Below are 114,249 nucleotides of genomic sequence, written 5' to 3'. Positions count from 1 at the left end.
CGGCCTTGCGCAACGCCTCGATCAACGCTTGCTTGCGCATGCTCGAGCGCCCCGGAATCTTCTTCTCCCTGGCTTCTTTCATCAGGCTGTCCACCGTCTGCGTATCGCGCGAAGCCTTGCTGTTGCGCGGTTTGCCTTCACGGGTGGCCACCGCACGTCGGGCTGATTCCTTGCGATCTGCATACTTGGCGCTGGCCGGCTTCTTGCGCCCCGAGCCGCCGGCGCGTTCACCTCCGCCCGACTGTTTGTTCACCGTGGCCCAGGCACGAGCTTCGGCTTCATCTTTCGACACGCCTTTGTGCTCGTAGCTTTCTTCGATGTGTTCGGCCTTGCGTTTTTGCTCGGCGGTGTATTTGTCTTTGCTTCCACGAGGCATGGGATTTCTCCTGGTTGTAGGAGCTGGCGCAGCCTGCGATCTTTTGCCTGTGAATGTTTAAGATCAAGAGATCGTCCGAACGCGGCCCGAGCCTTCGCCAGCTCCTGCATGGTTAGACATCCAGCTTGCGCGCTGCTTCAACCCCAGCGGCGCTGAGTTTGATCGGCAGGTTCAGTGAGTGCTCGCCGGCTTCGTTGCAGATCACATGACCGTGCTGGATCAGCCCGCGTTCCTGCAGAGTCGCGAGCGTGCTGGCCACGACTCTCTCCCCCCGGTAATTGTCCAGAACCTCCTTGCCCAAACCATTTGGGTGGGCGTGCAGCAGGCGGGTCAAGACTTCTTTTTCCAGGTTTTTATCGACGTTCATGGTTACCTCTTCGTCAGGATGGGTAGGTAGTGCATGTTCACTCGCGTCGCGAACTTATTGATTGACGCTACGGCCTTCGGAGCCCGAGCCACCGGTGGTGGTTTTCGAGCCGACGCCGGTTCCGGCGTTATCGGGAGTCTGGGTGCCGGGTGTATTCATCCCGCCCTGAGCGCCTGCGTCATCGTGATAAACCCGTGGGTCTGTGGCCGTTGGAGAAGGCGACCGGCCGCTGTCGATGCCTTGGGTGGCCGCAGATTCGGGCCTATCGATTGGATCGGTCGGGTCGGTCCCGGAAGAGGTGGTCGCGGCGAACGCGACAGAGGTGAGCAATGTGGTGAGAGCGAAGATGGTCAGTCGGGACGTGATCATGGTGTCGTCTCCGTTGATTAGAGTCCTTACCCGATATTGGTCCTCCCTGACCTGGATTGGTGCCTGATGAACGACGAGTGGTCCAGGCTTGCTGCAACGTTTTTGATCCCGCTCACGTGACGCCAGATCCATGACGATGATCAGGCGCCGATTTCTTCCTTGAACAGCTCCATGAAACCCTTCAGGCGGTCGTGGCGAATCAGTGCCAGACGTTGACCGGTAGTCGTTTGGAAACCGTCTGCCAAGTGCAGCAACTTGGTCTGGAAATGATCGAGGCAAAAGCGTTTGTCGTCGTAGTCCCGTTCTTTTGCCTCAGGGTCCAAAGGGTCGTACAACGCACTGCCCATGCGCCCGGCAATGTAGAAGGTACGCGCCACGCCGAGCATGCCAAGGGAATCGAGGCGGTCGGCGTCCTGGATGATTTTCGCTTCGAGGGTGATAGGCGTGATGTTGGCGCTGAAGCTGTGGGCTTCGATGGCGTGGGAGACCGCTGTGATTTTTGCGTCTGGCCAATCCATGGCTATCAGTACAGTCGAAGCTTTCTGCGCCGCCAGTTGTGATGCCTGTGAGCGCAACGGCGAGTTCTTCTCCACCGCCACGCAATCGTGCAACAGCACGGCTGCCAGCAGCACCTCAAGATCACCGCCTTCTTCGGCATGAAGCGTGCGCACGTTGTGCCACACCCGCTGCAAGTGCGACAGATCATGGGCACCGTCCTCGCCAGGCTCCAGTGCATGAGGCAGCAGTTCAGAAGCCAGAGTGTGCAGCGGCGCGAAAGCGATGGTGGTCATGGAAATCCTTGGATTCGACTCGGTTTTTGTGATCAATGAGCACCCTGTGGGAGCGGGCTTGCTCGCGAAGACGTCAGCACAGTCACGCTGATTTCGCAGGCCGGCCTGTTCATGCAAAACGCCACAAAACAGCGATGCTATATGACATTTTGCATTCAAATGTGACGAGCATCGCACGCGGACTTAGTATGGCGTTTTCAACTTTTCACAAGGCACGTTCATGACGATCGAAATCCGTCCGGCAACCCCCAGCGATGCTCCGAAAATCCTCGCGTTCATCACTGAACTGGCGGACTTCGAACGTGCCCGCCACGAAGTCATCGCCAGCGTCGCCGACATCGAGCGTAGCCTGTTCAGCGAAGGCGCCACCGCCCATGGCCTGATCTGCCTGCGCGATGGCTTGCCGATTGGCTTTGCGGTGTTCTTTTTCAGCTATTCCACCTGGTTGGGCAGCAACTGCCTGTACCTCGAAGACCTCTACATCACTCCCGAACAACGGGGCGGCGGCGCTGGTAAAACCTTGCTACGCCACTTGGCGAAAATCGCCTGCGCCAATGACTGCGGCCGTTTCGAATGGAGCGTGCTGGACTGGAACAGACCGGCGATCGAATTCTACAAATCCCTCGGCGCACAGCCGCAGGAGGAGTGGGTGCGGTATCGGATGGATGGGGCGGTGTTAAGGGATTTTGCCGAGGGCAATTGATCCCCTAAAAGATCGCAGCCTTCGGCAGCTCCTACACGGGATTGTGTTCGACCGCGCTATTGCGTCGCACATCGAATCTGTAGGGACTGCCGAAGGTTGCGATCTTTTTTTGTGCCGCTCCCAATATATGGGATTGATATTTATATATTGAGATTTACCTTCGTCCAGGTTTATAGTCCAGCTCACTCACTGCCAAAAAACAAAACAGGTGAAGCGATGCTGGCGCAACTGATCGCGCTCGATTGGGGGACGACCTCATTACGTGCTTACAAACTCGGCTTCGGTGGCCAGGTGCTGGAACAGCGTGCGCTGTCGTCCGGGATCATGCAGCTGCCCAAGACGCCGCGAATCATCGCCGGCCAGGAATGCGCCGACGGTTTTGAATTGGCCTTCGATGAGGCGTGCGGTGACTGGCTCGACGCACAGCCAGGTTTGCCGGTGATTGCGTGTGGCATGGTCGGCAGTGCTCAGGGCTGGCGCGAAGCGGCCTACTGCGACACGCCGGCGAACGTCGCCAATCTCGGAACTTCCCTACAAACCGTTCGCAGTCTTCGCGGTGTCGATGTGCACATCGTGCCGGGCGTGATTCAGCGTTCGCGCTTGCCGAACGTGATGCGCGGCGAAGAAACCCAAGTCCTCGGCGTGTTGCAGAATCTGCCGAGCGGGGCGGGCAACGATATGTTGATCGGCCTGCCAGGCAGCCATTCGAAATGGGTGGAAGTGGCCGACGGCTGCATCGTGCATTTCGATACTTTCATGACTGGCGAAGTCTTCGCCGTCCTCAGTGAACACAGCATTCTGGGGCGCACTCAGCAGCGCGGCGCGTCCTTTGATGGCGAAGCGTTCGATCGTGGCGTGCGGGTGGCCCTGTCGGTGGACGGCGAGATCGGGCTGCTGTCGACACTGTTCAGTGCCCGCAGTCTGGGGCTGACCGGTGAACTCAGCGCCGTCGCTCAGCCGGACTATCTGTCCGGCCTGTTGATCGGCCATGAGCTGTCGGCCCTGGCCAACGTTCAGCGGCGCCGGCGCAACAGTGTGCATCTGCCTTCGATCATCCTCATCGGAAACGCCCAACTCTGCGCCCGCTACAGCCGGGCGCTCGACGCCTGCGGTTTTGCCCGGGTGACCCTGGCCGAGCAGGCCACTGAGCGCGGGTTGTGGCAGTTGGCGGTTGCCGCTGGACTGATCACGACACCCCCATCCCGTTAAACCTGACTGGAGGTCTGACATGCTCAAGCAAGCACTGGCAAAAAACGGTCTGATCGCGATCCTGCGTGGCCTGCGTCCGCAAGAAGCGGCAGCCGTCGGCGAAGTCCTGTACTCGGCCGGATTTCGCGTCATCGAAGTGCCGCTTAATTCCCCCGAACCGTACGAAAGTATCCGCATCCTGCGCAGTACCTTGCCCGCCGATTGCCTGATCGGTGCGGGCACGGTGTTGACGCCGGAACAGGTCGAGCAAGTGAAAGCGGCGGGCGGCCAAGTGATCGTCATGCCTCACAGCGATGCCAAGGTGTTGCGTGCGGCGAAGGCAGCGGGGCTGTTCCTGTCGCCGGGCGTGGCGACGCCGACCGAAGCCTTTGCTGCATTGGCCGAAGGGGCGGATGTGCTGAAGATGTTCCCGGCCGAACAAATGGGCCCGGCCGTTGTGAAGGCCTGGCTGGCGGTGTTGCCGGCAGGGACGGTGCTGGTGCCGGTGGGCGGGATTACGCCGGACAACATGCAGGTGTTTGTCGAGGCCGGCGTCAAAGGTTTCGGCCTCGGTTCCGGGTTGTTCAAACCGGGCATGACGGCTGACGAAGTAGCGATGCGCGCCAAGGCGTATGTCGCTGCCTGGAATGCTTTGCGTTAAGACTTTTTGGCGCTGTGAGCGCTGCATCTATAAGAGCTGCATTAATAAAAAGAGAGTACGAGAGATGAAAATCACCAAACTCACTACCTTCATCGTTCCGCCGCGCTGGTGCTTCCTCAAGGTCGAAACCGACGAGGGTGTGACCGGTTGGGGTGAGCCTGTGGTCGAAGGCCGCGCGCACACCGTCGCTGCTGCGGTTGAGGAATTGTCCGACTACCTGATCGGCAAAGACCCACGCAACATCGAAGACATCTGGACCGTGCTCTACCGTGGCGGCTTCTACCGTGGCGGCGCGATCCACATGAGCGCGCTGGCCGGCATCGACCAGGCGTTGTGGGACATCAAGGGCAAGGCTCTGGGTGTGTCGGTCAGCGATCTGCTGGGTGGTCAGGTGCGGGACAAGATTCGCGTTTATTCATGGATCGGCGGTGATCGCCCGGCGGACACCGCTCGCGCCGCGAAAGAAGCGGTCAGCCGTGGTTTCACCGCGGTGAAAATGAACGGCACCGAAGAACTGCAATTCCTCGATTCCTTCGAGAAGGTCGACCTGGCCTTGGCCAACGTCGCCGCCGTGCGCGATGCGGTCGGCCCGAATGTCGGCATCGGCGTGGACTTCCATGGTCGGGTGCACAAGCCTATGGCCAAGGTGCTGATGAAGGAACTCGACCCGTACAAACTGATGTTCATCGAAGAGCCGGTGCTCAGCGAAAACTACGAAGCGCTGAAGGAGCTGGCGCCGCTGACCAGCACGCCGATTGCCCTCGGCGAACGGTTGTTCTCGCGTTGGGACTTCAAGCGGGTGCTCAGCGAAGGCTACGTCGACATCATCCAGCCGGATGCCTCCCACGCGGGCGGCATCACCGAAACCCGCAAGATCGCCAACATGGCCGAAGCCTACGACGTGGCGCTGGCGCTGCATTGCCCGTTGGGCCCGATTGCCCTGGCGGCGTGCCTGCAACTGGACGCTGTTTGCTACAACGCGTTTATCCAGGAGCAGAGCCTGGGCATTCACTACAACGAGAGCAATGACCTGCTCGATTATGTGAAAGATCCGCGGGTGTTCGACTACGACAAAGGCTTCGTGAAAATCCCCAACGGCCCGGGCCTGGGCATCGAGATCAACGAGGAATACGTGATCGAACGCGCCGCCGTCGGCCACCGCTGGCGCAACCCGATCTGGCGCCATGCCGATGGCAGCTTTGCCGAGTGGTGAGTCCCTCCTGACTCAACACAAATCCCTGTGGGAGCGGGCTTGCCCGCGATGGCGGCAGCATATTCGGCATTGATGTGACTGACAGGACGCTATCGCGGGCAAGCCCGCTCCCACAGGGGACAGCGCAAGTCTTCAAATTGACCTCAATAAACATAAGAAGAGGCACCTCTCATGCAACCGCAAACCCTCATCGGGCAGGCGTCGTTGGTGACGCCGAGCCGCAAGCGGTTTTTCATCATGGTCCTGTTGTTCATCACCGTGGTGATCAACTACCTGGACCGCAGTAACCTGTCCATTGCCGCCCCGGCGCTGACCAGCGATCTGGGCATCGATCCGATCCATGTCGGGCTGATCTTTTCCGCGTTCGGATGGACTTACGCCGCCATGCAAATCCCCGGCGGCTGGCTGGTGGACCGAGTGCCGCCGCGCATTTTGTATAGCGTCGCATTGCTGCTGTGGTCGCTGGCCACGGTGATGCTCGGCTTCGCTGCCAGTTTCATCGCGCTGTTCGTGCTACGCATGGCCGTCGGTGCGCTGGAAGCACCGGCGTATCCGATCAACAGCCGCGTGGTGACGACCTGGTTCCCAGAGCGCGAACGCGCCACGGCCATCGGTTTCTACACCTCCGGGCAGTTCGTCGGCCTGGCGTTTCTCACGCCGGTACTCGCGTGGTTGCAACACCAATATGGCTGGCACATGGTGTTTGTCAGCACCGGCGTGGTGGGCATCATTTGGGCGGTGATCTGGTACGCGGTGTATCGCGAACCGCGTGATTTCAAGGGCGCCAATGACGCGGAAATCGAGCTGATCCGCGAGGGCGGAGGGCTGGTGGATATCCAGGCTGAAACCGCGAAGGCCAAGGCGAAATTCAGCTGGGTCGACCTCGGGATTGTCCTGAGTAAACGCAAGTTGTGGGGCATTTACCTCGGCCAGTTCTGCCTCAATTCGACCTTGTGGTTTTTTCTGACGTGGTTCCCGACCTACCTGGTGAAATATCGCGGCATGGACTTCATCAAGTCTGGCTTGCTGGCGTCGCTACCGTTTCTGGCGGCCTTCGTCGGCGTGCTGTGTTCGGGGTTCTTCTCGGACTTTTTGATCCGTCGCGGCTACACGGTGGGTTTCGCCCGCAAGTTGCCGATCATTGGCGGCCTGCTGATTTCCACTTCGATCATCGGCGCCAACTTCGTCGAGTCGACGCCGCTGGTGATTGCCTTCCTCGCGCTGGCCTTCTTCGGCAACGGCCTGGCTTCGATCACCTGGTCGCTGGTGTCGACCCTGGCCCCGGCGCGCTTGCTTGGACTGACCGGTGGCGTGTTCAATTTCATCGGCAACCTGGCGGCGATTACCACGCCCATCGTCATCGGTTTTCTCGCCTCGGGTGATTCGTTTGCCCCGGCGATTACCTATATCTCGGTTCTGGCGTTGTTGGGTGCGCTTTCCTACGTGTTGCTGGTGGGCAAGGTAGAGCGTATCAAGTTGTAGTCGCGGCCATCGGGCGACCATAATGCCGCCCGTTCACTCGCTCAACGGTAAAGGCTGGATATGCAGGAAGACGCCCCAAAAATCGCCAAGGACGCCGCGCCGACTGGCACCCAGACACTGCTTCGTGGTTTGGGTGTGGTTCAGGCCGTGGCCAGTGGCGCCCGCGATCTCAAGGAAATCGCCCGGCTGATCGGCACGACGCGCAGCACCACTCATCGTCTGGCCAGTTGCCTGGTGGACGAGCGTTATCTGCGGGTGGTGCCGCAAGTCGGTTATCTGCTGGGGCCGAAACTGATCGAGCTGGGTTTCCAGGCACGTGAAGAGCTGCCGCTGGTGACGCTGGCCGGGCCCTATCTGGATGAGTTGTCGGCGTTGACCGGTGACACCATTCACTTGGCGATTCGTGAAGGCGACGAGGTGCTGTACCTGCACAAGAATCCGGGGCGCAACGGTCCGGAAATGCGCTCGCGGGTCGGTCATCGCATGCCATTGGCGCGTACCGGGATCGGTAAAGCGCTGATGCTCGATGACACGCAGGAAGAATGGCAACGGCTGTACGAAATCAGCTTGCCGGTGGGTGGGAAAAATCAGTTCTGGCCGCTGCACCCGGAGCAATCCTGGGAGCAGTTTCAGCAGCGCATGATTGAGTACGTGGCCGGCGGTTACGCCTTCGACCTGGAAGACAACGAACCGTCGATCCGCTGCGTGGCGGCGCCGATCCGCGATGCCAGCAAGCGCATTGTCGCCGGTATCAGCATCGCCAGCACCGTGCCGTACATGCCATTGGAAAAAATGGCCGAGCTGATTCCCCTGATCAAAGGGGTCACGGCTCGGCTTTCTGCTGAACTCGGCGCGAAAGTCTGATTAGACTTTCAACGTCGCCATATCGATCACGAAGCGGTACTTCACGTCACCGGCAATCATGCGGGTGTAAGCCTCGTTGATCTGGCGGATGTCGAGCATTTCGATGTCACAGGTGATGCCGTGCTCGGCGCAGAAATCCAGCACTTCCTGGGTTTCGGCGATACCGCCGATCAGCGAGCCGGCCAACACGCGACGACCCAATATCAGTTTGGCAGCGTGAACCGGTGGATCGATCGGCTCGACCAAGCCCACCAGAATATGTACGCCGTCGAAACGCAGCGTATCGAGGTAGGGATTGAGGTCGTGCTGCACCGGAATGGTGTCCAGCAGGAAGTCGAAATGTCCTGCGGCGGCTTTCATCTGCTGCGCATCGGTGGACACGATCACATGGTCCGCGCCTTGACGACGAGCTTCTTCAGCCTTGCTAGCCGAGCGGGTGAACAGCGTCACTTCAGCGCCCATCGCTTTGGCGAACTTGATGCCCATGTGGCCGAGGCCACCCATACCGAGAACCCCGACCTTGTCACCGGCCTTGACCCCGTAGTGCTTGAGCGGCGAGTAGGTGGTGATGCCGGCGCACAGAATCGGCGCGGCGCTGGCCGGGTCGAGATTCTCCGGGATACGCACGACAAAGTGCTCGCTGACCACGATGCTGTCGGAGTAACCGCCCATGGTGTTGCTGCCATCGACCCGGTCCGGGGTGGCGTACGTCATGGTCGTACCTTCCAGGCAGTATTGCTCCAGATCCGCCTTGCAGGCTTCGCAGTGACGGCACGAGTCGACCATGCAGCCGACGCCGACCAGATCGCCGACCTTGTGTTGGGTAACATTCGCACCGACCGCGGTGACTTTTCCGACGATCTCGTGGCCGGGCATCAGTGGGTAAACAGCAATGCCCCACTCGTTGCGTGCCTGATGGATGTCGGAATGGCAGACGCCGCAGTAAAGAATGTCGATCGCAACGTCGTCGGCCCGTGGGCTGCGGCGTTCGAATTTCATCGGGGCGAGGGGAGTGGTTGCTGACTGAGCGGCGTATCCGATGGCGGTGTACATGGTGAACCTCGCAAAAGCAGTGACAGGTGAGGCGAGCAATTCTGGGCGCCGAACGGGTTACCGGCCATGGCGATTCCTCCGGGTGTCATGCCTAATCCTCCGGCTTACACCGTTGATTGGTCGCATTGGCGATCAGACCTGCGATGATGCTTTCATCCCTTTTTTCGCGACTTTTTTGTGACTTCTTTTGTGACTTCTTTTGTGAAGAGCTCCCCCATGTTGTTGACCCGTCACCTCGACGCCAATGCCACCCTGGTTTCGTTGATCCAGCCGCTGATCACCCGCGACGGCTTTGCGCCTACCGCGTTGCCGGGCGTGCAGCTTATGCGAGCCAGTTGCGATGTCGCCCGTGGCCCGCAAATCTACGAGCCAAGCCTGGTCATCATCGCCCAGGGCGGCAAGTTGGCGCATTTGGGCCCGCGTACTCTGGAATATGGCACTGGGCATTACCTGATTCAGGCGTTGCCGGTACCCTTCGAATGCGAGACGTTTTCGGCGCCAGATGGCCCGATGCTGGGCGTGTCTATCGCCATTGACCGGGTGCTGCTCAGTGAATTGGTGCTGGGCATGGGGCTGGCGCCGGGGCGCACGGTTCCCGCACAGACGCCTGAGTCCATGACCTCGGCGGTGCTCGACGATGCCATGCGCGGTTGTGTGGAACGGTTGTTGCGCTGCCTGCACGATCCGCTGGAATGCCAGATCATGGGCCCGGCGCGCTTGCGTGAATTGTTGTTCGTGGCGTTGCGCGGACCACAAGCCGATGTGTTGCGAGCGTTGGTGGAACAACAGGGGCAGTTCGCGCGGATCGCAGCGTCCCTGAGTCATTTGCATGCGCATTACACCGAGCCGCTGAACGTCGAGACCCTGGCCAGTTGCGCGAACATGAGCGCGTCGACGTTTCATGAGCATTTCAAACGCTGCACCTTGTTGTCGCCGGTGCAGTATTTGAAGCGTTTGCGCTTGCTCAGGGCCCAGCAGTTGTTGCTGGGCGAAGGCTTGGGCGTGGCCCAGGTGGCGCATCGGGTGGGGTATCAGAGCACGTCGCAGTTCAGTCGTGAGTACAAGCGCTACTTTGAACGTAATCCTGGGGATGAGCGCGCTGCTTAAGACAACACAATCCCTGTGGGAGCGGGCTTGCCCGCGATTGCGGTGGGTCAGTCGACTTTAATGGTGGATGATAGACCGTCATCGCGGGCAAGCCCGCTCCCACAGGGTCTTGTGTTGATGCCTGGATTTCGGGCAACAAAAAGGCCCCCGTTTCGGGAGCCTTGATGTTCAGCGATTCAACTTACATGTTCGGGTAAGTCGGGCCGCCAGAGCCTTCCGGCGCCACCCAGGTGATGTTCTGTGCAGGGTCCTTGATGTCGCAGGTCTTGCAGTGAACGCAGTTCTGGGCGTTGATCTGGAAGCGCTTCTCGCCGTCTTCCTTGGTCACCACTTCGTACACGCCGGCCGGGCAGTAACGCTGGGCAGGTTCATCGTACATCGGCAGGTTCTTGCCGATCGGAATGCTCGCGTCGGCCAGCTTCAAGTGGCAAGGCTGCTCTTCTTCGTGGTTGGTACCCGAGATGAACACCGAGCTGAGTTTGTCGAAGCTGATCTTGCCGTCCGGTTTCGGGTAGTCGATCTTCTTGCAGTCGGCGGCCAGTTTCAGGCAAGCGTAATCCGGCTTGGTGTCGTGCAGGGTGAACGGCAGTTTGCCGCCGAAGATGTTCTGGTCGAGCCAGTTGAAACCGGCACCGATGATCGGGCCGAACTTGTGCATCGCCGGGCCGAAGTTGCGGCTGGCGAACAGTTCGTCGTAGAGCCAGCTCTTCTTGAAGGCGTCGACGTAAGTGGTCAGCTCTTCGGTGCCGTCTTTTTCAGCGAACAGTGCCTCGGCCACGGACTCAGCGGCGAGCATGCCGGACTTCATCGCGGTGTGGCTGCCTTTGATCTTGGCGAAGTTCAGGGTGCCGAGGTCGCAACCGATCAGCGCGCCGCCCTTGAAGACCATTTTCGGCAGCGAGTTCAGGCCGCCTTTGGAGATAGCACGCGCGCCATAGCTGATGCGCTTGCCGCCTTCCAGGTATTGCTTGAGCACCGGGTGATGCTTGAGGCGCTGGAACTCGTCGAACGGCGACAGGAAGGTGTTGCTGTAGGAAAGATCGACGATCAGGCCGACGACCACCTGGTTGTTTTCCAGGTGATAGAGGAACGAGCCGCCGGTGTTCTCGGTGCTCATGATGTCCAGCGGCCAACCGGCAGTGTGGACCACCAGGCCTGGCTGGTGCTTGGTCGGGTCGATTTCCCAGATTTCTTTCAGGCCGATGCCGTAATGCTGGGCGTCGGCCTCGCTGTCGAGGTTGAAACGCTTGATCAGCTGCTTGCCGATATGGCCACGGCAACCTTCGGCGAACAGCGTGTACTTGGCACGCAGTTCCATGCCCGGGGTGTACAGGCCTTCTTTCGGATTGCCTTCGCGGTCAACACCCAGATCACCGGTGATGATCCCGCGAACCATGCCGTTCTCGTCGAACAGCGCTTCCTGGGCGGCGAAGCCCGGGTAGATTTCCACGCCCAGGTTCTCGGCCTGCTGAGCCAGCCAGCGGCACAGGTTGCCCAGGGAGATGATGTAGTTGCCTTCGTTGTGCATGGTCTTGGGCACAAAGAAATCAGGAATCTTCTGCGCGCTGTCGGCATTTTTCAGAACGAAGATGTCATCGCGGGTGACTGGCGTATTCAGCGGCGCGCCGAGTTCTTTCCAGTCCGGGAACAATTCGTTCAGGGCGCGTGGTTCGAACACGGCACCGGACAGGATGTGAGCGCCGACTTCGGAGCCTTTTTCGACCACGCAGACGCTGATTTCCTTACCGGCTTCGGCGGCCTTCTGCTTCAAACGGCAGGCGGCGGACAGGCCAGCGGGGCCGGCACCGACGATGACCACGTCGAATTCCATGTATTCGCGTTCCACAGGCTATCTCCTACTCAAGGCTCAACAGTTTTTTTCTAATTGGAGGTTTGGCGTTGCATCCATTATTTCCTCCGGCAACTGCCGGAAAGGGACAATGGATGACCCACCTTTCTCTCTAGGTGGCGCATTATATCTACACCACTCCTAGCGTCCAATACAAACGTTTGTTTGAATTGGCTCAAAGCCAGAGAAATCAAAGTCACGCGGCTTATGAACGGCTATTTTGCCGTATTGACCGGAATAGGTGTTCCGGTCAAGATACGGGCGGTTTTGCGCTCGCCGTAGGCTGACTGTTGGTTTCAAGAGCACCTCTAAAGACAGGGCGATGGCAGTATAAGGTGATGCGCAGCGCAGTTCAGGCGCGCAGTTTACACGCCGCGATAATGAATGACTCGTCGGTCACCACTGACGAACGGTTAATCAGCCTCGTGAGCAAGGTTCACCCGATACACCTGCCAGCGTTTTTAGAGGTGCCCTTGCGCCGATGAGCATCAACCGCCAGGTTCGCCTAGGCGACTTTCTTTTCACCGGAGAGTAACGAGGAATCCATGAAGGTTCTTGTAGCTGTCAAACGCGTTGTGGATTACAACGTCAAGGTTCGTGTCAAGGCGGACAATTCCGGCGTCGACCTCGCTAACGTCAAGATGTCGATGAACCCGTTCTGCGAAATCGCAGTGGAAGAAGCCGTACGTCTGAAAGAGAAAGGCGTTGCGACTGAAATCGTCGTCGTCTCCATCGGCCCGTCTACCGCTCAAGAGCAACTGCGCACCGCGCTGGCTCTGGGTGCCGACCGCGCCATCCTCGTCGAATCCGCTGAAGATCTGACTTCCCTGGCCGTTGCCAAGTTGTTGAAAGCTGTTGTCGACAAGGAACAGCCTCAGCTGGTGATCCTCGGCAAACAAGCCATCGACAGCGACAACAACCAGACTGGTCAGATGCTCGCTGCATTGAGCGGCTACGGTCAGGGCACCTTTGCTTCGAAAGTCGAAGTGTCCGGCGACAGCGTTGCCGTGACCCGCGAAATCGATGGCGGCGCGCAGACAGTTTCCCTGAAACTGCCGGCCATCGTCACCACCGACCTGCGTTTGAACGAGCCGCGCTATGCGTCTCTGCCAAACATCATGAAAGCCAAGAAGAAGCCTCTCGAAGTGCTGACTCCGGATGCTTTGGGCGTTTCCACCGCCTCCACCAACAAGACCCTGAAAGTCGAAGCGCCGGCTGCACGCAGCGCGGGTATCAAGGTCAAGTCGGTGGCTGAACTGGTCGAGAAACTGAAAAACGAAGCGAAGGTAATCTAATCATGACTATCTTGGTAATCGCTGAGCACGACAACAAGGTTGTGGCTCCTGCCACCCTGAACACCGTTGCTGCTGCCGCCAAAATCGGTGGAGACATTCACGTTCTGGTCGCTGGTCAGAATGTGGGTGCTGTTGCTGAAGCCGCTGCGAAAATCGCTGGCGTGGCCAAAGTGCTGGTGGCCGATAACGCCGCTTACGCGCACCAACTGCCGGAAAACGTTGCTCCGCTGGTTGCAGAGTTGGGCAAGGCTTACAGCCACATCCTGGCTGCCGCCACTTCCAACGGCAAAAACATCCTGCCGCGCGTTGCCGCGACCCTGGACGTTGACCAGATCTCCGAGATCATCTCGGTCGAAAGCGCTGATACCTTCAAGCGCCCGATCTACGCCGGTAACGCCATTGCTACCGTACAGTCCAACGCTGCAGTCAAAGTGATCACCGTGCGTGCCACCGGTTTCGACCCGGTTGCTGCAGAAGGTGGTTCGGCTGCCGTTGAAGCAGTTGCTGCTGCTCACGACGCTGGCACTTCGAGCTTCGTTGGCGAAGAACTGGCCAAGTCCGATCGTCCGGAACTGACCGCTGCCAAAATCGTCGTTTCCGGCGGTCGCGGCATGCAGAACGGCGACAACTTCAAACACCTGTACGCCCTGGCCGACAAGCTGGGCGCTGCCGTCGGTGCTTCCCGCGCCGCGGTCGACGCAGGTTTTGTACCCAACGACATGCAGGTCGGTCAGACCGGCAAGATCGTTGCGCCACAGCTGTACATCGCCGTCGGTATTTCCGGCGCGATCCAGCACCTGGCCGGCATGAAAGACTCCAAAGTGATCGTTGCGATCAACAAGGACGAAGAAGCGCCGATCTTCCAGGTGGCCGATTATGGCCTGGTGGCGGACTTGTTCGAAGCCATCCCCGAGTTCGAGAAGCTGGTCTAATCCAGCGGCTTGACTTATAAAGAGCCCGACCTTTTGGTCGGGCTTTTTTTTGTTCCGGATTTGGGTGGGGAGAGTGTTGCCATGAGTCTGCGCCGCTGGTTTGGCTGCTCTTTTTTGTCGGGTTTGTGGTTAAGCCTGACGCTGTTGCCGGGGCTATCCATAGCCGCGGGCAAATGCGAGCGCCTGGTGGTGACCGGCAGCCCTGATGCGCCGCCGTACCTGTGGCAAGACCCGCAAAACCCCAAGTATCTGATTGGCGCCAGCGCAGACCTGTTGCAGCAAGTGGCGGGGGAGTTGGGCATCAAGGTTGAGCTGCTTTACGCCGGCAAACGCTCCCAGGCCCTGGACGAAGTGCGCAGCGGGCGCATGGACATGCTGGCCGATGCACCATTGATGGTCAGTGAGCTGGAAAATCTGGATTACATCCATCCACCGTTGCTGGAAAACGATTATCTGGTCTGGACCCGCAACGACTCGTTACTGGTCTACAACGAAGCGCAGGACCTTCACGGTCATCCCGGTGCCTTGTCGGAAAAGGCTCGAGTGACCTCGTCATTTGGCACTTTCGCCGAGCAGCAATTGACCCTGGTGCGCACGCCCAATCTGACCCAGGCCTTTCAGAAATTGCTGCTGAACGAGGTGGAATTTGTCCTCGCCGGACGCTACTCGGGCATGGCCATGGTGCAAACGCTGGGGATGGCCGATGACTTGATGGCCCACCCACAACCCATCGACAAACCCGGCCTGTTTCTCGCGGTTTCCCATAACTCTGCCTGCAACGATCCTTGGTTGCGCGGACAGCTGGCCAAAAAGATGACAGAATTGCCCGCGTCCGGACTGACAGAAGCTGCGCTGCTGCGCAATATCGAGCGTTGGAAAGCGCAACGCTCACAACCGCAGCCACAACCTGTCAGTACCCCAAAACAGTAGGGATTCTTAGTGAGTATTCGACCTCTTTTCGCTGCCCTGGCCGTTCTGGCTCTGGCGGGTTGTGCAGCCGATCCGGCGCCGAATGAACAAATACGCCTGACCGAACAGGCCCTCGAACAAGCCAAGGCCGTGGGTGCTACCGCCGACGAAGTGCCAGAGATGAAACTGGCTGAAGACAAGTTCAAGCGTGCCAAGGGCAACATGGCCGATCAGTCCTTCAAGAATGCGCGCATGCGGGCCGAGCAGGCCGAGCTGGACGCGCGCCTGGCCGAAGCCCGGGTTCTGACCCTCAAGAGCGAGGCGCAGTTAAACGTGCTCAATACCCGCATCACTCGCCTGCGCAAGCAACTGGGAGATGCCCAATGAGCCTCAAGACCAAAGCATTCGGCGGCTTGATCCTGGCCGGCTGCGCAAGCCTTTATGGCTGCGCCGGGCAACACAGCGAAGCCGTATTACAGCAGGCCGGCGCCGACTTCCAGAAGGTCAAGGAAGACTCCAACGTGCTGCGCATTGCGCCCAAAGACGTGATCCGTGCCGGTGAGTCCCTGGCCCGCGCCGATCGTCTGTCCAGCTACTGGGGCAGCGGTTCGGACGTTGTGCATTATGCCTACCTGAGCCAGCGCTACAGCGAAATCGCCCGGGAGCACACCAATCAGGTGCTCAACGAGGAGAGCGCTGCGAAGCTCGAACTCGAGCGTCAGCGCCTGCAATTGGCCCTGCGTGAGTCCAAGTTGCTCAGCGTGCAGCAACAGGGCAAGTGGCTCGAAGAACAAATTGTAGCGCTGGCGACCACCCAAACCGACCGTGGTCTGGTGATGACGCTGGGCGATGTGCTGTTCGATACCGGTGAAGCAGAATTGAAAAGCTCTGCAAACCGCGTGGTGCTGAAGATCGTCCAGTTCTTGCAGCTCAATCCAAAACGCGTGGTGCGGATCGAGGGCTATACCGACAGCACTGGCGGTAAACAGGAGAATCTCAAGCTGTCCCGCGACCGCGCACAATCGGTGGCGGATGTGCTGATGGACCTGGGCATCGACGACAAACGTATCAAAGTCGAAGGCTACGGCGATGAATACCCGGTGGACGTGAACGCTTCCGAGCGCGGGCGTGCGCAGAACCGTCGGGTAGAAATTGTGTTCTCCGACGAAAAAGGCCAGCTCGGCGCCGCCCGCTAAGGGCTGCGTTACTGGAAAACCCGGCCTGTCAGCAGTGCCGGGTTTTTTTGTGCCCGCCAATCAACGCAATACTCTCCATAAAAACAGTACAGTTTTTGCTGACAATGCACTGTACGGTCGACTATTGTGACAACTGTCCCAGTACACTTCCAAACTGTTCCGGTATTGTTTCACACAAGAATAAAATGCCCGTGAAATCGAGTGCTGCGTCATGACCAATCTCTTGCTCTATCAACGAATTGCTCAGCAACTGGCCGAAGACATCCGCCGCGGTGTCTATCAACCCGGGGAGCGCGTGCCTTCGGTGCGCAAGATGAGCTCGCAGCTCAACGTCAGCCATGCAACGGTGTTGCAGGCCTACGCCAACCTTGAGGATCAGGGGCTGATCCGTGCCCGGCCGCAATCTGGTTACTACGTTCACCAGACGCCAGCGCTCACGGCGCCAACCCCGGATATTGCCCGGGTCGAGCGACCTGGCCTCGTCACCCGCAGCAGCATCATTCAGCAAGTTCTGGTTGAATCCCGCCGCGAAGGCGTCTTCCCATTGGGCGCCGCCGTACCGAGCGTCGACTATCTGCCGGTGCGGGCGCTGCATCAGCAACTGGCCAAAGTCACCCGTTTCCATAGCCCGCGGGCGTTCAGCTACATGTTCAGCCCCGGTTTCGAGCCGTTGCGTCGGCAAGTGGCGATCCGCATGCGCGATGCCGGCGTGGTGGTCGATCCGTCGGAAGTGGTGATCACCCACGGCTGCGTCGATGCGTTGCAGATGTCTCTGCGCGTATTGACCCGGCCGGGCGATCTGATCGCGGCCGAGTCGCCGACCTATTACGGTTTGCTGCAACTGGCCGACTTGCTGGGGCTGAAAGTCATCGAGATTCCCAGCGATCCCGCCACCGGCATGAGCCTCGAAGCCCTGCAACTGGCGGCCAACCAATGGTCGATCAAGGCGCTGGTGCTGACCACGCGCCTGAGCAATCCCTTGGGCGGTACCATGCCCGAAGAGCGACAGAAACAACTGCTGCGCCTGGCTTCGGATTTCGATATCCAGGTTGTTGAAGACGATATTTACGGCGAGCTGATGTTCGAGCAGGGTCGCACCAAATCGCTCAAGGCCTATGACCGTCTGGATCGGGTGATCTATTGCTCCAGCTTCTCCAAGACCCTGTCGCCCGGTGTGCGCATCGGCTGGATGATTGCCGGCAAGTACCAGCAGGAAATCCAGCGCTTGCAGACCTTCAGTACCCATTCGGCCTGCAGCGTCACGCAAATGGGCATCGCGGCCTATCTGGAGAACGGCGGTTACGACCGGCATTTGCGCTACATCCGTCAGGAGTACCGCAAGAACCTCAGCGCGTTCCAGCTGGCGGTGCAGCAGTACTTTCCGGAAGGTACGCAGATGACCCGGCCCACCGGCGGCTTCATTTTGTGGGTCAGCCTGCCAGGGCGGGTTAATACGCAGGAACTGCATGTGCGTGCGTTGCAGCAGGGCATCAGCATTGCGCCGGGGCTGATTTTCAGTAATACCGAGCAGTTCAATCACTGCATTCGCCTGAACTGTGGCATCCCCTGGAACCGCGAGGCCGAGCGTGCATTGATGACGTTGGGGTTACTGGCGACGCAACTTTGTCAGGAGACGGCGAGCGGTTTTTGAGCGGCTGGGCAGTTCTGAACTGGCCGCTTGTCTTGTCGTCTCTAACAGGCGAGCATATAGCCTTCTGCCGTTCACGCCGTTGGGTCCATGAAGCCGATTTTTCCTGCCGCCTGGTTGTTGATCTGCCTGTTAATGACCTGTCACCCGGAAGGCGTCATGGCGGCCTCCGTTCAGGAAAAACCGACAGCCAGCACCACCGCGAAAAAAACGGCACCGGTCAAAAAAAACGCGCCGGCCAAAAAGAAGGCTGCTGCGGTCAAAAAACGTTCCCCCATTGCTTCCAAGTCGAAACCGGCCAGTGAAGTCGTGAAAACCAAACTCCCTTCGGCAAATCTCGACTTGAGCCTGCCCAAGGACATGGTCGAAGAACTGAAGCCGGTTGGCACGGTACAGTTGCCCCGACACGAGGCCCTGTTGCCGCAAATGTTCGGTGACAAAAGCAGCCCGTTCCAGCTCAACGGTCGCCTGCTCAGCAATGAAATGCAGCTGCAGTTGCGCAATGAAGAGCGTCGGGAAGTTGAGGGTGCGGCACTGGATTTCGAGTTCAAGCAGTAAATCCCCCATTCGTGACCCGCGGACCAGACGCTTTGTCGGAGACTGGTCAGTCACGTTCGTTTGAGCGAAAAAACCCGGGCTCAGGTAATTTTAAACAGTCGTTTTAGACGTTACTCTGTGCCACGTCCCTTTAATACATTGCCCATCGCGAGGAGCTTGTCGTCATGAGATGCCGTGAAGGCTGTGGCGCCTGTTGCATTGCCCCTTCCATCAGTTCGCCGATTCCCGGAATGCCCAATGGCAAAGCCGCTGGAGAACGTTGCATACAGCTGTCTGCCGATAACCTGTGCAATATTTTCGGCAAGCCGGAACGTCCTGCGGTGTGTTCGGCATTTGAAGCCGATGTCGAGGTCTGCGGAAGCAGCAGCGATGAAGCGATCAAGTTGCTGGGCTGGTGGGAGCAAATGACGGCCGCGTGATGTGTTCAACGAACGAACTTCAACAATAAGGAATAAGACTATGGGTTCGCTGCATCGTATGGCTGTGTTGTGTGGTTTGACGGTTTTGCTGGCCTCCACGGCCCAAGCCGAAGAATGGAAAACCGCCAAGGAAGAAGACGGCATCAAGGTGTCCTTGAGTGAAGTGGCCGGTTCCCAATACAAGGCTTACCGTGGCGTGACCGTCATGAAGACCACCATGGCCAAACTGCGTGCATTGCAGGAAGACGTGCCGGGCGCCTGTGCCTGGATTCACGAGTGCAAGACTCAGAAGTTGCTCAAACATGAAGGCAACCAGAGCTGGACCTACACCCAGTTCAATACCCCTTGGCCGGTCACTCCTCGCGACTCCGTGTTGCATGTCACCACCGTTGAAAGCGCCGATGGCAGCCTGACCCGCGAGTTGGAAGGGCAGCCGAAGTACCTTCCGGAAGAAAAAGGTTTTGTACGGGTCGCCCAGGTCAAAGGTTTCTGGAAGCTCGTGCCTAAAGGCGATCAAGTCGAAGTGACTTATCAGGCCCATACCGAACCCGGCGGCAGCGTGCCGTCGTGGTTGGCCAACAAGTTCGTGGTCGACGCGCCGTTCAATACCCTCAAAGCCCTGAAAGAACGCGCCGAGAAATAACCACCCAACTCTTTTGATATGGCCTGTTCGACAAACACTCCGATGAATAACCTGTGGCGAGGGAGCTTGCTCCCGCTGGGCCGCGAAGTGGCCCCGCTTATCCCCAAAAAGAATGGGACTGCTTGGCAGTCCAACGGGAGCAAGCTCCCGCGCCACAGGTTCAGTATCACGGCTTTATTTTGTTTCTGGATATGCGTTGAACGAAATTTTCACAAAGTCTCAAAGACAATTCACCCGCGCCCAACCAGTTCGCCTCCGCAACTTTGCGCCCCGTCTCTTGCCCCGAGCGCTACAAGCGACAGTCTGGCCTACGGGTCAGTAATCAATGGTAATGCTGCGGTTGATCGTGCAACATTTGCGCACCGCGCACGCCCCGGGGTCGAGGATGGCCAACAGAGGGCGAGACAGCTGATGCCGTTCAGTTAAACGCAATTCATGTGAGAGCGGGTTTGTGGCGAGGGGGCTTGTCGGAACGCCGCATCGCCCCGTTGGGCCGCGCAGCGGACCCAAAAATTTGCGAGCGCTACGCACTCGAACGGGGGCAAGCCCCCTCGCCACATAAGCCCGCTCCCACAGGGTCTGCTCGCTTAACCGACCGGCATCAGGCAAGGCGCCGCTGTATTTTTTGAAACTTCAACTTCCAATGGGTCCTAAAACGACATGGCAAACCCGGACGCCCTGAGTCAGCAGCGAGCTTCTAGTCGCCTGCTGCAACCGACCGTCAAATCGCATTTGGCCTACACACTGTTGTGTGCCCTGGTCATGATGGTCATGTTCAGCCTGCTGCGCGTGGCGCTGCTGGTCTACAACAGCTCGATGATCCTCGACACACCGGCTTCGACCTTTCTGGAAGCGTTCGCCAACGGCCTGCGTTTCGACTTGCGTCTGGTGGTTTACCTCAGCATTCCGCTGTTGCTGGCATTGTTCAGCGCCCGGGCCATGGCCGCCCGCGGGTTCTTCCGGCTGTGGTTGACCGTTGCCTCGAGCATCGCGCTGTTCCTCGGCCTGATGGAGATGGACTTTTACCGCGAATTCCACCAGCGCCTCAACGGTCTGGTCTTCCAGTACGTGAAAGAAGACCCGAAAACCGTGATGAGCATGCTCTGGTACGGTTTTCCGGTGGTTCGTTATCTATTGGCCTGGGCCGTAGGCACGTTGATTCTGACCTTCGCATTCAAGGGCGCCGACCGCGCCACGCGTCCTCGCGGGCCGTTCAGCGGTGGCAGCATTAGTACGCGGCAGGTCGCTCCGTGGTATACGCGTGGCGTAGTGTTCGTGGTCTGCCTGCTGGTCTGCGTGGTCGCTGCTCGTGGCACCTTGCGTCAGGGCCCGCCAATGCGTTGGGGTGACGTTTACACCACCGACTCCAACTTCGCCAACCAGTTGGGCCTCAACGGCACGCTGTCGCTGATCGCGGCGGCGAAGAGCCGGATGTCCGAAGATCGCGACAATATCTGGAAGGCAACGCTGCCACAGCCGCAAGCTCAGCAAATCGTGCGTGACATGCTGGTGATGCCGGACGAAAAACTGGTGGATGCCGATATCGCAGCCGTGCGTCGCGATTACATGCCGCCGGCCGACAAGACTCTGCCGATCAAGAACGTCGTCGTGATCCTGATGGAAAGCATGGCCGGTCACTCGGTGGGTGCCTTGGGCGCACCGGGCAACATCACGCCGTACCTCGACAAACTGTCGAAAGAAGGCCTGCTGTTCGATCGCTTCTTCTCCAACGGGACGCACACCCACCAGGGTATGTTCGCCACCATGGCCTGCTTCCCGAACCTGCCGGGTTTCGAATACCTGATGCAGACTCCGGAAGGCAGCCACAAACTGTCCGGCCTGCCACAGTTGCTCAGCGCCCGTGATTACGGCGATGTATACGTCTATAACGGCGACTTTGCCTGGGACAACCAGTCGGGTTTCTTCAGCAACCAGGGCATGACCAACTTCATCGGTCGTAACGACTTTGTGAACCCGGTGTTCTCCGATCCGACCTGGGGCGTGTCCGACCAGGACATGTTCGACCGTGGTCTGATAGAGCTCAAGGCGCGGGAAAACGGCAAGCCGTTCTATGCATTGCTGCAAACCCTGTCCAACCACACGCCATATGCCTTGCCGACGCCATTGCCGGTTGAGCGTGTAACCGATCGCGGCAGCCTGAACGAGCATTTGACCGCCATGCGTTATGCGGACTGGGCACTGGGCCAATTCTTTGAAAAGGCCCGCAAGGAGCCGTACTTCAAGGAAACCCTGTTTGTCGTCGTAGGCGACCACGGTTTTGGCAACGAGCGTCAGATAACCGAAATGGACCTGGGCCGCTTCAATGTGCCGATGTTGATGATCGCACCGGGCATCCAGGAGAAGTTCGGCCAGCGTGACCATACAGTGGGCACTCAGATCGACGTCGTGCCGACCATCATGGGGCGTATTGGTGGCGAAGTGCGTCATCAGTGTTGGGGACGCGACCTGCTCAACCTGCCTCAAGGCGACACCGGTTTTGGCGTGATCAAGCCGTCGGGTAGCGAGCAAACCACCGCCATCATCACGGATAACCAGATTCTGGTTCTGCCAAAGGAAAAGGAAATGGCGCCGAAGGTGTACCAGTACGAACTGGGCGCGACGCCTCACGCCGAGATCATTGCGGATGCACCGCGTACAGCGGAGCTGAAGCTCAAGCTCGAAGCGTTCCTGCAAACGGCCACTAAAAGCCTGATCGATAACACCGCCGGTGTGGTTCACGGCAAACCGGACTAAGTTTTACCGCAATAGAAAAGAGGTCCTTCGCAGGGCCTCTTTTTTTTTGCCGGAAAATCTTTATATCTTGCCCAGTAGCAGCAGGATCAACAGCACCACCAACACTACGCCGATGATACCGGACGGGCCGTAACCCCAACTTCTGGAGTGCGGGAAGACCGGCAAGCCACCTATCAACAACAGGATAAGAATAACGATAAGAATTGTGCCCATGTCTGTTTCCTTGTTGGAAGCGTTGTGGAGTGACCTAGGGTTTTAGCCATCAGCTGGACTTGTATTAATCCTAGCTGCTTACAAAATCCGACTCATGGATATGAAGAAAAATTCCAGGTTTTTTTAATGTATTTGGAAAGCACGTTTATTTCTTTTACGGCGTCTCAAAGTTGAAACAACCGGACCGCGCCGTGGTTCATTGCTGGCCATTCAGCAATCTGATGGAGCGTGGGTCGCGCATTATCCTTCGCTACACTCGGTGCATCTTCCCCGGAACAACAAGGCTGTTTGCTATGCAAAATCGCATGATGATCACTGGCGCGGGCTCAGGCCTGGGTCGCGAAATAGCGCTGCGTTGGGCGCGTGAAGGCTGGCAGCTGGCCTTGTCGGATGTCAGTGAACCTGGCCTGCAGGAAACCCTGAAACTGGTTCGCGAAGCCGGTGGCGACGGTTTCATCCAGCGTTGCGATGTGCGTGACTACAGCCAGCTGACGGCTTTCGCCCAGGCCTGTGAAGAGAAGTTCGGCGGCATCGATGTCATCGTCAACAACGCCGGCGTGGCCTCGGGCGGGTTCTTCAGTGAACTGTCGCTGGAAGACTGGGACTGGCAGATAGCGATCAATCTGATGGGCGTGGTCAAGGGCTGCAAGGCCTTCCTTCCGTTGCTTGCGAAAAGCAAAGGCAAGATCATCAACATCGCCTCGATGGCAGCGCTGATGCAAGGCCCGGCCATGAGCAACTACAACGTGGCCAAGGCGGGTGTGGTGGCTTTGTCCGAGAGTCTGTTGATCGAACTGGCCCACGAGGAAGTCAGCGTGCATGTGGTCTGCCCGTCGTTCTTCCAGACCAACTTGCTGGACTCGTTCCGCGGCCCGACCCCGGCCATGAAAGCCCAGGTCGGTAAATTGCTGGAAAGTTCGCCGATCAGCGCTGCCGACATTGCCGATTACATTTATCAGCAGGTCGCCGCCGGCGAATTCTTGATCCTGCCTCACGAACAGGGCCGTATGGCCTGGGCGATCAAGCAAAAAGATCCGCAGTTGCTCTACAACGAAATGACCGTGATGGCCGACAAAATGCGCGCCAAGGCTAAACAATCTGCAGGCTGAACTTGCCCGAGCGCAATACCGTCGTTAGGGTGGCCGCAACTGGCCATTCTCGCGAGACATCTGCATGATCAATTACCTGTGGTTTTTCCTCGCCGCGCTGTTCGAAATCGCTGGCTGCTTCGCCTTCTGGATGTGGTTGCGCCAGGGTAGAAGCGCTTGGTGGATCATCCCGGCGTTGCTCAGCCTGATCTTGTTCGCGGTGCTGCTGACCCGGGTCGAAGCGAGCTACGCCGGCCGCGCCTATGCCGCCTACGGGGGCATCTACATCATTGCGTCGATCGGCTGGCTGGCGGTGGTCGAGCGGATTCGTCCGCTGGGCTCGGACTGGATTGGCGTGGCGCTGTGTGTGATCGGGGCGAGCGTCATCCTGTTTGGCCCGCGTTTTTCCGCTTCCTGAAGGATTGGTCCTTCATTCAACCGGTTTGTCGGATGCTTCCGTCAGGGCGATGCATTCTGCGCTGTAGGGCGAGACTGTTTTGTTGCTGTTGCATTGAAGACCCGCTACGCGCCGGGCATCTTCAAGGGCCGGTAACCCTGAAGGATGAATGCCATGCTTGTACTTAGTCGCGTTGTGGGCGAGTTGATATCCATTGGTGACAACATCACCGTGCGGGTTCTCGCCGTCAACGGAAGCAGCGTGCGCTTCGGTGTTGAAGCGCCGCAGCAGGTCAACGTACATCGCGCCGAGGTCTATGAGCGCATCCAGATCAAACAGGCCAAAGCGAAAGCTCGTTAAGAACCTCAGTCGAACAGATGCTTGGGCACGTCATGCTTGAGCATCAACTGGCATTGCTCGCTGTCCGGATCGAAGACGATCAGCGCCTGGCCCTTGGTCAATGCCTGACGAACACGCAAGACGCGGGTTTCCAGCGGTGTGTCATCGCCGTTGTCCGTGCCGTCGCGGGTCACGAAATCCTCGATCAGGCGGGTCAGCGTATCGACTTCAAGTTGGTCGTGGGGGATCAGCATAAGGCACCTCGGCTAAACAATGGCGCGATGCTACGGCGAATGAAGAGGGGCGGCTAGCCTTGACCTGATGTGGTGCCTGATCTGTCCTCATCGCGGGCAATCTTTCATGCGAAGAAAATGCCTAGGTGCGCTGCCCAATCAAACTATCGACCGACGGCACCCGCGTATCGCTTTCCATCTGCGTCTCGTGTTCGATCTGGTGACTGAACCGGTCCAGCGATCCCTTGGCCGGTTGTGCATCGCTGGCGAACACCGGCGGGCTGAGGATGTAGGCGCCGAGCAAGCGGCTGAGGGCGGCGAGGCTGTCGATGTGGGTGCGTTCATAGCCGTGGGTGGCGTCGCAACCGAAGGCCAGGAGGGCGGTGCGAATGTCGTGGCCAGCAGTGACAGCCGAATGTGCATCGCTGAAGTAATAGCGGAACAGGTCACGGCGCGCCGGCAGTTCATTGTCACTGGCCAGCCGCAGCAAGTGGCGCGACAGGTGATAGTCATAAGGCCCGCCGGAATCCTGCATTGCCACACTCACCGCGTGTTCGCTGGAGTGCTGGCCGGGCGCGACCGGCGCGATGTCGATGCCGACGAATTCGCTGACATCCCAAGGCAAGGCCGCCGCCGCACCGCTGCCGGTTTCTTCGGTGATGGTGAACAGCGGATGGCAGTCGATCATCAACTCTTCGCCGCTGTCGACAATCGCTTTCAGCGCCGCCAGCAGTGCGGCAACGCCGGCCTTGTCATCGAGGTGGCGGGCGCTGATGTGGCCGCTTTCGGTGAACTCCGGCAAAGGGTCGAAGGCGACGAAATCGCCGACGCTGATCCCCAGCGAATCGCAATCGGCGCGGGTGGCGCAATAGGCGTCCAGGCGCAACTCGATGTGATCCCAGCTGATTGGCATTTCATCCACGGCAGTATTGAACGCGTGCCCGGAAGCCATCAACGGCAACACGCTGCCGCGGATAACACCGTTGTCGGTGAACAGACTGACGCGGCTGCCTTCGGCAAAACGGCTGGACCAGCAACCGACTGGCGCCAGGGTCAGGCGACCGTTGTCCTTGATCGCGCGAACCGCCGCGCCAATGGTGTCCAGGTGAGCGGAGACGGCGCGGTCCGGGCTGTTCTTCTTGCCCTTGAGGGTGGCGCGGATGGTGCCGCGACGAGTCATCTCAAAAGGAATGCCCAGCTCTTCGAGACGTTCGGCGACGTAACGCACGATGGTGTCGGTGAACCCGGTGGGGCTGGGGATGGCGAGCATTTCCAGCAGGACTTTTTGCAGGTAATTGAGGTCCGGTTCGGGAATTTTGCTGGTCATGGAAACTCCTGATGAAGTGAGAGCTGATCGTTCCCACGCTGGAGCGTGGGAATGATCCTGAATGGGAAGAATCATTGGTGTCTGTTCGGCCGCCTTCGCGAGCAAGCCCGCTCCCACATTTGACCGCGTACCCTGTGGGAGCGTGGCTTGCCCGCGATGGCGTCAGTTCAGGCGACACACCTTTATGAAGCCACTGGCTGACTATGCGGAAATAACAAATCCACAAACCGCTCGGCCGTCGGCTGCGGTTCATGGTTGGCCAGCCCGGCGCGCTCATTGGCTTCGATAAACACATATTCCGGCTGGTCTGCGGCCGGCACCATCAGGTCGAGCCCGACCATCGGAATATCCAGCGCCCGCGCCGCGCGCACCGCCGCATCCACCAAGGCCGGATGCAGGATTGCAGTCACATCCTCAAGAATGCCGCCGGTATGAAGATTCGCCGTGCGCCGTACGAACAGATGCTCGCCGGTCGGCAGAATGCTGCTGTAGTCGTAACCCGCAGCCTGCAAGGTGCGCTGGGTCTCATGGTCCTGCGGAATTTTGCTTTCACCGCTGGTCGCCGCCTGACGGCGACGGCTCTGTGCCTCGATCAGCGCACCGATGGAATGCTGACCATCGCCCACCACTTCCGCCGGCCGGCGAATGGCGGCCGCGACCACTTCGAAACCGATCACCAGAATCCGCAAGTCGAGGCCTTCGTGAAAACTTTCCAGCAGTACTCGACTATCGAATTTACGAGCGCTTTCGATGGCTTGTTGGACCTCTTCGATGGTGCGTAAATCCACCGCCACCCCTTGGCCTTGTTCACCGTCCAGTGGTTTGACCACCACCCGTTCGTGCTCGTCGAGAAACGCCAGATTGTCGTCCGCGCTCCCCGCCAGTTGTTGGGCGGGCAGTTTAAGACCGGCGTTTTTCAGCACCTTGTGGGTCAGGCTTTTGTCCTGGCACAACGTCATGCTGATGGCGCTGGTCAGATCGCTCAGGGATTCGCGGCAACGCACCCGACGACTGCCGTGGATCAAGGTGAACAGACCGGCTTGCGCGTCATCCACTTGCACATCAATGCCGCGGCGATGAGCCTCCTCGACAATGATTCGCGCATACGGATTGAACTCTGCTTCCGGGCCGGGGCCGAGAAACAATGGCTGGTTGATGCCGTTCTTGCGCTTGATGGCGAAGGTCGACAAGTTGCGAAAGCCGAGCTTGGCGTAAAGACTTTTCGCCTGACGGTTGTTGTGCAGCACAGACAGGTCCAGGTAACTCAGGCCACGGCTCATGAAGTGTTCGATCAAGTGCCGCACCAGCACTTCACCGACGCCTGGGCGGGAACATTGCGGATCGACCGCCAGACACCACAGGCTGCTGCCGTTTTCCGGGTCGTTGAAGGCCTTGTGATGATTCAGGCCCATGACGCTGCCGATGATTGCGCCGCTGTCCTCGTCTTCGGCCAGCCAATAAACCGGGCCGCCCTGGTGATGAGGCGTCAGCAAACTCGCATCAATCGGCAGCATGCCGCGCGCCTGATACAGCTGATTGACGGCCTGCCAGTCCGCGTCACTTTGCGCCCGACGGATGCGGAAGCCGCGAAACACCCGGGTGGCCTGACGGTAATCGCTGAACCACAGGCGCAAGGTGTCGGACGGGTCGAGAAACAGCTGCGCCGGCTCCAGCCCCAGCACTTGCTGGGGCGCGGCAACGTACAAGGCGATGTCCCGCTCGCCGGGCTGCTCATTGAGCAGCTCTAGGGCAAGGCTCGCGGCATCGGGAAAGGTATGGCCGATCAGCAACCGGCCCCAGCCGCAATGCACCGCGATTGGCGCGGCGCCCAATTCACTGCCGTCTTCGGCCAGGCGCGCCTGCAAGCGTTCGTAGGAAGGCGCCTGACCGCGCAACAAGCGTTGGCTATAAGCCGTGGCGTGAGGTTTCATCGATCAGATTCCTTGTTCACTGAGCCACAGGTTCAGGGCTGCCAATTGCCACAGCTTGGAGCCGCGCAACGGGGTCAGTTGACCTTGCGGATCGGTCAGCAGGCGGTCGAGCATGGCGGGGTTGAACAGGCCACGATCCTGACTCGGATCGAGCAGCAGTTCACGCACCCAGTTCAGCGTGTCGCCCTGCAAATGCTTGAGACCAGGGACCGGGAAGTAACCCTTTTTGCGGTCGATCACTTCACTCGGAATGACCAGCCGCGCCGCTTCTTTCAAGACTTGCTTGCCGCCATCCGGCAGCTTGAATTTGCCCGGCACCCGCGCCGACAATTCCACCAGGCGATAGTCGAGAAACGGTGTACGCGCTTCCAGGCCCCAGGCCCCAGGCCATGGTCATGTTGTCGACCCGTTTGACCGGGTCATCCACCAGCATCACGGTACTGTCCAGACGCAGGGCTTTGTCCACGGCTGCATCGGCACCGGGCTGAGCGAAATGTTCTTTCACGAAGTCGCCGGCCGCGTCGTTGGCCGTCAGCCATTGCGGCTGCACCGTGGCGGCGTAGTCGGCATAGCTGCGGTCAAAAAACGCATCGCGATACGCGGCATACGGATCGCTCGCACCGTCGACCTGCGGATACCAGTGATAACCGGCGAACAACTCGTCCGCGCCTTGGCCGCTTTGCACCACCTTGCAGTGCTTGGCCACTTCGCGCGACAGCAGATAGAACGCGATGCAGTCATGGCTGACCATCGGCTCGCTCATGGCACGGAACGCCGCGGGCAGTTGCTCGATGATTTCTTTTTCGTCGATACGCAGTTGGTGATGTTGGGTGCCGTAGTGCTTGGCGATCAGATCCGAATACTGGAACTCGTCACCACGCTCGCCGCCGGCATCCTGGAAACCGATGGAAAAGGTCGACAAGTTTTCGACCCCGACGTCGCGCAACAGGCCCACCAATAGACTCGAGTCGACACCACCGGAAAGCAGCACGCCGACATCTACTGCCGCCCGTTGACGGATCGCCACCGCATCACGGGTGCTGTCGAGCACGCGATCGCGCCAGTCTTCGAGGGTCAGGTTCAGTTCGTCGGCGTGGGGGCCGTAGGGCAGGGTCCACCAGGTTTTCTGCTCGGTGGTGCCGTCCGCTTCAATGCGCATCCAGCTCGCCGGGGGCAGCTTTTCAATGCCCGCCAGCAAGGTGCGCGGGGCCGGGACCACCGCATGGAAATTCAGATAATGATTGAGCGCCACCGGATCGAGGATCGGGTTGATGTCGCCGCCCTTGAGCAATGCCGGCAGGGCCGAGGCAAAGCGCAGGCGCTGACCGGTGCGCGATAGATACAACGGCTTCACGCCGAGACGGTCGCGGGCAATGAACAGACGCTTGGCGTCGCGCTCCCAAATAGCGAAGGCGAACATGCCGTTGAGTTTGGGCAACAAGGCTTCGCCCCAGGCGTGATAACCCTTGAGCAGCACTTCGGTGTCACCGCCGGAATAGAAGGCGTAACCGAGGTTTTCCAGTTCGGTGCGCAGTTCCGGGAAGTTGTAGATCGCGCCGTTGAAGGCCAGGGACAGGCCCAGTTGGTTGTCGATCATCGGCTGTGCCGAGCCGTCCGACAGGTCCATGATTTTCAGGCGCCGATGGCCCAGGGCAATCGGCCCCTGGCTGTGGAAGCCCCACGCATCAGGGCCGCGAGGGGCCAGGTGATGGGTGATTCGTTCTATGGCTGCGAGGTCCGCAGGTTGATGGTCGAAACGTAATTCTCCAGCTAATCCGCACATAAGTCCTTACCGGTTTTTCCGTTGGGGAGGGTCAATCGATACGCGCCAAAAACGGCGGGTACCCGGAAACTGACCCATGTGAATCCCTGGAGTTTTAGACCGATAAGTTATAAGGCTGCGTGTCAGGCTTTTCCGCGGATCAATTGGCGCAAGGCAAAACGGTTGGGATGGCAGGCTTCGGCGACTGTTTTTGACAGCGGCAACGGTTCGTTTTCAAGCCATGCCGCCAACAGCTCGCCAGACAACGGCGCGGTGATCAAACCGCGAGAGCCGTGACCGCTGTTGACGTAAAAACCATCGAGCCATGGGCAGGGAGCATCGGGCACTTGCCGGGCATCTTTGCTCAGCGCGGCATAGGCCTCGGCGAAGGCGACTTGTTCAGCCAACGGTCCGACGATCGGCAGGTAATCCGGGCTGGTACAGCGGAATGCCGCGCGTCCTTCAAGCTGTTGCGGGTCCAGGTCTGGAACATGCAGACGGGCGACCAGATCAGTGGAGATTTCCTCGAGCAACGCCAGGTTGCCAAGGTGTTCGGCGACGGTCGGGGTCAGCTCATCGCTTTTGAAATCGAAGCTGGCGCCGAGTGTGTGTTCGCCCAAGCGTGCGGGCGCCACGTAACCTTCTGCGCAGACGACGGTTGCCAGGCTCTGGCTTTCAGGCGTTTGCGCCAGTCGGGTGATCTGCCCGCGAATGCGTTTGAGGGGCAGGTCGGCGCTGTATGGAAAACGCTTGATCTCGGCGGCGCCGGCCAGAATCACCACGGGCGCACTGGCCAGCAATGCATCACCGTCCCAAGCCTGCCACTGATCATCGACCTTGCGCAGTTCCAGCACGTCGCGATGGGGCAGCCAGTGAATGTTCGTTGAGGACGCTTGCCACTGGCACAATGCGGGCGGATGAACCCAGCCGCCTTCAGGGTAGAACAAGCCGCCGTGCGCCAGTTCGATACCGGCTCGGGCCTGGGCCTGGGATTGATCGAGCAGGTGCACCAGGCTCGGTGAAAAGGCCGCGGCCAATTGCGCCTGACGCTCGGCTTCCTTGGCATTGAAGGCCAGTTGCAAGACTCCGCAATCGTCCCAGTCGACACCACGTTGCAGCTGTTCCAGCAGACGTCGGGTGTAGCCAAAACCGCTGACGATCAATTGCGACAATGCCGTGCCATGGGCCGAAAGCTTGAGGTACAGCACACCTTGAGGATTGCCCGAGGCTTCCTGCGCCAGTGCTTCGTGGCGGTCCAGCAGGCTCACTTGCCAACCTCGTGCGGCCAGGCTGGCGGCGCTGGCGCAACCGGCCAGACCTGCGCCGATCACCAAAGCGCGGCGCTCGCCGGTCAGCGGTTGTGGGCGAGCGAACCATGGTTTTGTCGCGGCTGGTTTAGTGGCCTCTTCAGGCCAACCGAGGAACGTGCCCCGCAGGATTTCCCATTTATGACCGATGCCGGGCGTGCGTTTCATCTTGAAACCCGCCGCGTTCAACAGGCGGCGCACCCAGCCGGTGCTGGTGAAGGTGCTGATGGTCGAGCCGGGTGCCGCCAGGCGAGCCAGTTCGGCAAACAATTCGGCGGTCCACATATCGGGGTTTCTCGCTGGAGCGAAACCATCGAGAAACCAGGCGTCGATCTGCGCATCCAGTTGCGGCAATTGCTCAAGTGCATCGCCGATCAGCAAGGTCAGGGTGACGCGGCCATTGTCCAGCACCAAGCGCTGAAAGCCCTGATGGATCGCCACGTATTGCGCCAGCAGTTGATCGGCAAATGGTTTGAGCTCCGGCCATAACGCCAGAGCCCGTTGCAGATCGGGCGCGCTCAACGGGTACTTTTCGACACTGACAAAATGCAGCCGCGCACCGGCCACCGCGTGCTGTTCGAACAACTGCCAGGCACAGAGAAAATTCAGCCCGGTACCGAAACCGGTCTCGCCAATCACCAGTCGACCACTTGCCGGCAATGCGGCGAAGCGGTCGCGCAAATCGTTTTGCTCCAGAAACACGTAACGGGTTTCTTCAAGGCCCGACAGGTCGGAAAAATACACATCATCGAACACCCGCGAACGCGGGCGACCTTGGTCGTCCCAGTCGAGCTGGGCGTGGGGCAATACAGGTTTCATGGCAGGCTCGGTAACGGCAAGGTGGCCATTCTAGCCGATCGCTGCTGCGGCGCTTGATCCATGGCAAGTGCCACATTGGTTGTGTCGGGGAAAATCGTCGCTTTTGTGGCGAGGGAGCTTGCTCCCGCTCGGGTGCGAAGCAGCCGCAAGCTGGTTGTCTATGTACCGCTGGAGTGCGGGGGCTGATGTTGGGACGGCTTCGCCGTCCAGCGGGAGCAAGCTCCCTCGCCACAGGATTTGTATCAGCCTCAAAGACTGATTTGTCCTACATATGAGCAGTCAATCCGCTAGTCTTGCTCCATCCTGGAAGGAGCTGCTCTCTATGTTCGAATCCGCCGAAATCGGTCATGCCATCGACAAAGAAACCTATGAAGCCGAAGTGCCAGCGTTGCGTGAAGCCTTGCTCGAAGCGCAGTTCGAACTTCGCCAGCAACAGCGCTTTCCGGTCATCATCCTGATCAACGGCATCGAAGGCGCCGGCAAGGGCGAGACGGTCAAGTTGCTCAACGAATGGATGGACCCGCGCTCGATCGAGGTCCGCACCTTCGACCAACAGACCGACGAAGAACTGGCGCGACCGCCGGCCTGGCGCTACTGGCGAATGTTCCCGGCCAAGGGCCGCATGGGGATTTTCTTCGGCAACTGGTACAGCCAGATGCTGCAAGGACGGGTTCATGGTTTGTTCAAGGATCCGCGACTCGATCAAAGCATCAACGGAGCCGAGCGACTGGAGAAGATGTTGTGCGACGAAGGCGCGCTGATCTTCAAATTCTGGTTTCACCTCTCCAAAAAACAGATGAAAGCACGGCTCAAGTCGCTGGCCGACGACCCGCTGCACAGCTGGCGCATCAGCCCGCTGGACTGGCAACAATCCGCGACCTACGACAAGTTCGTGAAGTACGGCGAACGAGTGCTGCGCCGCACCAGCCGCGACTATGCGCCGTGGCATGTGATCGCCGGCGTGGACGCGCGCTATCGCAGCCTTACGGTCGGCAAGATCTTGCTCGAAGGCCTGCAGAGCGCGCTGAAAAGACCGAGGATTCACCCGCACAAAGTCAGCGCAGCGCCCTTGTTCCCCAGCGTCGATCAACTGAATCTGCTCGACAGCCTGGACTTGACCCTACAACTGGACAAGGACGATTACGAAGAGCAACTGATTACCGAGCAGGCACGGTTTTCCGGGCTGATGCGCGACAAGCGCATGCGTCGCCACGCGTTGATCGCGGTGTTCGAAGGCAACGACGCGGCAGGCAAGGGCGGAGCAATCCGTCGAGTGGCCGCGGCGCTTGACCCACGCCAGTACGACATCGTGCCGATCGCCGCGCCTACCGAGGAAGAACGGGCGCAGCCGTATCTCTGGCGGTTCTGGCGGCATATTCCGGCGCGGGGCAAATTCACTGTGTTCGACCGTTCCTGGTATGGCCGGGTGTTGGTGGAACGCATCGAAGGCTTTTGCAGCAAGGCGGACTGGATGCGCGCCTATGGCGAGATCAACGACTTCGAAGAGCAGATCGCCGATGCCGGAGTGATCGTGGTCAAGTTCTGGCTGGCCATCGACAAACAGACTCAGATGGAGCGTTTCCAGGAGCGCGAAGAGATCCCCTTCAAGCGCTTCAAGATCACTGAAGACGACTGGCGCAATCGCGACAGATGGGAGGACTATCGCGCCGCCGTCGGCGATATGGTCGATCGCACCAGCACCGAGATATCGCCCTGGACCCTGGTGGAAGCCAATGACAAGCGCTGGGCGCGGGTCAAAGTCCTGCGCACCCTTAACCAGGCGCTGGAAGAGGCTTTCGAAAAGTCCGACAAGCGCGAGAAGAAACTGCAAAAGCGCAAGCGCTGAACCGATGGCTACGCATACGCGAGGTGAATGATTGTCGCGGTCAGTCATAGGGTGGACTTATGCTCGGTCCAACTCCTGACTGACAACAACAATGAGGTGTATGCCATGCGTGAAGTGGTGATCGTCGACAGCGTACGGACCGGCCTGGCCAAATCCTTTCGCGGCAAGTTCAACATGACCCGTCCGGACGACATGGCGGCCCACTGTGTCAACGCGCTGCTCACGCGCAATGATGTCGACCCGGCCAGCGTCGAGGATTGCATCGTCGGCGCCGGCTCCAACGAAGGCGCCCAGGGTTTCAACATCGGCCGCAACGTCGCGGTGCTGTCGCACTTGGGCATCGGCACGGGTGGCATGACCCTTAACCGCTTCTGTTCATCAGGCTTGCAGGCCATCGCCATTGCCGCCAATCAGATCGCTTCGGGCTGCAGCGACATCATTGTCGCTGGTGGCGTCGAGTCGATCAGCCTGACCATGAAAAGCGTCAACACCGACAACCTGATCAACCCGCTGCTGAAAGAGCAGGTGCCGGGTATTTATTTCCCCATGGGCCAGACCGCAGAGATCGTCGCGCGTCGTTACGATGTCAGTCGCCAAGAGCAGGATGTATACGCTCTGCAAAGTCAGCAGCGTACCGCCCTGGCGCAGGCCGCCGGGTTGTTCAATGATGAAATCGTACCGATGGCGGTGAAGTACCGCGTTGAAGACAAGGCCACCGGCCAAGTGCAGATCCTCGACGGCATCGTCGACCACGACGACTGCAACCGCCCAGACACCACGTTGCAAAGTCTGGCCGGGTTGAAACCGGTGTTTGCCGAAGACGGCTCGGTGACCGCCGGCAACTCGTCGCAACTGTCCGACGGCGCTTCGATGACCCTGGTGATGAGCCTGGAAAAAGCTTTGGCGCTGGGGCTCAAGCCCAAAGCGTTCTTCCGCGGTTTTGCCGTGGCCGGGTGCCAACCGGACGAAATGGGCATCGGCCCAGTGTTCTCGGTGCCGAAGTTGCTCAAGGCCAAGGGGTTGCAGGTTGCCGACATTGATCTGTGGGAACTCAACGAAGCGTTCGCCTCGCAATGCCTGTACAGCCGCAATCGGCTGGAAATCGATAACGACAAATACAACGTCAATGGCGGTTCGATTGCCATCGGCCATCCGTTCGGCATGACCGGTTCGCGTCAGGTCGGGCACATCGTGCGTGAGTTGCAGCGGCGTAACCTGCGTTACGGCATCGTCACCATGTGCGTGGGGGGCGGGATGGGGGCTACGGGGTTGTTTGAGGGGGTGCGGTAAGTACCCTTGATTATGTAGAGACTGTTGCATTGCTATCGCGGGCAAGTCGAATCGTCGCACCGCCGCTCCCACAGTAATGGGCGGCGATCACAAATACAGCGAACGCCACAACCCCTGTGGGAGCGGGCTTGCCCGCGATGAAGGCGCTGCGGTCTATCGGCTCATGCACAAGAACTGCATCCGCTCGACATACGCCTGAATCTCACGCATCGCTGTCTCCCGGTTTTCAAACGGCCCCTCCAGCGTGTGTTCCCGCGTGGTGAAATACAGCTCTCCATTCACACGACACAAGCGGTCACAACGAAAGTGGGTGGCGGGGGCGTTGTCTTGGGCGCGCATGCCGTACATGAGCGATCTCCTGCGGGGGACGGTTTCAATGAGCTTATGCATGAACCTCTTGCCCCGCCTGGCCACCTGATCGACGGCATATCGTCAACTTTATGCTGCGACCTGCACAGTTTCATTCGCGGCCCGCTGGCAACTGTCCCTGTGTCGCGCCCCGGTCTGAGCCTAGAATGAGCGTTTTCGCCAATCGGCTTCGGGGTCAGCATGCATATTTCATCGGGTCGCTGGGTTTATGGTCTGTGCCTGGCCTTGCTGACTGCGTTGCTGTGGGGAATCCTGCCGATCAAGCTCAAGCAAGTGCTGCTGGTGATGGACCCGGTGACGGTGACCTGGTTTCGCCTGCTGGTGTCCGGCGGTTGCCTGTTCATTTATCTGGCAGCGACCAAACGCCTGCCGAGTCGCAAAGTACTCGGCCCGCGCGGTGGCTGGCTGGTGTTGATGGCGGTACTTGGACTGGTCGGCAACTACGTGCTGTACCTGATGGGCCTGAACCTGCTCAGCCCCGGCACCGCGCAACTGGTGGTGCAAATGGGCCCGATCATGTTGCTGATCGCCAGTCTGTTTGTGTTCAAGGAACGGTTTAGCGTGGGGCAGGGGATTGGCCTGTTGGTGCTGCTGATCGGCTTTGCGCTGTTCTTCAATCAGCGTTTGAGTGAGTTGCTCACCTCTCTGACCGATTACACCGCCGGTGTGCTGATGGTGCTGTTGGCGTCCACGGTCTGGACCTTCTATGCCTTGGGCCAGAAGCAGTTGCTCACGGTGTGGAATTCGTTGCAGGTGATGATGGTGATTTACCTGTTCTGTGCGCTGTTGCTGACACCGTGGGTGCATCCGCTGGAGGCGCTGCAATTGAGCCCGCTGCAAGGCTGGCTGCTGCTGGCGTGCTGCTTGAACACGTTGATCGCTTATGGCGCCTTCGCTGAAGCCCTGGCCCATTGGGAAGCCTCACGGGTCAGTGCGACGCTGGCGATCACACCGCTGGTGACCTTTGCCGCCGTGGCCGTTGCTGCGTGGTTATGGCCAGAGTATGTGCATGCCGAACAGATCAATGGCTTGGGTTATGGCGGGGCGGTGCTGGTGGTGCTCGGGTCGGCGCTGGTGGCGTTGGGGCCATCGTTGATGGCGGGGCTCAAGGCCCGGCGGGTGCGGATGGCAGTGGGGCGATAGACCGCGTCATCGTTCATCGCGGGCAAGCCACGCTCCCACAGGTTTTGTGTCGATCACAATATTCGGGGTCGACACATGACGTGTAAATCAGCGGTCAGTTAGTCCGCGTTATCGTTCATCGCGGGCAAGCCACGCTCCCACAGGTTTTGTGTCGATCACAATATTCGGGGTCGACACATGACGTGTAAATCAGCGGTCAGTTAGTCCGCGTTATCGTTCATCGCGGGCAAGCCACGCTCCCACAGGTTTTGCGTCGATCACAATATTCGGGGTCGACACATGACGTGTAAATCAGCGGTCAGTTAGACCGCGTTATCGTTCATCGCGGGCAAGCCACGCTCCCACAGGTTTTGTGTCGATCACAATATTCAGGATCGACACAAAACCTGTGGGAGCGTGGCTTGCCCGCGATGACTGACTGTCAGACGCCAGAGATCTCAGCCTTTGGCACCCGCCTCCAACATATCCTCCGGCCTCACCCAGGCATCAAACTGTTCATCAGTCAGATACCCCAGCTGCAACGCCGCCTCGCGCAAGGTCAGCCCCTCGCTGTAAGCCTTCTTGGCAATCTCCGCCGATTTGTCGTAACCGATATGCGGATTCAGCGCCGTCACCAGCATCAAGCCTCGTTCCAGATGCTCTGCCATTTTCTCGGCATCCGGTTCCAGCCCGGCAATGCAATGCTGCTGGAAGTTACTGCAACCATCGCCCAGCAAGCGGATCGATTGCAGCAGGTTGTGGATGATCACCGGTTTGAACACGTTCAATTGCAGGTGGCCCTGACTCGCGGCAAAACCGATGGCAACGTCGTTGCCCAATACCTGACAGGCCAGCATCGACAGTGCTTCGCACTGGGTCGGGTTGACCTTGCCGGGCATGATCGAACTGCCCGGTTCATTGGCTGGCAGTTTCACTTCGGCGAACCCCGCTCGCGGCCCGGAGCCCAACAGACGCAGGTCGTTGGCGATTTTCATCAGGGTCACGGCAAGGGTTTTGAGTGCGCCGGAGAGGGTGACCAACGGCTCATGACCGGCCAGGGCAGCGAATTTATTATGGGCGGTCACGAATGGCAGACCGGAGAGGGCGGCCAGCTCAGCAGCGATCGCTTCGCCAAAACCGTGGGGGGAGTTCAATCCGGTGCCAACCGCAGTGCCGCCCTGAGCCAGCTCACAGACGGCCGGCAGCGCACTGCGAATCGCCCGCTCGGCGTAATCCAGCTGTGCGATGAACGCCGAGAGTTCCTGGCCGAAGGTAATCGGCGTGGCGTCCATCATATGGGTACGACCGGTCTTGACCAGTTTCATGTGCCGTGCGGACAACTCCGCCAACCCGCCAGACAACTCACTGATCGCCGGCAGCAAATGCTGCTGCACCGCCTGAACCGTCGCGATGTGCATAGCCGTGGGGAAGCAATCGTTGGAGCTCTGGGAACGGTTGACGTGATCGTTGGGGTGTACCGGAGTCTTGCCGCCGCGCGGATTGCCGGCCAGTTCGTTGGCGCGACCGGCGATCACTTCGTTGACGTTCATGTTGCTTTGGGTACCGCTGCCGGTCTGCCAGACCACCAGCGGGAACTGCTCGTCATGGTCACCGTCGAGTACTTCGTCGGCGGCTTGTTCGATCAGTCGGGCGATGTCGGCGGGCAGGTCGCCATTGCGATCGTTGACCCGCGCCGCGGCTTTCTTGATCAGGGCCAGGGCGTGCAGCACCGCCAGCGGCATGCGCTCGTTGCCGATGGCGAAGTTGATCAGCGAGCGTTGCGTCTGAGCGCCCCAGTAAGCGTCATCCGGGACTTCTACCTGGCCCAGGCTGTCGGTTTCAATACGGCTCATCATGCACACTCCTGTAGGTCTGATAGCGCAGTTTAGGCCGTGATCGCCGTCCGTGGTTCCATCAGTCTGGAATTTGACCGTTCAACCCCTCTAAATAAGGCGCGACAAGGCTTGGGGTTGAGCGACACACTTTTTTAGGTGCAGAATGGTCGCCCTTGAGGTTTACCTCGCCTGCTAGAAAAGGAAACTCGATGACTCGTCTTCGTGCCATCTGTACCGCGGTTGCACTGGTTTGCGCCAGCGGCCAGGTTTTTGCCGATACCGCCAGCCACAACGCCAGTGCCGAAGCTTTCCTGACCCTGGCGCACGCTGACAAATTGGGCACTCCGGTGTACATGCAAGTGCAGCAAATGTTCGCTCAGCGCTTTGAACAGACCAAAGCCCCTGAATCGAAAAAAGCCCTGCTGGAAACTTACCAGGCCAAGGCCAACGCCGCTCTGGACGCAGCCATTGGCTGGAACAAGCTGAAGCCGGACATGGTCAAGCTCTACACCACCAATTTCAGCGAATCCGAGCTCAAGGATCTGGTTGCGTTCTACCAGTCGCCACTGGGCAAGAAAGTCCTGGAAAAAATGCCGCAGCTGACTCAGCAATCGGCCCAGATGACCCAAGCCAAGCTGGAAAGCGCGGTGCCTGTGGTCAACAAACTGCTGGCTGACATGACGGCCGAGCTGGAGCCTAAAGGCGCCGCTCCTGCCAAGAAAAAGCCATAAGCGGAGTTCGGGATGACCATGCAACAACGCATCGAATCGACGCTCGGGCTGTTACAGCCCGAGCATCTGCAAGTGCTGGATGAAAGCCACATGCACAGCCGTGGGTTACAGACCCACTTCAAGGCCGTGGTGGTCAGCCAGCAGTTCGAAGGCCTCAATCGCGTCAAGCGTCACCAGAAGGTGTACGGCACTTTGGGCGAGCTGATGGGCGAGTTCCATGCGTTGGCGCTGCATACCTACACGCCGCAAGAATGGGCACAGATCGACGCGGCTCCGGCTTCGCCGACCTGTGCTGGCGGTAGCAAGCATTAATGTGACGGGCTGAAGAGCTGAAGTAGCTGAAGGGCTGTTGTGGCGAGGGAGCTTGCTCCCGCTGGACTGCGAAGCAGTCCCAAAACCTGCAACAGCATTCTGTCTGAAAGAGTGCAGTCGCCAGCATTACGACTGCTTCGCAGCCGAGCGGGAGCAAGCTCCCTCGCCACAAAGGTTTGTGCCCAGCCTTACATCACAGTCCTAAAATCACACCGTTTTTGCTAGAATCCGCAACGCGCCGCTCACCCGGCGCGTTTTTTTTCGCATCCGGTTCACCCCTTACGAGGGTAGCCACCTGGAGAATTACCCATGACCCAACAGATTGTCGTGGCGGCACTGTATAAGTTCGTCACCCTGGAAGATTACGTCGCCCTGCGCGAGCCGCTGCTGCAAGCAATGGTCGACAACGGCATCAAAGGCACCCTGCTGATCGCCGAAGAAGGCATCAATGGCACCGTGTCCGGCAGCCGCGAAGGCATTGACGGACTGATGGCCTGGCTCAAGAACGATCCACGCATGGACGACATCGACCACAAAGAGTCGTACTGCGACGATCAGCCGTTCTATCGCACCAAAGTCAAACTCAAGAAAGAAATCGTCACCCTCGGCGTCGAAGGCGTGGACCCGAACAAAAAAGTCGGCACCTATGTGGATCCGCAAAACTGGAACGCGCTGATCAGCGATCCTGAAGTGCTGCTGATCGACACCCGTAACGACTATGAAGTCTCGATCGGCACCTTCGAAGGCGCCATCGATCCGAAGACCACCAGTTTTCGCGAATTCCCCGACTACATCAAAGCCAATTTCGACCCTGCCGTGCACAAGAAAGTCGCAATGTTCTGCACCGGTGGTATTCGCTGCGAAAAGGCTTCGAGCTATATGCTCAGTCAGGGTTTCGACGAGGTCTATCACCTCAAGGGCGGCATCCTGAAGTACCTCGAAGAGGTGCCGCAGGAAGAAACCAAATGGCAGGGCGACTGCTTCGTGTTCGATAACCGTGTGACCGTGCGCCACGACCTCAGCGAAGGCGACTACGATCAATGTCATGCCTGCCGTACACCCATCAGCGTGGAAGACCGTGCATCCGAGCATTATGTGGCCGGCATCAGTTGCCCGCATTGCTGGGATAAGCTGAGCGAGAAAACCCGTCGCAGTGCCATCGACCGGCAGAAGCAGATCGAACTGGCCAAGGCGCGCAATATGCCGCACCCGATCGGTTACAACTACAAGCAAACTCCTTCCGAGGCTTGAACCATGTCTGTACGTCGCCTGCTCTATGTGATGGACCCGATGTGTTCCTGGTGCTGGGGTTTTGCGCCAGTGGCCAACGCGCTGGTCGAGCAGGCGCAGGCAGCGGGGGTGGACGTGCATCTGGTAGTCGGCGGTTTGCGCACCGGCAGCGGCTCGGCGCTGGAGCCGACCACTCGGCGCTACATCCTTGAACACTGGCAGGCGGTCCATGAGGCCACCGGCCAGCCATTCAAGTTTGAAGGTGCGCTGCCTGACGGGTTTGTCTACGACACGGAGCCTGCGTGTCGGGCGCTGGTGACGGCGCGCAGCCTGGCACCGGATTGCGCGTGGAAATTGCTCGGGTTGATCCAGCACGCGTTCTACGCCGAAGGGCGCGACGTCACCCACGCCAGCGTGTTGGTTGCGCTGGCAGAGCAGGCCGGTTTACCGCGCATCGAGTTTGCCGCCGCCTTCGACCGTGCCGATCAACACGCAGCCACCGCTGCCGATTTCACTTGGGTTCAGGACCTGGGCATTGCCGGTTTCCCGACCTTGCTGGCGGAGCGTGATGGTCAATTGGCGCTGCTGACCAATGGATATCAGCCTTTGAGTGTGTTGTCACCGTTGCTCGGCCGCTGGCTGGAGCGCGCTGCCTGTGCATGACCTGCCCGATGACGTTCCAGCCCTTGCACGTGTCGACCGTCTGAGCTGGGCGGAAATCCGTCGCCTGGCCCTTCACCATAAAAAATCCCTGTGGATCGCCAACGGCGTCGCGGTATTGGCAACGCTGTGCAGCGTGCCGATCCCCTTGCTGTTGCCGTTGCTGGTCGACGAAGTACTGCTGGGCCATGGTGATGCCGCGCTGAAAATCATGAACCACGCGCTGCCCGACGTCTGGCAGAAAGCCGCGGGTTACATTGGCTTGATGCTGCTGGTGACCCTGGCACTACGTTGCGCCGCGCTGTTGTTCAACGTGGTGCAGGCGAAATTGTTTGCGGCGCTGGCCAAAGACATCGTGTATCGGATTCGGGTGCGGCTGATCGAGCGACTCAAATGTATCTCGCTGGGGGAATACGAAAGCCTGGGTAGCGGCACGGTGACTACGCACCTGGTCACCGACCTGGACACGCTGGACAAATTCGTCGGCGAAACCCTCAGTCGTTTCCTCGTGGCCATGCTGACGCTGGTGGGCACCGCCTCCATCCTGATGTGGATGCACTGGAAACTCGCGCTGCTGATCCTGCTGTTCAACCCGCTGGTGATCTATGCCACGGTGCAGTTGGGCAAACGGGTCAAACACCTGAAGAAACTCGAGAACGACAGCACCTCGCGCTTCACCCAGGCCTTGACCGAAACCCTGGATGCCATCCAGGAAGTGCGCGCCGGTAATCGTCAGGGCTTTTTTCTCGGACGGCTTGGCCTGCGAGCGCGTGAAGTGCGCGATTACGCAGTGAACTCGCAATGGAAAACCGATGCATCGAACCGTGCCAGCGGCTTGCTGTTCCAGTTTGGCATCGATATTTTCCGTGCCGCTGCCATGCTCACCGTGCTGTTTTCCGACCTGTCTATCGGCCAGATGCTGGCCGTGTTCAGCTACCTGTGGTTCATGATCGGTCCGGTGGAACAACTGCTCAACCTGCAGTACGCCTTTTACGCCGCCGGCGGTGCACTTTCGCGAATCAACGAGTTGCTGGCCCGCGCCGATGAGCCGCAATACACCGGCAGTGTCGACCCGTTCCAGGGGCGCGACACGGTGGGCATCGAAATCCAGGGGCTGAGTTTCGGCTACGGCGATGAGTTGGTGTTGAACCAAATGAACCTGTCGATTGCCCCCGGTGAAAAAGTCGCGATTGTCGGCGCCAGCGGCGGTGGTAAAAGCACTCTGGTGCAGTTGTTGCTGGGTTTGTACACGCCGCTGGCCGGCACCATCCGTTTCGGTGGTTCGACTCAACAAGAGGTCGGCTTGGAAACCGTGCGCGAAAATGTCGCCGTGGTCTTGCAGCATCCGGCACTGTTCAACGACACGGTGCGGGCTAACCTGACCATGGGTCGCGAACGCAGCGACGAGGCCTGCTGGCAGGCATTGGAGATCGCTCAGCTGCACCACACGGTGCGTGAAATGCCCAACGGTCTGGACAGTATTGTCGGGCGCTCCGGTGTGCGTTTATCCGGCGGGCAACGTCAGCGCCTGGCGATTGCGCGGATGGTGTTGGCCGAACCCAAAGTGGTCATCCTCGACGAAGCCACGTCCGCCCTGGACGCGGCCACCGAATACAACCTGCACCAGGCACTGGCGCGGTTTTTGAGCAACCGCACCACGCTGATCATTGCGCACCGGTTATCGGCGGTGAAGCAGGCCGACCGGGTGCTGGTGTTCGATGGTGGGCAAGTTGCCGAGGATGGCGACCATCAACAGTTGATTGCTGATGGTGGTTTGTATGCCAGGCTTTATGGGCATTTGCAGCAGCACTAGTTTAGTGCCTCAGGACGTTCAGGGCGTTTTCCCCGGCAGGATGAACACATGAGGACGAAGTCCAGCCCTGAGGCGCTAGGACTTGCTGCTGTTGGGCATGAGCTTCCCCGGCTTGCCTAGAGTGAGAACCCATCCTAGTCTAGCGGTAGCGTTTTCGTCCGGACGACGAACGGGCAGTGCAAGCAAGGGACCTCATGAAGCAGAAACGGACTCTCGGAACCCCTCGCTTGTTGGGCATCGTCTGGCCTTTTATCGCCGTCGTGTTATTTCAGGCACTGTTGGGGGGTGTCAGCCTTTACGTTCTTTCGGCGGTTCGCAGCTACGTCGGTGGTGAAAGCCTGTGGTCCAAGGGCCAGAAAGACGCCATCTATTACCTCAATCTCTACGCCGACAGTCGCGACGAAACGATTTTTCTCAAATACCAGAACGCGATTGCGGTACCTCAGGGTGGCCATGAATTGCGTTTGGCGCTGGATCATCAGCCACCGAATATCGAGGCGGCGCGCATTGCGATCCTCAAGGGCGGCAACCATCCGGACGACGTCGCCAGCGTGATTTGGCTGTACCTCAATTTCCGGCACTTCAGCTACCTTGAAAAAGCCATCGACCTCTGGACGGTCGGTGACGCATATCTGGTGCGACTCGATGACGTCGCCCGAGAGATGCACCAGCGCATTGCCGATAGCCAGGCCACCGATGCCGACGTCAAACGCTGGAAGGACCAGATTTTTGCCATCAACGATGGCGTGACGCCTGCCGCCAAAGCGTTCAGCGATGCCTTGGGCGAAGGCTCGCGGGTGATTCTTCGGCTGCTGTTGGTGACGAACCTGGCCACTGCGCTGGGTTTGATTGTGTTGGCCCTGATGCGCACTCATAAACTGCTCAAGCAGCGCCATGCCTTCGCCGATGCGTTGCAGCTGGAGAAAGACCGGGCGCAGATCACTCTGCAATCGATTGGCGACGGGGTGATCACCACGAACGTCGAGGGCGCGATTGCCTATATGAATCCGGCCGCCGAGGCCTTGACTCACTGGAAGGCCGAACAGGCGGCGGGGTTGCCATTGGCTGCGTTGTTCAATCTGCTGGACGAGAACGCTCAGGCTGATGGTTTTACCTTGATCGAGCACATTTTGAGCGGTCAGCTCAGCGGTGGCAGCGAGCATTCCAAACTGATCCAGCGTCTGGACGGCAGCACGGTTTCGGTCACTCTGGTCGGCGCGCCGATCCGCAATATGGGCAAGGTCAGTGGCACCGTGCTGGTGCTGCACGACATGACTCAGGAGCGGCAATACATCGCCAATCTGTCCTGGCAGGCGACCCATGACGCCCTGACCGGGCTGGCCAACCGCCGCGAATTCGAATATCGCCTCGAACAGGCCCTGCATAACCTGACGCGCCAGGTGGGGCGTCATGCCTTGATGTTTCTCGATCTGGATCAATTCAAACTGGTCAACGACACCAGCGGTCATGCGGCGGGCGACGAGCTGTTGCGGCATATCTGTGCGTTGTTGCAATCAGGCTTGCGCGAAGGCGATACCCTGGCCCGATTGGGTGGCGATGAGTTCGGCATTCTGTTGGAAAACTGCGCACCGGAAGCGGCCGAGAAAATCGCCGAAGGCCTGCGCCAGACCGTACAGAACCTGCACTTTGTCTGGAAAGGCCGGCCATTCGTGACCACCGTGAGCATTGGTCTGGTGCATGTGGCCCAGAGTCCGGTCACCCTCGAAGCTTCGCTGCGTGCTGCTGACATGGCCTGTTATATGGCCAAGGAAAAGGGCCGCAACCGGGTTCAGGTCTATCACGCCGACGACTCTGAGCTGTCCCTGCGCTTTGGCGAGATGGCCTGGGTGCAGCGCCTGCATGTGGCGTTGGAAGAAGACCGCTTCTGCCTGTATGCCCAGGAAATCGCGCCCCTTGGTGCTGACGAGCAGGGCCGCGGGCATATCGAAATCCTGCTGCGCCTGCATGACGAAGCGGGGCGCATGATTCTGCCGGACAGTTTCATTCCGGCCGCCGAGCGTTACGGTTTGATGACGTCGATTGATCGTTGGGTGGTGGAGAACGTTTTCAAAGTCATTGCCCAGTGCATCGCCCAAGAGCGCGAAGGGCCGTTGGCCATGTGTGCGATAAATCTGTCAGGTATTACTATCGGAGATGAGGCGTTTCTGGACTTCCTTCGTGAACAGTTTGTTGCATATTCAGTTCCACCTGAAATGATTTGTTTTGAAATTACAGAAACCAGCGCGATTGCAAATTTGCGTAGTGCAATTAGATTTATCAATGAACTCAAAGGCTTAGGTTGTCATTTTTCGCTGGATGACTTTTGCGCCGGTATGTCCTCATTCGCGTATTTGAAACATTTACCTGTAGACTTCCTGAAGATCGACGGGAGTTTCGTAAAGGATATGCTGGACGACCCGATTAACCGCGCCATGGTCGAAGTGATCAATCACATCGGTCATGTCATGGGTAAGCGCACGATTGCCGAGTTCGTTGAAACACCTCAGATCGAGCAGGCATTGCTGGAGATCGGGGTGGATTACGCTCAAGGGTATGTGATTGAACGCCCGCATCTGTTTACCTGGGATAGTTTGCAAAGTCGTCCTGCCCGGCCCCGACCTTTGTTGTTCAAGGCGCCCGGCACGTTCCGTTGAAACTCTTGCTGATCTAAAAATCACAATCAAAAGGAGCGCGACAGTGATCGACACATTCAACAGAACCGGACCACTCATGGAAGCTGCAAGTTATCCCGCCTGGGCTCAGCAACTGATCCAGGATTGCAGCGAGAGCAAGCGCCGGGTTGTCGGACACGAACTGTATCAACGCATGCGAGATAACAAACTCAGTGCAAAAACCATGCGTCAGTACCTTATTGGTGGCTGGCCGGTGGTCGAACAGTTCGCTTTATACATGGCACAGAACCTGACAAAGACCCGTTTTGCGCGCCACCCTGGCGAAGACATGGCGCGTCGCTGGCTGATGCGCAACATTCGCGTCGAATTGAACCATGCCGATTACTGGGTGCACTGGAGCCGTGCTCACGGTGTCAGCCTGGAAGATCTGCAAGCCCAACAGGTGGCCCCTGAGCTTCACGCCTTGAGCCACTGGTGCTGGCACACCAGTTCGTCGGATTCGCTGATCGTGGCCATCGCCGCCACCAACTACGCCATCGAAGGGGCGACGGGGGAGTGGTCGGCACTGGTCTGTTCCACTGGCGTCTACGCGGCGGCGTTCCCCGAGGAAGATCGCAAGCGGGCCATGAAGTGGTTGAAGATGCACGCCCAGTATGACGATGCCCATCCATGGGAAGCGCTGGAAATCATCTGCACTCTGGCGGGGATGAACCCGAGCAAGGCACTGCAAGTGGAATTGCGCCAGGCTGTCTGCAAAAGTTACGACTACATGTATCTGTTCCTGGAACGATGCATGCAGTTGGAATTGGCAGTGAAAACCCCGGTAGTCCGTGAGCGGATGGAGTTGGCCGAAAGCTGATCTGAAGACTACGTAAAATAACTGTGGGAGCGAGCCTGCTCGCGAAAAGCGTTCGGACATTCAATACCTCTGTTGAATGTCAGGCAGCTTTCGCGAGCAGGCTCGCTCCCACATTGGTTGTTCGGTGTTGCCGGGACTCAGCCCGCCATCGCAAGGCGGTTACGCCCCTCACGCTTGGCCACATACAACGCACTGTCGGCCCGTCGCAACAAACTCTCGGCAGACTCGCCGGGTAGCAGCGTCGAGCAACCGATGCTGACCGTCAGCTCGATCATCTTGCCCTCGGCCACATAGTCTTGAGCCTGCACTGCAAACCGCAGTCTTTCACCGACCATGGCTGCCGCTTCCCGACTGGTATTGGACAGCAGGATCATGAATTCTTCGCCACCAAACCGGAATACCATGTCGACGTTGCGTAACTGGTTTTTGATCGAAGCTGCGACGGCCTTCAGCACTTCATCGCCGGCACTGTGCCCGTAGGTGTCGTTGATCTGTTTGAAGTGATCGATGTCCAGCATCAGCAGCGACAGGGGTTGCGAGTGTCGACGCGACATCTCGATTTCCCGTTCCAGCGTCTGATCCATGGCGATGCGGTTGCCGGTATCAGTCAGCGGATCACGCAATGCACTTTGGGTCGCCGCTCGGTAGAGCAGGGCGTTTCGCATGGGGAAGAGCAGGGTCGACAACAGTGACTCCAGGCTACCCTGTTCCTCTTCGCTGAAACGCTGATTGCGGCGGAACACCAGCTCACCCAATTGCTCGCCTTCATGACTGAGGCTGTAGCTGATTGAATGATGACCCCGTGCACCGAATTGCAGGCGCAAGTCGCTGGGTTGATGTTCGTAACTCAAGGCATCCAGCGGCACAATGCGCTGAATTTCACGGAAGAAAAGTCCGAGAATGCGTTGCGGCTCAAGACTGGTTTGCAGTTGCAGGCCCAGCGCTTGGCGCAACTGCGCAAGACTGACGGGCCGCTCCAGAAGGGGAGGCTGCTGACCAAAGCCCAGGCGTTGCAATTTGGCACTGTCGAAGTCAATTGCGTTGGTCTGGGAAGGTGATTTCATATGGCGTGAGCCCCTAAGCAGTAAGGCTGTCTTACAGGCTGGGTGAGAGCGGCTTTGAGCTGCGCGTCATACTGGTCCATCAGTCCCGTAGGACATTTGGCACGAGTTTAGTCCGCTTTGCCGAAGATTAGTAACCTCTCGGCTGAAGCTCCGCCCCGTCTGCTTTCACACGGCGTGTCTGAACAAACTTAGAGCGAAAGTCGTGCCATTCGGTTCAGTCGAAGAAAAATCTTTAAAAATCAAAATACTGGAAGGTCATACAAGCGAAGTTGCGAAGGACGATGACATTTATTTGACTTGAGAAGGGGGTGGTTGCCACCGAGTTTGAGTGCCGCGACGGGAAGCCGTCGCGGCAGAAAAGCGACGCACGGGCGTTACTGAGCGTTGAACGCCTGGCCATTGATGCCGGTACTGTCCGGACCCATGAGGTAAAGGTAGACCGGCATGATCTCCTCGGGTGTCGGGTTGTTCAGCGGGTTTTCACCAGGGTAGGCCTGAGCGCGCATGCTGGTGCGGGTAGCGCCGGGGTTGATGCTGTTGGAGCGCACCGGTGCGACTGTGTCTACTTCGTCGGCCAGGGTTTGCATCAGGCCTTCGGTCGCGAATTTGGAAACGCCGTACGCGCCCCAGTACGCACGACCCTTGCGACCGACGCTGCTGGAGGTGAATACCACCGAGGCGTCCTGAGACAGCTTGAGCAGTGGCAACAGGGTGCTGGTGAGCATGAACATGGCGTTGACGTTCACGTGCATGACACGCATGAAGTTCTCGCCGGACAACTGCTCGATCGGTGTGCGCGGCCCGATGATCGAGGCGTTGTGCAACAAGCCGTCGAGGTGGCCGAACTCGGTCTCGATCATGGCCGCCAGCTCATCGTATTGATGAGGCAGCGCGGTTTCCAGATTGAACGGAATCACGGCCGGTTGTGGATGCCCGGCCGCTTCGATTTCGTCGTAGACCTGAGTCAGATTGGCTTCGGTCTTGCCCAGCAACAACACGGTGGCGCCATGGGCGGCGTAGGTTTTTGCAGCAGCAGCGCCGATGCCACGGCCAGCGCCGGTGACCAGGATGACCCGGTCCTTGAGCAATTCAGGGCGGGCGGAATAATCAAACATAAAAAACCTCACAACAACAGAAGACAGATCGCGGCGCGGCCAATCGCGGGCAAGCCCGCTCCCACAAGAGTCGAGGGTGTTTACACAATTTGTATTCGCCACCAGACCCTGTGGGAGCGGGCTTGCCCGCGAAGGCGTCAGCATTCACGCCACATACCCGAAGCTTGAAACCGGTTCTCAGCAGCCACAAAGGGCGCTATCGAGCACCTGACGCAATTCCAGCGGATGATCGACCACCACATCCGCGCCCCAGTGCCGCGGGTTATCGTCCGGATGAATATAGCCATAGGTCACGGCAGCCGTCTTGGTGCCGGCATCACGCCCGGACTCGATATCCCGCAGGTCGTCGCCGACAAACAGCACGCTGGCCGGGTCCAGGTCGAGCATCTTGCACGCCAGGATCAACGGCTCAGGATCCGGTTTGCTGTTCTTCACATGGTCCGGGCAGATCAACAGCGCCGAGCGCTCGGCCAGCCCCAGTTGCTGCATGATCGGTTCGGCGAAACGCAGCGGCTTGTTGGTGACCACGCCCCAGATCAGGTTGGCCTTCTCGATGTCCGCCAGCAATTCGCCCATGCCGTCGAAGAGCTTGCTGTGAATTGCGCAACCTTTGACATAGCGCTCCAGAAACTCCAGGCGCAAAGGCTCGAAACCTGGCGATTCCGGGTCCATGGAAAAGGTCACCGCGACCATCGCCTTGGCGCCACCGGAAATCTCGTCGCGAATGTGTTTGTCGTTCATCGGCGGCAAACCACGGTCAGCGCGCATCGCCTGGCAGATGGCGATGAAATCCGGCGCGGTGTCGAGCAGGGTGCCATCCATGTCGAAAAGGACTGCTCTGATACGCATCGGCTTACTCCTCGCGCAGGGTCTGGATCATGTAGTTGACGTCGACATCGGCCGCCAGTTTGTAGTGCTTGGTCAACGGATTGTAGGTCAGGCCGATGATGTCCTTGACGGTCAGGCCGGCCATGCGGCTCCAGGCGCCAAGCTCCGAAGGTCGGATGAATTTCTTGAAGTCGTGGGTGCCGCGCGGCAGCAACTTCATGATGTATTCGGCGCCGACGATGGCGAACAGATAGGCCTTCGGGTTGCGGTTGATGGTGGAGAAGAACACCTGGCCGCCCGGTTTGACCATTTTGAAACAGGCGCGGATCACTGACGACGGATCTGGTACGTGTTCAAGCATCTCCAGGCATGTCACCACGTCGAACTGCTCGGGCATTTCTTCGGCGAGGGCTTCGGCGGTGATCTGCCGGTACTCGACACTTACGCCGGATTCCAGCTGATGCAGTTGGGCGACCGCCAGCGGCGCTTCGCCCATGTCGATGCCCATCACGGTCGCGCCGCGTTGAGCCATGGCTTCGCTGAGGATGCCGCCGCCGCAACCGACGTCGAGGACTTTCTTGCCGGCCAGATTGACGCGCTCGTCGATCCAGTTGACCCGCAGCGGATTGATGTCGTGCAGCGGTTTGAACTCGCTCTCGCGATCCCACCAGCGATGGGCCAGGGCTTCGAATTTGGCGATTTCGGCGTAGTCGACGTTGCTCATGGTGTCAGTCCTCTAAAACTTGAAAAATCCTGTTGCCCCGGTTTCGGTCCAGGGTGCTTACAATTCGGTGCTTACGATTCGGTGTGGCCGCTGATGCGCCTGCCCCAGGCCTTGGCAGTGGCGCACAGTTGCGCTTCATCCAGGCGGGTCAGGCGGCGGTCGTCGAGCAGTTGCTTGCCGGCGACCCAAAGGTGTTTCACGCAATCGCGACCGGAGGCATAGATCAGTTGCGAAACCGGGTCGTAGACCGGTTGCTGCGCCAGGCCCGATAGATCGAACGCAACGATGTCCGCGGCTTTGCCGACTTGCAGCGAACCCGTCTCGGCTTCGATTCCCAGCGCACGGGCGCCATTGAGCGTGGCCATGCGCAAGGCGCGATGGGCGTCCAGCGCGGTGGCCGAGCCGGCGACGGCCTTGGCCAGCAACGCAGCGGTGCGGGTTTCGCCGAGCAGATCGAGGTCATTATTGCTGGCCGCGCCATCGGTGCCGACGGCCACATTGACCCCCGCCTGCCACAAGCGCTCGACCGGGCAAAAACCGCTGGCCAGCTTCAGGTTCGACTCCGGGCAATGAATCACACTGGTGTTACTTTCTACCAGCAGCACCAGGTCTTCATCGCTGATCTGGGTCATGTGAACGGCCTGGAGGCGCGGCCCGAGCAGGCCCAGGCGGCCAAGTCGGGCCAATGGGCGTTCGCCGCACTGCTCGACCGACTGCGCTACTTCGAAAGCGGTTTCGTGGACGTGCATATGAATCGAGGCGTCAAGCTCTTCGGCGATCACCCGGATTTTTTCCAGGGTTTCGTCGCCCACGGTGTAGGGTGCATGAGGACCAAAAGTGATTTTGATCCGCTCGTGATGCTTGAGATCGCCAAATAATTCGACGCCCTGACGAATGGCTTCATCTGCTGTGGCGGCGCCTGGAATCGGGAAGTCGAGGATCGGAATGGCGATCTGGGCGCGAATGCCGCTGTTATGGACGCGTTCGCTGGCGACCTTCGGGAAGAAATACATGTCGGAGAAACAGGTGATGCCACCTTTGATCTGCTCGGCAATGGCCAGGTCAGTGCCGTCGCGTACAAACGCTTCGTCTACCCATTTAGCTTCGGCCGGCCAGATGTGCTTTTCCAGCCAGGTCATCAGCGGCAGATCATCGGCCAGCCCGCGGAACAGCGTCATTGCCGCATGCCCGTGGGCATTGATCAGGCCGGGGGCGAGCAACATGTCCGGCAATTCGCGGATTTCGGTTGCATTAAGCTTCAAGCCTGCCGCGCGCGGGCCGATGAATACGATACGACCGTCGCGGATGCCCAGGGCATGCTCTTTAAGGACCACGCCAGCCGGTTCGACGGGTACCAGCCAGGTCGGCAGCAATAACAGGTCGAGCGCAGCGGTAGGGGTCGGCATCGAAAGTCGGTTCCAGTGCTTTTGTAAAGGATGGCGAAGTATACCCGAGCGTCTTCGCGGGGGGATCGCTATAATCGGCGGCTTTGTTCATGAGTGCGGGGTAAGTGGATGCGCGATCGACTGTTGGCTGCGGAGAAGGTGAAGGCCATCGATTGGCGTGATGGCGCCCTGTATCTGCTGGATCAGCGTATTTTGCCGTTCGAGGAAACCTGGATCGCCTACACCAGCGCTGCGGGTGTGGCCGAAGCCATTCGCTCGATGGTGGTGCGTGGCGCGCCGGCCATCGGCATCAGTGCGGCGTATGCCATGGTGCTGTCGGCCCGCGCTCGAATTGCCGAGGGCGGTGACTGGCAGGCAGCGTGGGAAGAGGATTACGCGTTACTGGCCGATTCCCGTCCAACAGCGGTTAATCTGTTCTGGGCCTTGAGTCGCATGCGTGACCGCCTGGATCGCCTCAAGGAAGACGCGGACCCTCTGGCGGCGCTGGAGGCCGAAGCCATCGCCATCCATGAAAGTGATCGCGAAGCCAACCTGACCATGGCCCAGCTGGGTGTCGACCTGATCCGCAAGCATCAGGGCAACGCCCAGGCGATTCTCACGCACTGCAACACCGGCGCACTGGCCACCGGCGGCTTCGGCACGGCGCTGGGGGTGATTCGCGGGGCTTTCATCGAGGGCATGGTCGAGCGTGTTTATGCCGACGAAACCCGGCCGTGGCTGCAAGGTTCGCGATTGACCGCATGGGAATTGGCCAATGAAGGCATTCCCGTGACCCTCAATGCCGATTCCGCCGCCGCGCACATCATGAAAACCAAAGGCGTGACCTGGGTGATCGTCGGCGCCGACCGCATCACCGCCAACGGTGATGTGGCGAACAAGATCGGCACCTACCAACTGGCGGTCAACGCCATGCACCACGGCGTGCGCTTCATGGTGGTAGCGCCGAGTTCGACCATCGACATGAACCTGGCCAGCGGTGACGAGATCCCCATCGAAGAGCGCGATGGCCGCGAGTTGCTGGAAGTCGGCGGCAAGCGGGTGGGGGCGGATGTCGATGCGTTCAACCCGGTGTTCGACGTGACCCCGGCCGACCTGATCGATGCGATCGTTACCGAAAAAGGCATCGTCGAACGGCCGGATACCGCGAAAATGGCGCAGTTGATGTGCCGTAAGCGTCTGCATTAAAGATATCTGGCGTCTGATAAATCGCCATCGCGGGCAAGCCCGCTCCCACAGGAATCTATGTCGAACCGAAAATCTCGGGGCATGCAGCGATCCCTGTGGGAGCGGGCTTGCCCGCGATTAGGCCCTGAATGTCAATGAAACAAGCCGAATCTGCCCTGAATTCTCCATTCAACACAGCTCTAAGCCCCTCTCGTCCCTTTCAAGCCTGTCACCGGTCAACTAACTATGCTCCATGCGCATCTGGGGGATAGGTGCGTGGCGGCTCTTGTGATAACATCCGGCGGTTTCCAGGGTAGCCTGATGTGGCTGCCTTTACTGCGCAGATCCATGGCATAACTCGTTGATTTGTCGTAAGTCGGTGCATGGCACTCAGTCTGCATCGGCGAGCTTCGTTCGTCCCATATGGATGTGACGAAGTTTCACCAGAAAAAGGAATCAGGCTTCTCATGGGCGAACTGGCCAAAGAAATCCTCCCGGTCAATATCGAAGACGAGCTGAAGCAGTCCTACCTCGACTACGCGATGAGCGTGATTGTCGGGCGGGCACTGCCGGATGCGCGCGATGGCTTGAAGCCCGTGCACCGGCGTGTGCTGTTCGCGATGAGCGAGCTGGGCAACGACTTCAACAAGCCGTACAAGAAATCTGCCCGTGTTGTCGGTGACGTGATCGGTAAGTATCACCCTCACGGTGATACCGCGGTGTACGACACCATCGTTCGGATGGCGCAGCCATTCTCGCTGCGTTACCTGCTGGTAGACGGTCAGGGCAACTTCGGTTCGGTGGACGGCGATAACGCCGCGGCCATGCGATACACCGAAGTGCGCATGACCAAGCTGGCGCACGAGCTGCTGGCTGACCTGCACAAAGAAACCGTGGACTGGGTGCCGAACTACGACGGCACCGAAATGATCCCGGCGGTCATGCCGACCCGTATTCCCAACCTGCTGGTCAACGGCTCCAGCGGTATCGCCGTGGGCATGGCGACCAACATTCCGCCGCACAACCTCGGTGAAGTCATCGACGGTTGCCTGGCACTCATCGACAACCCGGAACTGACCGTCGATGAGCTGATGCAATACATCCCTGGTCCAGACTTCCCGACCGCTGCGATCATCAACGGTCGCGCCGGTATCATCGAAGCCTACCGCACCGGTCGCGGGCGCATTTACATGCGTGCCCGCTCGATGATCGAAGACATCGACAAGGTCGGTGGTCGCCAGCAGATCGTCATCACCGAACTCCCTTACCAGCTGAACAAGGCGCGTCTGATCGAGAAGATCGCCGAGCTGGTAAAAGAGAAGAAGCTTGAAGGCATCACCGAGCTGCGCGACGAGTCCGACAAGGACGGTATGCGCGTCGTGATCGAATTGCGTCGCGGCGAAGTGCCTGAGGTGATCCTCAACAACCTCTACGCCCAGACCCAGCTGCAAGCGGTGTTCGGTATCAACATCGTCGCGCTGATCGACGGCCGTCCGCGGATCCTGAACCTCAAGGACCTGCTGGAAGCCTTCGTTCGTCACCGTCGCGAAGTGGTTACCCGCCGTACCGTGTTCGAGCTGCGTAAAGCGCGCGAACGTGGCCACATTCTGGAAGGTCAAGCGGTTGCCCTGTCGAACATCGACCCGGTTATCGCCCTGATCAAGGCCTCGCCAACGCCGTCGGAAGCCAAGGAAGCGCTGATCAAGACTGCGTGGGAATCTTCCGCCGTAGTTGCGATGGTTGAGCGTGCCGGTGCCGATTCGTGCCGTCCAGAGACTCTGGACCCGCAATACGGTCTGCGCGAGGGCAAGTACTTCCTGTCGCCAGAGCAGGCGCAAGCCATTCTGGAACTGCGTCTGCACCGTCTGACCGGTCTGGAACACGAAAAGCTGCTGGCCGAGTATCAAGAGATCCTCAACCAGATCGGCGAGCTGATCCGCATCCTCAGCAGCGCCACGCGCCTGATGGAAGTGATTCGCGAAGAGCTGGAAGTGATCCGCGCCGAATACGGCGACGTGCGTCGCACCGAGATTCTCGATGCCCGTCTCGACCTGACCCTGGGCGACATGATCCCGGAAGAAGAACGCGTCGTGACCATTTCCCACGGTGGCTACGCCAAGACCCAGCCATTGGCTGCGTACCAGGCTCAGCGTCGTGGCGGTAAAGGCAAGTCGGCCACTGGCGTCAAGGATGAGGACTACATTGCTCACCTGCTGGTTGCCAACAGCCACACCACGCTGCTGCTGTTCTCCAGCAAAGGCAAAGTGTACTGGCTGAAAACCTACGAAATTCCGGAAGCATCCCGCGCTGCCCGTGGTCGTCCGCTGGTCAACCTGCTGCCGCTGGACAGTGATGAATACATCACCACCATGCTGCCGGTCGAGGAATACACCGAAGGTCACTTCATCTTCATGGCCACTGCTAAAGGCACCGTGAAGAAGACCCCGCTGGAATCCTTCAGCCGTCAACGCAGCGTCGGTCTGATCGCGCTGGAGCTGGACGAAGGTGACGTACTGATCTCTGCCGCCATTACCGATGGCGAACGTGAAGTCATGCTGTTCTCCGACGGTGGCAAGGTGACTCGCTTCAAGGAAACCGACGTTCGCGCCATGGGCCGTACCGCTCGCGGTGTCCGCGGTATGCGTCTGCCGGAAGGCCAGAAGCTGATTTCCATGCTGATCCCGGAAGAAGGCAGCCAGATCCTCACCGCTTCGGCGCGTGGTTTCGGCAAGCGCACCGCGATCACTGAGTTCCCTGAGTACAAGCGTGGCGGTCAGGGCGTTATCGCCATGGTCAGCAACGACCGTAACGGCCGTCTGGTCGGCGCAGTCCAGGTGCTCGACGGCGAAGAAATCATGCTGATTTCCGACCAGGGTACTTTGGTTCGTACCCGTGTCGACGAAGTCTCCAGCCTGGGTCGTAACACCCAGGGCGTGACCCTGATCAAGCTGGCCAGCGATGAAACGCTGGTGGGCCTGGAGCGGGTTCAAGAGCCATCGGAAGTCGAAGGCGAAGAGCTGGAAGGCGAAGGGCTCGAAGGTGAAGAGGGTGCAGTGTTCGACGGTGAAGTCGTGATCGACGACGTTGCCGAAGACCAGCAACTCGACGCCGCCGCTGACGAAGAGCCACAAGAGTAAGCGGGCAAGCAGGGGGCGGATGAAAATTCGCCCCCTTGTTGTTTGTCCCTTTTGAAAATTCGACACCTAAGAAGATTTTTGTGTGGAAGGGCTTTTGTGGGAGCCGGGCTTGCCCGCGATGCAGGCACCGCGGTGTATCTTGTAGACCGTGGTGATGCCATCGCAGGCAAGCCAGCTCCCACAAAGGCTGTCGCCCCCATGAGGTCTGTGTCGGCTGATGATTTATTGCGTGATACCACCAAATCAGAGCGAGATTGGATGTGAGCAAGAGAGCCTATAACTTCTGTGCCGGTCCTGCGGCGCTTCCCGAAGCTGTCCTGAAGCGCGCCCAGGGTGAACTCCTTGATTGGCACGGCAAGGGCCTGTCGGTCATGGAAATGAGCCATCGCAGCGATGAGTTCGTGTCCATTGCCACCAAGGCCGAGCAGGATCTGCGTGATCTGCTGAATATCCCCTCGAACTATAAAGTGCTGTTTCTGCAAGGTGGCGCGAGCCAGCAATTTGCTCAGATTCCTCTGAACCTGTTGCCGGAAAGCGGCACCGCCGACTATATCGACACCGGTATCTGGTCGCAGAAAGCTATCGAAGAAGCCTCGCGCTACGGCCACGTCAATGTTGCCGCCACCGCCAAGCCTTACGACTATTTCGCTATCCCCGGTCAGAACGAGTGGAGCCTGTCCAAAGACGCGGCCTACGTTCACTACGCACCGAACGAAACCATTGGTGGCCTGGAATTCCAATGGATTCCTGAAACCGGTGATGTGCCGCTGGTTGCCGACATGTCCTCGGACATTCTCTCGCGTCCGGTGGATGTTTCGCGCTTTGGCATGATCTACGCCGGCGCCCAGAAAAACATCGGCCCGAGCGGCGTCGTCGTCAACATCGTTCGCGAAGACCTGCTCGGTCGCGCCCGTTCCATTTGCCCGACCATGCTCAACTACAAGGTCGCGGCCGATAATGGCTCGATGTACAACACCCCGCCAACCCTGGCCTGGTACTTGTCCGGTCTGGTGTTCGAGTGGCTGAAAGAGCAGGGTGGTGTCGAAGCCATCGGCAAGCTCAATGAAGTGAAGCAGCGCACGCTGTACGACTTCATCGATGCCAGCGGCTTGTACAGCAACCCGATCAACAAATCGGACCGCTCGTGGATGAACGTGCCGTTCCGTCTGGCCGACGATCGTCTCGACAAGCCGTTCCTGGCCGGTGCCGACGAACGTGGCCTGCTGAACCTCAAGGGCCACCGTTCCGTGGGTGGCATGCGTGCCTCCATCTATAACGCCGTCGATATCGTTGCGGTCAACGCACTGATTTCGTACATGGCAGAGTTCGAGAAGGAACACGGTTAATGTCTGAGCAAGAACTCAAGGCACTGCGCCTGCGCATTGACGCTCTGGACGAAAAAGTCCTGGAGTTGATCAGTGAGCGCGCACGCTGCGCCCAGGAAGTTGCGCGAGTAAAGATGGCCTCGCTGGCCGAAGGCGAAGTGCCGGTGTTCTATCGTCCTGAGCGGGAAGCTCAGGTGCTCAAGCGTGTGATGGAGCGTAACCAGGGGCCGTTGGGTAACGAAGAGATGGCGCGGCTGTTCCGCGAAATCATGTCCTCGTGCCTGGCCCTTGAGCAGCCGCTGAAAGTGGCTTACCTCGGCCCTGAAGGGACCTTCACCCAGGCTGCAGCCATGAAGCATTTCGGCCATGCGGTGATCAGCAAGCCGATGGCAGCGATCGATGAAGTGTTCCGTGAAGTCGCGGCCGGTGCGGTGAACTTTGGCGTGGTCCCGGTGGAAAACTCCACAGAGGGCGCGGTCAACCACACCCTCGACAGCTTCCTCGAACACGACATGGTGATCTGTGGCGAAGTCGAGCTGCGCATCCACCATCACCTGTTGGTGGGTGAAAACACCAAGACCGACAGCATCAGCCGCATCTATTCCCACGCCCAGTCCCTGGCCCAGTGCCGCAAGTGGCTGGACGCCCATTACCCGAATGTCGAGCGCGTGGCGGTTTCGAGCAACGCCGAAGCGGCCAAGCGGGTCAAGGGTGAGTGGAACTCGGCGGCGATCGCCGGCGACATGGCCGCCGGTCTGTACGGGTTGACTCGTCTGGCCGAAAAAATCGAGGATCGTCCGGATAACTCCACGCGATTCCTGATGATTGGCAGCCAGGAAGTGCCGCCGACCGGCGACGACAAGACCTCGATCATCGTTTCCATGAGCAACAAACCCGGCGCGCTCCACGAGCTGCTGGTGCCGTTCCATGACAACGGTATCGACCTGACGCGCATCGAGACCCGTCCGTCGCGCAGCGGTAAATGGACCTACGTATTCTTCATCGACTTCGTCGGCCACCATCGCGATCCGCTGATCAAAGGTGTGCTGGAAAAGATCAGTCAGGAAGCAGTGGCACTCAAAGTGCTGGGTTCCTACCCGAAAGCAGTTCTCTAAGGGCGGTAGCAAATGAGTGGCAACTTCCTCGCTCTGGCACAGCCGGGCGTGCAACAACTTTCGCCTTACGTTCCGGGCAAACCCGTGGACGAACTGGCCCGTGAGCTGAACCTCGATCCGGCCAATATCGTCAAACTGGCGAGCAACGAAAACCCGTTGGGCGCCAGTCCCAAGGCGCTGGCAGCGATTCGCGAAGCGCTGACCGAGCTCACCCGCTATCCGGACGGCAACGGTTTTGCGCTCAAGACCTTGCTGGCCGATCAGTGCCGCGTCGAGCTGAACCAGGTAACGCTGGGCAACGGCTCCAACGACATTCTGGAGTTGGTGGCGCGCGCCTATCTGGCGCCTGGCCTGAACGCGGTGTTCAGTGCGCATGCGTTTGCGGTCTATCCGATCGTCACCCAGGCCGTTGGCGCCCAGGCAAAAGTGATCCCGGCCAAAAACTGGGGTCATGATCTGTCGGCCATGCTGGCCGCGATCGATGCCGATACTCGCGTGGTGTTCATCGCCAACCCGAACAACCCGACCGGGACCTGGTTCGACGCCCAAGCACTGGATGATTTCCTGCAGGACGTACCGGCTCATGTGCTGGTGGTGCTGGACGAGGCCTACATCGAATACGCCGAAGGCAGCGACTTGCCGGATGGACTGGATTATCTGGCGGCCTATCCGAACCTGCTGGTCTCGCGCACTTTCTCCAAGGCCTATGGTCTGGCGTCGCTGCGGGTCGGTTACGGTTTGTCCTCGGCCATCATCGCCGATGTGCTGAATCGCGTACGCCAGCCATTCAACGTCAACAGCCTCGCACTGGCCGCCGCGTGTGCAGCGCTGCAAGACGTCGACTACCTGGCCGAAAGCCGTCGCTTGAACGAGTCCGGCATGCAGCAGCTGCAAGCGGGTTTCCGCGAGCTGGGGCTGAGTTGGATTCCCTCCAAGGGCAACTTCATCTGTGTCGATCTGGGGTGCGTTGCGGCGCCAGTGTTCGAGGGGTTGCTGCGCGAAGGCGTGATCGTGCGTCCGGTGGCCAACTACGGCATGCCGAACCACCTGCGTATCACCATCGGTTTGCCGGCTGAAAACAGCCGCTTCCTCGAGGCGCTGACCAAGGTTATGGCCCGTGGTTGATGTCACTGCACTGCAATCTGCGCAACCTATGATCGGTCGCCTGGTGGTGGTCGGCCTGGGCTTGATCGGCGGTTCGTTTGCCAAAGGCTTGCGTGAAAGCGGTCTGTGCCGCGAAGTGGTCGGGGTCGATCTCGACCCGCAGTCGCGCAAGCTGGCGGTCGAGTTGGGCGTGGTGGATCGCTGCGAAGAAGACTTGGCGGCGGCTTGCCAGGGCGCTGACGTGATTCAGTTGGCGGTGCCGATCCTGGCCATGGAGAAATTGCTCGCGCTGTTGGCGGGCATGGACCTGGGGCAAGCGATTCTGACCGACGTCGGCAGCGCCAAGGGCAATGTGGTGCGCGCGGCGACCGAGGCGTTTGGCGGCATGCCGGCGCGTTTCGTGCCGGGGCATCCGATTGCCGGTTCCGAGCAGAGCGGGGTGGAAGCCTCCAATGCCGAACTGTTCCGCCGCCATAAAGTGATTCTGACGCCGCTGGATCAGACCGACCCGGCCGCGTTGGCTGTGGTCGACCGGTTGTGGCGCGAACTGGGCGCCGACGTCGAGCACATGCAGGTCGAGCGTCACGACGAAGTGTTGGCGGCGACCAGCCATTTGCCACACTTGCTGGCGTTCGGTTTGGTCGATTCGTTGGCCAAACGCAATGAAAATCTTGAGATCTTCCGTTACGCTGCGGGCGGTTTCCGCGATTTCACAAGAATCGCCGGTAGCGACCCGGTCATGTGGCACGACATCTTCCTCGCCAACCGCGAAGCTGTCCTGCGCACACTCGATACATTTCGCAGCGACCTCGACGCCTTGCGCGACGCGGTCGATGCAGGGGATGGGCACCAATTGTTGGGCGTGTTCACTCGCGCCCGGGTTGCCCGCGAGCATTTCAGTAAAATCCTGGCCCGCCGGGCCTATGTGGACGCTATGAATTCCAACGATCTGATTTTCCTGGCACAACCTGGTGGCCGCCTGACTGGGCGGATTCGTGTACCGGGCGACAAATCGATTTCCCACCGTTCGATCATGCTCGGCTCCCTGGCTGAAGGCGTCACCGAAGTGGAAGGTTTCCTCGAGGGCGAAGACGCTCTGGCGACCCTGCAAGCTTTCCGCGACATGGGCGTCGTCATCGAAGGTCCGCACCACGGTCGCGTGACCATCCACGGCGTCGGCCTGCATGGCCTGAAGCCTGCGCCGGGTCCGATCTATCTGGGCAACTCCGGCACCTCGATGCGTCTGCTGTCTGGCCTGTTGGCTGCGCAGAACTTCGACAGCACCCTGACCGGCGACGCTTCGCTGTCCAAGCGTCCGATGAATCGCGTGGCCAATCCGCTGCGTGAAATGGGCGCCGTGATCGAGACCGCCGCTGAAGGTCGTCCACCGATGACCATTCGTGGCGGCAACAAGCTCAAGGGCCTGACTTACACCATGCCAATGGCCAGCGCCCAGGTTAAATCCTGCCTGTTGCTGGCAGGTCTGTATGCCGAAGGCAAGACCACTGTCACCGAGCCGGCACCGACTCGCGACCACACCGAGCGCATGCTGCGCGGCTTCGGCTACCCGGTGACCGTCAACGGCGCGACTGCCTCGGTCGAGTCCGGCCACAAATTGACCGCGACCCACATTGAAGTGCCGGGCGATATCTCGTCGTCGGCGTTCTTCCTGGTGGCGGCGTCGATTGCCGAAGGCTCGGAGCTGGTGCTTGAGCACGTCGGCATCAACCCTACCCGTACCGGTGTGATCGACATCCTGCGCCTGATGGGCGCTGACATCACCCTGGAAAACCAGCGTGAAGTCGGCGGCGAACCGGTAGCGGATCTGCGCGTGCGGGCAGCTAAACTCAAAGGTATCGAGATCCCTGAGGCGCTGGTTCCGCTGGCTATCGACGAGTTCCCGGTGCTGTTCGTGGCCGCTGCATGTGCCGAAGGGCGCACCGTGCTGCGCGGTGCCGAAGAGCTGCGCGTGAAGGAGTCGGACCGGATTCAGGTAATGGCGGATGGTCTGCTGGCGTTGGGCGTCAAGTGCGAGCCAACCCCGGACGGTCTCATTATCGACGGCGGCCAGATCGGCGGCGGCGAAGTGCACGGTCACGGCGATCACCGGATTGCCATGGCCTTCAGCGTGGCTTCGCTGCGCGCTAGCGCACCGATCCGCATCCACGATTGCGCCAACGTTGCGACCTCGTTCCCGAACTTCCTCGCGCTGTGCGCGCAGGTCGGTATCCGTGTTGCACAAGAGGCTCAGTCGTGATCAGCATCGCACCGGTCATCACCATTGATGGGCCAAGCGGCTCTGGCAAGGGCACAGTCGCCGGGATGCTGGCCAAGCGCCTTGGGTGGAACCTGCTGGATTCCGGTGCGCTTTATCGATTGCTGGCTTTCGCGGCGCATAACCATGGCGTCGATCTGACGAACGAAGAACTGCTTAAAAAACTCGCCGCTCATCTGGATGTGCAGTTCATCGCGGCGACCGACGGTCAGCTGCAGCGCATTATTCTGGAAGGCGACGAAGTCAGCGATATCATTCGCACCGAAAGTATCGGCTCGGGGGCCTCGCAGGTTGCTGCGTTGCCCGCCGTTCGTGAGGCGCTGCTACAGCGCCAGCGGGCCTTTCAGGAGCCACCGGGTCTGGTGGCCGATGGCCGCGACATGGGCACGGTGGTATTTCCCGACGCGCCGTTGAAGATTTTCCTGACCGCCAGTGCCGAGGAGCGTGCACGCCGTCGATACTTACAGTTGAAGGGCAAAGTCGATGGTGTTAGTCTGTCGAGTCTGCTAGATGAGATACGTGCGCGCGATGAGCGTGACACCCAGCGAGCGGTAGCCCCGCTCAAACCGGCGGCTGACGCCATACAGCTGGATTCCACGGAATTATCCATCGATCAGGTGCTGGAACGCATCATGAGCGAAATCGCCATTCGCGATATCGCCGGGTGACCAAGAAGGCCGCAGGGGACCAGTCATAGTCCTGCGGTGGCTTCTTTTAAATGAAACTGACCCACACCGTCTGGGGTGTGGAGATGGGCGTATTCTTCGCCCTTATCAACAGGAATTAAAATGAGCGAAAGCTTTGCGGAACTCTTTGAAGAAAGCCTAAAAACCCTGAACCTTCAGGCAGGCTCCATCATCACCGGTGTTATCGTTGATATCGATTACCAAGCTCGCTGGGTAACCGTTCACGCTGGCCTGAAGTCTGAAGCACTCATCCCGCTTGAGCAGTTCTACAACGATGCTGGCGAACTGACTATCAACGTCGGTGACGAAGTTCACGTTGCTCTGGACTCGGTTGAAGACGGCTTTGGTGAAACCAAGCTGTCCCGTGAAAAAGCCAAGCGCGCTGAATGCTGGATTGTTCTGGAAGCAGCCTTCGCAGCCGAAGAAGTGGTCAAGGGCGTTATCAACGGTAAGGTTAAAGGCGGCTTCACTGTCGACGTTAACGGCATCCGTGCGTTCCTGCCAGGTTCTCTGGTTGACGTTCGTCCAGTGCGCGACACCACGCACCTGGAAGGCAAAGAGCTGGAATTCAAGGTCATCAAGCTCGACCAGAAACGCAACAACGTTGTCGTTTCCCGTCGCAGCGTCCTCGAAGCCGAGAACTCCGCCGAGCGTGAAGCTCTGCTGGAATCCCTGCAGGAAGGCCAACAAGTCAAAGGTATCGTCAAGAACCTCACCGATTACGGCGCATTCGTCGATCTGGGTGGCGTCGATGGCCTGCTGCACATTACCGACATGGCTTGGAAACGTATCAAGCATCCTTCCGAAATCGTCAACGTTGGCGACGAGATCGATGTCAAGGTTCTGAAGTACGATCGCGAACGCAATCGTGTTTCCCTGGGCCTGAAGCAACTGGGCGAAGATCCATGGGTTGCTATCAAAGCCCGTTACCCAGAAAGCACTCGCGTTACCGCTCGTGTAACCAACCTGACCGACTACGGCTGCTTCGCTGAGCTGGAAGAAGGCGTTGAAGGCCTGGTACACGTTTCCGAAATGGACTGGACCAACAAGAACATCCACCCTTCGAAAGTCGTACAAGTCGGCGACGAAGTGGAAGTTATGGTTCTGGACATCGACGAAGAGCGTCGTCGTATCTCCCTCGGCATCAAGCAGTGCAAATCTAACCCATGGGAAGATTTCTCTGGCCAGTTCAACAAGGGCGATAAAATCTCCGGCACCATCAAGTCGATCACCGATTTCGGTATCTTCATTGGTCTGGACGGCGGCATCGACGGTCTGGTTCACCTGTCCGACATCTCCTGGAACGAAGTGGGCGAAGAAGCCGTTCGCCGCTTCAAGAAGGGCGACGAGCTGGACACCGTTATCCTGTCGGTTGACCCAGAGCGCGAGCGCATCTCCCTGGGTATCAAGCAACTGGAAAGCGATCCGTTCTCCGAGTACGTTCAAGAGAACGACAAAGGCGCCATCGTTAAAGGCATCGTGAAAGAAGTTGACGCTAAAGGCGCCATCATCACTCTGGCCGACGATATCGAAGCGACTCTGAAAGCCTCCGAAATCAGCCGTGACCGCGTTGAAGACGCGCGCAACGTTCTGAAAGAAGGCGAAGAAGTAGAAGCCAAGATCATCAGCGTTGACCGCAAGAGCCGCGTAATCCAGCTCTCGATCAAGTCGAAAGACGTTGAAGACGAGAAAGAAGCCATCCAAAGCTTGAAAGACAAGCCTTCGGATAGCATCGCTGCTGGTCCTACCACTCTGGGCGACCTGTTGCGTGCACAAATGGAAAAACAGAACTAAGTTCTGTCAGACCATAGAAAAAGGGCGACTTCGGTCGCCCTTTTTTGTGTCTGCGATTTGGTGAATCACAAAACAAGCGATGAGTAACCTGTGGCGAGGGAGCTTGCTTCCGCTGGGCCGCGAAGCGGCCCCAAAATGGGACTGCTTCGCAGTCCAGCGGGAGCAAGCTCCCTCGCCACAGGTTCAATATCACGCTTAACTGACTGGCATGCGGCAAGTCGGATCACCGCACCGCTGGCTCCTACGAAAAGCGGTCTGCTCAGCCGCCATATTTCTTTCGTGAAACCAATGATCTACATAAGCTGTCTGTAACTTCATACAGGTCAATCGTCTATTCAAGGCTAGGCTTAGTCTGAAGTGAACGACCGCTGGGCAATGCGCCCTGCATAAGGAAATAAATGAACAAGCTCATTGTCGTGATAGCAGTACTGACATTGGCGGGCTGTACCACTAATGCCAAGACTCATGCGGTACGCGGAGTCAGTGGTATAGAGATCGATTGTTCAGGTTTGGGCTCCGGATGGGAGAGGTGTCACAAGAGAGCTGCCAAGGAATGCAAGGGCGCAGGCTATAAAGTCGTCGTAAGGTCCGATGATGCGAAAGAGGAAGATGAATTCCCTTTTGGCTTCAATCCCGCGGGTTATCTGACGCGCACCATGCTGGTTATCTGTAGATGAATGCCGGGTTTGAGCAATGTTCCGATGTTCTGAAATCGGGCGCCTTATTGCAGGGGGAGATATGTCAAAACTCGGGCTGTTCAAATTTCTCCGGGCATGCTAAAACCTTTGAAGCGCTTTTCCTAGCTGCTTGAAAAAGAAGGGAAAAATATGACGAAGTCGGAGTTGATCGAACGAATTGTCACCCATCAAGGGCTGCTCTCATCCAAGGATGTGGAGCTGGCCATCAAGACCATGCTTGAGCAAATGTCCCAATGTCTGGCCACCGGTGATCGAATCGAGATCCGTGGGTTTGGCAGCTTCTCCCTGCACTATCGCGCACCGCGCGTAGGCCGTAATCCGAAAACCGGTCAGTCCGTCAGCCTCGACGGCAAGTTCGTTCCGCATTTCAAGCCAGGCAAAGAACTGCGCGATCGCGTGAACGAGGATGAGGAGGAAGGGCTTTGACAGCTGCTGCACTTCAAGGAACCGCTGATGCATAACCTCAAGCGCGTACTTCTCGCTGTATTTGTCCTATTGCTCGTTCTGGCGATCCTGGCGTTCGTTCTTGAGAACCAGCAAGGTGTTGCACTGCTATTCCTGGGCTGGTCGGGTCCACAGTTGCCAGTATCGCTGATCATGGTGATTGCGCTGTTGGTTGGCATGGTGATCGGGCCGATTCTTGGCTGGTTTCTGGGACGTACGTCCAGATCTTCACGCAAGCGCCTTGTCTGACTGCGACAAGCCCGTTGTATGTATCGAGTTTGTGTCGCAGCTTGTCCATATCCATTAGTAAAACCTTCATTAAGCTGTAAAATGCTGCGCTTGATCGATAGGGCATTCCCGAATCGGTTCAGACTGACGCTGTCAGAAGCCTCGGCGAACTTGATGGCTTTGGCATTCATGGATTAGGCAGTGCGCGGTTGGCGGCCCTGTCAGCAACTAAAGGGTATGGTTTCGCGTGAAAATTCTAGTTACCGGCGGCGCCGGTTTTATCGGCTCGGCAGTCATTCGTCATATCATCTCCAACACTAACGACTCTGTCGTTAACGTCGATAAACTGACTTATGCCGGTAATCTTGAATCGTTGGCCGAAGTCAGCCAGAACTCACGTTATGTGTTCGAACGCGTCGACATCTGTGATCGTGACCAAGTGGACCGTATCCTGCGTGAACACCAACCGGATGCCATCATGCACCTGGCCGCAGAGTCCCACGTTGATCGCTCGATCTCCGGTCCGTCTGAATTCATCCAGACCAACATCATCGGCACGTACACCTTGCTGGAAGCTGCACGCCATTATTGGGCGGCACTGGATGATGCGCGTAAAGCCAACTTCCGCTTCCACCATATTTCCACCGACGAAGTCTACGGAGACCTCGAAGGTCCGGAAGACCTCTTTACCGAAACCACGCCGTATCAGCCAAGCTCGCCGTACTCGGCCAGCAAGGCCAGTTCCGATCACCTGGTTCGCGCCTGGGCTCGTACTTACGGCCTGCCGACCCTGGTCACCAACTGCTCGAACAACTACGGTCCGTGCCATTTCCCTGAGAAGTTGATCCCGCTGATCATCCTCAACGCACTGGAAGGCAAGCCGCTGCCTGTTTACGGCAAAGGCAATCAGGTCCGTGACTGGCTCTACGTCGAAGACCACGCCCGCGCACTGTACAAAGTCGTGACCGAAGGCGTGATCGGCGAGACCTACAACATCGGCGGCCATAACGAGAAGCAAAACATCGAAGTGGTGCATACCCTGTGCGCATTGCTCGATGAACTGCGACCAGATTCCGCTCATCGCCCACATGCCAGCTTGATCACCTACGTTCAGGATCGCCCGGGCCACGACCAGCGCTACGCAATCGATGCCAGCAAAATTCAGCGCGAGCTGGGTTGGACCCCGGAAGAAACTTTTGAAACCGGCATCCGCAAAACCGTCGAGTGGTACCTCAACAACACTGAATGGGTTGCTCACGTGAAGAGCGGCAGCTATCAGCAATGGATTGACCAGAACTACACGGATCGTTCGGATAACGCATGAAAATTCTCCTGTTGGGAAAAAATGGCCAGGTAGGCTGGGAGCTGCAACGCTCCCTTGCGCCGCTGGGTGAATTGATCGCCCTGGACCGTCACCCGGTCGATGGTTTGAGCGGCGACCTGTCTGACCTCGATGCACTGCGCGCGACGATCCGTCAGGTCAAGCCCGACGTCATCGTTAACGCCGCGGCCTACACCGCCGTCGATAAGGCAGAGTCCGAGACCGAGCTGGCCGACCGTGTGAACGGTCAGGCGAGTCAGGTCATGGCTGAAGAAGCTGCGTCCCTGGGCGCTTGGCTGATTCACTACTCGACCGATTACGTGTTCAGCGGTGAAGGCCTGAAGCCATGGCAAGAGACAGATGCCGTCGCCCCGGTGAATCATTACGGCGCGAGCAAACTGGCCGGCGAGCAAGCGATTACTGCCTCAGGCTGCAAGCACCTGATCTTCCGCACCAGTTGGGTCTATGGCGCGCGCGGCAACAACTTTGCCAAGACCATGCTGCGTCTGGCCAAGGACCGCGAAACCTTGAGTGTCATCGCCGACCAGATCGGCGCCCCAACGGGTGCAGATCTGATCGCTGATGTGACGGCATTGGCCATTCAGCAAGTCATGCAAAGTCCTGAACTGGCAGGCCTGTATCACCTGGCGGCCGCCGGCGAAGTGTCCTGGCACGGCTATGCCAGCCATGTGATCGGTTTTGCCAAGGCCAACGGTGAAGAACTCGCGGTCACGTCGATCAATCCGATAGACACAACCGCCTACCCAACACCGGCGCGTCGTCCTCTGAACTCACGGTTGAACACTCAGAAGTTGCGCGACAACTTTTCTCTACACTTGCCGGATTGGCAAAGTGGTGTCACCCGAATGCTGACGGAAGTTCTGAACAAATGACCACGACAAATCGTAAAGGCATCATCCTCGCTGGCGGCTCGGGCACTCGTCTGCATCCGTTGACCCTCGGCGTGTCCAAGCAGATGCTGCCGATCTACGACAAGCCGATGATCTTCTATCCGCTGTCCGTGCTGATGCTCGCCGGCATGCGCGAAATCCTGGTTATCTCTACCCCTGAAGACTTGCCAAGTTTTCAAAAGTTACTGGGTGACGGCAGCCTGTACGGCATCAAGCTGACTTATGCCGAGCAACCTAGCCCGGACGGCCTGGCACAAGCCTTCATCATTGGCGAAGAATTCATCGGCAAGGATCCTTGCTGTCTGATCCTGGGCGACAACATCTTCTACGGTCAGCACTTCTCGGACAATCTGCGTTCCGCCACCACTCAAGAGCACGGCGCGACTGTATTTGGTTATCACGTATCCGACCCCGAGCGTTTTGGTGTAGTCGAATTCGACGCTGCCGGCCGCGCGTTGAGCATCGAAGAGAAGCCGCTGAAGCCGAAATCCAGCTACGCGGTGACTGGTCTGTACTTCTACGACAACCAGGTCGTAGAAATCGCCAAAAACATCAAGCCATCCGCACGTGGCGAGCTGGAAATCACTGACATTAACCGTGCGTACCTCGAGCAGAAGACCCTCAACGTCGAAATGCTCGGCCGTGGCTTCGCCTGGCTGGATACCGGTACCCATGATTCGCTACTGGAAGCCAGTCACTTCGTGCACACCATTGAACAGCGTCAAGGCTTGAAAGTGGCGTGCCTTGAAGAGATTGCGTATCACAATGGCTGGATTACTGCCGAGCAGTTGAGTACCCAGGCTGATGCCCTGAAGAAGACTGGTTATGGCCAGTACTTGCAGAAGCTGTTGGATTCCCCTTCCCGCTAAGGCGAGAGCTTTATCTTTCTCTCCAGTGTTCCAACCATGCAAGCAGGAATGGCATGCCAGTAAAATCCCCCAAGGTTGCAGTTTTACTGGCTGCCTACAACGGTATGCAATGGATCGAGGAGCAATTGACCTCGATCCTTGGTCAGTCTGCCGTGGACGTCACCGTTCACATCAGCATCGACCCCTCCACTGACGGTACCGAAGCCTGGTGTGCAGCCTTTGCCGCCACGCATCCAAACATCATTGTCCTGCCACCGGGCGGCCGCTTCGGTGGTGCCTCGCGCAATTTTTTCAGACTGATCCGTGATGTTGATATCGAGTCCTACGATTTCGTTGCGTTTGCCGACCAGGATGATCTCTGGCATGGCGATAAGCTAAAGCGGGCTATAGAGTCTCTGCAATCACGCAAGGTTGATGCTTATTCCAGCAACGTTACCGCGTTCTGGGAGGATGGTAGAACTCGGCTGCTGAACAAGGCGCAACCGCAAACCAGCTGGGATTTTCTGTTTGAGGCGGCCGGTCCTGGCTGCACCTATGTTCTGAGAGCTCCCATGGTGGAGGCCATGAAGCAGTCGATGCTGGTTCACTGGGATGCGCTGCAAAGCGTCAGTCTGCACGATTGGTACTGCTACGCCTTTGCTCGCAGCCATGGATATCGTTGGTACATCGATCCGGTGCCATCCATGGATTATCGCCAGCATGACCGTAATCAGGTGGGGGCGAATACTGGCCTGGGCTCGATGATTGCGCGTTATACAACCATTCATGACGGCTGGTGGTTCAATCAGGTCGGCTTGATCGCGCGATTGGTCGGGCAGGATGCCGACCCCTTTGTCGGCTCTTGGCTTCAACTGCGACGGTGGCAATTGATTCGGCTATCGTTCTCCGCCTGGCGTTGCCGGCGGCGGATCAGGGATCGTGTTTTGTTTTTTCTGATTTGTTGGGCGACCGCGCTAATAGGGAAGTCCGCTCAATGACCGCGCCGAAGGTATTGGTGACTGGGGCGAGTGGATTCGTTGGCGAGGCTGTCGTGTTTCGGTTGCTGCTTGGACGGCGATTCATGCCCGTAGCGGCAGTACGAGGTTCGACACGTCTGCAGGGGCTGTGCCCAGTGGTGCATTTTCAGCTGGGAGCGGCCACTGCTGCGCAAATGACAGGTGTGCAAGTGATTGTGCATGCGGCGGCGCGGGTGCATGTCATGCACGAAACGGCGCAGGATGCACTGGCCGAGTTTCGCAGGGTCAATGTGGACGGTACGTTGCAGTTGGCTCGATTGGCCGCTCGGGCAGGGGTCAAGCGCTTTGTTTATATCAGTTCGATCAAGGTCAACGGTGAGCGCACTGCCCCGGGACGGCCGTTTACCGCCGCCGCCGTAGCTGCTCCACTGGATCCTTACGGGGTATCCAAGCACGAGGCGGAACAGGCGTTAATGTCGCTGGGGCGCGAGACTGGAATGGAGATCGTGATCATTCGTCCGCCGCTGGTGTACGGCCCGGGGGTCAAGGCCAACTTTCTAAGCCTGCTCGAGTGGCTCGACAGAGGTCTGATCTTGCCCCTGGGCGGAATTCGGAACCAGCGCAGCATGGTCTCGATCGGCAATCTGGTCGACCTGATCGAAACTTGTCTCGATCATCCGGGAGCGGCCTGGCAAATTTTTCTGGTCAGCGACGGTGACGACCTGTCGACTCCCCGGTTGCTGTGTCGTCTGGCCTCGGCGCTAGGAAAAAAAGCCTGGTTGCTGCCTGTGCCGTCCGTGTTGCTGACGTTGGGCGCTGCTGTCATCGGCAAACGCGCCATGGCCCAGCGGGTGTGTGAGTCGTTGCAGGTTGATATCAGCAAAAACCGCGAGTTGCTCGGCTGGGTTCCATCGATCGATGTGGACACTGCCATGCGGCGCACCGCAGACCATTTTATGGATACGCATACGAAATGATTTTTGGCGGGTTGCTTATCACAGTTTTCGTGCTCTCCTGGGCCTTGACCGGGGGACTGCGACGCTACGCATTATCCAAGAGCTTGATGGACATTCCCAACGAGCGCAGTTCCCACACCGTGCCCACGCCCCGGGGTGGTGGGGTGGCGATCGTTTTCGGCTTCCTGGTTGCGTTGCCTGTGCTCTGTGCTTTCGGCCTTATAGGCATCGATACACTGTATGCCTTGCTTGGAAGCGGGTTGTTGGTCTCGATTATAGGGTTTGCCGACGATCACGGTCATATCGCTGCCAAATGGCGCCTGTTCGGGCATTTCGTTGCGGCGGCTTGGGCGTTGTACTGGCTTGACGGGCTGGCACCTGTCACGTTCTTCGGCGCCATCATCGACCTTGGGTGGCTGGGCAATGTGTTTGCTGTGATTTACTTGGTCTGGATGCTCAACCTGTACAACTTCATGGATGGCATTGATGGCTTGGCGAGTGCCGAGGCAATGTGTGTTTGTCTGGGTAGTGGTCTTATTTACCTGGTCACCGGGCAGCTTGAGCTGCTTTGGGTGGCGCTGGTTCTAGCCGGGGCCGTGGCGGGTTTCCTGTGCTGGAACTTTCCGCCCGCACGTATTTTCATGGGCGATGCCGGAAGTGGCTTTTTGGGTATTGCTCTGGGGATCTTGTCGCTCTCCGCCGGGGCCGTGTCATCCGTGTTTTTGTGGAGTTGGGTGATCCTGCTCGGAACCTTTGTGGTCGACGCAACGTGGACGCTTTGCCGGCGTCTGTTGAATGGTGACAAGGTTTATCAGGCGCATCGCAGTCACGCCTATCAGTACGCCTCTCGTCAGTATCGCAGTCACAAGGCTGTGACGATGGCGGTTGTCGGGCTCAACGTGTTCTGGTTACTGCCCTGGGCCATTGCGGTAGCACTAGGATTTGTTCCTGGCGTTATCGGTCTGATAATGGCCTACGCTCCTTTGCTCTGGTTGGCCGCGAGGTTCAAGGGAGGCACCCGGGAGAGTCAACCCCCCGCCTGAGATCGTGAATGGCGTCCTGTCGAGGGCAGGGTGGGCGTGGGTGCCAGATCCGGAAAATGGTATGATCCGCGACCGCCGCGCGAGGGCTCGCGCAAGTCAGGCTGCTGGGGGCTGTATTACAAGGTGGATGTCCATGGGCTATTCAACATCCATTGCTTCATATAACAACCCAGTCAAATTATTTGATGAAGTTCAATCAGAGTTGGAGCCGTAATACATGCAGCATAAGGATAATAATTTAAACTTGCTTCGGCTTATTGCTGCGCTGATGGTTCTTTATGCACACTCCTTTGCGTTCTATGGCAATGCCCCTGCCGGATTTCTTGGTCTGGCCTCCTATGGCGGCTTGGGCATCGAAATATTCTTTATTATTAGCGGTTATTTGATCGTCAAAAGCTGGGATTTTACCCCGTCGGCGGCCAACTTTCTGATCAAGCGTTCGTTGCGGATTTTTCCGGCGCTGATTGTGGTCGTCCTGATCAGCATGTTTGTGCTGGGGCCGATTTTCACCACGTTGACAGTCAGTGAGTATTTTGCGCATCCGCAATTCTGGTCTTATATGAGAAATATCATCTTGAGCCCGGTGTTCTATCTGCCCGGTGTTCTTGAGCATGCAAGGGTTCCCAACGCAGTCAACGGTTCGTTGTGGAGTCTGCCTGTCGAGTTTTTCATGTATCTGGTGGTGATGGGGCTGGGGCTGCTGTTCAAGGGCGGGCGCTGGGTGTACACGGCGGTCACCGCACTGTTCGCGCTCACCGTGGTTTTCTGGTGCTGGCGTAATGCACCTCTAGTGGTGGTTTACGGAACCGATGTCAGGAATATTTTCCTGACAGGCATCTATTTCATGATCGGTGCCTGTTATGCAAAGTGGCGGCTGGAGCGTTGGTTCAGTCTGTCGGGTGTCTGCGTACTGATCATGGCAACCATTCTGCTGGCACCGTATGCCGCGGTTTCCAAGTTTTTACTCTGGCTTGCGTTGCCTTATGTCGTTCTGGCCTACGGTCTATCTCGAAGCTGGTTGGGCAGTTGGGTCAACCGTGTGGGTGACTGCTCCTACGGCGTTTACATTTACGCTTTCCCGGTACAGCAGTTCGTATTGCTCAAGTTCCCGAATATTTCTTACCCGATGTATCTGTTTGTCACCATCGTCATTACCTTGATGCTGGGCTATGCCTCGTGGCACCTGGTGGAAAAACGCGTGTTGAAGTTCAAGCCCAAGGACAAGTCCAGAGTCCTGGCGGGCAGTGACGAACCCAAGCCTGTATCCACATCCCTTGTCAGCGAAAAACTCAAGTCGATGAGCACGGATAGTTAATGGAATTTATGATGTTGTGCGGTGGGTTAAAAGCAGTGGAAAGTGTGTTTGCAAAGCAAGGAGATTTTCGATGAGCTGGCTCAGGGGGATGCTGTCGGATCGCAGGATTCTGTTGAGCCTGATTTCAAATGACCTTCGTGCACGATATCTGACCAATTACCTTGGTTTTTTGTGGGTCTTCATTCAGCCATGCGCTACGACACTGATCCTCTGGTTCGTGTTTCAGTTCGGCTTCAAGGCGGCCCCTCACGGAGACTTTCCTTTTGTTCTATGGCTGGTATGCGGACTTGTACCGTGGTTTTTCACAGTTGAAGCATTGAACTCCGGCTGCACGGCGGTCAAGGAAAACAGTTTTCTGGTAAAGAAGATTGTCTTCAAGGTTTCATTGTTGCCGTTGGTTAAACTCAGCTCCGCGGTACTCGTGCACATCTTCTTCGTATTTATACTGTTGTTGCTGTTCGTTATCTACGGCTATTCGCCGAACCTTTACTGGTTGCAAGTCGGCTATTACATTGCCTGTCTGTTCATGCTGTTGTTGGCGATCGCCTGGATTACCAGTTCGGTGGTGATTTTCTTCCCTGACTTGAGTCAGTTAGTGGCGATGGCCACGCAGTTCGGTTTCTGGCTGACCCCGGTGTTCTGGGATATCGATGCGATTCAGGGGCGGGCAGCGTCTTATCTGCGCCTGAATCCTTTTGCTTACATTGTCGAAGGATTCAGGGATTCGCTTATTCGCGGGATCTGGTTCTGGGAACGACCAACTCAGACCCTGTTTTTCTGGGGGGTATTGATTGTCTTGACGCTGGTGGGCTGGCGTACATTCAAAAAATTAAGACCTCACTTTGCGGATGTTTTGTAATGAATGCAGTGAATGAGAGCGCAATCAGCGTCCATAACGTCAGTAAGGTCTACCGGCTTTATAACAAGCCCGTAGACCGACTGGTCGAGGCTCTTTCGCTTTTCGGCAAGCATAGACATCATGATTTTCATGCGCTGACCGATGTTTCTTTTTCGGTCGAGAAAGGCCAGACCGTCGGGATCCTGGGCAAGAACGGTGCAGGTAAAAGCACCTTGTTGAAAATCCTTACAGGGGTGCTGACACCCTCGAGCGGCGAGGTCAGGGTTGTTGGCCGGGTGGCATCGCTGCTTGAGTTGGGTGCTGGGTTCAATCCGGATTACACAGGCGTGGAAAACATTTATTTCCAGGGATCCCTGATGGGGTACTCACATGCCGAGATGCAAACCCGTATTGGGGCCATTCTGGAATTTGCCGACATCGGCGACTTCGTCAATCAACCCGTACGCATGTACAGCAGCGGGATGTTTGCGCGGCTGGCATTTTCCGTGGCGATTAACGTTGAACCTGACGTACTGATCGTCGACGAGGCGTTAAGCGTCGGAGATGCGGGCTTTCAGCTCAAGTGCATGCTCAAGATGAAGCATATGCAGGAGCGTGGTACCACAATCCTTTTCGTTTCTCACGATACCCAATCAGTTATTCGCTTCTGCCAGGCTGTCATCGTGATGCAGAACGGCCAGATTATCGATTACAGCACCGACGTGCTGACCGCCACCAAGAACTACGAAAAAAAGGTGCGTAACAGCAGTTCGGTGGCGGTGCCGGTGGTTGAAGAGCAGCACGCCGATGTTTCCTATGACTCCGAGTTGGGCGATATTTCGGAAGTTCGATTCGGTTCCGGCGCAGCGAAGATCAACGCTGTTGATTTTTACAGTGCAGACGGCTCGTTGACCAATCACTTCGAACCGACAGAAGACGTCACGATGCATTGCTACGTCCAGTCTTATGCTGAGTTGCGCGAAGTGGTCATCGGCTATTCGTTGCGCGATGCCAAAGGCGTCGATGTGGCGGGCGACAACACCTTGCTGGCCGGCTGCAAGTTCGATTTCGAGAAAGGTGCCTACAAAATCAGCTTTTCCTTCCCGCTCAATGTGGCGCCCGGGGAGTACTTCCTGTTCATCGGCATGGCCAGTCTGGATGGGGAGCGAGTTGAACTGGATCAACGCTGGCCGATGAGGAAGTTGAGTGTGTCTGGCGGGCGTCAGATCGTTGGGGTTGCTTACTGCCCGTCAACAGTGAACGTTGTGAAGGTTGCTTAATATCATGCTTAAAATTGGTAATGCGGATATTGCAGAAACGGTCAAGTTTCATGTAGACGAAACGGCTGTTTGCATCATCGAGGATGGCGTTCAAATCCGGGATAACGTCGTCATCGAATGCGGTGCCGGTGGCTACTTGAGCATTTCATCTGGTACGGTCATCAATTACGGCACATGGGTGAACGGCAGCGGCAAGGTCATCATTGGTAAAGATGTTTTGATCGCGCCCAACGTTTCCATTACGTCATCGACTCATCGCTATGACTTGCACTCGCCAATCAAGGATCAAGGGCTGAGGCTGGCAGAGGTGGAAATCGGTGATGACGTCTGGATCGGCGCCAATGCTTCGGTGCTGGCGGGGGCGGTGATCGGACAGGGTGCGATCATTGCGGCGAACTCGGTGGTTAAATTCAACGTCCCCCCCAATAGCATCGCGGCGGGTGATCCGGCAGTAAAAGTAGCGCCGAGGAAGTTCAAGCGCGTGGTTTTTTACACGCTACCGTTAGTATTGAGAGAGCGTCCGACGCTGTTCAGCAGCATTGTTGACGTGTATCTACCGCTGGCGAAACGGTTTGCCGATGATGGTTGGGAATGTATTTTTGTCGGCTCCAATGAGTTGAAGAGCGAATACCCTGACTTCGGCCACACGTGGATCAGCCCGGCCTCCTATAACTGCGACTATCCAGACGCCCAGACCTCGGACTGGTTGAACGACTGGAAGTGTCTCCTTAATAAAGAGCCTCTAGGGTTTCACGACCGATTCGTCGAGTCCCTGATCAACAATGTCGATCCGGAACTGGTGTTCTGCTGGAATTATGACGGCAGTCTCGAAACCGTTTGCGCAGCCAAAGGCATTCCTTTGCTGTTCAACGAGCTTGGGATGTTGCGTACACCGAATCCGATGGGTTACTACTCAGACAGTCGTGGCGTTAACGTACGCAGTGGCTTCAGTGCCGAGTTTACCGATTATCGAGAGCAGCAATCAGAGTTGCCGATCGAAGCCGCTCTGGTGCGTCTGCAACAGATGGAAGAAAGTTATCGTTTCCGAGGCACCAGTCGTGTCCCTACGATACTGATCCTGCTTCAGGTTCAGGACGATTCCAACATCATTATGGGTTCTCCATTTTTCAGCATGGCCGAGTATGTACAGCATGTGGTCGGCGTGGTGGAGGGCTCCGACTATAAGGTGGTGGTCAAACCACACCCTCTCGATGAAGTGCCGGCGCTCCCTGAACATGTTCTGGTGGCTGATAAGGAAGAGAGCATCGCGGATCTGATTGCCAGTGCCGATGTGGTGTTTACGATCAACTCTTCGGCCGGGTTCGAAGCCGCTCTGGCGGGCAAGACTGTGTATGCCCTGGGCAAGGCACCATACTCGGGCACAGGCCTGACCATTGATGTCGGTCAACCGGCGGATCTTGCGGCGCTGTGGCAGGAACACAGGGCGGTGGCGCCATGTTCCAGAGAGCTGCGGGCGCAAATCCTGGATTTTGCACAGTCGCGCTATTTTCTGGGGGCGGCGCAATTCAATGAGCCTTCCGCGCATCTTTCCCGTCTTGCACGGACAATCACGGTCGATCCGGCGAGAAACACGTTTGATCCTGACCTGGAAAGCTATCGTCAGCAGTCCTATATTACTTGGCTCGAAGAAAAGAATCAGGAAATGGGCGGTGAGCTGTCAAACCTCAATGAAACGTATCTGGCCGCGCGAAGCGAGCTGACAAGTGTTAGGGATGAACTGCTTTTGACGAAGGATCAACTCTCGGTCATGGACGAAAAGTTCACTTCGGTGCTGGACGACAGATATCTTCAAGACAACGACGAATTGCTGCAGACACAGAACCGACTGAACCAGCAAATCGATGCCCTCAAATCAGAAATACTGGTTTTGAAGGGGGATCTGTACAACGTCTATTCCTCGAAATCCTGGTCCATGACCCGTCCGTTCAGGGGGGTGCGACGTTTGCTGTTGTGGGCCTGGTGGAAACTGCAAGGCGTGCTTGCCAATCCCCGCGCTGCTTTACGCCCGATTTATCAGAAACTTCCATTTCTGATCGGCATCCGCATGCGCTTGAGTCACTATGCAAAAGCTGCGCGCACCAAGGTGATGCGGGCCATCAACTCGCAACATAACCTCAAAGCGGTTCAGGTCGTCGCCGACCGGCGTTTCGGCCATTCGCTGAGCATGCCGGTGCTTGATGCTCACCCGGTGATCGATGTCTCGATCGTTACATACAACAGCGGCAAGTGGGTCGATGGCTTCTTCGAGTCCCTGAAGGCTCAGAGCTACCCACTGCAAAAACTGAATGTATGTTTCGTCGATAACGGTTCCAAAGACAGCACCGTACAGGATCTGCAGCGCTGGAAAACACTGCTCGGCGCTGAATTGGCAGGTTTCGAAATCATCCAGGGCGAGAATGTGGGCTTTGGACTGGGGCATGACAGGGCGATAACGACTGGGCAGGCAGAATTTGTCCTGGTCAGTAACATCGATATTGTATTCGCCGGCGACTCGATAGAGAGAGTGGTGGCTTCAGCCCTGTCGGATATGGTGGGAGCCGTTGCCTCATGGGAACTGCGCCAGGCACCTTATGAACATCCAAAATACTATGATCCGGTCACCCAGGAAACTAATTGGTCCTCGCATGCTTGCATTCTGATCAGGCGTTCGGCTTATGTAAAAGTCGGCGGGTACGAGCATGAGATATTCATGTATGGCGAGGATGTTGAGCTGTCCTACCGGTTCCGCTCTTATGGTTATCGGTTGAAGTACTGTCCTTCGGCGGTGGTTTATCACTACACCTATGAACATGAAAACCATGTAAAGCCCATTCAGTTTACTGGCAGTACGTTGGCCAACGCTTACTTGCGTTTGCGCTACGGCGATCTCAGCGACAAGCTCGGGACACTGGTGCTGCAAGGAGCATTGTTGTTCCGTCCGGAAGTTTATGCCGGTGTACGCCGTGACTTGATTGCGAATTTCGGCAAGATCATCAGAAAAGCGCCGCATTTCCTGTCGGGCAAAGGCTCAAGCAAGGACAGTTACTTCCCTTTCCGCGGTTTCGATTACGAGATGATTCGCGATGGGGCGTTCTGGACGGTGGGTGAACCGCTGGGCGACGCTCCGTTGGTGACGATCGTTACCCGTACTTATCGTAACCGTAACGAATTCCTTCGCCAGGCGATCATATCGGTATTGAATCAGACATACCCCAATGTGGAGCTGGTGGTGGTGGAAGATGGCGGCCAGACCATGAAGGATCTGGTGGCCGAGTTCCAGCAGCAAGCGGACCGCTCCATCCGTTTCTACGGCATGGATAAAGTCGGGCGCTCCGTGACAGGCAACTATGGCCTTGAAATGGCCAAGGGTACCTATTGCATGTTCCTGGATGATGACGACCTGCTGTTTTCCGATCACGTCGAAGTGCTCGTCGCAGCGTTGGCGAAGAATCGCGAGGCGGTTGCCGCTTATTCACTGGCAATGGAAGTTGGGACGGTGACAGGGCCGGATGGTCGCTACACCGAAGTCAGTCATGAGACCCCGGCGTACTTCAAGCATGAATATGACTACAATATTCTGCTTGATCACAATTTCATCCCGATCCAGTCCTTGCTCTTCCAGCGCGATCTCTATTTGCAGCGCGGAGGATTCGAGACTGACATGAGCAATCTTGAGGATTGGAATCTGTGGCTGCGGTACGGTTACGGCAATACCTTTACTTACGTACCGAAAACCACTTCCCTGTTCCGCACTCCGGCTGATCCGAATGTGCGTCTGGAGCGGCACAAGCTATTGCACGAGGCTTATTCCATCGCCAGAGACCGGGCTGCAAAATCCTGCGAGGGCTACAGTCAAGTCGGTGGATAACTGACTCAAGCCGATCAACAGTGGACACAGAAAGAGCTATCTTCAGGATGGCTCTTTTTTCTGCTACTTTTTATCGATTGTCGAATGACAGGAGTCGATCAGAGGCTGACTGAAGTGAGTGTTTTTCTGTGACGTTTTGGTTACTTTACGTCAATTCCTGCTTCGACAGGCATTAAGGGCGGACTTGTCGAAGCCGATATTCGAACAGTTCATGACAAGGCCCTGCTCGCGTAGATGGCCGGGATAAGTAATTCAAAGGAGGGGTTGACGAGTATGGATAGGTTGAGAGTGCTACTGCTCGGACTGCCACGACGCCAGAAGCGCACGCTTCAAGTGATCGCTGACGTGGTTCTGGTCACCTTTGCGCTCTGGATGGCGTTTGTGGTGCGCCTGGGTGTCGAGGATATGATCAATCCTCTGCGTGAGCACACCTGGCTTTTTATCAGCGCTCCGCTGGTGGCCATTCCCCTGTTCATACGGTTTGGCATGTACCGTGCCGTCATGCGTTATTTTGGCAATGACGCGCTGATTGCCATTATCAAGGCTGTCAGTCTTTCTGCTCTGATTCTGGCATTTGTGGTGTATTGGTATAGCAATCACGAAACGGTGGTTCCGCGCTCGATCATTTTCAACTATTGGTGGCTAAGTCTGGTCATGGTCGGCGGCTTGCGCCTGGCCATGCGTCAATACTTCCTCGGCGACTGGTTCATGGCCGCTCAGCATGTGCCTTTTGCCAGCCGGGATGATGGTCTGACCAAGGTAGCGATCTACGGTGCTGGTGTTGCAGGCAATCAGTTGGTCGCCGCATTGCGAATGGGGCGGGTGATGAGACCGGTTGCCTTCATTGATGATGACAGCGGCATCGCTGATCGGGTTATTTCCGGCCTGCAGGTATTCAAGCCCAAGCACATCCAGCAGATGATCGATGTCACCGGCGCTCAGGAGATCTTGTTGGCGCTTCCGTCGTCGACCCGCGCGCGGCGAAGAGAGATTTTGAATCTGCTTGAAGCTTTTCCTTTGCACGTACGAAGCGTCCCGAACTTCACCGATCTGGCCAGCGGCCGGGTCAAGGTTGAAGACATCCAGGAAGTGGATATCGCTGATTTGCTGGGCCGTGATGCCGTGCCAGCCCAGGCCGATTTGCTTGAGCGCTGTATCAAAGGCAAGACAGTGATGGTCACTGGCGCTGGCGGGTCGATCGGTTCGGAGCTGTGCCGGCAGATTTTCTCCCTTGGCCCGACCACGCTTATTCTGTTCGAACACAGTGAATTCAACCTTTACAGCATTCTGTCGGAGTTGGAGCAGCGCGCCTGCCGTGAGTCGGTAACGGTCAAGTTGCTGCCTATCCTGGGCTCCATTCGTCACCCGCACAAACTGCTCGATGTGATGAAGACCTGGCGCGTGGATACCGTCTATCACGCGGCTGCTTATAAGCATGTGCCGATGGTCGAGCACAACATTGCCGAAGGCGTGCTCAACAATGTCATTGGCACATTGAACACTGCTCAGGCTGCATTGCAGTCGGGTGTCGCCAACTTCGTGCTGATTTCTACCGATAAAGCCGTTCGTCCGACCAACATCATGGGCAGCACCAAGCGTCTGGCGGAGTTGACCCTTCAGGCCCTCAGTCGTGAAGTTGCCCCGGTACTGTTTGGCGACAAGGCCAATGTATCCCGGGTCAACAAAACCCGTTTCACCATGGTGCGTTTTGGCAATGTGTTGGGGTCGTCCGGTTCGGTGATTCCGTTGTTCCACAGTCAGATCAAGTCCGGTGGTCCATTGACGGTCACGCACCCGAAAATCACCCGCTACTTCATGACTATCCCTGAAGCCGCGCAACTGGTGATTCAGGCCGGCTCCATGGGGCAGGGCGGTGATGTATTCGTGCTGGATATGGGGGAACCGGTGAAGATCATCGAACTGGCGGAGAAGATGATTCACCTGTCCGGCTTGAGCATCCGTTCCGAGCGAAATCCCCAGGGCGATATTTCGATCGAGTTTACGGGCCTGCGTCCGGGAGAGAAGCTCTACGAAGAGTTGCTGATCGGCGATAACGTTGCCGCGACACCGCATCCGATGATCATGACCGCCAACGAAGACCATTTGCCCTGGGACGTGCTCAAGGGGCGTTTGACCGAGTTGCTGCTTGCCGTCGAACAGGATGATTACTCCCGCGTCCGTCAACTCCTGCGCGAAACGGTCAGCGGCTACACCCCCGACGGGGAGATCGTCGACTGGATCCACCAGCAACGCCGCCTCGAACCCTGATTGTTTCACATCCTGTAACTGACACACTTTTGACAGCTCCACCACATCGCCTAAGTTTGGGAGGCAGCTTCGGAAAAGCTGCTTCTTCCAATCGATGTCATGGAGCTTCATTTATGCGTACTGGCTATTTCTATTCTCTGGTTTTTGCCCTGCTCACCAGCGCCTCTATTGCGGCCATTGCTGCGCCGACAGCGGCGCCGGAGGCTGCCAAAGCACCCTTGATGCTGGGCGTTGCCGCCAAGGCTCAAACGAGTAAGGTCGATCTCAATGGGGCTGATGCGCCGACTCTGCAGCGCGAGCTGTCCGGGATTGGTGAGGCGAAAGCCAAGGCGATTGTTGCGTATCGTGAGAGTAATGGGCCATTTTCGTCCGTCGACGAATTGCTGGAAGTGAAAGGGATCGGCAAAGCCATTCTGGACAAGAATCGCGAGAAGCTGGAAGTGAACTAAGCTTGTAAATCCACGCCAAGAGGCCGGTCATTGACCGGCCTTTTTGCTTATTGCCGCGGAGGGTGATCTGGCACCTTTCATCGGGGTGGAGAAAATTACGGCTATCATATGGCGTTAAAATTATGCCTATAATAAATTCCTCGTCCGCTGAAGCGCCCTGACTTTCAGGCGCTCGCCTTTTTCAAGCATCTCCCGGGAGTACAGTCATGAATTCTGTCCAGAACCAAGGTACGGCCCTTGTCACCGGTGCTTCTTCCGGCATTGGTGCGGTTTACGCTGAGCGGTTGGCGGCGCGTGGTTTTGATTTGCTGCTGGTTGCCCGTGATCTGGAACGGCTGGAGGCTGCGGCGAGCAAGTTGCGCGCGGCGCATGGTGTTCAGGTGGAGGTGCTGAAGGCGGATCTGACGCAGAAGGATGATGTGTTGAAGCTTGAGCAGCGTCTGCGCAGCGATTCGAGCATCAGCCTGTTGCTGAACAACGCTGGAGTTGCTGCAGATGGGTTGCTGGCCAACGCTGATATGGATCAGCTGGAGCGGTTGATTCAGCTGAACGTCACCACGGTGACGCGGCTGGCCTCGGCAGCGGCGGCCGGTTTTTCCAAGGCCGGTCGCGGGACGATCATTAATATTGCGTCGGTGGTAGCGTTGTTTCCTGAGCGGTTCAATGCGACGTACAGCGCGAGCAAGGCTTATGTGTTGAGCCTGACTCAGTCGTTGAACGCGGAGCTTGCGGGCACTGGGGTTCAGGTTCAAGCGGTGTTGCCGGGTGTAACACGCACCGAGATTTTGGAGCGCTCCGGTATCGATGCGTCCCAGATTCCGGCGGACATGATCATGGAAGCGGGGGAAATGGTCGACGCGGCGTTGTCGGGTCTGGACCAAGGTGAGTTGATCACCATTCCTTCGTTACCGAATGCCTCCGAGTGGGAGGCCTTTATGGCGGCGCGTCATGCGATGGCGCCGAATCTGTCCAGAAGCACGGCCGCCACGCGTTACAAGTGAGGCACCATGAATCGGCTTGAGGTATTTGCATTATGAGTAATCGTCGAGTGGTGGTCACGGGCATGGGCCTGGTGTCGCCGTTGGGTAGTGGCGTCGAAGCGGTTTGGACGCGTTTGTTGGCCGGGCGTTCCGGGTTGCGGGCGTTGCCGGACGACGTGGTTGCCGATTTGCCGGCCAAGGTCGGTGGTGCGGTGCAAACCCTGGCGGAAGATCCCGAGGCGGGTTTTGATCCGGATCGGGCGACGCCGCCTAAAGAGCAGAAGAAGATGGACCGCTTCATTATGTTTGCCATGGAGGCGGCGCGTCAGGCACTGGAGCAGGCCGGTTGGCAACCGCAGGACGCCAACGCCCAGGAGCGCACTGCCACCATTATTGGCTCGGGCGTGGGTGGTTTCGGCGCGATTGCCGATGCGGTGCGCACCACCGACAACCGTGGCCCGCGACGTTTGTCGCCGTTCACCATTCCTTCGTTTCTGGTCAATCTTGCCGCGGGCCATGTCTCGATCGAGCACGGTTTCAAGGGTCCTTTGGGGGCTCCGGTAACGGCGTGCGCGGCCGGGGTTCAGGCGATTGGCGACGCGGCGCGACTGATTCGATGTGGCGAGGCGGACATTGCGGTGTGTGGCGGTGCAGAGGCGGCGATCGATCGTGTCAGTCTCGCCGGGTTCGCGGCGGCTCGAGCCTTGTCCAGCGGTTACAACGACACCCCGGAGCGCTCCTCGCGACCGTTCGACAGTGGTCGCGATGGCTTTGTGATGGGCGAGGGCTCTGGCCTTCTGGTGATCGAATCCCTGGAACATGCTTTGGCGCGTGGCGCTCAGCCGTTGGCCGAACTGGTCGGTTACGGCACCAGCGCCGATGCCTATCACCTGACCGCGGGGCCTGAAGATGGCAGCGGTGCGCGTCGGGCGATGTCGCTGGCGTTGGCTCAGGCGGGCATTTCGCCGGCGCAGGTGCAGCATCTCAATGCTCATGCGACTTCTACACCGGTTGGGGATTTGGGGGAGTTGGCGGCCATCAAGTCGTTGTTTGGCTCGGACAACAAGATAGCGGTAACGTCGACCAAGTCCGCGACCGGGCATTTGCTTGGCGCCGCAGGGGGGATCGAGGCGATCTTTACCCTGTTGGCAATCCGCGATCAGGTGGTGCCGGCGACACTCAACTTCGATAACCCGGATCCGGCGGCGCAAGGGGTGGACATTGTTCACGGTCAGGCGCGGCCAATGACAATCGATTACGCGTTGTCCAACGGCTTCGGGTTTGGTGGCGTGAATGCCAGTGTGTTGTTCAAGCGCTGGGAGGGCTAGTTCGCCGGGATGGCACGAATAGTGATTACTCATTCGCTGACGATTGTTGAACAATCACGAGGCATTGAGTATGAGCAGCGGACTGTCCCTGGCCGACCACATCACATTGGAGCTGCGCGCTGACATCATCGGCGGTCGTTTGCTGCCCGGCATGGCGTTGGTGGAAAACGATCTGGTATCGGCCTACAACGCCTCGCGAAACACGATTCGCGAGGCGTTGCACCGTCTGGGGCAAGAAGGGCTGACCCGTTACGTGCGCAACAAAGGCGTGATGGTGCGCAGGTTGGGGGCTGATGATGTGCGGGATCTGTTCAAGGTCCGTCGCACTCTGGAGTTGCAAGCCATCAGCGCCAGTCAGCCACTTCGTGATTATCAGTCCGACCGGATGCTTGAGGCCCTGGAAGCCACCGAGCTGGCCCGGGAACGTGAGGACTGGCGCGCGGTCGGCACCCACAGCCTGGCATTTCATCTACACATCGTCGGATTGCTGCGCAGTCCATTGTTCGATGAGTTCTTCACCAACGTCGTCGCGCAATTGCGCCTGGTGTTTTGCGCCGCTCCCGATGAATCACGTTTTCAGGCGCCCTGGCTGGCGCGTGACCGGCAGATACATGACTTGCTGGCCGACGGCGACAAACGCGCGGCCGGCGACGCCATGAGCCTTTATCTCGACGACTCCGAACACCTCCTGTTGCAGATGCTTGCCCCTTCTTCTCATCACTGATCGAGGATTTGTGCCATGTACAAAGACTATCCGGCGGCCTATCAAGTCAGCAAAGGCTCGGCCTTGCAGGTAGACACGGCTTTCTACGAGAGAGTCCGGGACAAGAAAGAGGGTCGCACGCTGATCGAACAGTTCGAAGTGCCGATTCGCACCGGGCGCGCCTGGAATGTGCCGGCGGGGCATGTGTTCAGGGTCACGACCCCGGTCGGCCCGCAAGTCGGGGACTTCAATGTCTGGAATGCCCACGACCCGCGCGAACGCTTGTGGGCGGCGCGGACCCGGCAGTTGCAGGGCGCGCATGTCAGCACCCATGACCGGCTCTGGTCGAACCTGCCTTTCTTACGACCGCTGGTGACTATCACCGACGATAGCCTGGCCGGGTACGGCATCGACGAACATGGCGGGCGTTTGCACGACTTGCTGGGGACGCGGTGCGATCCGTATGTGAACAAAATGCTCACGGGCGAGGACTTCCATCATCACTGTCACTCGAATTTGACTCGTGCAGTGTTACCCCATGGCCTGACCGAGTTTGACGTGCATGATGTGCTGAACATTTTCCAGTGCACCGGCCTGAACCACGATGACATGTACTTCATGAAAGCCTGCCCGGCAAAGCAGGGTGATTACCTGGAGTTCTTTGCCGAGATTGATTTGCTGTGCGCACTGTCGACGTGTCCGGGTGGCGATCTGTCCCTGGCCATGTGGGGGCCGGATGCGCAGGATCCGCTGAGTGTGTGTCGCCCGCTGGGGGTGGAGATTTATCGGTTGGAGGATTCGTTGCTTGAGGGCTGGAGCCAGCCGGAACGTGCGGCTTACAAAGGGCTGCATGGCTTGCACATCGCCAAGGCCGATTGGGAAAAGTAAAAGCGCTGTTGTGGCGAGGGAGCTTGCTCCCGCTCGACCGCGCAGCGGGCGCAAAAAATGTGCGAGGGACCTCAAGGGCCGCTTCGCGCCCCAACGGGGGCAAGCCCCCTCGCCACAGTTATTTGTCAGCGGTCCTGCGCATCCTTGGCATCCGCTTCCGCGTTGCGTTCGGCGACACGTTTACGTTGCTCTTCGGTCAATTCGACCTTGTTGGCGGTGTCGCGCAGCATCATCAAACCGCCAACGATCGAGCCAATGGCAACGATCAGAATCAACCAGGCATACCAGGGCATAGGGCTCTCCTTGAGGGCAGGCCGATTGGCGGTTTTCGCCGACCGATCGTGCATACCACTTTGAGTGATTAATTTTCGCAGTGGTTCCATTCTATGCCTGATATGCCGTAGACGCCGTACATCCTTGCAGGCGCGGTGTGTGAAGTCAGAGCCCGGTCAACATCGCGTCAGCCGGCGCATCGGCTCGCAATTGTGCGGTGAGCATGAAGTACACGAAACCCACCGCCATGAATCCAAGGAAGATCACCCCGATCAAGGTGTTGAACCAGGCCATCGCCACCAGGCAAACCACCGCCAGCACCAGCGCAATGAACGGCACCAACGGGTAGCAGGGCGCGCGGAAGGTGCGTTCCAGGTTCGGTTCGGTTTTACGCAGTTTGAACAGGCTGAGCATGCTCATGATGTACATCACGATTGCGCCGAATACCGCCATGGTGATCATCGCCGCCGTCAGCGTCATGCCGCCGAGGTTGATCAGGCCGTCGCTGTAGATCGCCGCGATGCCGATTACGCCACCGGCGATGATTGCCCGGTGCGGGGTCTGGAAGCGCGACAGTTTGGCCAGGGATGCCGGCAGGTAACCGGCCCGGGCGAGGGCGAAGAACTGCCGCGAGTAGCCGAGGATGATCCCGTGGAAACTCGCCACCAGGCCGAACAGGCCGATCCACACCAGCATGTGCAACCAGCCGGAGCTTTCGCCGACCACGGCTTTCATGGCTTGCGGCAGCGGATCGTTGATGTTCGACAGGGTGCGCCAGTCGCCGACGCCGCCGGCAAAGAACATCACGCCCATGGCCAACAGCACCAGGGTCAGGATGCCGCTGATGTAGGCTTTGGGAATCGTGCGTTTCGGGTCCTTGGCTTCTTCGGCAGCCATGGCTGCACCTTCGATGGCCAGGAAAAACCAGATGGCAAATGGAATGGCCGCGAACATGCCGGCAATCGCGGGCGCACCGAACACATCAGAACCGGCCCAGCCGTTGAGCGCGAAGTTACTGAAGCTGAACGCCGGGGCGACCACGCCCATGAACACCAGCAATTCGGCGACCGCCAGTACACAGACCACCAGTTCGAAGGTCGCGGCGAGTTTCACGCCGAGGATATTCAGGCCCATAAACACAATGTAGGCACCGACTGCCGCGTGTTTCGGGTCGAGGGCCGGAAACTGCACGTTCAGGTAGGCACCGATGGCCAAGGCAATCGCTGGTGGGGCAAAGACGAATTCAATCAGCGTCGCCAGCCCGGCAATCAATCCACCTTTTTCACCAAAGGCGCGGCGGCTGTAGGCAAAGGGACCGCCGGCATGGGGAATGGCGGTGGTCAGCTCGGTGAAACTGAAGATGAAGCAGGTGTACATCGTGGCGACCATGAACGAGGTCACCAGGAAGCCAAGTGTCCCGGCAACGCCCCAGCCATAACTCCAGCCGAAGTACTCACCGGAAATCACCAGCCCGACCGCGATACCCCACAGGTGCAGCGTGCCCAGCGTGGGTTTGAGTTGTGTGTTCATGCGTTGCTCCCTGAACGGTTTGAAAATGCTCGGGGAGGGCGTGTGCAGTGGGCGTGCCATTTTTCAGGTGAGCGTCGTAAAGCGCTGAAAGCTGTCGTATCGGGGATGTTCGCGGCTGGATTGGCGCCTTTTGTGCGCCAGTTAGGGGCAGTGGTGCCTGTTCTGCCGCCATCGCGGGCAAGCCCGCTCCCACAGGTTTTTGGAGTGTCTGGGCGAACGCATTCCACTGTGGGAGCGGGCTTGCCCGCGATTAGGCCCGTCCAGACACCGCTGTAACAAAGCCATAGACCCACTCTTTACGCATTTTTTATGCCCCGCCCCACCCCTCGATCTCGCTCCTTTACAGCCTCCCTGCAGACAATCACTCCACACGCGGCAATACGCCGTAACACGGAGAACTTCCATGAGCGTTCTGGACGGAGTGTCACTGCTATTGGCAGTGGGGCTGTTCATTTATCTGTTGGTTGCGCTGTTGCGCGCGGATCGGAACTAGGAGCGGCTATGCACAGTTATGACTATTGGCTGATCCTCGCCTTCTTCGCCGTGGTGCTGATTCCGGCACCGTTTCTGGGGCGCTTCTACTACAAGGTGATGGAAGGTCAGCGCACCTGGCTTTCGCCGATTCTCGGGCCGGTTGAGCGTGGTTGCTATCGAGTGGCCGGCGTCGATCCGCAGGCCGAACAGAGCTGGCAGAAATACACCCTGGCCTTACTCGCCTTCAACCTCGCGGGTTTTTTGCTGCTGTTTGCGATCCTGCTGTTCCAGGATCACTTGCCGCTGAATCCACAAAACCTGCCGGGACAGGAGTGGACGCAAGCGTTCAATACCGCCGTCAGCTTCATGACCAACACCAACTGGCAGTCCTACAGCGGCGAAGCGACCCTCAGCTACCTGAGTCAGATGGTCGGCCTCACCGTGCAGAACTTCGTCAGCGCCGCCACCGGGCTCGCTGTGTTGGTCGCGTTGTGTCGTGGCATCGGTCGCAAATCCACCAAGACCCTGGGAAACTTCTGGGTCGACATGACCCGCGCCACCCTCTACGGCCTGTTGCCGTTGTGCCTGCTGCTGGCGCTGTTTCTGGTCTGGCAGGGCGTGCCACAAACCTTCGCTCATTATGTGAATGCCGTGACCATGCAAGGCGTCGATCAGGTGATCCCGCTCGGCCCGGCTGCCAGCCAGATCGCGATCAAGCAACTGGGCACCAACGGCGGTGGCTTCTTCGGCGTCAACTCGGCGCACCCGTTTGAGAACCCGACGGCCTGGAGCAATTTGTTCGAAGTCTCCTCGATCATTCTGATCCCGGTGGCGCTGGTGTTCACCTTCGGCCATTACGTGAAAGACCTGCGTCAGAGCCGCGCGATCATCGCCTGCATGCTGGCGCTGTTTTTGATCGGCGGCGCGACGTCGCTGTGGGCTGAATATCAACCCAACCCGACGCTGGCCAATGTCGCCGTCGAACAGACCGCTCCGCTGGAAGGCAAGGAAGCGCGTTTCGGTACCACCGCTACGGTGCTGTGGTCGGTGACTACCACTGCGGCGTCGAACGGTTCGGTCAACGGTATGCACGATAGCCTCAACCCGCTGAGCGGCATGGTCGCGATGATCAACATGATGGTTGGCGAAGTGATTTTCGGCGGCGTCGGCGCCGGGCTCTACGGCATGTTGCTTAACGTGCTGATCGCGGTGTTTCTCGCCGGGCTGATGATCGGCCGCACTCCGGAATACCTCGGCAAGAAACTGCAAGCCCGGGAAGTTCAGTTGCTGGTGGTGACCTTGTTGGTGATGCCGGTCGGCGTGCTGGTGTTGGGTGCGATTGCCGCCAGCCTGCCAGGCCCGGTCGCGGCGGTGAGTAACCCAGGCGCTCACGGTTTCAGCCAGTTGCTGTATGCCTACACCTCGGCCAGTGCCAACAACGGTTCGGCGTTTGCTGGGTTTGGGGCGAACACCGCGTTCCACAACCTGATGCTGGGGCTGGGCATGTTGATTGGGCGCTTCGGTTACATCCTTCCGGTTCTGGCGTTGGCTGGCAGCCTGGCGATGAAGAAAACCGCACCGATCGGCCAGAACAGCTTCCCGACCCACGGCCCGCTGTTCGTGACCTTGCTGACCGTGACCATTTTGCTGGTGGGTGGTTTGACCTTCCTGCCGACGCTGGCGCTGGGTCCAATCGCTGAACACTTGAGCCTGGGCTTCTGAGCCGCTTTTTTAGGAGCACGATGATGAATATGCCCGCAACTAAAGCCGCCGTCGTCAAGGCGCCGGAACAACCGAAAACCGCGATCTCGGCCCTCTGGCGTCCGGCGCTGGTGCAAGCCTTCGTCAAGCTCGACCCACGGCAATTGCAGCGCGCGCCGGTGATGCTGGTGGTCGAACTGACCGCGATTCTGACCACCGTGCTGTGCTTCATTCCCGACAACGCCGTGCCGACTTTCGTCGCCGCGCAAATCGCCTTGTGGCTGTGGTTCACGGTGCTATTTGCCAACTTCGCCGAAGCGCTGGCCGAAGGTCGCGGCAAGGCCCGCGCCGACAGTCTCAAGGCCGGCAGCGAAGGCTTGAGTGCCCGACGTAAAACGGCCAATGGCAGTTTTCAGGTGGTGCCCGCCAGCAGCCTGCGCAAGGACGATGTGGTGCGCGTCGAAGCAGGGGAGATGATCCCCGGTGACGGCGAGGTGATCGAAGGTATCGCAGCGGTCAACGAAGCGGCGATTACCGGTGAATCGGCGCCAGTGATTCGCGAGTCCGGCGGCGATCGCTCGGCCGTCACCGGCAATACCCGACTGGTGTCCGACTGGCTGCTGGTGCGCATCACCGCCAACCCCGGCGAGTCGGCTCTCGACCGCATGATCGCGCTGGTCGAAGGCGCCAAACGCCAGAAAACCCCGAACGAAGTGGCGCTGGATATCCTGCTGATCGGCCTGACCCTGATCTTCCTGCTGGTGGTGGTGACCCTGCAACCGTTCGCCCACTTCGCCAATGGCAGCCTGCCGCTGGTGTTCCTGGTGGCGTTATTGGTCACGTTGATTCCGACCACTATCGGCGGTTTGTTGTCGGCCATCGGTATCGCGGGGATGGACCGTCTGGTGCGCCTGAACGTGATCGCCAAGTCCGGTCGCGCCGTGGAAGCGGCGGGGGACGTTCATGTCCTGCTGCTGGACAAGACCGGCACCATCACCTTCGGCAACCGTCGCTGCGCCGCGGTCTATGCCGCGCCTGGCGTCAGCGCCAAAGAGCTGGCCGAAGGCGCGTTATTCGCCTCGCTGGCTGATGACACCGCTGAAGGCAAATCCATCGTCGACTACCTGCGCGGTCTTCACCCGCAACCCGAGCCGTCCGCCGAGGTGCTGACCGCTGTGCCGTTCAGTGCTGAAACCCGCCTCTCTGGTGTCGACTATCAGGGCCGGGTTTATCGCAAAGGCGCGGTGGATTCGCTGCTGACCTTCGTCGGTCTGAAACGCGCCGATATGGCCGCGCCTTTGTCCCGGGAAATCGACAAGATCGCTCAGAGTGGCGGCACGCCGTTACTGGTGTGCGCTGACGGAAAATTACTTGGTGTTATCCATCTCAAGGACGTGGTCAAGCCTGGCATCCGCGAGCGTTTCGCCGAGTTGCGCAAGCTGGGGATTCGCACGGTCATGGTGACTGGCGACAACCCGCTGACCGCTGCTGCGATTGCTGCCGAAGCAGGCGTGGATGACGTGCTGGCCGAAGCCACACCGGAAAAGAAACTGGCGCGCATTCGTCACGAGCAGAACGACGGTCGGCTGGTCGCCATGTGCGGCGACGGCGCCAACGACGCCCCGGCACTGGCCCAGGCGGACGTCGGCATGGCGATGAACGACGGTACGCAAGCGGCGCGGGAGGCGGCGAACATGGTCGACCTCGACAGCGATCCGACCAAGCTGCTGGACGTGGTGCAGATCGGCAAGGAATTGCTGGTAACTCGCGGTGCGCTCACCACTTTTTCCATCGCCAACGACGTGGCCAAGTACTTCGCGATCCTGCCGGCGCTGTTCGCCTCGATCTATCCGCAACTCGGCGTGCTCAACATCATGCATTTGAGCAGTCCGCAGAGCGCGATCCTGTCGGCGATTGTGTTCAACGCCTTGATCATCGTGGTGCTGATTCCGTTGGCGCTGCGCGGTGTGCGGGTGCAGGCAGTGAGTGCGGCGGCGTTGCTGCGGCGCAATCTGCTGATCTATGGGCTGGGCGGGATACTGGTGCCGTTTGTGGGGATCAAGGCGATCGACATGCTGTTGACGGCGTTGCATCTGGTTTAGCGGTTTGAATGTTGAGGCTGGGGCTTTTGTGGCGAGGGAGCTTGCTCCCGCTGGGCTGCGAAGCAGCCCCACCTCAGTCCACCCTATTTATTCAGGTACACCGCATTCACCAGGTTTACGACTGCTGCGCAGCCGAGCGGGAGCAAGCTCCCTCGCCACAGGTGATGTGTGTGCCTTCCGAGTGATGAATATTCTTCGAATCGAGGATTGTGAAATGTCCACACTGATACGTCCGGCCCTGAGCCTGTTGATACTGATGACCCTGATCACCGGCGTCGCTTACCCCTTGGTGGTCACCGGCGTCGCCCAGGTCGCTTTCCCGGATCAGGCCAACGGCAGCCTGGTGCGCGACACCGACGGCAAGGTCCGCGGTTCGTCGCTGATCGCCCAGGATTTCGTCGGCGACGCCTGGTTCCACCCACGGCCATCGGCCGGTGCCTTTGCCACCGTGTCGAGCAGCGCCAGCAACCTCTCGCCAAGCAATCCGGCGCTGGCCACTCGGGTTATCGACGAGGCTAATAAACTGCTGATACCCGGCCAGGGTCCGGTGCCGTTGGCCATGCTGACCACCTCCGGCAGCGGCCTCGATCCGCACTTGCCTCCGGCGGCGATTGCCTATCAACTGGCGCGAGTCGCGGCGGCGCGCAATCTGCCGGTGTCTACGCTTGAGCAACTGATGGACGCGCACATCGAGCAGCCCTTGGTGGGGCCACCGGTGGTGAATGTGTTGGCGCTGAATTTGGCGCTGGAAAAACTGTAGATCGGTAGCGCCGCCAATCGCGGGCAAGCCCGCTCCCACAGGAGGCGATGGTAGATACAGAATTTGTGATCACCATCGATCCCTGTGGGAGCGGGCTTGCCCGCGAAGAGGCCTTCACAGCCACTGCATCAGCATCAGAATGAGAGAACTTCAAGCATGAGCAACTCCGGCCGCGCCGACGCGCTGTTAGCAGACCTGCCCCGCGATGGCCGTGGCCGGCTCAAGGTATTCCTTGGCGCAGCCCCGGGAGTGGGCAAGACCTACGCCATGCTGCAAGCCGCCCACACTCAACTGCGCCAGGGCGTGAAAGTTATGGCCGGGGTGGTCGAAACCCACGGTCGCGCCGAAACCGAAGCGCTATTGGCTGGCTTGCCGCAGCAGCCGTTGGTGCGCTCGGAATACCGCGGTGTGATGCTCGAAGAAATGGACCTCGACGGTCTGCTAGCCGCCAAACCGAAACTGGTGCTGGTGGACGAGCTGGCCCACAGCAATGCCCCCGGCAGTCGTCACGCCAAACGCTGGCAAGACATCCAGGAATTGCTGGCCGCCGGCATCGACGTGTTCACCACGGTCAACGTCCAGCATCTGGAAAGTCTCAACGATCAGGTGCGCGGCATCACCGGTGTGCAGGTGCGCGAAACCCTGCCGGACTGGGTGCTGCAAGAAGCGGATGAACTGCTGTTGATCGACCTGCCGCCACGCGAACTGTTGGAGCGTCTGCGCGACGGCAAAGTCTACGTGCCCGAGCAGGCGCGGGCGGCCATTGATGCGTTCTTCACCCAGACCAACCTCACTGCCCTGCGCGAACTGGCGATGCAAACTGCGGCCGCTCAGGTGGATAACGATCTGGCCCAGGGTTATCGCCAATTGGGGCAGGCCGCGCCGGCCGTGCGCGGTCGTTTGCTGGTGGGCGTCGATGGCGATGCTCAGGCCGAGCGCCTGGTGCGTCACGCCAGTCGCGTGGCCCAGCGGCGGCATCTGCCGTGGAGCCTGGTGCATGTAGACAACGGCCGTGTGCGTGACGAGCAATCGCGCCTGCGCCTGCAAAGCGCTCAGCAACTGGCCGAACGCCTCGGTGGTGAAGTGGTGTTGCTGCGCGCCGGTGAGGTGGCGAAAACGTTAATCCAGCATGCCGCTGAACGACGCGCCAGCCTGGTGCTGGTGGGCCAGTCGCGCCAGCGTTTGCGTCGACGGTTGTTCGGTGGCGGTCTGGCGTCTCGTTTACTGCGCGATGCTCGCGGGCTGGAAATCAACGTGCTCGACAGCGATCACGAACAGCATCAACCGCGCCAACGTTCGGCGCAGTCGCTGGTCTGGTTCGATTACGCGTTGGCGCTGGTGGCGACAGTGCTTGCCAGTGCCCTGGCATGGGCGGTCTCGAGCCTCTTGCCGCTGCCGAACATCTCGCTGGTGTTCCTCGCGGCGGTGTTGCTGGTGGCGGTGCGCAGCAGCCTCGGTCCGGCGCTGGCCTGTGCGGCGCTGTCGTTTCTGACCTATGACTTTCTGTTCATTCCGCCGAATTTCTCCTTCAGCATCCAGCGCGAAGAAGACGTGCTGACCTTGCTGTTCTTCCTGCTGATGGCGGCCCTCACCGGCAACCTGGCGGCGCGACAACGGCGACAATTGCAGGCCTTGCGCGACACCCAGGAAGAAACCAGCGAACTGCTCGACCTGTCGCGCAAACTCACCGCCGCCACCGACCGTCAGGCCGTGGTCAGCGCTGCGGCGCAACACCTTAATGGCTGGACCGACCTGAAACTGTGCCTGCTCAATCGCGATGGCCAGAGCGGCTGGAAAGTCGAAACCGGCGGGCCGCTGGAGTTTTCTGAAGCCGAGCGCGCCGCCGCCGATTGGGCCTGGCAACATGATCAACCGGCCGGCGCGGGCACCGGCACTTTGCCGTTCGGGCGCTGGTGGTGGTGGCCGTTGTCGGTGGACGATGGGCCGTTGGCACTGCTCGGCGTGTGTGCCAAAGAAGGTCGGACCTTGAGCGGCCAGCGGCGGCGCTTGCTGACTGCGCTGAGCCAACCGCTGGCCCAGGCGTTGGCCCGTGCGCAACTGGCCGATGACCTTGAAGCGGCGCGCTTGCATGGTGAAACCGAGCAACTGCGTAGCGCACTGCTGGCCTCGGTGTCCCACGATTTGCGCACGCCGCTGACCTCCATGCGCGGCAGCATCGACAGCCTGCTGGCGCTTGGCGAGGTGATTCCCTTGGAGGACCGTCGCGAACTGCTCGAAGGCACTCGCGATGAAGCCGAACGGCTGGATCGCTACATTCAAAACCTGCTGGACATGACTCGCCTCGGCCACGGCGCCCTGAAGCTGGCGCGGGACTGGGTGTCGCCGGCAGACATCGTCGGCAGCTCACTCAATCGTCTGCGCGCGGTGCTGGCGTCGCTGCAGGTCATTACCGAAGTGCCGGCCGAATTGCCGCTGCTCTATGTGCATGCCGCGTTGATCGAGCAAGCGCTGGTCAACGTGCTGGAAAACGCCGCGCGTTTCTCACCGCCTCGCGGGCGACTGGAATTGCGTGCCGGGGCCACTGACAGCGAGCTGTTCTTTTCAGTGAGCGATGAGGGGCCGGGGATTCCGGAGGAGGAACGGGCGAAGATTTTCGACATGTTCTACACCGCCGCTCGCGGCGATCGCGGCGGGCAGGGCACCGGGTTGGGGCTGGCGATCTGTCAGGGCATGGTCGGTGCCCATGGCGGGCGGATCAGCGTCGCCGATGGCATCGAAGGTCGTGGCACTTGCATCACGCTGCACCTGCCGTTGCAGACTCAGCCGGGATTGGACAGTGAAGCCTGAACTCGCCTGCGCTACTCTCTTGCCACTTCTTCGTGTTGATGTGAATTCATGAGCCAGACCGCGACCATTTTGGTCATCGATGATGAACCGCAGATCCGCAAATTCCTGCGCATCAGCCTCACCTCCCAAGGCTACAAAGTGCTGGAGGCCGGCACCGGCACGGAAGGCCTGGCCCAGGCCGCATTGAACAAACCCGACCTGCTGGTGCTCGACCTCGGCCTCCCGGACATGGATGGTCAGCAGGTGCTGCGTGAGTTTCGCGAGTGGTCGACAGTGCCGGTATTGGTGCTCTCGGTGCGCGCCAGCGAAGGGCAGAAAGTCCAAGCCCTGGATGGTGGTGCCAATGACTATGTGACCAAGCCGTTCGGCATCCAGGAATTTCTCGCCCGAGTGCGCGCGTTGCTGCGTCAGGCGCCGACCGGTGAAGCGCAGGAAGCGGCGCTCAGTTTCGGTCCGCTCACCGTGGACCTGGCGTATCGTCGGGTGCTGTTGGACGGCACCGAAGTGGCGCTGACGCGCAAGGAATATGCGGTACTGGCGCAACTGGCGCGGCATCCGGGGCGGGTCATCACCCAGCAGCAATTGCTCAAGGACATTTGGGGGCCGACCCATACCGAGGACAGCCATTATCTGCGGATTGTGGTGGGGCATCTGCGGCAGAAACTGGCGGATGATCCGACTCAACCACGGTTTATCGTCACCGAGGCGGGGGTTGGGTATCGGTTGTTGAGTGAGGACAGCCTTTAGGTTTTGTGGTGCCTGATCCTGCGCCATCGCGGGCAAGCCCGCTCCCACAGTGTTCCGGGTGTTCACAGATCATGTGACCGCCACAAAACCCTGTGGGAGCGGGCTTGCCCGCGATGGGGCCCTTTCATTCACCCGAGAACCTCAAGAGTCCCGTTCATTCTCATACCGATCCAGCGTATCCCGCGCAATCTCACGCCCCAGCGCGATCAACTCCGGCGCTTTGTAGAATTCGAAAAACCGACACACCCGCTTAGGCACGTTGATCAGGATATCCGGCGGATACCCGGCAATCTTGTACTGCGCCAATGACGTCTGCATCACCTCGAAACTCTGGTTGATCAGGTCCAGCAAGGACGCCGGCCCGACGTTGTCGATGATGAACGACCCGGTGGCGGATTTCGGTGCGCCGTTGCTTTCCGGGGCCGCCGCCGGTTGTTGGCCTTCCGGCGCGGCGGACTCGATCCACGGATTAATCTCGGCCGCTTCTGCCATCAACGCTTCCTTTTCCAGCAGCAGCAATTGTTCCGCCTGTTTACGGCGGAAGGGCATTTTCGAGCCTAGCGAGTTAATCAGGCTGTCGAAGCGGGTCTTGAATGCGGCAGGGCGCTGGATCACCGGCAGTTGATAGTGACGCTGGTTGGTGGAGTTGAGGTTGACCGCGATGATCAGGTCGCAATGGCTCGACACCACCGGCACGATCGGCAAAGGGTTGAGGATACCGCCGTCCACCAGCATTCGATTGCCCTGCATCACCGGCGTGAACAGGCTGGGGATCGCTGCCGAGGCACGCATGGCTTGGTGCAGGCAGCCTTCCTGGAACCAGATTTCCTGCTGGTTGGTCAGGTCCGTGGCCACGGCCGTGTAGGGGATGCGCAAGTCTTCGATGTTGATTTCGCCGACAATCTTGCGGATCTGCCCGAAGACCTTTTCCCCGCGAATCGCGCCCAGACGAAAACTGACGTCCACCAGACGCAAGACGTCGAGGTAATCCAGGCTCTCGATCCAGTCGCGATAATCCTTGAGTTTACCGGCGGCATAGATCCCGCCGACCACCGCGCCCATGGAGCAACCGGCGATGCAGGCGATGTCGTAGCCGCGCCGTTCGATCTCTTCAATGACGCCGATATGGGCGTAGCCCCGGGCGCCACCCGAGCCCAACACCAGTGCGACACGCTTTTTCATGAATCGACCTCTCTGACAAGGTTCAACAATGCACCCATCGAGGGGCAAGCTTCAATCGCGGTGGTCGTTCGGCGAGGCCAGTGCGTCGTTTTTTGACACTCCGGGACGGCGAATGGGTATTCTCGCGGGCGCTGTGATTTCCACGACGGGTTTCCACTGCGGCCCAAGGCACTTTTCACGCGCCAGACCGTCTTACGTGCATGCATGTTTACCTATCTTTGAGGTGTGAGTGATGAAAGTCTGGATCTGTGTGCCTTTGATTGCCCTGGCACTCGCCGGTTGTGCCGGTAAAACCGCTTACCGTGACAGCTGCGGTAGCCAGCTCGATGCCGCCTGGCATGAACTGGACCTGGCCAAGGTCGAGGGTTTTGCCGGAACCGTCAGCTATTCCAAAGCGCTGTCGTTGCTGACCGGTGCCAAGACCCAGCAGCAGTTCGAAGCATACGAGGGTTGTACCAAGAAGGCCGAGAAGGCGCGCTTTTACATTCGTGAATCCCGCGCGGGCCGATAGAAGCAGCTACAGTCTGTAAGCAGCAAGCGACAAATGCGTCGTGCCGGCTTCAGGCTTACTGCTTGAAGCCGGCCGTTGTTTACGGAGAAAACCATGGTTGATCGGTTGGTGGCTCATATTTTGGGCCTGGACGTGCGCCTGCTCGCCTGTCAGGCACGCTTGAGTGCCCGCACCGATTCTGAAGCGCTGCACGATCTACGCACCACCGTGCGCCGTTTGCGCAGCCTGCTGCGGCCCTTGCGCGGTTTGCCTGGGGTCGAGCAACTGGAAGCGGCGGCATCCCGGGTCGGTGACCTGACCACACCGTTGCGCGATCGCGAAGTGCTGGCGGCGTACCTGCTCCAGCACGATCAACCTGAGGCTGCACACCGGCGGATGGCGCGCATGGACGAGGCTTATCCCATCGTGGCGGCGAGCCCGGAAGTGGCGCAGATGCTGATGATCCTCGACGCCTTTCCGCGTTTCCTGCGGGCTTCCCAGCGTCAGGGCTTGCTCAAGGGCTTGCGCAAGCGCATCGAAAAACGCTTGGGCAAACAATGGAAGAAACTCGACCAGGCCCTGCATGATCCCGCCCATGACCGCCATCGCCTGCGCCTGCTGATCAAACGCGTGCGCTATGGCATCGAAGCCTACCCCGAACTGGATCGTTTGCCGGAAGCGGCCCTGCCCAGATTGAAGTCGGCACAGTCCGCCCTGGGTGATTGGCACGACAGCTGGCAGTGGCTGGACCGCGCCAAAGAAGAGCCCGATTTGCAGCCGTGTGTCGCGGTCTGGAAAACCACCTTGGCCAAGGCCGAAGAAAACGCCGACCGCGTCCTCGACAAACTCAGCGCCGCCTGCTTCAAATCCTGAAAACCCTGTGGATCAAATGTGGGAGCGAGCCTGCTCGCGATGGCGGCATGACAGCCAGCATTAATGTTGAATGTCATGGCCTCATCGCGAGCAGGCTCGCTCCCACATTAGTTTGTGTGCGTTCAATGTTGGCACGGCTCATCTGTCAGTGATTTTGGCCGGAATAAGCGCTGTGTCGGCTTTGCGGGCTGGTTAAGATCGTTCCATCCATTTTCCTGCCTCTGAGGTTTCCATGCACTTTTCCGATCTGCTTGACGCTGTCCGCAGTCAGCCGCAGGAGTTGTCCATTCCGGCCGAATGGGGCCAGGGGCGGGCGAGTTTTGGTGGGTTGATAGCCGCCTTGCAATACGAAGCCATGCGCGCAAAAGTCCCGGCGGATCGTCCAGTGCGTTCGCTGGCAATCACCTTTGTCGGCCCGGTCGAGCCTGATGTGCCGGTCAGTTTTGAAGTCGATGTGCTGCGCGAAGGCAAAGCCGTCAGCCAGGTACTGGGCCGGGCAATGCAGAAGGGGCAAGTGGTGACGTTGGTCCAGGGCAGCTTCGGTGCCTCGCGACCTTCCGAAGTGGCGGTCACCGCCAACGCTGCGCCCGAGATGAAGCACTGGGACGACTGCCAGGAAATGCCCTATATCAAAGGGGTGACCCCGGAATTCATGCGTCACTTGGCAATGCGCTGGAGCATCGGCGGCCTGCCGTTCACCGGCAACACATCCCGTGAGATGGGAGGTTGGGTGCGCTTGCGTGGAGAAGGGAAGGACGAGGTGGTCAGCGAGGCGCATATTCTGGCGCTGGTCGACGCCTGGCCGCCGTCCTTGTTGTCGCATCTGAAGAAACCGGCGGCAGGCAGCACGCTGACCTGGACCATCGAATTCGTCCAGCCGTTGCTCGCGTTGAGCACGCTCGACTGGTGCAAGTACCTGGTGGAAATCGAGTATGCCGCTGACGGCTACGGGCACGCCGCCGCAAAACTGTGGAGTGAAGACGGTCAGTTGATCGCCATGAGCCGGCAGACTGTAACGATTTTCGCCTGATCAGTGACGACGACGGTGGCGTTCACGCCAGGCGCGCCACCAGCCGCCACTGAAGAAAAACCGTGGGAAGGTCAGGAACTGTTCGACCAGCAAGCGTGATACCGCATCTTTGCGATCACTGAACGGCTCGGATGCTTGCGCCTCCAGGCGGTGACCTTGACGCTGCAAGCCAAGGGCGGCGAGCAGGCCGATGATACCGATCGCGATGCTCGCCAGATCCAGGCTGAACACCCCCGAGACCATCAGTAAAAACGCCACGATGAACAGCGGCACGGCAATCAGGTGCAACACCAGATTGGTCGGGTGCTGGTGATTGTGCGGGTACATTCGCCATTGCCAGGCGGGAAGGTTGGGATGACGTTTGCCCATGATGCATATCCTTGGTTCGTTGAGGCTCTTGAACAAAGAATAGGCTTGGCGCGGGCCGTCGGCGAATCAAGGCTGGCTATCGGCGCAATAGGTGTGATGGTCAGGATTGATGTTGCTCGGTCTGACGCCATCGCGGGCAAGCCCGCTCCCACAGGTAATGCGCAAATTTTGAAATAGCGCTAATCCTGTGGGAGCGGGCTTGCCCGCGATGGGGCCGTCACAGTTTCAGCTGCCCGATGGCCTTGTTCAATTCCCCCGCCAACATCGCCAACTCATTGCTGGTGATCGCCGAATTCACGGTCTGCTGCACGGTGTTTTCGGTCACGTCGCGAATGCTCACCACCGCTCGATTCATTTCTTCCGCCACATGGCTCTGCTGTTCGGCTGCCACCGCGATCTGCGTATTGCTTTCACGCATTTGCGCCACCGCAGTGGTGATTTCGGCCAGGGCCACGCTGGCTTCCTGAGCCTGCTGCATGCAGTCGTCCGCCTTGAGCGAGCTCTCCTGCATGAAGTCCACAGCGTCCCGAGTGCCGGCCTGCAGCGCTGAAACCATGGTGGTGATCTCGTCGGTGGACGCCTGGACGCGTTTGGCCAGGTTACGCACTTCATCGGCGACCACTGCAAACCCACGACCCATCTCACCGGCCCGGGCTGCTTCGATGGCGGCGTTAAGGGCCAGCAGGTTGGTCTGTTCGGCGATGCTGTGGATCACGCTGACCACGCCATTGATCTTCTGGCTGTCCTCGGCCAGACGCTGAATCATCTCGGCCGTTTGTTGCACGCCAGTGGACAATCCGCCAATCGACTTCTGCACCCGAGTGACCACTTCCTGGCCACTGCCGGCCAAGGTGTCGGCGGTTTGCGAAAGGTCGCGAGTGGCGCCGGCGTGTTGGGCGATGTGATGGACCGTGGCAGTCATTTCGTTGATCGCCGTGGCGGCCTGATCGGTTTCGCTTTGCTGCCCGAGCATGCCGTGACGCACCTCGTTCATGCTCGAGGCCAGCCGCGCGGCGCCGACATCCAGTTGCCGGGCAGTGCTGGCGACAGTGTTGACCACCCGCTGGTAACCGGCCTGCATAGCGTTGAAGGCGTTGGCCATCTGCCCGACTTCATCCTTGCAGGCCAGCGGCACACGGGCCGACAGGTCACCGGTTTTCTCGACGTGGAGCATCACGTCTTTCAACGTGTTGAGTTGGCTGAGGAGGAAGCGGATCAACAGTTGCGACGCACCGAGCATCGCCAGCATCAGGATGAACACCGCTACCGCGTAGTGGGTGAAGCGTTCGCCGAACACTTGACTCAGGCTCGGGCCATAAGCAATCACCGCGATCTGTTGACCGTCAGGGCGAGTGAATACCTCGGCGCCCATCAACGGGTTTTCACCGAACAGCGGCATGGTGTTGATTTCGACCCAACCGTTGGTATCGGTCAGCTCCAGCAGCGGTTGCCCATTCAGCAACGGTGCCTGCCCGCGATTGAAGGTCAGCAGGTTCTCGGCCTTGGGCAGCGGCTGCCCGACAGGCCAGGCATTGAGCAACCGCGCCTGGGCTTGGGTCGACGCCTGGGCGGCGTGGCTGCGGGCCTGTTGTTCAAGCTGCACAGCGTATAGCACCAGCAACAGGGTGGTGACGAAGGCGACGGCGTTGACCGCCCAGAATTTGTATTTCAGCGAGATGTTGCTAAGCCAGGCACCCATGGAGGTCTTCTCTGATAGCGGAAACAGTTTTGGCAAGGTGCCAGCATTGTGCCGCTATGCAGGGATTCAGATGTTGATGCAGGTCAACGAGCATCACCGCCAACCTGTGGGAGCAGGCCTTTGTGGCGAGGGAGCTTGCTCCCGTTGGACTGCGCAGCAGTCCCATTTTCTGGGGCCGCTTCGCGACCCAACGGGAGCAAGCTCCCTCGCCACAAAGGCTCGCTCCCACAGGAGATTTTTGGTTATTGGGGGATTGCGGGCAGACTGAAGAACGCCCGCGCGCAGGCCGTGCTGTGAGCAGCCAAATCTTCCACTGTCTCCCCACGATGCAACGCCACCTCACGCAACACTTCAGTCAGATACGCCGGCTCGTTGCGACCATTCTTCGGCTTGGGGCGCAGACTGCGGGGCAGCAGATACGGCGCATCGCTCTCCAGCATCAAGCGCCCGCGTTTGATCTCTTTGACCAACGGATGCAGGTGCGTGCCCCGGCGTTCATCGCAGATCCAGCCAGTGATGCCGATGTGCAAATCCAGATCGAGGTAGCTAAACAACGCCTTTTTTTCACCGGTGAAGCAGTGCACCACGGCGGCCGGTAACTGGTCACGAAAGTCACGCAGGATCTCCAGTAATCGTTGGCTGGCATCGCGCTCATGCAGGAACACCGGCAATTGCAGTTCGACCGCCATCGCCAGATGTTCTTCGAGGACTTTTTCCTGTTGCGGGCGGGGTGAGAAATCACGATTGAAATCGAGGCCGCATTCACCCACGGCCACCACATTCGGCTCCTTGAGCAAACTGCGCAGACGCTGAGCACTGTCGGCGTTCCAGTCGCTGGCCGAGTGCGGGTGAATACCGGCCGTGGCGTACAGCCGCTGAGCGCTTTCGTCCAGTTGCTGGCACAGCTCCAGAGCCTGTTCACTGCCTTCGACGCTGGTCCCGGTGAGCACCAGTTGGCAGACCCCGGCAGCATAGGCACGGTCGAGTACAGCCTGGTGTTTGTCGGCGAAACTGGGGTTGGTCAGGTTGACGCCGATATCGATGAGTTGCATGGTGCTACCTCGGACCAAAGGCCGGAAAGCATATCAGAGCTGTAGATTTATAATAAAAACCAAGAACTACAACGAGTTAAAGCTGTCTGTTGAGGCCGCGAGACAGGTCGGGTTGGTAGAATTGCCATCACTGTGCCACTCTCTCGCACTTTATCAGCGCTTCTAGCGCTCTGTTTCTGTCGCTCGACATCATGAAATCACCCATGAGGTCGGCCAGTATTCTTTCCGGAGAGTGGATGATTCGTCCCTCGGTTTTGTTACTGCTGTGTTGTTCGTTGCTGCTGCCAATGCCGGCGGTTGCACGTCTTGCCGGGCCGTTGCAAGCCGTGCCGGCGGCCAAGGTCCGCGACCTGGCAGAGATTCGCAGCAGCCGCGTGTTGCGGGTGTTGGTCAACCAGAGCCGCAATAGCTCCGGCGAAGTTCAGGGCCAGGCCATCGGCGTCGAATACCACCGCCTGCGCGCTTTCGAACAATACCTCAACGGCCATGCCCGTGACGGCCAGGAAATCACCCTCAAGATCATTCCCAAAGCCAAGGATCAACTGCTCGGCGCGTTGCAGCGCGGGGAGGGTGATCTGGTTGCGCCAGGGGAATTACTCGATCCGCAATCGGGCCTCGCGGTCAGCACCAGTCAACCGATTGCCAGCGATGTGCCGTTGCTGCTGGTGGGGATCAAAGGCGAACGACGTTACACCCGTCTCGAACAACTCTCAGGCAAAACCCTGGCATTGCCCACCGGCAGTGCCGCCGGGGATGCGGTCAGTCAGATCAATCAGAAGCTCGCGCTGCACAAATTGCCTGCGGTGAAGATCGAGTGGGTCGATCCAAGCCTGGCAGTCGAGGACGTGCTGGAAATGGTCCAGGGCGGGATCTTTCATCTGACGATTGTCGAGCAACCGATTGCCGAACGCTGGGGCAAGATCCTGCCAAAATTGCGCTTCGATCGTCAGGTCCTTATCAGCGAGCCAGGAGAGGAATACTGGTTCGTGCGCCGCGACGCCTCGATGCTGCGTTCGAGCATCGATCGCTTCCTGACTACCTACAAGAAGCCGTCGGACCAGGATGCGGCGTTTTTGCGGATCTATCGACGCCTGTATCAAGTGCACTATCCCTTGGCCAAGGCCGATCGGCAGCGTCTGGAAAAACTTCGTCCGGTGTTGCAGAAACACGCTGAAGCTCAAGGCATGGACTGGCTGAATCTGGCGGCGCTGGCCTTCAAGGAGTCGGCGCTGCAACCCAACGCCAGAAGCGGTAGCGGCCCCACCGGCCTGATGCAAATTACCCCGTCCGCCGCCCAACGGGTTGGCGTGAATAATATTCAAAACCTCGACGCCAATGTGCAGGCTGGCGCCAAGTACCTGGCGATGATTCGCCGCAAGTTTTTTGCCAGCCCCAAACTCAATGAGCGCGAGCGCATGGCGTTTGTGCTGGCGGCCTACAACATGGGACCGGAGCGGGTTCAAGGCATGCGCGCCGAAGCCCGACGACGCGGCTTGAATCCTAATCAGTGGTTTTTCCAGGTCGAACGCATTGCCATGGAGCAGGTTGGAATGGGGGCTGTCAGCTATGTTAATAGCGTGAACAAGTATTATTTGGCGTTCGATCGGGAGCGGGAGTCGTTGGAGCCTCAGGGGCAAAAAGTGGTCTCACGGAAATGATCGACTAATCTGATTGTTATGGTGCGTTTTTTGCGCTTTTAACATGAGTTTTACTGATTAATATAGCGGCCAACCAACACACACTCACAATGGATGACACAGCATGAGCACTCTGATCAACAAGGTACTGTTCACTCGCGCGGGCTACGGTCTGACGATTCTGCGCATTTTCGTCGGCATCATCTTCGCGGCCCATGGCTCACAGAAACTCTTCGGTGCATTCGGCGGCTACGGCATCGCCGGCACCGCGCAGTACATGGAAAGCATCGGGCTGGCACCCGGTCACCTGATGGCGATCCTGGCGGGTGGTACTGAGTTTTTCGGCGGTCTGGCGCTGATCATCGGCCTGCTGGCACGCCCGGCAGCGCTGGGGCTGACCTTCCTCTCGCTGGTGGCTATTTTCACGGTACACATCAGCAACGGTCTGTTCATGGCTAATAACGGTTATGAGTTCGCCCTGGCTTTGCTCGGTGGCAGCCTCGCAGTGTTGATCGAAGGTGCAGGCAAGCTGTCGGTCGACCGCGCCATCACCACCTGACCGCTCTGGTTCAACAAAAAGGCCTGCACTGTGCAGGCCTTTTTTGTTGCTGGTGATTCTTGACACTGTCTGGTCAGCTTCTCTAGGATGCTGCCCATGCGCCGATTTAAACAGCTACTTGCGGGGCGCCAGGTGACTCATTCAGTTGCCGATAGAAGCTTGAAACAGGCTTCGAAATACCGCTAAAGCGCTGGTTCGGTGTTGCCTCTCACCTGCCATGCAGACTTTTGAGGCAGAGACACGACACAATGAATGCATTAAGCCCCGTTGTACGCCCCGCGCCGATCACGGCACACCTCTCCCAGCGCAATCCAAAAATCCTGCTTGGCGGTAAACATCAGCCGACGCTTCTGCGTTACCTCGATGGCTGGCCACGTCGTACCGGCGGGCCTGCTGCCTTCCTGATTCAATTTGTCGACGACGGCGAGTCACTGGCACGGTTTGCCAACGACAGTTTTGATCTGGCGGTGATTCTGGCACCCAACGCCGAGGATGCGCCGCAAGTGATCAGGCAGCTGACTCGCGTGGCTCGCCAAGGGCTGATTACCCGTCGCTGAGATTCAGGGCGCTGCGGCTCAGGGGTAGTCAATCGCCACGATATACACGCATTGTTCACCGGTCGGTGTCTGAACTCGCACTTCAGCGTCCAGCGCCTTGCCGATCAGGGCGCGCGCCAACGGTGAGTCGATGCTGATCAGGCCTAGTTTCAGATCAAGCTCATCCGGCCCGACGATGCGATAGCGTGACTCTTTGCCGTCTTCATCTTCAATCGTGACCCACGCGCCAAAATAAACCTTGTTCGGATCGCTGGGTTTCTCACTGACCACCTTGAGCGCTTCCAGGCGTTTGGTGAGAAAGCGCACGCGACTGTCGATCTCGCGCAGCATCTTTTTGCCGTAGGTGTACTCGGCGTTTTCCGAGCGATCGCCCTGTGCCGCCGCCTCGCTGACTGATTGCGTCACTTGCGGTCGGCGCACATGCCAGAGCTCATGAAACTCGGCCCGCATCCGCGCTTCACCTTCGGGGGTGATCAGCGCGGTGCCAGCGGTGCGGGGAGGGCGATAACGGCTCATGGCGACTTCTTGTGGTTGAATGCGTGATCAGAGCGCTTGAGTTTATCAACCCTCGCGCAAGACTGTCAGGGGGCTGGCGTTCAAGGCGCGGCGCGTACCGAACACACCGGCACCGCCGATTAGCACGGCCCCGATCAGCGGCAATACCAACAGCCATGGATGCGGGTGCCAAGGCAGGTCGAAGGCATAACGGTAGAGCACCAGGCTCACCAGTTCCGAGCCCAGTGCCGCCAACAACCCGCTGACCGCGCCGAGCAGGCCGAACTCGATCCGTCGGGCCCTGACCAGCAACTGCCGCTCGGCGCCTAGCGCTCGCAGCAATGCACCTTGGCGAATGCGTTCATCCAGCGTTGCCTGCAAACCGGAGAACAACACCGCCATCCCTGCCGCCAGCACAAACAACAGTACGTATTCCACTGCCAGGGTGACCTGGCCAAGGATGCTGCGCAGCTGCGCCAGCAAGGCTTCGACTTGCAGAATGGTCACTGCCGGAAAGCTGCGGGACAGGTCGACGATCTGCTGATCGTGACCGGCCGCCAGATAGAAACTGGTCAGGTAGGTCGCCGGCAAGTCTTTCAAGGTGCCGGGCTGGAAGATCATGAAAAAGTTCGGCTGGAAGTTGTCCCAGTTGATCTCCCGCAGGCTGGTAACTTTCGCCTCCCGATTGACTCCGCCGACGGTGAATACCATGTGATCGCCGAGCTTGAGTTTGAGGCTTTCGGCGACTTTACCTTCCACCGAAACACCGGGTATTTCATCCGCAGGTTGCTGGTCCCACCAGTTGCCGGCGGTGAGCTTGTTGCCCGCTGGCAGGTCTGCCGCCCAAGTCAGGCTCAAGTCGCGTTGAATGGCTCGATCACCGGCCGAATCCTTGCTGACGATGTCCTGCACCGGTTCGCCATTGATGCTGATCAGGCGTCCCGGCACCACCGGGTACAGCGGCGCCGATTGTGCCGACACCTCCATCAGTCGATCGGTAAAGGCTTGCTTGTCCGCCGGCAGAATGTTCAGGGCGAAATAGTTAGGGGCATTTTTCGGCAACTGGTTTTGCCAGGTGTCGAGCAATTCGCCACGCAGCAAAGCGATCAGCGCCATGGACAGCAGAATCAAACCGAAGGCCAGGGCTTGACCCGCCGCCGCCAGTGGATGACGCAGCAGTTGGCCCAACCCGAGGCGCCATGGCAATGAGGCGCGCGCCAGCATCCGGCGCAGGCTCTTCAGTAGCAGCAATAGCAAACCGCCCAGCACCAGCGCCGCGATCACACCGCCGCCGAGCAGGGCGAAGGTCAGCAACAGGTCCAGGCTCAAGCGCCACATGATCAGACCGAGGGCGCCCAATGCCGCGCCATAAACAATCCAGGTGCTGGACGGAATCGGCAGCATGTCGCGACGCAATACGCGCAGCGGCGGCACTCGACCCAAAGCGGCCAGTGGCGGCAGGGCGAAACCGGCCAGCGCGACCAGCCCGGTGCCGATCCCGGCGATGGCCGGCAGCAGGCCACCCGGTGGAACATCGGTCGGCAGCAAGTCACCCAGCAGCGCAAACAACCCGAGCTGCGCGAGCCAGCCGAGCAGGGCGCCGCTGATGCTGGCGAGCAGTCCGAGTACGGTCAGTTGCAGACTGAACAGCACCATGGTTTCCCGACGGGACAGGCCCAGGCAGCGCAGCAATGCGCTGGCATCGAATCGGCGCGTGGCGAAGCGTGTAGCCGACAACGCCACCGCCACACCGGACAACAGCACCGCCACCAGACTGGCCATGTTCAAATAACGTTCAGCCTTGCCCAGAGCGCCGCCGATCTGCCGGTTGCCGTCCCGGGCATCCTGGATGTGTTGGTTGGCCGCCAGCCCGGGCTTGATCAGTTGACGATAGGTTTCCAGCGCCTCGGCTTTGCCGCGCCAGAGTTCGCGGTAACTGACCCGGCTACCGGGTTGCACCACGCCGGTCGCCTCAAGGTCGCTAAGGTTGATCAACACCCGCGGCGTCAGGCTGTAGAAATTGCCGGCGCGATCCGGTTCGTAAGTCAGCACCCGCGCCAGTGTCAGGGTTTTCATGCCGACATCGATGCTCTCGCCGATCTTCAAGTCCAGTGCGGTCAGCAGTCGCGCTTCGACCCAGGCTTCACCGGGTTTCGGACCACCACCGGGTTCTTCCGGCGCGAAGGGCGCGGGAGCGCTTTTCAGTTCGCCGCGCAACGGGTAGACGTCATCGGCGGCTTTGATACTGGACAGCTGAATGCTGTTGTCGGTGGAAATAACGCTGGAAAACTCCACCACCCGAGCGTGCTCAAGGCCCAGCTCCGTGCCGCTTCTGACCTGTTCGGGGCGCGCCGGCGAGCTGCCTTCGAGCACCAGGTCGGCACCGAGAAACTCGGTGGCGCGCAGCATCATGGCGCCGTTCAGGCGAGCGCCGAAGTAACCGATGGCGGTACTTGCCGCCACCGCCACCAGCAAGGCGAAGAACAACACACGCAACTCACCGGCGCGGGCATCGCGCAACAGTTGACGGATAGCGAGACTGAACAGGCGCAACAGCGGCAGGCGTGCCATCAAGGCTCCAGAGGGGCGACCAGCAGGCCGGCTTCAAGGCGGATCAGGCGCCGGCAGCGATGTGCCAGGCGTTCGTCGTGGGTCACCAGCACCAGGGTCGTGCCGCTTTCCTGGTTGAGTTCGAACAGCAGATCGCTGATGCGCTCGCCGGTGTGGCTATCGAGATTGCCGGTGGGTTCATCGGCGAACAGCACGTCGGGCTCGGCGGCGAACGCCCGGGCAATCGCCACGCGCTGCTGCTCGCCACCGGAAAGCTGGCGCGGTGAGTGAGTCAGGCGCTGGCCCAGGCCGACCCGCTGCAGCAGTTCGGTGGCGCGCTCACGGGCGTCTTTGCGGCCATCGAGTTCCAGCGGCAGCATGACGTTTTCCAAAGCGTTGAGACTGTCCAGCAGCTGGAATGATTGAAAGACAAACCCCACGTGCTCGGCACGTATGCGCGCGCGTTGGTCTTCATCGAGATTGCTCAAGCCTTGCCCGGCGAGGGTGACTTCGCCGCTGCTCGGCAGGTCGAGGCCGGCGAGCAGGCCGAGGAGGGTGGATTTGCCGGAACCGGAGGCGCCGACGATGGCCAGGCTATCGCCCTTGTTCAGTTCCAGGCTGAGTTCGTGCAGGATAGTCAGTTCACCTTCCGCGCTGGGAACCACTTTGCTGAGGTTCTTCGCGGTGAGAATGCTTACGCCCATGGAGAATCCGATGCGTGTGTGGTTTTTGAGTGCTGGCCTGGCCTTGATGTGTATGGCCCAGAACGCAGCGGCGGGTACAGTCCTGATCGTTGGCGATAGTATCAGCGCCGGTTTCGGCCTGGATACCCGCTTGGGGTGGGTGTCATTGCTCGAGCAACGGCTCAAGCACGAAGGTTTCGACGATAAAGTGGTCAATGCATCCATCAGCGGCGACACCAGTGCCGGAGGCCGGGCGCGGCTGCCGGCGCTGCTTGCAGAGCATAAGCCTGCGCTGGTTATCCTAGAGTTGGGGGGCAACGATGGGTTGCGCGGAATGCTGCCAACACAATTGCAACAAAATCTTGCGTCGATGATCGACAGCTCCCGCGCCAGTGGTGCCAAGGTATTGCTACTGGGCATGCAACTGCCACCCAACTACGGTGCGCGTTACACCCAGGCCTTTGCCGAGGCTTTCACCAAGGTCGCCAACGAGAAAAAGATCCCGCTGGTGCCGTTTTTTCTCGACGGTGTGGGCGGTCATCCAGACCTGATGCAAGGCGACGGCCTGCACCCGGCTGCGGCGGCTCAGGACAAGTTGCTGGAAAATGTCTGGCCGACACTGAAACCGCTGCTTTGACGCTTTTCTAGCGGCGGTGTTTCGGCTAAGGTGGCGCCCCCGATTTGGAGCCCCCGATGCCGCGTCCTGCCTGGTCCCTTTTTGCCTACCAACTGATCGAGCCTGACGAGCAGCTGGATCTGTTCGCCTGCCAGGAAGTGCGGGTGCATCTGGTGACCCGTCAACTGGAGTTGGGCGGCTCGGCGGACCGAACCTTGTGCGGCAGCCTGTTACCGGCGCAACCGCGCTGGTCGAGCGTCGACCGTAGAGTGTTCCAGGACCAGCGTCTGTGCTCGCTGTGTCGCGCCATTCTGGAATCGCAAAAACGTGGCACCTCGCCGATCTGGCCTGAGTTGCGGTTCGAACTTTAGATTCCTGTGGTGAGGGGGGGCTTGCCTGTGGCGAGGGAGCTTGCTCCCGTTGGACTGCGAAGCAGGCCTGAATTCCGATCACCGGGGTTCTACAGTAAAAACGCATTTACCGGTGTCACGACGGCTACGCCGCCGAACGGGAGCAAGCTCCCTCGCCACAGACAAGCTCCCCACAGGCAAGCCCTAACCGCCGATCCCCCGCAACCACAGGTCTTTACGTCTCCCCGAAATAACGGGCGTCGGTGTACAATCCCGTTTTTATACCCTTGTCGATCATGCGAAGGATTTTCCGGATGTTGCCGCGCTTTCCCGCCGTCACCCGCTGCCTGTCTCTTGCCGCCCTCTGTGTCGCGGGTCCGGTAGCAGCATTGGAGCTACCCCTGCCACCCCCTGGTGAAGACATCATTGGCCAGGTGCAAGTGATCAAGGCCAAGTACGAAGACACCTTCGCCGACCTTGGTACCACCTACGATCTGGGCTACTCGGAAATGGTCGCGGCCAACCCAGGCGTTGATCCATGGTTGCCGGGCGCGGGTACCGAAGTGGTGCTGCCGACGCGCTTCATCCTGCCGCCGGGGCCCCGTGAAGGCATCGTCATCAACCTGGCTGAATACCGTCTTTACTATTTCCCGAAAGGCCGGAACGTGGTGTACACCTTCCCGCTGGGTATCGGTCGTGAAGGCTGGGGCTCGCCGATTGCTCACACCAGCATCGTCGCGAAAACACCGAACCCGACCTGGACGCCTCCAGCGTCGATCAAGGCAGAGCACGCCGCTGATGGTGATCCATTGCCGAATGTGGTGCCAGCCGGCCCGGACAACCCGCTGGGGCCGTTCAAGTTCACACTGGGCACTCCGGGCTACCTGATCCACGGCTCGAACAAGAAGTTCGGTATCGGCATGCGCACCAGCCACGGTTGCTTCCGCATGTTCAACAACAATGTGCTGGAAATGGCTGGCATGGTGCCAGTAGGGACGTCGGTGCGCATCCTTAACGACCCGTACAAGTTCGGCCTCAGTGGCGGCAAGGTTTATCTGGAAGCGCACACGCCGCTGGACGACAAGGGCAACCCTTCGGTAGTCGACAAGCACACCGCAGTGATCAATGCGATGCTCAAGCGTGAGGACATCACCAACAACTTGCGCATGAACTGGGATGTTGTGCGTGACGTGGTGGCCGCTGAAGATGGTCTGCCGGTGGAAATCGCGGTACCGGGTACCTCGGCACCGATGGTCACGAGTGCACCGATCGACCTGCAGCAGTAACGCGTTAAAGTAACCCGCCGACGCAGGCCGCGTCGGCGGGTTTTTTATGGCCTGCAGAAACGGCGGGCAATAAAAAAGCCGACCCAAAAAATGGGTCGGCTTGATAACAATCCCGAAGGACTATTACTTGCGGCTAGCTTTTTCCAGCATGCGCAGAGCACGCTCGTTAGCTTCGTCAGCAGTCTGTTGTGCTTTTTGAGCAGCAGCCAGAGCTTCATCAGCTTTACGGTAAGCTTCGTCTGCACGAGCCTGGGAGCGAGCTGCTGCGTCTTCAGTAGCAGTCAGACGTGCTTCGGTTTCTTTCGATACGCTGCTGCAACCGGTAGCCAGAACTGCGGCCAGAGCCAGAGCAGAGAATTTCAGAACGTTGTTCATCGTGTTCCCCTTCAAGGACTTTCTATTAAGTAGCTGTCTCCTCAGATTGAGGAAATAGCCGGCGTACATACTACCCATTACTTGTAGTAAGTAAACTGACGTAGAGCAAGAAGCAAAAAAAATTGTAGGCGTTGATTCTTTTTCGAGCAACTTTTAACTGCATTGTATAAAAAATATCCAGCTGCGAGGCCCGAACTGAGCGAGCCGCCGGGAAAAAGTTCCCGGTGTCGGCAGCTGTTTTTCAGTCTCGACTAAAGTCCGTCTAGATGGAATCGTCCACACTTTTGTTCGGATTTTGCGCAGCGGCTCTCATATCTTTATCCATGTTGAGGTGACTTAAACAAAGGGCGCTCGTCTTAAGTCTCAATATCCGGCAATGTTCAGGCTCGGACTCGGGAAGATTCCGGTCGAGCCGCCCCTGCATTACCCCAGGCAATACCCGCCAGCCAGCATGACGAGCGTCCCTTGAGCATTTCTGCCAATGGTGCCTACTATTTGATACGTGCTCGGTTGGGCGAGATAGGTGTTGCTCTCTCGGTGTCCATTCAGGCACAGGGTGGCGTAGATGTTCCTTCGCCGGAAAAACATCGGTAAGGTAGGGGTCAGAATTAAAGACCCGCGAGGAGTAGTGATGAGCGAGGCGTTGTCCATCCACCATGACCAGGCTGGTCATCAGTTCGAGACCACTGTGGACGGTTATCGTGCCTACCTGACCTATATGGATCTGGGAAAACAGACCCTGGATATTTATCGTACCTTTGTGCCCAACGCGCTGCGTGGTCGCGGCATCGCGGCGGCGTTGACCGAGCAGGCACTGCAATACGCCGAGGAAATGGGCTACACGGTCATTCCATCGTGTTCCTACGTAGAGCGCTACATGGAGCGTCACGCGCGGCATGCCGCCAAGCTGTGAACAAAGCGAACGCATAAAAAAACGCCAGGTTTAAGCCTGGCGTTTTTTATGCGTGAAACGAAACGGCGATCAGCTGCGATCGCGTTTCGGCAGCACGTCCTTGAGCTTGGCGTGCATACTGCGCAAGGTGTTTTCGGTGGCGGTCCAGTCGATGCAGGCATCGGTGATCGACACGCCGTATTGCAGGTCGGCGAGGTCTTTCGGGATCGCCTGGCAGCCCCAGTTCAGGTGACTTTCGACCATCAGGCCGATGATCGACTGGTTGCCTTCGAGGATCTGGTTGGCGACGTTCTCCATCACCAGCGGTTGCAGGGCCGGGTCCTTGTTGGAGTTGGCGTGGCTGCAATCGACCATGATGTTCGGCTTGATTTTCGCCTTGTTCAGCGCTTGCTCACAGAGCGCGACGCTGACCGAATCGTAGTTCGGTTTGCCGTTGCCGCCGCGCAACACCACGTGACCGTAGGCATTGCCCTTGGTGGTGACGATCGACACGCCACCTTCCTGGTTGATACCTAGGAAACGGTGCGGACTGGACACCGATTGCAGGGCGTTGATGGCCACCGTCAGGCCGCCGTCGGTGCCGTTCTTGAAGCCAACGGCCGAGGACAGGCCGGAAGCCATTTCACGGTGAGTCTGGGATTCGGTGGTGCGTGCGCCGATCGCCGACCAGCTGATCAGGTCCTGCAAGTATTGCGGGGAGATCGGGTCGAGGGCTTCGGTCGCGGTCGGCAGGCCCATCTCGGCCAGGTCCAGCAGCAACTGACGACCGATGTGCAGGCCATCCTGAATCTTGAACGAGTCGTCCAGGTACGGGTCGTTGATCAAGCCTTTCCAGCCAACGGTGGTGCGTGGCTTCTCGAAATACACGCGCATGACCAGATACAGGGTATCGGACACTTCCGCCGCGAGCACTTTCAGGCGCTCGGCGTATTCGTGGGCAGCCTTGATGTCATGGATCGAGCATGGCCCGATCACGACGAACAGGCGGTGGTCGGTGCCATCAAGAATGTTGCGAATGACTTCGCGGCCCTTGGTGACGGTGCGCAGGGCAGCATCGCTCAGAGGGATATCACGCTTGAGCTGATCGGGAGTGATCAGGGTCTCGTTGGAGGCGACGTTAAGGTCGTTGATCGGTAAATCAGCCATCGTTTACTCGTCAGGTCACGGGTGCCGGCCGCCAGCGAACCCGCGCGGCGGAGCACAGCAAATTAAGCGCGTCGGGGAGCTGAACCTTAGCGCGTTACACCGTGGCTCGACAATGGGCAGACACCGGTTTAGGGGGCAGAACGTCCCTTAAACCGGCACAGGCTATGCAAATGCCTTGCGAACCGTGTCGTGGGAGAACTCGTCGGCATGCTGCTGGACCCATTCGAGAGCGAGAGCCTGAATGTCCTGCAGGTCGTCCTGCGCGTCATGCTGGCGGCGGTAACGTTCGATCTGACACACCTGTTCGCCCATCCTGGCACTGAACAGCGTCTGTTCGTCAATAAAGGCGATGCCGACCAGATAGCCGCGTTTGCGTCGCAGGCACCAAGCCACATAACCCAGAAAACGCAAGTCCGGGT

103 protein-coding genes and 1 pseudogene (2 of these 104 only partly in view) are annotated in these 114,249 nt (G+C 58.8%); 73 read left to right on the top strand and 31 right to left on the bottom strand.

Features of this window, described 5'->3' with window-relative positions; all coding sequences use genetic code 11:
- The 4 genes from AB3226_RS06980 to AB3226_RS06965 form a co-directional block, all read right to left on the bottom strand.
- Positions 1-376, bottom strand: the 5' portion of a protein-coding gene (locus AB3226_RS06980) for a Rho termination factor N-terminal domain-containing protein (RefSeq protein ID WP_367372532.1). 5 nt of this gene lie to the left of the window's left edge; 376 of the gene's 381 nt are visible here — the first part of the coding sequence; it begins with the start codon at positions 374-376; its stop codon lies off the left edge, out of view.
- Positions 377-488: 112 nt separating this feature from the next.
- On the bottom strand, positions 489-743 hold the full coding sequence (locus AB3226_RS06975) for a hypothetical protein (RefSeq protein ID WP_305425755.1): 255 nt from the start codon (positions 741-743) through the stop codon (positions 489-491).
- Positions 744-797: 54 nt separating this feature from the next.
- Positions 798-1,112: a hypothetical protein gene (locus AB3226_RS06970; protein ID WP_367372531.1), complete on the bottom strand. Its 315-nt coding sequence runs from the start codon at positions 1,110-1,112 to the stop codon at positions 798-800.
- A gap of 140 nt (positions 1,113-1,252) precedes the next feature.
- Positions 1,253-1,903, bottom strand: a complete 651-nt coding sequence (locus AB3226_RS06965) for an HD domain-containing protein (RefSeq protein WP_367372530.1) — start codon at positions 1,901-1,903, stop codon at positions 1,253-1,255.
- A 220-nt stretch (positions 1,904-2,123) separates the two neighbouring features.
- Between AB3226_RS06965 and AB3226_RS06960 the strand changes: the two genes are divergently transcribed.
- The 6 genes from AB3226_RS06960 (at position 2,124) to AB3226_RS06935 (ending at position 8,014) form a co-directional block, all read left to right on the top strand.
- Positions 2,124-2,606, top strand: a complete 483-nt coding sequence (locus tag AB3226_RS06960) for an N-acetyltransferase family protein (RefSeq protein ID WP_367372529.1) — start codon at positions 2,124-2,126, stop codon at positions 2,604-2,606.
- Between the two features lie 216 nt (positions 2,607-2,822).
- A complete protein-coding gene (locus AB3226_RS06955; protein WP_367372528.1) occupies positions 2,823-3,815 on the top strand; it encodes a 2-dehydro-3-deoxygalactonokinase in 993 nt (330 codons plus the stop codon).
- 19 nt (positions 3,816-3,834) lie between these two features.
- Positions 3,835-4,455, top strand: coding sequence for a 2-dehydro-3-deoxy-6-phosphogalactonate aldolase (locus AB3226_RS06950; protein ID WP_367372527.1), 621 nt, complete (start codon positions 3,835-3,837; stop codon positions 4,453-4,455).
- A gap of 64 nt (positions 4,456-4,519) precedes the next feature.
- A complete protein-coding gene (dgoD, locus tag AB3226_RS06945) occupies positions 4,520-5,668 on the top strand; it encodes a galactonate dehydratase (protein ID WP_007903915.1) in 1,149 nt (382 codons plus the stop codon).
- Between the two features lie 171 nt (positions 5,669-5,839).
- Positions 5,840-7,150 carry an MFS transporter gene (locus AB3226_RS06940; protein ID WP_367372526.1) on the top strand — a complete coding sequence of 437 codons (1,311 nt, stop codon included), beginning with the start codon at positions 5,840-5,842 and terminating at the stop codon, positions 7,148-7,150.
- 60 nt (positions 7,151-7,210) lie between these two features.
- Positions 7,211-8,014 (top strand): IclR family transcriptional regulator, encoded by an 804-nt coding sequence (locus AB3226_RS06935; protein WP_367372525.1) that lies wholly within the window; start codon positions 7,211-7,213, stop codon positions 8,012-8,014.
- Here the strand turns inward: AB3226_RS06935 and AB3226_RS06930 are convergent, their stop codons facing one another.
- A complete protein-coding gene (locus AB3226_RS06930) occupies positions 8,015-9,067 on the bottom strand; it encodes an NAD(P)-dependent alcohol dehydrogenase (protein WP_367372524.1) in 1,053 nt (350 codons plus the stop codon). It abuts the gene before it with no gap.
- 216 nt (positions 9,068-9,283) lie between these two features.
- Between AB3226_RS06930 and AB3226_RS06925 the strand changes: the two genes are divergently transcribed.
- Positions 9,284-10,174 (top strand): AraC family transcriptional regulator N-terminal domain-containing protein, encoded by an 891-nt coding sequence (locus tag AB3226_RS06925; RefSeq protein ID WP_367372523.1) that lies wholly within the window; start codon positions 9,284-9,286, stop codon positions 10,172-10,174.
- A 181-nt stretch (positions 10,175-10,355) separates the two neighbouring features.
- Here the strand turns inward: AB3226_RS06925 and AB3226_RS06920 are convergent, their stop codons facing one another.
- On the bottom strand, positions 10,356-12,020 hold the full coding sequence (locus AB3226_RS06920) for an electron transfer flavoprotein-ubiquinone oxidoreductase (protein ID WP_367372522.1): 1,665 nt from the start codon (positions 12,018-12,020) through the stop codon (positions 10,356-10,358).
- A 548-nt stretch (positions 12,021-12,568) separates the two neighbouring features.
- Between AB3226_RS06920 and AB3226_RS06915 the strand changes: the two genes are divergently transcribed.
- From AB3226_RS06915 to AB3226_RS06870, 10 genes are all read left to right on the top strand, one after another.
- Complete coding sequence (locus tag AB3226_RS06915; protein ID WP_003226982.1) at positions 12,569-13,318, top strand: electron transfer flavoprotein subunit beta/FixA family protein; 750 nt, start codon at positions 12,569-12,571, stop codon at positions 13,316-13,318.
- A gap of 2 nt (positions 13,319-13,320) precedes the next feature.
- Positions 13,321-14,250 (top strand): electron transfer flavoprotein subunit alpha/FixB family protein, encoded by a 930-nt coding sequence (locus AB3226_RS06910; RefSeq protein ID WP_367372521.1) that lies wholly within the window; start codon positions 13,321-13,323, stop codon positions 14,248-14,250.
- An 81-nt stretch (positions 14,251-14,331) separates the two neighbouring features.
- Positions 14,332-15,180, top strand: coding sequence for a substrate-binding periplasmic protein (locus AB3226_RS06905; protein ID WP_367372520.1), 849 nt, complete (start codon positions 14,332-14,334; stop codon positions 15,178-15,180).
- A 9-nt stretch (positions 15,181-15,189) separates the two neighbouring features.
- Positions 15,190-15,546, top strand: coding sequence for a DUF4398 domain-containing protein (locus AB3226_RS06900; protein WP_123357775.1), 357 nt, complete (start codon positions 15,190-15,192; stop codon positions 15,544-15,546).
- The gene (locus tag AB3226_RS06895; RefSeq protein WP_367372519.1) at positions 15,543-16,355 is read left to right on the top strand and encodes an OmpA family protein; all 813 of its coding nucleotides are present in this window, start codon (positions 15,543-15,545) and stop codon (positions 16,353-16,355) included. The genes AB3226_RS06900 and AB3226_RS06895 overlap by 4 nt, the downstream gene beginning before the upstream one ends.
- Before the next feature lie 211 nt (positions 16,356-16,566).
- On the top strand, positions 16,567-18,006 hold the full coding sequence (locus AB3226_RS06890; protein WP_007903895.1) for a PLP-dependent aminotransferase family protein: 1,440 nt from the start codon (positions 16,567-16,569) through the stop codon (positions 18,004-18,006).
- An 87-nt stretch (positions 18,007-18,093) separates the two neighbouring features.
- On the top strand, positions 18,094-18,561 hold the full coding sequence (locus tag AB3226_RS06885; protein ID WP_367372518.1) for a translation initiation factor 2: 468 nt from the start codon (positions 18,094-18,096) through the stop codon (positions 18,559-18,561).
- A 164-nt stretch (positions 18,562-18,725) separates the two neighbouring features.
- Positions 18,726-18,980 carry a YkgJ family cysteine cluster protein gene (locus AB3226_RS06880; RefSeq protein WP_367372517.1) on the top strand — a complete coding sequence of 85 codons (255 nt, stop codon included), beginning with the start codon at positions 18,726-18,728 and terminating at the stop codon, positions 18,978-18,980.
- Positions 18,981-19,020: 40 nt separating this feature from the next.
- A complete protein-coding gene (locus AB3226_RS06875) occupies positions 19,021-19,623 on the top strand; it encodes an START domain-containing protein (RefSeq protein ID WP_367372516.1) in 603 nt (200 codons plus the stop codon).
- Positions 19,624-20,283: 660 nt separating this feature from the next.
- A complete protein-coding gene (locus tag AB3226_RS06870; RefSeq protein ID WP_367372515.1) occupies positions 20,284-22,377 on the top strand; it encodes an LTA synthase family protein in 2,094 nt (697 codons plus the stop codon).
- Positions 22,378-22,437: 60 nt separating this feature from the next.
- On the opposite strand, the gene AB3226_RS06865 is transcribed toward AB3226_RS06870, so the two are convergent.
- Entirely contained in the window at positions 22,438-22,590 is a 153-nt protein-coding gene (locus tag AB3226_RS06865; RefSeq protein WP_008012020.1) for a DUF3309 family protein, read from the bottom strand.
- Positions 22,591-22,883: 293 nt separating this feature from the next.
- Between AB3226_RS06865 and AB3226_RS06860 the strand changes: the two genes are divergently transcribed.
- The 3 genes from AB3226_RS06860 to csrA all read left to right on the top strand — a co-directional run bounded on the left by AB3226_RS06860 (position 22,884) and on the right by csrA (position 24,435).
- On the top strand, positions 22,884-23,699 hold the full coding sequence (locus AB3226_RS06860; protein WP_367372514.1) for an SDR family oxidoreductase: 816 nt from the start codon (positions 22,884-22,886) through the stop codon (positions 23,697-23,699).
- Positions 23,700-23,763: 64 nt separating this feature from the next.
- Positions 23,764-24,096 carry a YnfA family protein gene (locus AB3226_RS06855; RefSeq protein ID WP_007899658.1) on the top strand — a complete coding sequence of 111 codons (333 nt, stop codon included), beginning with the start codon at positions 23,764-23,766 and terminating at the stop codon, positions 24,094-24,096.
- A gap of 153 nt (positions 24,097-24,249) precedes the next feature.
- Entirely contained in the window at positions 24,250-24,435 is a 186-nt protein-coding gene (gene csrA, locus AB3226_RS06850; protein WP_030132007.1) for a carbon storage regulator CsrA, read from the top strand.
- 5 nt (positions 24,436-24,440) lie between these two features.
- Here csrA and AB3226_RS06845 read toward each other — a convergent pair whose 3' ends face one another.
- From AB3226_RS06845 to mnmC, 5 genes and pseudogenes are all read right to left on the bottom strand, one after another.
- Positions 24,441-24,668 (bottom strand): YheU family protein, encoded by a 228-nt coding sequence (locus tag AB3226_RS06845; protein WP_025212539.1) that lies wholly within the window; start codon positions 24,666-24,668, stop codon positions 24,441-24,443.
- A gap of 121 nt (positions 24,669-24,789) precedes the next feature.
- On the bottom strand, positions 24,790-25,974 hold the full coding sequence (locus tag AB3226_RS06840) for an osmoprotectant NAGGN system M42 family peptidase (RefSeq protein WP_367372513.1): 1,185 nt from the start codon (positions 25,972-25,974) through the stop codon (positions 24,790-24,792).
- A gap of 182 nt (positions 25,975-26,156) precedes the next feature.
- A complete protein-coding gene (ngg, locus tag AB3226_RS06835; RefSeq protein WP_367372512.1) occupies positions 26,157-27,905 on the bottom strand; it encodes an N-acetylglutaminylglutamine synthetase in 1,749 nt (582 codons plus the stop codon).
- A gap of 3 nt (positions 27,906-27,908) precedes the next feature.
- Positions 27,909-29,688, bottom strand: a pseudogene (locus AB3226_RS06830) (N-acetylglutaminylglutamine amidotransferase).
- Between the two features lie 122 nt (positions 29,689-29,810).
- Positions 29,811-31,793, bottom strand: coding sequence for a bifunctional tRNA (5-methylaminomethyl-2-thiouridine)(34)-methyltransferase MnmD/FAD-dependent 5-carboxymethylaminomethyl-2-thiouridine(34) oxidoreductase MnmC (gene mnmC, locus AB3226_RS06825; RefSeq protein ID WP_367372511.1), 1,983 nt, complete (start codon positions 31,791-31,793; stop codon positions 29,811-29,813).
- 322 nt (positions 31,794-32,115) lie between these two features.
- Between mnmC and pap the strand changes: the two genes are divergently transcribed.
- Together pap and AB3226_RS06815 are read left to right on the top strand one after the other, a co-directional pair.
- The gene (gene pap / locus AB3226_RS06820) at positions 32,116-33,639 is read left to right on the top strand and encodes a polyphosphate:AMP phosphotransferase (protein WP_367372510.1); all 1,524 of its coding nucleotides are present in this window, start codon (positions 32,116-32,118) and stop codon (positions 33,637-33,639) included.
- A 105-nt stretch (positions 33,640-33,744) separates the two neighbouring features.
- Entirely contained in the window at positions 33,745-34,929 is a 1,185-nt protein-coding gene (locus tag AB3226_RS06815) for an acetyl-CoA C-acyltransferase (RefSeq protein ID WP_367372509.1), read from the top strand.
- A gap of 153 nt (positions 34,930-35,082) precedes the next feature.
- On the opposite strand, the gene AB3226_RS06810 is transcribed toward AB3226_RS06815, so the two are convergent.
- Positions 35,083-35,277, bottom strand: a complete 195-nt coding sequence (locus AB3226_RS06810; RefSeq protein WP_367372508.1) for a DUF6316 family protein — start codon at positions 35,275-35,277, stop codon at positions 35,083-35,085.
- Positions 35,278-35,478: 201 nt separating this feature from the next.
- Between AB3226_RS06810 and AB3226_RS06805 the strand changes: the two genes are divergently transcribed.
- Entirely contained in the window at positions 35,479-36,441 is a 963-nt protein-coding gene (locus AB3226_RS06805) for a DMT family transporter (RefSeq protein WP_367372507.1), read from the top strand.
- A 437-nt stretch (positions 36,442-36,878) separates the two neighbouring features.
- Here the strand turns inward: AB3226_RS06805 and AB3226_RS06800 are convergent, their stop codons facing one another.
- On the bottom strand, positions 36,879-38,273 hold the full coding sequence (locus AB3226_RS06800; RefSeq protein ID WP_367372506.1) for a class II fumarate hydratase: 1,395 nt from the start codon (positions 38,271-38,273) through the stop codon (positions 36,879-36,881).
- 191 nt (positions 38,274-38,464) lie between these two features.
- Between AB3226_RS06800 and AB3226_RS06795 the strand changes: the two genes are divergently transcribed.
- From AB3226_RS06795 to AB3226_RS06765, 7 genes are all read left to right on the top strand, one after another.
- Positions 38,465-38,986 (top strand): DUF2059 domain-containing protein, encoded by a 522-nt coding sequence (locus AB3226_RS06795; protein ID WP_008071591.1) that lies wholly within the window; start codon positions 38,465-38,467, stop codon positions 38,984-38,986.
- A gap of 12 nt (positions 38,987-38,998) precedes the next feature.
- Positions 38,999-39,298 carry a BolA family transcriptional regulator gene (locus AB3226_RS06790; protein WP_008005913.1) on the top strand — a complete coding sequence of 100 codons (300 nt, stop codon included), beginning with the start codon at positions 38,999-39,001 and terminating at the stop codon, positions 39,296-39,298.
- Between the two features lie 309 nt (positions 39,299-39,607).
- Positions 39,608-40,549, top strand: coding sequence for a rhodanese-related sulfurtransferase (locus AB3226_RS06785; RefSeq protein ID WP_367372505.1), 942 nt, complete (start codon positions 39,608-39,610; stop codon positions 40,547-40,549).
- A gap of 39 nt (positions 40,550-40,588) precedes the next feature.
- Positions 40,589-41,191: a DsbA family protein gene (locus tag AB3226_RS06780; RefSeq protein WP_367375766.1), complete on the top strand. Its 603-nt coding sequence runs from the start codon at positions 40,589-40,591 to the stop codon at positions 41,189-41,191.
- Complete coding sequence (locus AB3226_RS06775; RefSeq protein ID WP_367372504.1) at positions 41,184-43,001, top strand: ABC transporter ATP-binding protein; 1,818 nt, start codon at positions 41,184-41,186, stop codon at positions 42,999-43,001. The genes AB3226_RS06780 and AB3226_RS06775 overlap by 8 nt, the downstream gene beginning before the upstream one ends.
- A 194-nt stretch (positions 43,002-43,195) precedes the next feature.
- Positions 43,196-45,655 (top strand): EAL domain-containing protein, encoded by a 2,460-nt coding sequence (locus tag AB3226_RS06770; RefSeq protein ID WP_367372503.1) that lies wholly within the window; start codon positions 43,196-43,198, stop codon positions 45,653-45,655.
- A 43-nt stretch (positions 45,656-45,698) separates the two neighbouring features.
- Entirely contained in the window at positions 45,699-46,493 is a 795-nt protein-coding gene (locus tag AB3226_RS06765; protein WP_367372502.1) for a TenA family transcriptional regulator, read from the top strand.
- Between the two features lie 137 nt (positions 46,494-46,630).
- Here AB3226_RS06765 and AB3226_RS06760 read toward each other — a convergent pair whose 3' ends face one another.
- The 5 genes from AB3226_RS06760 to AB3226_RS06740 all read right to left on the bottom strand — a co-directional run bounded on the left by AB3226_RS06760 (position 46,631) and on the right by AB3226_RS06740 (position 51,630).
- Positions 46,631-47,557 (bottom strand): GGDEF domain-containing protein, encoded by a 927-nt coding sequence (locus AB3226_RS06760; RefSeq protein WP_367372501.1) that lies wholly within the window; start codon positions 47,555-47,557, stop codon positions 46,631-46,633.
- A 374-nt stretch (positions 47,558-47,931) separates the two neighbouring features.
- On the bottom strand, positions 47,932-48,672 hold the full coding sequence (locus AB3226_RS06755; protein WP_007899713.1) for a YciK family oxidoreductase: 741 nt from the start codon (positions 48,670-48,672) through the stop codon (positions 47,932-47,934).
- A gap of 177 nt (positions 48,673-48,849) precedes the next feature.
- Positions 48,850-49,521, bottom strand: a complete 672-nt coding sequence (gene mupP / locus AB3226_RS06750; RefSeq protein WP_367372500.1) for an N-acetylmuramic acid 6-phosphate phosphatase MupP — start codon at positions 49,519-49,521, stop codon at positions 48,850-48,852.
- Between the two features lie 4 nt (positions 49,522-49,525).
- On the bottom strand, positions 49,526-50,224 hold the full coding sequence (ubiG, locus tag AB3226_RS06745) for a bifunctional 2-polyprenyl-6-hydroxyphenol methylase/3-demethylubiquinol 3-O-methyltransferase UbiG (RefSeq protein WP_109633737.1): 699 nt from the start codon (positions 50,222-50,224) through the stop codon (positions 49,526-49,528).
- A 71-nt stretch (positions 50,225-50,295) separates the two neighbouring features.
- A complete protein-coding gene (locus AB3226_RS06740; protein ID WP_367372499.1) occupies positions 50,296-51,630 on the bottom strand; it encodes a TRZ/ATZ family hydrolase in 1,335 nt (444 codons plus the stop codon).
- 108 nt (positions 51,631-51,738) lie between these two features.
- On the opposite strand from AB3226_RS06740, the gene mtnA reads away from it, so the two are divergent.
- The 27 genes from mtnA to AB3226_RS06605 all read left to right on the top strand — a co-directional run bounded on the left by mtnA (position 51,739) and on the right by AB3226_RS06605 (position 85,573).
- Entirely contained in the window at positions 51,739-52,815 is a 1,077-nt protein-coding gene (gene mtnA / locus AB3226_RS06735; RefSeq protein WP_123357749.1) for an S-methyl-5-thioribose-1-phosphate isomerase, read from the top strand.
- A 446-nt stretch (positions 52,816-53,261) separates the two neighbouring features.
- A complete protein-coding gene (gene gyrA / locus AB3226_RS06730) occupies positions 53,262-55,931 on the top strand; it encodes a DNA gyrase subunit A (RefSeq protein ID WP_038982157.1) in 2,670 nt (889 codons plus the stop codon).
- Between the two features lie 260 nt (positions 55,932-56,191).
- Positions 56,192-57,277: a 3-phosphoserine/phosphohydroxythreonine transaminase gene (gene serC, locus AB3226_RS06725; RefSeq protein ID WP_367372498.1), complete on the top strand. Its 1,086-nt coding sequence runs from the start codon at positions 56,192-56,194 to the stop codon at positions 57,275-57,277.
- A complete protein-coding gene (gene pheA / locus AB3226_RS06720; protein ID WP_030128742.1) occupies positions 57,277-58,371 on the top strand; it encodes a prephenate dehydratase in 1,095 nt (364 codons plus the stop codon). The genes serC and pheA overlap by 1 nt, the downstream gene beginning before the upstream one ends.
- 12 nt (positions 58,372-58,383) lie before the next feature.
- Positions 58,384-59,496 (top strand): histidinol-phosphate transaminase, encoded by a 1,113-nt coding sequence (gene hisC / locus AB3226_RS06715; RefSeq protein ID WP_367372497.1) that lies wholly within the window; start codon positions 58,384-58,386, stop codon positions 59,494-59,496.
- A 28-nt stretch (positions 59,497-59,524) separates the two neighbouring features.
- Entirely contained in the window at positions 59,525-61,732 is a 2,208-nt protein-coding gene (locus AB3226_RS06710) for a bifunctional prephenate dehydrogenase/3-phosphoshikimate 1-carboxyvinyltransferase (RefSeq protein ID WP_367375765.1), read from the top strand.
- The gene (gene cmk / locus AB3226_RS06705; RefSeq protein WP_367375764.1) at positions 61,732-62,418 is read left to right on the top strand and encodes a (d)CMP kinase; all 687 of its coding nucleotides are present in this window, start codon (positions 61,732-61,734) and stop codon (positions 62,416-62,418) included. The genes AB3226_RS06710 and cmk overlap by 1 nt, the downstream gene beginning before the upstream one ends.
- 120 nt (positions 62,419-62,538) lie before the next feature.
- Positions 62,539-64,230, top strand: coding sequence for a 30S ribosomal protein S1 (gene rpsA / locus AB3226_RS06700; RefSeq protein WP_008005961.1), 1,692 nt, complete (start codon positions 62,539-62,541; stop codon positions 64,228-64,230).
- A 398-nt stretch (positions 64,231-64,628) separates the two neighbouring features.
- Positions 64,629-64,907, top strand: a complete 279-nt coding sequence (locus tag AB3226_RS06695; protein WP_123357744.1) for a hypothetical protein — start codon at positions 64,629-64,631, stop codon at positions 64,905-64,907.
- 150 nt (positions 64,908-65,057) lie between these two features.
- A complete protein-coding gene (ihfB, locus tag AB3226_RS06690) occupies positions 65,058-65,354 on the top strand; it encodes an integration host factor subunit beta (RefSeq protein ID WP_003369729.1) in 297 nt (98 codons plus the stop codon).
- 27 nt (positions 65,355-65,381) lie between these two features.
- Complete coding sequence (locus tag AB3226_RS06685; protein ID WP_367372496.1) at positions 65,382-65,621, top strand: LapA family protein; 240 nt, start codon at positions 65,382-65,384, stop codon at positions 65,619-65,621.
- Between the two features lie 226 nt (positions 65,622-65,847).
- Positions 65,848-66,924 (top strand): dTDP-glucose 4,6-dehydratase, encoded by a 1,077-nt coding sequence (gene rfbB, locus AB3226_RS06680; RefSeq protein ID WP_367372495.1) that lies wholly within the window; start codon positions 65,848-65,850, stop codon positions 66,922-66,924.
- Positions 66,921-67,814, top strand: a complete 894-nt coding sequence (gene rfbD / locus AB3226_RS06675) for a dTDP-4-dehydrorhamnose reductase (RefSeq protein ID WP_367372494.1) — start codon at positions 66,921-66,923, stop codon at positions 67,812-67,814. The genes rfbB and rfbD overlap by 4 nt, the downstream gene beginning before the upstream one ends.
- Entirely contained in the window at positions 67,811-68,701 is an 891-nt protein-coding gene (rfbA, locus tag AB3226_RS06670) for a glucose-1-phosphate thymidylyltransferase RfbA (protein WP_367372493.1), read from the top strand. The genes rfbD and rfbA overlap by 4 nt, the downstream gene beginning before the upstream one ends.
- A gap of 53 nt (positions 68,702-68,754) precedes the next feature.
- The gene (locus AB3226_RS06665) at positions 68,755-69,678 is read left to right on the top strand and encodes a glycosyltransferase (RefSeq protein WP_367372492.1); all 924 of its coding nucleotides are present in this window, start codon (positions 68,755-68,757) and stop codon (positions 69,676-69,678) included.
- Entirely contained in the window at positions 69,675-70,634 is a 960-nt protein-coding gene (locus tag AB3226_RS06660) for a UDP-glucose 4-epimerase family protein (RefSeq protein ID WP_367372491.1), read from the top strand. Before AB3226_RS06665 ends, AB3226_RS06660 begins: the two co-directional genes overlap by 4 nt.
- Positions 70,631-71,656, top strand: coding sequence for a glycosyltransferase family 4 protein (locus AB3226_RS06655; protein WP_367372490.1), 1,026 nt, complete (start codon positions 70,631-70,633; stop codon positions 71,654-71,656). Before AB3226_RS06660 ends, AB3226_RS06655 begins: the two co-directional genes overlap by 4 nt.
- Positions 71,657-71,873: 217 nt before the next feature.
- The gene (locus AB3226_RS06650) at positions 71,874-72,971 is read left to right on the top strand and encodes an acyltransferase family protein (RefSeq protein ID WP_367372489.1); all 1,098 of its coding nucleotides are present in this window, start codon (positions 71,874-71,876) and stop codon (positions 72,969-72,971) included.
- A gap of 70 nt (positions 72,972-73,041) precedes the next feature.
- Positions 73,042-73,830 carry an ABC transporter permease gene (locus tag AB3226_RS06645; RefSeq protein ID WP_367372488.1) on the top strand — a complete coding sequence of 263 codons (789 nt, stop codon included), beginning with the start codon at positions 73,042-73,044 and terminating at the stop codon, positions 73,828-73,830.
- Positions 73,830-75,089: an ABC transporter ATP-binding protein gene (locus AB3226_RS06640; RefSeq protein WP_367372487.1), complete on the top strand. Its 1,260-nt coding sequence runs from the start codon at positions 73,830-73,832 to the stop codon at positions 75,087-75,089. The genes AB3226_RS06645 and AB3226_RS06640 overlap by 1 nt, the downstream gene beginning before the upstream one ends.
- Before the next feature lie 4 nt (positions 75,090-75,093).
- A complete protein-coding gene (locus AB3226_RS06635; RefSeq protein WP_367372486.1) occupies positions 75,094-78,957 on the top strand; it encodes a glycosyltransferase in 3,864 nt (1,287 codons plus the stop codon).
- A gap of 273 nt (positions 78,958-79,230) precedes the next feature.
- Positions 79,231-81,225, top strand: a complete 1,995-nt coding sequence (locus tag AB3226_RS06630; RefSeq protein WP_367372485.1) for a polysaccharide biosynthesis protein — start codon at positions 79,231-79,233, stop codon at positions 81,223-81,225.
- Between the two features lie 113 nt (positions 81,226-81,338).
- Entirely contained in the window at positions 81,339-81,674 is a 336-nt protein-coding gene (locus AB3226_RS06625; protein WP_367372484.1) for a ComEA family DNA-binding protein, read from the top strand.
- A 206-nt stretch (positions 81,675-81,880) separates the two neighbouring features.
- Complete coding sequence (locus AB3226_RS06620) at positions 81,881-82,675, top strand: SDR family NAD(P)-dependent oxidoreductase (RefSeq protein WP_367372483.1); 795 nt, start codon at positions 81,881-81,883, stop codon at positions 82,673-82,675.
- 32 nt (positions 82,676-82,707) lie between these two features.
- A complete protein-coding gene (fabF, locus tag AB3226_RS06615; RefSeq protein WP_367372482.1) occupies positions 82,708-83,982 on the top strand; it encodes a beta-ketoacyl-ACP synthase II in 1,275 nt (424 codons plus the stop codon).
- 70 nt (positions 83,983-84,052) lie between these two features.
- The gene (locus tag AB3226_RS06610) at positions 84,053-84,706 is read left to right on the top strand and encodes a GntR family transcriptional regulator (RefSeq protein WP_367372481.1); all 654 of its coding nucleotides are present in this window, start codon (positions 84,053-84,055) and stop codon (positions 84,704-84,706) included.
- A gap of 15 nt (positions 84,707-84,721) precedes the next feature.
- Positions 84,722-85,573 (top strand): urea carboxylase-associated family protein, encoded by an 852-nt coding sequence (locus AB3226_RS06605; protein ID WP_367372480.1) that lies wholly within the window; start codon positions 84,722-84,724, stop codon positions 85,571-85,573.
- 125 nt (positions 85,574-85,698) lie between these two features.
- Here the strand turns inward: AB3226_RS06605 and AB3226_RS06600 are convergent, their stop codons facing one another.
- Together AB3226_RS06600 and eat are read right to left on the bottom strand one after the other, a co-directional pair.
- Entirely contained in the window at positions 85,699-85,866 is a 168-nt protein-coding gene (locus tag AB3226_RS06600; RefSeq protein ID WP_008006000.1) for a DUF2897 family protein, read from the bottom strand.
- A 145-nt stretch (positions 85,867-86,011) separates the two neighbouring features.
- Entirely contained in the window at positions 86,012-87,376 is a 1,365-nt protein-coding gene (eat, locus tag AB3226_RS06595) for an ethanolamine permease (protein ID WP_367372479.1), read from the bottom strand.
- A gap of 403 nt (positions 87,377-87,779) precedes the next feature.
- Here eat and kdpF point away from each other — a divergent pair, with 403 nt between their 5' ends.
- From kdpF to AB3226_RS06565, 6 genes are all read left to right on the top strand, one after another.
- The gene (kdpF, locus tag AB3226_RS06590; protein WP_007899818.1) at positions 87,780-87,869 is read left to right on the top strand and encodes a K(+)-transporting ATPase subunit F; all 90 of its coding nucleotides are present in this window, start codon (positions 87,780-87,782) and stop codon (positions 87,867-87,869) included.
- A gap of 8 nt (positions 87,870-87,877) precedes the next feature.
- Complete coding sequence (gene kdpA / locus AB3226_RS06585; RefSeq protein ID WP_367372478.1) at positions 87,878-89,572, top strand: potassium-transporting ATPase subunit KdpA; 1,695 nt, start codon at positions 87,878-87,880, stop codon at positions 89,570-89,572.
- Positions 89,573-89,595: 23 nt separating this feature from the next.
- Positions 89,596-91,653 (top strand): potassium-transporting ATPase subunit KdpB, encoded by a 2,058-nt coding sequence (kdpB, locus tag AB3226_RS06580; protein ID WP_367372477.1) that lies wholly within the window; start codon positions 89,596-89,598, stop codon positions 91,651-91,653.
- Between the two features lie 214 nt (positions 91,654-91,867).
- A complete protein-coding gene (gene kdpC, locus AB3226_RS06575) occupies positions 91,868-92,413 on the top strand; it encodes a potassium-transporting ATPase subunit KdpC (protein WP_367372476.1) in 546 nt (181 codons plus the stop codon).
- Positions 92,414-92,569: 156 nt separating this feature from the next.
- A complete protein-coding gene (locus AB3226_RS06570) occupies positions 92,570-95,221 on the top strand; it encodes a DUF4118 domain-containing protein (RefSeq protein ID WP_367372475.1) in 2,652 nt (883 codons plus the stop codon).
- A gap of 48 nt (positions 95,222-95,269) precedes the next feature.
- Positions 95,270-95,968, top strand: coding sequence for a response regulator (locus AB3226_RS06565; RefSeq protein WP_367372474.1), 699 nt, complete (start codon positions 95,270-95,272; stop codon positions 95,966-95,968).
- A gap of 141 nt (positions 95,969-96,109) precedes the next feature.
- On the opposite strand, the gene AB3226_RS06560 is transcribed toward AB3226_RS06565, so the two are convergent.
- A complete protein-coding gene (locus AB3226_RS06560; RefSeq protein ID WP_367372473.1) occupies positions 96,110-97,150 on the bottom strand; it encodes a patatin-like phospholipase family protein in 1,041 nt (346 codons plus the stop codon).
- 232 nt (positions 97,151-97,382) lie between these two features.
- On the opposite strand from AB3226_RS06560, the gene AB3226_RS06555 reads away from it, so the two are divergent.
- From AB3226_RS06555 to AB3226_RS06545, 3 genes are all read left to right on the top strand, one after another.
- The gene (locus AB3226_RS06555) at positions 97,383-97,661 is read left to right on the top strand and encodes a hypothetical protein (RefSeq protein WP_052964059.1); all 279 of its coding nucleotides are present in this window, start codon (positions 97,383-97,385) and stop codon (positions 97,659-97,661) included.
- A gap of 93 nt (positions 97,662-97,754) precedes the next feature.
- The gene (locus tag AB3226_RS06550; protein ID WP_367372472.1) at positions 97,755-98,513 is read left to right on the top strand and encodes a CHAD domain-containing protein; all 759 of its coding nucleotides are present in this window, start codon (positions 97,755-97,757) and stop codon (positions 98,511-98,513) included.
- 232 nt (positions 98,514-98,745) lie between these two features.
- Positions 98,746-99,543, top strand: coding sequence for an acyl-CoA thioesterase (locus AB3226_RS06545; RefSeq protein WP_367372471.1), 798 nt, complete (start codon positions 98,746-98,748; stop codon positions 99,541-99,543).
- Here the strand turns inward: AB3226_RS06545 and AB3226_RS06540 are convergent, their stop codons facing one another.
- From AB3226_RS06540 to AB3226_RS06530, 3 genes are all read right to left on the bottom strand, one after another.
- Entirely contained in the window at positions 99,544-99,912 is a 369-nt protein-coding gene (locus tag AB3226_RS06540; protein WP_367372470.1) for a terminase, read from the bottom strand.
- Positions 99,913-100,129: 217 nt separating this feature from the next.
- The gene (locus AB3226_RS06535) at positions 100,130-101,611 is read right to left on the bottom strand and encodes a methyl-accepting chemotaxis protein (protein ID WP_367372469.1); all 1,482 of its coding nucleotides are present in this window, start codon (positions 101,609-101,611) and stop codon (positions 100,130-100,132) included.
- Positions 101,612-101,853: 242 nt separating this feature from the next.
- Positions 101,854-102,663, bottom strand: coding sequence for a TatD family hydrolase (locus tag AB3226_RS06530; RefSeq protein WP_367372468.1), 810 nt, complete (start codon positions 102,661-102,663; stop codon positions 101,854-101,856).
- A gap of 236 nt (positions 102,664-102,899) precedes the next feature.
- Here AB3226_RS06530 and AB3226_RS06525 point away from each other — a divergent pair, with 236 nt between their 5' ends.
- The 3 genes from AB3226_RS06525 to AB3226_RS06515 all read left to right on the top strand — a co-directional run bounded on the left by AB3226_RS06525 (position 102,900) and on the right by AB3226_RS06515 (position 105,416).
- Positions 102,900-104,321, top strand: a complete 1,422-nt coding sequence (locus tag AB3226_RS06525; RefSeq protein ID WP_367372467.1) for a transglycosylase SLT domain-containing protein — start codon at positions 102,900-102,902, stop codon at positions 104,319-104,321.
- Positions 104,322-104,424: 103 nt separating this feature from the next.
- A complete protein-coding gene (locus tag AB3226_RS06520; RefSeq protein ID WP_367372466.1) occupies positions 104,425-104,859 on the top strand; it encodes a DoxX family protein in 435 nt (144 codons plus the stop codon).
- A gap of 248 nt (positions 104,860-105,107) precedes the next feature.
- Entirely contained in the window at positions 105,108-105,416 is a 309-nt protein-coding gene (locus tag AB3226_RS06515) for a class I SAM-dependent methyltransferase (protein ID WP_367372465.1), read from the top strand.
- Positions 105,417-105,434: 18 nt separating this feature from the next.
- Here the strand turns inward: AB3226_RS06515 and greB are convergent, their stop codons facing one another.
- The 3 genes from greB to AB3226_RS06500 are packed head-to-tail and all read right to left on the bottom strand — an operon-like array spanning position 105,435 to position 109,165.
- The gene (gene greB, locus AB3226_RS06510) at positions 105,435-105,932 is read right to left on the bottom strand and encodes a transcription elongation factor GreB (RefSeq protein ID WP_008031876.1); all 498 of its coding nucleotides are present in this window, start codon (positions 105,930-105,932) and stop codon (positions 105,435-105,437) included.
- A gap of 45 nt (positions 105,933-105,977) precedes the next feature.
- Positions 105,978-108,482 (bottom strand): ABC transporter permease, encoded by a 2,505-nt coding sequence (locus AB3226_RS06505; RefSeq protein WP_367372464.1) that lies wholly within the window; start codon positions 108,480-108,482, stop codon positions 105,978-105,980.
- Positions 108,482-109,165, bottom strand: coding sequence for an ABC transporter ATP-binding protein (locus AB3226_RS06500; RefSeq protein ID WP_258620861.1), 684 nt, complete (start codon positions 109,163-109,165; stop codon positions 108,482-108,484). Before AB3226_RS06500 ends, AB3226_RS06505 begins: the two co-directional genes overlap by 1 nt.
- 10 nt (positions 109,166-109,175) lie before the next feature.
- Between AB3226_RS06500 and AB3226_RS06495 the strand changes: the two genes are divergently transcribed.
- The 3 genes from AB3226_RS06495 to AB3226_RS06485 all read left to right on the top strand — a co-directional run bounded on the left by AB3226_RS06495 (position 109,176) and on the right by AB3226_RS06485 (position 111,396).
- The gene (locus AB3226_RS06495) at positions 109,176-109,781 is read left to right on the top strand and encodes an arylesterase (protein WP_367372463.1); all 606 of its coding nucleotides are present in this window, start codon (positions 109,176-109,178) and stop codon (positions 109,779-109,781) included.
- Positions 109,782-109,837: 56 nt separating this feature from the next.
- On the top strand, positions 109,838-110,131 hold the full coding sequence (locus tag AB3226_RS06490; RefSeq protein WP_003226812.1) for a hypothetical protein: 294 nt from the start codon (positions 109,838-109,840) through the stop codon (positions 110,129-110,131).
- Positions 110,132-110,424: 293 nt separating this feature from the next.
- Entirely contained in the window at positions 110,425-111,396 is a 972-nt protein-coding gene (locus AB3226_RS06485) for a L,D-transpeptidase family protein (RefSeq protein ID WP_367372462.1), read from the top strand.
- Between the two features lie 123 nt (positions 111,397-111,519).
- On the opposite strand, the gene oprI is transcribed toward AB3226_RS06485, so the two are convergent.
- On the bottom strand, positions 111,520-111,771 hold the full coding sequence (oprI, locus tag AB3226_RS06480; RefSeq protein ID WP_003172710.1) for an outer membrane lipoprotei OprI: 252 nt from the start codon (positions 111,769-111,771) through the stop codon (positions 111,520-111,522).
- A 631-nt stretch (positions 111,772-112,402) separates the two neighbouring features.
- Here oprI and AB3226_RS06475 point away from each other — a divergent pair.
- Positions 112,403-112,684 carry a GNAT family N-acetyltransferase gene (locus AB3226_RS06475; RefSeq protein WP_007899932.1) on the top strand — a complete coding sequence of 94 codons (282 nt, stop codon included), beginning with the start codon at positions 112,403-112,405 and terminating at the stop codon, positions 112,682-112,684.
- Positions 112,685-112,753: 69 nt separating this feature from the next.
- Here the strand turns inward: AB3226_RS06475 and AB3226_RS06470 are convergent, their stop codons facing one another.
- Together AB3226_RS06470 and AB3226_RS06465 are read right to left on the bottom strand one after the other, a co-directional pair.
- On the bottom strand, positions 112,754-113,830 hold the full coding sequence (locus tag AB3226_RS06470) for a 3-deoxy-7-phosphoheptulonate synthase (protein ID WP_008009435.1): 1,077 nt from the start codon (positions 113,828-113,830) through the stop codon (positions 112,754-112,756).
- A gap of 162 nt (positions 113,831-113,992) precedes the next feature.
- A protein-coding gene (locus AB3226_RS06465; RefSeq protein WP_367372461.1) for a PilZ domain-containing protein crosses the window boundary here: on the bottom strand, positions 113,993-114,249 show its 3' portion. 172 nt of this gene lie beyond the right edge of the window; the window shows 257 of its 429 coding nt (coding positions 173-429); its start codon lies off the right edge, out of view; its stop codon occupies positions 113,993-113,995.

Origin of the sequence: Pseudomonas lini, assembly GCF_964063345.1 — a bacterium.
In the GTDB taxonomy this organism is placed as follows: domain Bacteria; phylum Pseudomonadota; class Gammaproteobacteria; order Pseudomonadales; family Pseudomonadaceae; genus Aquipseudomonas; species Aquipseudomonas lini_B.
Note: the sequence above shows the minus strand (reverse complement) of the source record. Positions and strands in the feature narration are given on the sequence as shown.

What these genes read in the sequence shown, in the direction of transcription:
- pheA (WP_030128742.1), top strand. Translation starts at nt 57,277, where the DNA reads ATGTCTGAGCAAGAACTCAAGGCACTGCGCCTGCGCATTGACGCTCTG.
- dgoD (WP_007903915.1), top strand. Translation starts at nt 4,520, where the DNA reads ATGAAAATCACCAAACTCACTACCTTCATCGTTCCGCCGCGCTGGTGC.
- AB3226_RS06540 (WP_367372470.1), bottom strand. Translation starts at nt 99,912, where the DNA reads ATGGGCAAACGTCATCCCAACCTTCCCGCCTGGCAATGGCGAATGTAC.
- AB3226_RS06975 (WP_305425755.1), bottom strand. Translation starts at nt 743, where the DNA reads ATGAACGTCGATAAAAACCTGGAAAAAGAAGTCTTGACCCGCCTGCTG.
- AB3226_RS06620 (WP_367372483.1), top strand. Translation starts at nt 81,881, where the DNA reads ATGAATTCTGTCCAGAACCAAGGTACGGCCCTTGTCACCGGTGCTTCT.
- fabF (WP_367372482.1), top strand. Translation starts at nt 82,708, where the DNA reads ATGAGTAATCGTCGAGTGGTGGTCACGGGCATGGGCCTGGTGTCGCCG.
- AB3226_RS06965 (WP_367372530.1), bottom strand. Translation starts at nt 1,903, where the DNA reads ATGACCACCATCGCTTTCGCGCCGCTGCACACTCTGGCTTCTGAACTG.
- ihfB (WP_003369729.1), top strand. Translation starts at nt 65,058, where the DNA reads ATGACGAAGTCGGAGTTGATCGAACGAATTGTCACCCATCAAGGGCTG.
- AB3226_RS06930 (WP_367372524.1), bottom strand. Translation starts at nt 9,067, where the DNA reads ATGTACACCGCCATCGGATACGCCGCTCAGTCAGCAACCACTCCCCTC.
- rfbA (WP_367372493.1), top strand. Translation starts at nt 67,811, where the DNA reads ATGACCACGACAAATCGTAAAGGCATCATCCTCGCTGGCGGCTCGGGC.
- AB3226_RS06915 (WP_003226982.1), top strand. Translation starts at nt 12,569, where the DNA reads ATGAAGGTTCTTGTAGCTGTCAAACGCGTTGTGGATTACAACGTCAAG.
- AB3226_RS06625 (WP_367372484.1), top strand. Translation starts at nt 81,339, where the DNA reads ATGCGTACTGGCTATTTCTATTCTCTGGTTTTTGCCCTGCTCACCAGC.
- pap (WP_367372510.1), top strand. Translation starts at nt 32,116, where the DNA reads ATGTTCGAATCCGCCGAAATCGGTCATGCCATCGACAAAGAAACCTAT.
- AB3226_RS06880 (WP_367372517.1), top strand. Translation starts at nt 18,726, where the DNA reads ATGAGATGCCGTGAAGGCTGTGGCGCCTGTTGCATTGCCCCTTCCATC.
- AB3226_RS06940 (WP_367372526.1), top strand. Translation starts at nt 5,840, where the DNA reads ATGCAACCGCAAACCCTCATCGGGCAGGCGTCGTTGGTGACGCCGAGC.
- kdpA (WP_367372478.1), top strand. Translation starts at nt 87,878, where the DNA reads ATGCACAGTTATGACTATTGGCTGATCCTCGCCTTCTTCGCCGTGGTG.
- hisC (WP_367372497.1), top strand. Translation starts at nt 58,384, where the DNA reads ATGAGTGGCAACTTCCTCGCTCTGGCACAGCCGGGCGTGCAACAACTT.
- AB3226_RS06855 (WP_007899658.1), top strand. Translation starts at nt 23,764, where the DNA reads ATGATCAATTACCTGTGGTTTTTCCTCGCCGCGCTGTTCGAAATCGCT.
- AB3226_RS06800 (WP_367372506.1), bottom strand. Translation starts at nt 38,273, where the DNA reads ATGAGCCGTATTGAAACCGACAGCCTGGGCCAGGTAGAAGTCCCGGAT.
- AB3226_RS06925 (WP_367372523.1), top strand. Translation starts at nt 9,284, where the DNA reads ATGTTGTTGACCCGTCACCTCGACGCCAATGCCACCCTGGTTTCGTTG.
- AB3226_RS06960 (WP_367372529.1), top strand. Translation starts at nt 2,124, where the DNA reads ATGACGATCGAAATCCGTCCGGCAACCCCCAGCGATGCTCCGAAAATC.
- AB3226_RS06845 (WP_025212539.1), bottom strand. Translation starts at nt 24,668, where the DNA reads ATGCTGATCCCCCACGACCAACTTGAAGTCGATACGCTGACCCGCCTG.
- AB3226_RS06685 (WP_367372496.1), top strand. Translation starts at nt 65,382, where the DNA reads ATGCATAACCTCAAGCGCGTACTTCTCGCTGTATTTGTCCTATTGCTC.
- AB3226_RS06485 (WP_367372462.1), top strand. Translation starts at nt 110,425, where the DNA reads ATGTTGCCGCGCTTTCCCGCCGTCACCCGCTGCCTGTCTCTTGCCGCC.
- rfbD (WP_367372494.1), top strand. Translation starts at nt 66,921, where the DNA reads ATGAAAATTCTCCTGTTGGGAAAAAATGGCCAGGTAGGCTGGGAGCTG.
- AB3226_RS06655 (WP_367372490.1), top strand. Translation starts at nt 70,631, where the DNA reads ATGATTTTTGGCGGGTTGCTTATCACAGTTTTCGTGCTCTCCTGGGCC.
- AB3226_RS06785 (WP_367372505.1), top strand. Translation starts at nt 39,608, where the DNA reads ATGACCCAACAGATTGTCGTGGCGGCACTGTATAAGTTCGTCACCCTG.
- AB3226_RS06525 (WP_367372467.1), top strand. Translation starts at nt 102,900, where the DNA reads ATGATTCGTCCCTCGGTTTTGTTACTGCTGTGTTGTTCGTTGCTGCTG.
- AB3226_RS06565 (WP_367372474.1), top strand. Translation starts at nt 95,270, where the DNA reads ATGAGCCAGACCGCGACCATTTTGGTCATCGATGATGAACCGCAGATC.
- AB3226_RS06630 (WP_367372485.1), top strand. Translation starts at nt 79,231, where the DNA reads ATGGATAGGTTGAGAGTGCTACTGCTCGGACTGCCACGACGCCAGAAG.
- AB3226_RS06910 (WP_367372521.1), top strand. Translation starts at nt 13,321, where the DNA reads ATGACTATCTTGGTAATCGCTGAGCACGACAACAAGGTTGTGGCTCCT.
- AB3226_RS06640 (WP_367372487.1), top strand. Translation starts at nt 73,830, where the DNA reads ATGAATGCAGTGAATGAGAGCGCAATCAGCGTCCATAACGTCAGTAAG.
- csrA (WP_030132007.1), top strand. Translation starts at nt 24,250, where the DNA reads ATGCTTGTACTTAGTCGCGTTGTGGGCGAGTTGATATCCATTGGTGAC.
- AB3226_RS06810 (WP_367372508.1), bottom strand. Translation starts at nt 35,277, where the DNA reads ATGTACGGCATGCGCGCCCAAGACAACGCCCCCGCCACCCACTTTCGT.
- AB3226_RS06550 (WP_367372472.1), top strand. Translation starts at nt 97,755, where the DNA reads ATGGTTGATCGGTTGGTGGCTCATATTTTGGGCCTGGACGTGCGCCTG.
- AB3226_RS06905 (WP_367372520.1), top strand. Translation starts at nt 14,332, where the DNA reads ATGAGTCTGCGCCGCTGGTTTGGCTGCTCTTTTTTGTCGGGTTTGTGG.
- AB3226_RS06780 (WP_367375766.1), top strand. Translation starts at nt 40,589, where the DNA reads ATGTGTTCCTGGTGCTGGGGTTTTGCGCCAGTGGCCAACGCGCTGGTC.
- AB3226_RS06805 (WP_367372507.1), top strand. Translation starts at nt 35,479, where the DNA reads ATGCATATTTCATCGGGTCGCTGGGTTTATGGTCTGTGCCTGGCCTTG.
- eat (WP_367372479.1), bottom strand. Translation starts at nt 87,376, where the DNA reads ATGAACACACAACTCAAACCCACGCTGGGCACGCTGCACCTGTGGGGT.
- AB3226_RS06505 (WP_367372464.1), bottom strand. Translation starts at nt 108,482, where the DNA reads ATGGCACGCCTGCCGCTGTTGCGCCTGTTCAGTCTCGCTATCCGTCAA.
- AB3226_RS06520 (WP_367372466.1), top strand. Translation starts at nt 104,425, where the DNA reads ATGAGCACTCTGATCAACAAGGTACTGTTCACTCGCGCGGGCTACGGT.
- AB3226_RS06660 (WP_367372491.1), top strand. Translation starts at nt 69,675, where the DNA reads ATGACCGCGCCGAAGGTATTGGTGACTGGGGCGAGTGGATTCGTTGGC.
- AB3226_RS06535 (WP_367372469.1), bottom strand. Translation starts at nt 101,611, where the DNA reads ATGGGTGCCTGGCTTAGCAACATCTCGCTGAAATACAAATTCTGGGCG.
- AB3226_RS06710 (WP_367375765.1), top strand. Translation starts at nt 59,525, where the DNA reads ATGATCGGTCGCCTGGTGGTGGTCGGCCTGGGCTTGATCGGCGGTTCG.
- oprI (WP_003172710.1), bottom strand. Translation starts at nt 111,771, where the DNA reads ATGAACAACGTTCTGAAATTCTCTGCTCTGGCTCTGGCCGCAGTTCTG.
- AB3226_RS06545 (WP_367372471.1), top strand. Translation starts at nt 98,746, where the DNA reads ATGCACTTTTCCGATCTGCTTGACGCTGTCCGCAGTCAGCCGCAGGAG.
- AB3226_RS06795 (WP_008071591.1), top strand. Translation starts at nt 38,465, where the DNA reads ATGACTCGTCTTCGTGCCATCTGTACCGCGGTTGCACTGGTTTGCGCC.
- AB3226_RS06610 (WP_367372481.1), top strand. Translation starts at nt 84,053, where the DNA reads ATGAGCAGCGGACTGTCCCTGGCCGACCACATCACATTGGAGCTGCGC.
- AB3226_RS06740 (WP_367372499.1), bottom strand. Translation starts at nt 51,630, where the DNA reads ATGCCGACCCCTACCGCTGCGCTCGACCTGTTATTGCTGCCGACCTGG.
- AB3226_RS06885 (WP_367372518.1), top strand. Translation starts at nt 18,094, where the DNA reads ATGAAGCCGATTTTTCCTGCCGCCTGGTTGTTGATCTGCCTGTTAATG.
- AB3226_RS06895 (WP_367372519.1), top strand. Translation starts at nt 15,543, where the DNA reads ATGAGCCTCAAGACCAAAGCATTCGGCGGCTTGATCCTGGCCGGCTGC.
- kdpC (WP_367372476.1), top strand. Translation starts at nt 91,868, where the DNA reads ATGTCCACACTGATACGTCCGGCCCTGAGCCTGTTGATACTGATGACC.
- AB3226_RS06570 (WP_367372475.1), top strand. Translation starts at nt 92,570, where the DNA reads ATGAGCAACTCCGGCCGCGCCGACGCGCTGTTAGCAGACCTGCCCCGC.
- AB3226_RS06500 (WP_258620861.1), bottom strand. Translation starts at nt 109,165, where the DNA reads ATGGGCGTAAGCATTCTCACCGCGAAGAACCTCAGCAAAGTGGTTCCC.
- AB3226_RS06650 (WP_367372489.1), top strand. Translation starts at nt 71,874, where the DNA reads ATGCAGCATAAGGATAATAATTTAAACTTGCTTCGGCTTATTGCTGCG.
- AB3226_RS06635 (WP_367372486.1), top strand. Translation starts at nt 75,094, where the DNA reads ATGCTTAAAATTGGTAATGCGGATATTGCAGAAACGGTCAAGTTTCAT.
- AB3226_RS06605 (WP_367372480.1), top strand. Translation starts at nt 84,722, where the DNA reads ATGTACAAAGACTATCCGGCGGCCTATCAAGTCAGCAAAGGCTCGGCC.
- AB3226_RS06495 (WP_367372463.1), top strand. Translation starts at nt 109,176, where the DNA reads ATGCGTGTGTGGTTTTTGAGTGCTGGCCTGGCCTTGATGTGTATGGCC.
- AB3226_RS06470 (WP_008009435.1), bottom strand. Translation starts at nt 113,830, where the DNA reads ATGGCTGATTTACCGATCAACGACCTTAACGTCGCCTCCAACGAGACC.
- AB3226_RS06515 (WP_367372465.1), top strand. Translation starts at nt 105,108, where the DNA reads ATGAATGCATTAAGCCCCGTTGTACGCCCCGCGCCGATCACGGCACAC.
- AB3226_RS06665 (WP_367372492.1), top strand. Translation starts at nt 68,755, where the DNA reads ATGCCAGTAAAATCCCCCAAGGTTGCAGTTTTACTGGCTGCCTACAAC.
- AB3226_RS06530 (WP_367372468.1), bottom strand. Translation starts at nt 102,663, where the DNA reads ATGCAACTCATCGATATCGGCGTCAACCTGACCAACCCCAGTTTCGCC.
- AB3226_RS06755 (WP_007899713.1), bottom strand. Translation starts at nt 48,672, where the DNA reads ATGTTTGATTATTCCGCCCGCCCTGAATTGCTCAAGGACCGGGTCATC.
- AB3226_RS06770 (WP_367372503.1), top strand. Translation starts at nt 43,196, where the DNA reads ATGAAGCAGAAACGGACTCTCGGAACCCCTCGCTTGTTGGGCATCGTC.
- kdpB (WP_367372477.1), top strand. Translation starts at nt 89,596, where the DNA reads ATGAATATGCCCGCAACTAAAGCCGCCGTCGTCAAGGCGCCGGAACAA.
- ubiG (WP_109633737.1), bottom strand. Translation starts at nt 50,224, where the DNA reads ATGAGCAACGTCGACTACGCCGAAATCGCCAAATTCGAAGCCCTGGCC.
- AB3226_RS06475 (WP_007899932.1), top strand. Translation starts at nt 112,403, where the DNA reads ATGAGCGAGGCGTTGTCCATCCACCATGACCAGGCTGGTCATCAGTTC.
- AB3226_RS06560 (WP_367372473.1), bottom strand. Translation starts at nt 97,150, where the DNA reads ATGAAAAAGCGTGTCGCACTGGTGTTGGGCTCGGGTGGCGCCCGGGGC.
- AB3226_RS06645 (WP_367372488.1), top strand. Translation starts at nt 73,042, where the DNA reads ATGAGCTGGCTCAGGGGGATGCTGTCGGATCGCAGGATTCTGTTGAGC.
- AB3226_RS06600 (WP_008006000.1), bottom strand. Translation starts at nt 85,866, where the DNA reads ATGCCCTGGTATGCCTGGTTGATTCTGATCGTTGCCATTGGCTCGATC.
- AB3226_RS06760 (WP_367372501.1), bottom strand. Translation starts at nt 47,557, where the DNA reads ATGAAATCACCTTCCCAGACCAACGCAATTGACTTCGACAGTGCCAAA.
- AB3226_RS06490 (WP_003226812.1), top strand. Translation starts at nt 109,838, where the DNA reads ATGCCGCGTCCTGCCTGGTCCCTTTTTGCCTACCAACTGATCGAGCCT.
- mnmC (WP_367372511.1), bottom strand. Translation starts at nt 31,793, where the DNA reads ATGAAACCTGTATTGCCCCACGCCCAGCTCGACTGGGACGACCAAGGT.
- kdpF (WP_007899818.1), top strand. Translation starts at nt 87,780, where the DNA reads ATGAGCGTTCTGGACGGAGTGTCACTGCTATTGGCAGTGGGGCTGTTC.
- AB3226_RS06860 (WP_367372514.1), top strand. Translation starts at nt 22,884, where the DNA reads ATGCAAAATCGCATGATGATCACTGGCGCGGGCTCAGGCCTGGGTCGC.
- AB3226_RS06555 (WP_052964059.1), top strand. Translation starts at nt 97,383, where the DNA reads ATGAAAGTCTGGATCTGTGTGCCTTTGATTGCCCTGGCACTCGCCGGT.
- gyrA (WP_038982157.1), top strand. Translation starts at nt 53,262, where the DNA reads ATGGGCGAACTGGCCAAAGAAATCCTCCCGGTCAATATCGAAGACGAG.
- ngg (WP_367372512.1), bottom strand. Translation starts at nt 27,905, where the DNA reads ATGAAACCTCACGCCACGGCTTATAGCCAACGCTTGTTGCGCGGTCAG.
- AB3226_RS06865 (WP_008012020.1), bottom strand. Translation starts at nt 22,590, where the DNA reads ATGGGCACAATTCTTATCGTTATTCTTATCCTGTTGTTGATAGGTGGC.
- AB3226_RS06890 (WP_007903895.1), top strand. Translation starts at nt 16,567, where the DNA reads ATGACCAATCTCTTGCTCTATCAACGAATTGCTCAGCAACTGGCCGAA.
- AB3226_RS06950 (WP_367372527.1), top strand. Translation starts at nt 3,835, where the DNA reads ATGCTCAAGCAAGCACTGGCAAAAAACGGTCTGATCGCGATCCTGCGT.
- AB3226_RS06875 (WP_367372516.1), top strand. Translation starts at nt 19,021, where the DNA reads ATGGGTTCGCTGCATCGTATGGCTGTGTTGTGTGGTTTGACGGTTTTG.
- mupP (WP_367372500.1), bottom strand. Translation starts at nt 49,521, where the DNA reads ATGCGTATCAGAGCAGTCCTTTTCGACATGGATGGCACCCTGCTCGAC.
- greB (WP_008031876.1), bottom strand. Translation starts at nt 105,932, where the DNA reads ATGAGCCGTTATCGCCCTCCCCGCACCGCTGGCACCGCGCTGATCACC.
- AB3226_RS06955 (WP_367372528.1), top strand. Translation starts at nt 2,823, where the DNA reads ATGCTGGCGCAACTGATCGCGCTCGATTGGGGGACGACCTCATTACGT.
- AB3226_RS06970 (WP_367372531.1), bottom strand. Translation starts at nt 1,112, where the DNA reads ATGATCACGTCCCGACTGACCATCTTCGCTCTCACCACATTGCTCACC.
- AB3226_RS06935 (WP_367372525.1), top strand. Translation starts at nt 7,211, where the DNA reads ATGCAGGAAGACGCCCCAAAAATCGCCAAGGACGCCGCGCCGACTGGC.
- mtnA (WP_123357749.1), top strand. Translation starts at nt 51,739, where the DNA reads ATGCGCGATCGACTGTTGGCTGCGGAGAAGGTGAAGGCCATCGATTGG.
- AB3226_RS06870 (WP_367372515.1), top strand. Translation starts at nt 20,284, where the DNA reads ATGGCAAACCCGGACGCCCTGAGTCAGCAGCGAGCTTCTAGTCGCCTG.
- AB3226_RS06790 (WP_008005913.1), top strand. Translation starts at nt 38,999, where the DNA reads ATGACCATGCAACAACGCATCGAATCGACGCTCGGGCTGTTACAGCCC.
- AB3226_RS06815 (WP_367372509.1), top strand. Translation starts at nt 33,745, where the DNA reads ATGCGTGAAGTGGTGATCGTCGACAGCGTACGGACCGGCCTGGCCAAA.
- AB3226_RS06695 (WP_123357744.1), top strand. Translation starts at nt 64,629, where the DNA reads ATGAACAAGCTCATTGTCGTGATAGCAGTACTGACATTGGCGGGCTGT.
- rpsA (WP_008005961.1), top strand. Translation starts at nt 62,539, where the DNA reads ATGAGCGAAAGCTTTGCGGAACTCTTTGAAGAAAGCCTAAAAACCCTG.
- AB3226_RS06840 (WP_367372513.1), bottom strand. Translation starts at nt 25,974, where the DNA reads ATGACCAGCAAAATTCCCGAACCGGACCTCAATTACCTGCAAAAAGTC.